Origin of the sequence: Paenibacillus oryzisoli (assembly GCF_050467285.1) — a bacterium.
Taxonomy (GTDB): Bacteria; Bacillota; Bacilli; order Paenibacillales; family NBRC-103111; genus Paenibacillus_E; species Paenibacillus_E oryzisoli_A.
In genome coordinates, this window is record NZ_JBCMUN010000007.1 from 576,713 (window position 1) to 674,345 (window position 97,633).

Annotated in this window: 73 protein-coding genes, 12 tRNA genes and 1 riboswitch (1 of these 86 only partly in view); of the genes, 14 read left to right on the forward strand and 71 right to left on the reverse strand. The window is 53.9% G+C overall.

Annotation, left to right across the window (positions count from 1 at the left end):
• Nucleotides 1-1,681, forward strand: partial view of a sensor histidine kinase gene (locus ABE504_RS14750; protein ID WP_430089722.1) — the 3' portion only. It extends 128 nt beyond the left edge of the window; 1,681 of the gene's 1,809 nt are visible here — the last part of the coding sequence; its start codon lies off the left edge, out of view; its stop codon occupies nt 1,679-1,681.
• 288 nt (nt 1,682-1,969) lie between these two features.
• On the opposite strand, the gene ABE504_RS14755 is transcribed toward ABE504_RS14750, so the two are convergent.
• The 8 genes from ABE504_RS14755 to ABE504_RS14790 form a co-directional block, all read right to left on the reverse strand.
• Nucleotides 1,970-2,830 carry an ABC transporter permease gene (locus ABE504_RS14755; RefSeq protein ID WP_430089725.1) on the reverse strand — a complete coding sequence of 287 codons (861 nt, stop codon included), beginning with the start codon at nt 2,828-2,830 and terminating at the stop codon, nt 1,970-1,972.
• Nucleotides 2,814-3,617, reverse strand: a complete 804-nt coding sequence (locus ABE504_RS14760) for an ABC transporter permease (RefSeq protein WP_430089728.1) — start codon at nt 3,615-3,617, stop codon at nt 2,814-2,816. The genes ABE504_RS14755 and ABE504_RS14760 overlap by 17 nt, the downstream gene beginning before the upstream one ends.
• Nucleotides 3,614-4,618 (reverse strand): ABC transporter ATP-binding protein, encoded by a 1,005-nt coding sequence (locus ABE504_RS14765; RefSeq protein ID WP_430089731.1) that lies wholly within the window; start codon nt 4,616-4,618, stop codon nt 3,614-3,616. Before ABE504_RS14765 ends, ABE504_RS14760 begins: the two co-directional genes overlap by 4 nt.
• Nucleotides 4,619-4,864: 246 nt before the next feature.
• Complete coding sequence (locus ABE504_RS14770; RefSeq protein ID WP_430089734.1) at nt 4,865-6,235, reverse strand: hypothetical protein; 1,371 nt, start codon at nt 6,233-6,235, stop codon at nt 4,865-4,867.
• Nucleotides 6,222-6,794: a sigma-70 family RNA polymerase sigma factor gene (locus tag ABE504_RS14775; protein ID WP_430089737.1), complete on the reverse strand. Its 573-nt coding sequence runs from the start codon at nt 6,792-6,794 to the stop codon at nt 6,222-6,224. The genes ABE504_RS14770 and ABE504_RS14775 overlap by 14 nt, the downstream gene beginning before the upstream one ends.
• Before the next feature lie 462 nt (nt 6,795-7,256).
• Nucleotides 7,257-8,270, reverse strand: a complete 1,014-nt coding sequence (locus ABE504_RS14780) for a zinc-binding alcohol dehydrogenase family protein (protein ID WP_430089740.1) — start codon at nt 8,268-8,270, stop codon at nt 7,257-7,259.
• On the reverse strand, nt 8,267-9,223 hold the full coding sequence (locus ABE504_RS14785) for an aldo/keto reductase (RefSeq protein WP_430089743.1): 957 nt from the start codon (nt 9,221-9,223) through the stop codon (nt 8,267-8,269). Before ABE504_RS14785 ends, ABE504_RS14780 begins: the two co-directional genes overlap by 4 nt.
• Nucleotides 9,220-10,071 carry an amidohydrolase family protein gene (locus tag ABE504_RS14790; protein ID WP_430089745.1) on the reverse strand — a complete coding sequence of 284 codons (852 nt, stop codon included), beginning with the start codon at nt 10,069-10,071 and terminating at the stop codon, nt 9,220-9,222. Before ABE504_RS14790 ends, ABE504_RS14785 begins: the two co-directional genes overlap by 4 nt.
• 131 nt (nt 10,072-10,202) lie before the next feature.
• Here ABE504_RS14790 and ABE504_RS14795 point away from each other — a divergent pair, with 131 nt between their 5' ends.
• Entirely contained in the window at nt 10,203-11,090 is an 888-nt protein-coding gene (locus ABE504_RS14795) for a helix-turn-helix domain-containing protein (RefSeq protein ID WP_430089747.1), read from the forward strand.
• Between the two features lie 37 nt (nt 11,091-11,127).
• On the opposite strand, the gene ABE504_RS14800 is transcribed toward ABE504_RS14795, so the two are convergent.
• From ABE504_RS14800 to ABE504_RS14910, 23 genes are all read right to left on the reverse strand, one after another.
• Nucleotides 11,128-12,933, reverse strand: coding sequence for an ABC transporter substrate-binding protein (locus ABE504_RS14800; RefSeq protein ID WP_430089750.1), 1,806 nt, complete (start codon nt 12,931-12,933; stop codon nt 11,128-11,130).
• A gap of 59 nt (nt 12,934-12,992) precedes the next feature.
• Nucleotides 12,993-13,799: a response regulator transcription factor gene (locus ABE504_RS14805; RefSeq protein ID WP_430089754.1), complete on the reverse strand. Its 807-nt coding sequence runs from the start codon at nt 13,797-13,799 to the stop codon at nt 12,993-12,995.
• Nucleotides 13,792-15,657: a cache domain-containing sensor histidine kinase gene (locus ABE504_RS14810; protein ID WP_430089757.1), complete on the reverse strand. Its 1,866-nt coding sequence runs from the start codon at nt 15,655-15,657 to the stop codon at nt 13,792-13,794. The genes ABE504_RS14805 and ABE504_RS14810 overlap by 8 nt, the downstream gene beginning before the upstream one ends.
• A gap of 132 nt (nt 15,658-15,789) precedes the next feature.
• A complete protein-coding gene (locus ABE504_RS14815; RefSeq protein WP_430089759.1) occupies nt 15,790-17,436 on the reverse strand; it encodes an extracellular solute-binding protein in 1,647 nt (548 codons plus the stop codon).
• Between the two features lie 58 nt (nt 17,437-17,494).
• Nucleotides 17,495-18,370 carry a carbohydrate ABC transporter permease gene (locus ABE504_RS14820; protein ID WP_430089762.1) on the reverse strand — a complete coding sequence of 292 codons (876 nt, stop codon included), beginning with the start codon at nt 18,368-18,370 and terminating at the stop codon, nt 17,495-17,497.
• Nucleotides 18,371-18,387: 17 nt separating this feature from the next.
• Nucleotides 18,388-19,338 (reverse strand): ABC transporter permease, encoded by a 951-nt coding sequence (locus ABE504_RS14825; protein ID WP_430089765.1) that lies wholly within the window; start codon nt 19,336-19,338, stop codon nt 18,388-18,390.
• Between the two features lie 200 nt (nt 19,339-19,538).
• Nucleotides 19,539-23,720 carry a polysaccharide lyase family 8 super-sandwich domain-containing protein gene (locus ABE504_RS14830; protein ID WP_430089768.1) on the reverse strand — a complete coding sequence of 1,394 codons (4,182 nt, stop codon included), beginning with the start codon at nt 23,718-23,720 and terminating at the stop codon, nt 19,539-19,541.
• Nucleotides 23,721-23,863: 143 nt separating this feature from the next.
• Complete coding sequence (locus ABE504_RS14835; RefSeq protein WP_430089771.1) at nt 23,864-26,161, reverse strand: helix-turn-helix domain-containing protein; 2,298 nt, start codon at nt 26,159-26,161, stop codon at nt 23,864-23,866.
• Between the two features lie 61 nt (nt 26,162-26,222).
• Nucleotides 26,223-27,101 carry a carbohydrate ABC transporter permease gene (locus ABE504_RS14840; protein ID WP_430089774.1) on the reverse strand — a complete coding sequence of 293 codons (879 nt, stop codon included), beginning with the start codon at nt 27,099-27,101 and terminating at the stop codon, nt 26,223-26,225.
• 27 nt (nt 27,102-27,128) lie between these two features.
• Nucleotides 27,129-28,046, reverse strand: a complete 918-nt coding sequence (locus ABE504_RS14845) for an ABC transporter permease (RefSeq protein WP_430089777.1) — start codon at nt 28,044-28,046, stop codon at nt 27,129-27,131.
• Nucleotides 28,047-28,110: 64 nt separating this feature from the next.
• A complete protein-coding gene (locus tag ABE504_RS14850) occupies nt 28,111-29,727 on the reverse strand; it encodes an extracellular solute-binding protein (protein WP_430089780.1) in 1,617 nt (538 codons plus the stop codon).
• 274 nt (nt 29,728-30,001) lie between these two features.
• On the reverse strand, nt 30,002-31,048 hold the full coding sequence (locus ABE504_RS14855; protein ID WP_430089783.1) for a right-handed parallel beta-helix repeat-containing protein: 1,047 nt from the start codon (nt 31,046-31,048) through the stop codon (nt 30,002-30,004).
• Between the two features lie 326 nt (nt 31,049-31,374).
• A complete protein-coding gene (locus ABE504_RS14860; RefSeq protein WP_430089786.1) occupies nt 31,375-36,480 on the reverse strand; it encodes an S-layer homology domain-containing protein in 5,106 nt (1,701 codons plus the stop codon).
• A gap of 111 nt (nt 36,481-36,591) precedes the next feature.
• Nucleotides 36,592-38,034 (reverse strand): glycosyl hydrolase family 28 protein, encoded by a 1,443-nt coding sequence (locus ABE504_RS14865; RefSeq protein ID WP_430089789.1) that lies wholly within the window; start codon nt 38,032-38,034, stop codon nt 36,592-36,594.
• Nucleotides 38,035-38,106: 72 nt separating this feature from the next.
• A complete protein-coding gene (locus ABE504_RS14870) occupies nt 38,107-38,934 on the reverse strand; it encodes a carbohydrate ABC transporter permease (RefSeq protein ID WP_430089792.1) in 828 nt (275 codons plus the stop codon).
• Entirely contained in the window at nt 38,934-39,863 is a 930-nt protein-coding gene (locus tag ABE504_RS14875) for a carbohydrate ABC transporter permease (RefSeq protein WP_430089795.1), read from the reverse strand. The genes ABE504_RS14870 and ABE504_RS14875 overlap by 1 nt, the downstream gene beginning before the upstream one ends.
• Before the next feature lie 81 nt (nt 39,864-39,944).
• Entirely contained in the window at nt 39,945-41,294 is a 1,350-nt protein-coding gene (locus tag ABE504_RS14880; RefSeq protein WP_430089798.1) for an ABC transporter substrate-binding protein, read from the reverse strand.
• A gap of 283 nt (nt 41,295-41,577) precedes the next feature.
• Nucleotides 41,578-42,708, reverse strand: coding sequence for a glycoside hydrolase family 88 protein (locus tag ABE504_RS14885; protein WP_430089800.1), 1,131 nt, complete (start codon nt 42,706-42,708; stop codon nt 41,578-41,580).
• A gap of 42 nt (nt 42,709-42,750) precedes the next feature.
• Nucleotides 42,751-43,629: a carbohydrate ABC transporter permease gene (locus ABE504_RS14890; protein ID WP_430089803.1), complete on the reverse strand. Its 879-nt coding sequence runs from the start codon at nt 43,627-43,629 to the stop codon at nt 42,751-42,753.
• A gap of 30 nt (nt 43,630-43,659) precedes the next feature.
• Nucleotides 43,660-44,625, reverse strand: coding sequence for an ABC transporter permease (locus tag ABE504_RS14895; RefSeq protein ID WP_430089805.1), 966 nt, complete (start codon nt 44,623-44,625; stop codon nt 43,660-43,662).
• A gap of 58 nt (nt 44,626-44,683) precedes the next feature.
• The gene (locus ABE504_RS14900; RefSeq protein ID WP_430089808.1) at nt 44,684-46,327 is read right to left on the reverse strand and encodes an extracellular solute-binding protein; all 1,644 of its coding nucleotides are present in this window, start codon (nt 46,325-46,327) and stop codon (nt 44,684-44,686) included.
• Between the two features lie 202 nt (nt 46,328-46,529).
• Nucleotides 46,530-48,893, reverse strand: a complete 2,364-nt coding sequence (locus ABE504_RS14905; protein WP_430089811.1) for a helix-turn-helix domain-containing protein — start codon at nt 48,891-48,893, stop codon at nt 46,530-46,532.
• A 150-nt stretch (nt 48,894-49,043) separates the two neighbouring features.
• On the reverse strand, nt 49,044-55,850 hold the full coding sequence (locus tag ABE504_RS14910) for a polysaccharide lyase family 8 super-sandwich domain-containing protein (RefSeq protein ID WP_430089814.1): 6,807 nt from the start codon (nt 55,848-55,850) through the stop codon (nt 49,044-49,046).
• A gap of 286 nt (nt 55,851-56,136) precedes the next feature.
• Here ABE504_RS14910 and ABE504_RS14915 point away from each other — a divergent pair, with 286 nt between their 5' ends.
• The 5 genes from ABE504_RS14915 (at nt 56,137) to ABE504_RS14935 (ending at nt 63,433) form a co-directional block, all read left to right on the forward strand.
• Nucleotides 56,137-56,988, forward strand: a complete 852-nt coding sequence (locus ABE504_RS14915; protein ID WP_430089817.1) for a hypothetical protein — start codon at nt 56,137-56,139, stop codon at nt 56,986-56,988.
• A gap of 121 nt (nt 56,989-57,109) precedes the next feature.
• Nucleotides 57,110-59,296, forward strand: coding sequence for an alpha-galactosidase (locus ABE504_RS14920; RefSeq protein ID WP_430089820.1), 2,187 nt, complete (start codon nt 57,110-57,112; stop codon nt 59,294-59,296).
• 611 nt (nt 59,297-59,907) lie between these two features.
• On the forward strand, nt 59,908-61,245 hold the full coding sequence (locus tag ABE504_RS14925; RefSeq protein WP_430089823.1) for a spore germination protein: 1,338 nt from the start codon (nt 59,908-59,910) through the stop codon (nt 61,243-61,245).
• A gap of 2 nt (nt 61,246-61,247) precedes the next feature.
• Entirely contained in the window at nt 61,248-62,384 is a 1,137-nt protein-coding gene (locus ABE504_RS14930; protein WP_430089825.1) for a hypothetical protein, read from the forward strand.
• On the forward strand, nt 62,348-63,433 hold the full coding sequence (locus tag ABE504_RS14935; RefSeq protein WP_430089828.1) for a Ger(x)C family spore germination protein: 1,086 nt from the start codon (nt 62,348-62,350) through the stop codon (nt 63,431-63,433). The genes ABE504_RS14930 and ABE504_RS14935 overlap by 37 nt, the downstream gene beginning before the upstream one ends.
• Here the strand turns inward: ABE504_RS14935 and ABE504_RS14940 are convergent.
• The 12 genes from ABE504_RS14940 to ABE504_RS14995 all read right to left on the reverse strand — a co-directional run bounded on the left by ABE504_RS14940 (nt 63,408) and on the right by ABE504_RS14995 (nt 76,972).
• Nucleotides 63,408-64,823, reverse strand: a complete 1,416-nt coding sequence (locus ABE504_RS14940; protein ID WP_430089831.1) for a sensor histidine kinase — start codon at nt 64,821-64,823, stop codon at nt 63,408-63,410. The genes ABE504_RS14935 and ABE504_RS14940 overlap by 26 nt on opposite strands.
• Nucleotides 64,796-65,500: a response regulator transcription factor gene (locus ABE504_RS14945; protein WP_430089834.1), complete on the reverse strand. Its 705-nt coding sequence runs from the start codon at nt 65,498-65,500 to the stop codon at nt 64,796-64,798. The genes ABE504_RS14940 and ABE504_RS14945 overlap by 28 nt, the downstream gene beginning before the upstream one ends.
• A gap of 80 nt (nt 65,501-65,580) precedes the next feature.
• A complete protein-coding gene (locus ABE504_RS14950) occupies nt 65,581-67,725 on the reverse strand; it encodes a hypothetical protein (RefSeq protein ID WP_430089836.1) in 2,145 nt (714 codons plus the stop codon).
• Between the two features lie 6 nt (nt 67,726-67,731).
• Nucleotides 67,732-69,159 carry an ABC transporter substrate-binding protein gene (locus ABE504_RS14955; RefSeq protein WP_430089838.1) on the reverse strand — a complete coding sequence of 476 codons (1,428 nt, stop codon included), beginning with the start codon at nt 69,157-69,159 and terminating at the stop codon, nt 67,732-67,734.
• 7 nt (nt 69,160-69,166) lie between these two features.
• Nucleotides 69,167-70,645: an ABC transporter permease gene (locus ABE504_RS14960; protein ID WP_430089841.1), complete on the reverse strand. Its 1,479-nt coding sequence runs from the start codon at nt 70,643-70,645 to the stop codon at nt 69,167-69,169.
• The gene (locus ABE504_RS14965; RefSeq protein WP_430089844.1) at nt 70,629-71,795 is read right to left on the reverse strand and encodes an efflux RND transporter periplasmic adaptor subunit; all 1,167 of its coding nucleotides are present in this window, start codon (nt 71,793-71,795) and stop codon (nt 70,629-70,631) included. The genes ABE504_RS14960 and ABE504_RS14965 overlap by 17 nt, the downstream gene beginning before the upstream one ends.
• A gap of 41 nt (nt 71,796-71,836) precedes the next feature.
• On the reverse strand, nt 71,837-72,709 hold the full coding sequence (locus ABE504_RS14970) for a carbohydrate ABC transporter permease (RefSeq protein WP_430089847.1): 873 nt from the start codon (nt 72,707-72,709) through the stop codon (nt 71,837-71,839).
• A 46-nt stretch (nt 72,710-72,755) separates the two neighbouring features.
• Nucleotides 72,756-73,652: a carbohydrate ABC transporter permease gene (locus ABE504_RS14975; RefSeq protein WP_430089850.1), complete on the reverse strand. Its 897-nt coding sequence runs from the start codon at nt 73,650-73,652 to the stop codon at nt 72,756-72,758.
• A 202-nt stretch (nt 73,653-73,854) separates the two neighbouring features.
• Nucleotides 73,855-74,154, reverse strand: coding sequence for a hypothetical protein (locus ABE504_RS14980; protein ID WP_430089853.1), 300 nt, complete (start codon nt 74,152-74,154; stop codon nt 73,855-73,857).
• A gap of 916 nt (nt 74,155-75,070) precedes the next feature.
• Nucleotides 75,071-75,694, reverse strand: coding sequence for an MBL fold metallo-hydrolase (locus ABE504_RS14985; protein ID WP_430089857.1), 624 nt, complete (start codon nt 75,692-75,694; stop codon nt 75,071-75,073).
• Nucleotides 75,695-75,706: 12 nt separating this feature from the next.
• A complete protein-coding gene (locus ABE504_RS14990; RefSeq protein WP_126144193.1) occupies nt 75,707-76,273 on the reverse strand; it encodes a thioredoxin family protein in 567 nt (188 codons plus the stop codon).
• 96 nt (nt 76,274-76,369) lie between these two features.
• Nucleotides 76,370-76,972, reverse strand: coding sequence for a DedA family protein (locus ABE504_RS14995; protein WP_430089860.1), 603 nt, complete (start codon nt 76,970-76,972; stop codon nt 76,370-76,372).
• A gap of 241 nt (nt 76,973-77,213) precedes the next feature.
• Here ABE504_RS14995 and ABE504_RS15000 point away from each other — a divergent pair, with 241 nt between their 5' ends.
• From ABE504_RS15000 to ABE504_RS15010, 3 genes are all read left to right on the forward strand, one after another.
• Nucleotides 77,214-77,660, forward strand: coding sequence for a cupredoxin domain-containing protein (locus ABE504_RS15000; protein ID WP_430089862.1), 447 nt, complete (start codon nt 77,214-77,216; stop codon nt 77,658-77,660).
• A gap of 123 nt (nt 77,661-77,783) precedes the next feature.
• Nucleotides 77,784-77,981 carry a hypothetical protein gene (locus ABE504_RS15005; protein ID WP_430089865.1) on the forward strand — a complete coding sequence of 66 codons (198 nt, stop codon included), beginning with the start codon at nt 77,784-77,786 and terminating at the stop codon, nt 77,979-77,981.
• A 434-nt stretch (nt 77,982-78,415) separates the two neighbouring features.
• Nucleotides 78,416-78,736 (forward strand): dehydrogenase, encoded by a 321-nt coding sequence (locus ABE504_RS15010; RefSeq protein WP_430089868.1) that lies wholly within the window; start codon nt 78,416-78,418, stop codon nt 78,734-78,736.
• A gap of 120 nt (nt 78,737-78,856) precedes the next feature.
• On the opposite strand, the gene ABE504_RS15015 is transcribed toward ABE504_RS15010, so the two are convergent.
• A complete protein-coding gene (locus ABE504_RS15015; RefSeq protein ID WP_430089871.1) occupies nt 78,857-80,155 on the reverse strand; it encodes an alpha-glucosidase/alpha-galactosidase in 1,299 nt (432 codons plus the stop codon).
• 146 nt (nt 80,156-80,301) lie between these two features.
• Here ABE504_RS15015 and ABE504_RS15020 point away from each other — a divergent pair, with 146 nt between their 5' ends.
• Nucleotides 80,302-81,150: an AraC family transcriptional regulator gene (locus tag ABE504_RS15020; protein ID WP_430089875.1), complete on the forward strand. Its 849-nt coding sequence runs from the start codon at nt 80,302-80,304 to the stop codon at nt 81,148-81,150.
• Nucleotides 81,151-81,225: 75 nt separating this feature from the next.
• Here ABE504_RS15020 and ybaK read toward each other — a convergent pair whose 3' ends face one another.
• Nucleotides 81,226-81,705 (reverse strand): Cys-tRNA(Pro) deacylase, encoded by a 480-nt coding sequence (ybaK, locus tag ABE504_RS15025; protein WP_430089878.1) that lies wholly within the window; start codon nt 81,703-81,705, stop codon nt 81,226-81,228.
• A gap of 95 nt (nt 81,706-81,800) precedes the next feature.
• Nucleotides 81,801-82,094, reverse strand: coding sequence for a Dabb family protein (locus ABE504_RS15030; protein WP_430089881.1), 294 nt, complete (start codon nt 82,092-82,094; stop codon nt 81,801-81,803).
• 178 nt (nt 82,095-82,272) lie between these two features.
• Here ABE504_RS15030 and ABE504_RS15035 point away from each other — a divergent pair, with 178 nt between their 5' ends.
• Nucleotides 82,273-84,417 carry a DNA topoisomerase III gene (locus tag ABE504_RS15035; protein ID WP_430089883.1) on the forward strand — a complete coding sequence of 715 codons (2,145 nt, stop codon included), beginning with the start codon at nt 82,273-82,275 and terminating at the stop codon, nt 84,415-84,417.
• 130 nt (nt 84,418-84,547) lie between these two features.
• Here the strand turns inward: ABE504_RS15035 and ABE504_RS15040 are convergent, their stop codons facing one another.
• The 3 genes from ABE504_RS15040 to ABE504_RS15050 form a co-directional block, all read right to left on the reverse strand.
• Nucleotides 84,548-84,898, reverse strand: coding sequence for a hypothetical protein (locus tag ABE504_RS15040; protein WP_430089884.1), 351 nt, complete (start codon nt 84,896-84,898; stop codon nt 84,548-84,550).
• A gap of 147 nt (nt 84,899-85,045) precedes the next feature.
• Entirely contained in the window at nt 85,046-85,690 is a 645-nt protein-coding gene (locus tag ABE504_RS15045) for an HAD hydrolase-like protein (RefSeq protein WP_430089887.1), read from the reverse strand.
• Nucleotides 85,684-85,980, reverse strand: coding sequence for a hypothetical protein (locus ABE504_RS15050; protein WP_430089890.1), 297 nt, complete (start codon nt 85,978-85,980; stop codon nt 85,684-85,686). The genes ABE504_RS15045 and ABE504_RS15050 overlap by 7 nt, the downstream gene beginning before the upstream one ends.
• Before the next feature lie 262 nt (nt 85,981-86,242).
• Between ABE504_RS15050 and ABE504_RS15055 the strand changes: the two genes are divergently transcribed.
• Nucleotides 86,243-86,809: a hypothetical protein gene (locus ABE504_RS15055; RefSeq protein ID WP_430089893.1), complete on the forward strand. Its 567-nt coding sequence runs from the start codon at nt 86,243-86,245 to the stop codon at nt 86,807-86,809.
• Nucleotides 86,810-86,866: 57 nt separating this feature from the next.
• On the opposite strand, the gene ABE504_RS15060 is transcribed toward ABE504_RS15055, so the two are convergent.
• Both ABE504_RS15060 and yyaC read right to left on the reverse strand, forming a co-directional pair.
• The gene (locus ABE504_RS15060; RefSeq protein ID WP_430089896.1) at nt 86,867-88,693 is read right to left on the reverse strand and encodes an ABC transporter ATP-binding protein; all 1,827 of its coding nucleotides are present in this window, start codon (nt 88,691-88,693) and stop codon (nt 86,867-86,869) included.
• A 30-nt stretch (nt 88,694-88,723) separates the two neighbouring features.
• Entirely contained in the window at nt 88,724-89,266 is a 543-nt protein-coding gene (gene yyaC, locus ABE504_RS15065) for a spore protease YyaC (RefSeq protein ID WP_430089899.1), read from the reverse strand.
• A 92-nt stretch (nt 89,267-89,358) separates the two neighbouring features.
• Here yyaC and ABE504_RS15070 point away from each other — a divergent pair, with 92 nt between their 5' ends.
• Nucleotides 89,359-90,546, forward strand: coding sequence for a glycosyltransferase (locus ABE504_RS15070; RefSeq protein WP_430089902.1), 1,188 nt, complete (start codon nt 89,359-89,361; stop codon nt 90,544-90,546).
• A 75-nt stretch (nt 90,547-90,621) separates the two neighbouring features.
• Here ABE504_RS15070 and ABE504_RS15075 read toward each other — a convergent pair whose 3' ends face one another.
• From ABE504_RS15075 to ABE504_RS15170, 20 genes are all read right to left on the reverse strand, one after another.
• On the reverse strand, nt 90,622-91,287 hold the full coding sequence (locus ABE504_RS15075; protein ID WP_430089904.1) for a hypothetical protein: 666 nt from the start codon (nt 91,285-91,287) through the stop codon (nt 90,622-90,624).
• 173 nt (nt 91,288-91,460) lie between these two features.
• Nucleotides 91,461-92,378, reverse strand: a complete 918-nt coding sequence (locus tag ABE504_RS15080) for an NlpC/P60 family protein (RefSeq protein ID WP_430089907.1) — start codon at nt 92,376-92,378, stop codon at nt 91,461-91,463.
• Nucleotide 92,379: 1 nt separating this feature from the next.
• A riboswitch (cyclic di-AMP (ydaO/yuaA leader) is annotated at nt 92,380-92,533 on the reverse strand.
• Between the two features lie 61 nt (nt 92,534-92,594).
• Nucleotides 92,595-93,101 (reverse strand): GNAT family N-acetyltransferase, encoded by a 507-nt coding sequence (locus tag ABE504_RS15085; protein WP_430089910.1) that lies wholly within the window; start codon nt 93,099-93,101, stop codon nt 92,595-92,597.
• Nucleotides 93,102-93,177: 76 nt separating this feature from the next.
• Nucleotides 93,178-93,248, reverse strand: a tRNA-Gly gene (locus ABE504_RS15090).
• 15 nt (nt 93,249-93,263) lie between these two features.
• Nucleotides 93,264-93,340 (reverse strand) — tRNA-Pro (locus ABE504_RS15095).
• Nucleotides 93,341-93,360: 20 nt separating this feature from the next.
• Nucleotides 93,361-93,437: transfer RNA gene (locus tag ABE504_RS15100), tRNA-Arg, on the reverse strand.
• Between the two features lie 44 nt (nt 93,438-93,481).
• A tRNA-Gly gene (locus tag ABE504_RS15105) sits at nt 93,482-93,556 on the reverse strand.
• 101 nt (nt 93,557-93,657) lie between these two features.
• Nucleotides 93,658-94,356, reverse strand: coding sequence for an AIM24 family protein (locus tag ABE504_RS15110; RefSeq protein ID WP_430089913.1), 699 nt, complete (start codon nt 94,354-94,356; stop codon nt 93,658-93,660).
• A gap of 15 nt (nt 94,357-94,371) precedes the next feature.
• Complete coding sequence (locus ABE504_RS15115; protein WP_430089915.1) at nt 94,372-94,854, reverse strand: hypothetical protein; 483 nt, start codon at nt 94,852-94,854, stop codon at nt 94,372-94,374.
• A gap of 45 nt (nt 94,855-94,899) precedes the next feature.
• Complete coding sequence (locus ABE504_RS15120) at nt 94,900-95,553, reverse strand: GyrI-like domain-containing protein (protein ID WP_430089917.1); 654 nt, start codon at nt 95,551-95,553, stop codon at nt 94,900-94,902.
• Nucleotides 95,554-95,686: 133 nt separating this feature from the next.
• Nucleotides 95,687-96,196 carry a ferritin gene (locus ABE504_RS15125; protein WP_126144168.1) on the reverse strand — a complete coding sequence of 170 codons (510 nt, stop codon included), beginning with the start codon at nt 96,194-96,196 and terminating at the stop codon, nt 95,687-95,689.
• Between the two features lie 114 nt (nt 96,197-96,310).
• A complete protein-coding gene (locus tag ABE504_RS15130; RefSeq protein WP_430089920.1) occupies nt 96,311-96,562 on the reverse strand; it encodes a DUF1450 domain-containing protein in 252 nt (83 codons plus the stop codon).
• 149 nt (nt 96,563-96,711) lie between these two features.
• Nucleotides 96,712-96,796: transfer RNA gene (locus tag ABE504_RS15135), tRNA-Leu, on the reverse strand.
• Between the two features lie 6 nt (nt 96,797-96,802).
• Nucleotides 96,803-96,878: transfer RNA gene (locus ABE504_RS15140), tRNA-Lys, on the reverse strand.
• A 17-nt stretch (nt 96,879-96,895) separates the two neighbouring features.
• Nucleotides 96,896-96,972, reverse strand: a tRNA-Asp gene (locus ABE504_RS15145).
• A 12-nt stretch (nt 96,973-96,984) separates the two neighbouring features.
• Nucleotides 96,985-97,061 (reverse strand) — tRNA-Met (locus ABE504_RS15150).
• A gap of 79 nt (nt 97,062-97,140) precedes the next feature.
• A tRNA-Val gene (locus ABE504_RS15155) sits at nt 97,141-97,216 on the reverse strand.
• Nucleotides 97,217-97,235: 19 nt separating this feature from the next.
• Nucleotides 97,236-97,307, reverse strand: a tRNA-Glu gene (locus ABE504_RS15160).
• 37 nt (nt 97,308-97,344) lie between these two features.
• Nucleotides 97,345-97,436 (reverse strand) — tRNA-Ser (locus tag ABE504_RS15165).
• 99 nt (nt 97,437-97,535) lie between these two features.
• A tRNA-Asn gene (locus tag ABE504_RS15170) sits at nt 97,536-97,608 on the reverse strand.
• Nucleotides 97,609-97,633: the final 25 nt, after the last annotated feature.

Below are 97,633 nucleotides of genomic sequence, written 5' to 3' on the forward strand. Positions count from 1 at the left end.
AACCTCTGCCATTCTGGAGCGCGATATGAGCTCCTCCATGCTGCAGACACTGAAGCAGGCGGAATATAACTTGTCGGCTCGGCTTGATCAAGTCGCCAATATTTCGGATGGTCTGATCGGCAATCCGGACATACGCGCCTATTTGGATGCATCTTCCCAGCCATCCTATCGGCAGTATGAGATTTTTCAAACGATGGAGAACTCCATTAGCTCCGCTGAGCGAAATCGTGATATTCGGCAAATTCGCATGTTCGTCGAGCCCGGTCTTTTATTTTCCGACGAAGGCATTCACTTCTTCCCTTTGTCTGCCGTAGAAAATACGGACTGGTATCGGGCGGCTATGGCCCGCAACGGAGCCATTTATTGGCGCAGCACCTTCTCGCAGCCGTATTTGGCGAGCGATCCAGCCGACGTCATATCGGCTGTGCGCATCTTGCACGATCCCCGAAACTATGACCGGACGGCAGGCATGCTGAGCATCGATGTTCCGGAAGCGAATTTGCGAAGCATTATCGATAAAATCCAGTTCACCCCCTCCCAACAGGTGTGGATCACAGACCGAGCCGGCAAGATCGTCTCTCATCATGACCCGTCGCTGATCGGCCAGCAGGGGCGCTTAACTCCCGAGCAATTGCTGACCGCTTATCAGCAGCAGGAAGGGTTCTTTGCTGTAGAGGGGCACCCGAATGCCATGGTTTTATTTCGCCACATTCCGAGTGCCGACTTTATGATTGTCGCGGAAGTGCCGATGAATGAAGTGTCCGGGGAAAGTCTGGCCCTGACCCGCATTTCGGCGGTTATCCTGCTTGCCGTCTTTTCCATGCTGTTTATTTTTATCCTGGTTGTCGCTTTCGCTTATGCTGCGGAGAGGGTTAACCGGAGAGTTCGCGAGCTGATTCTGACACTCAAACGGGAAGGCGTAGACAATCTGGAGACGGGCCGCCAAGGAAATTTTCAGGATCTGGAGCTTGGGGTCGCGCGGATGGTCCAAACCGTCCATGATTTAACTTCCAATTTTTACCAAGAAAAGATTCGCGCCCGGGACGCGCAGTTGAAGGCGCTTCAGGCACAGATCAATCCGCATTTTCTCTACAACACCTTAGACAGCATTCACTGGATGGCCATTCGCCGAAATGCCGATGAGATTTCCCACATGATTGAATCCCTGTCCACCTACTTCCGGCAAAGTTTGAACAAGGGGCGGGACGTTGTGCTGCTGGAAGAAGAGCTGCTCTTGATTCGCTCGTATATGCATATCCAAAACACGCGCAATGACAACGGCATCCAGCTCGACGTGGATATTCATCCTGAAGCACTCGCCTGCTACATCCCGAAAATGATCCTGCAGCCGCTTGTCGAGAATGCCGTGCTGCACGGGATTCACCAAAAACGCCCTAAGCACGGCGCCATTCGAATTGCTGCCGACGTCCAGGACAGTTGGCTGCGCATTCAGGTGAGTGACGACGGCGTAGGCATTCCCGGCGATCGGATCGCAGCGCTGCTGACGCCGCCAATGTCCGATACCGATGTGCAAAGCTTCGGGCTGTATAACGTCCATGAGCGGGTCAAGCTGATCTCGCAAAATGACCCTGACAGCGGCGTAGCCATCACCTCTATCGTCGGCGTCGGAACCCAGGTGTCCATTGCGATGAAAGCGGTCACGACGCTGAGTGGCGGGTAGATTCGGCTTCTGGGCGCGGGATAGACGATCTAATGCTAGAAATAGAAGTGGTAAACCACTTTTATTTCTAGCTCACCCGTCTTTTGCGGGGAAATAAGGGTACTAAACCACTCTTATAACGAGTATAGAGGCGGAAATCCACTTTATTTTCCAAAATAAAGGTGGTTTACCACTCTTATTTTTTCCAATCCGCCGTGCACCGCAGTAATAAGCGTGGTTGAGCTTATCGAGAAGCTAGTCTACGCGACTATCCACTGACGGCGTATCCTAGAGCCAGTGCCCTCCCATTTACCGCCGCAGCCCCATCATATTCCCCGACGCATACCGCCTTAGCCCGGTATAGAACAGTCCGATCCCGACCGCGCTCAAGAACACGACAACACCAATCGCGCCCAAGATAAACTTCGTATCCAAGCTCCGCAGTAATCCGATCGGCAAGTAGCTGATGAAGCCCGCCGGAATGACGGTGAACAGCAGCAGCTTCCCGGCTCCGCGAAAAATGCCCGTCGGGTACGTCGAGAACGTAAGCAGCGCATTAAACAATTGAAAGCTGAGTCCTTCCGTGTTGCCAAGCCAGAAAGCCAAACAGTTGACGATCACGGTGAAAAAGATAAAAATCAGCGTGGCCAGCGTCAGCGCAAGCCCGAACTTGAGTACGCCCAGCAGTGAATGATCCCCGAAGAAAGCATACACCAGCAGCGCAAAAGCAACGTCGCCAATCGCGCTTACCGACATGCGGCTGAGCAGAATGTGCAGCAGCACGGGCTTCGGCTGGGCCAGGTAAACGTCCAGTTGGCCGTTTGCGATTAAGCTGGCGATCCGCGTGGCATTGCCGAATAAGGTCGCCATGAGGCCGAAGCCGCCGGCCCCGACGGCCCACAGCATCATGACATCCTGCAGCTCCCAGCCGTTCACCACCGGGAAGCGTCGGAAATACAGCCCCCAGAACACGATCCACACCACGTTGTTGATCAGCATCGTTCCAGCCGTTAGCAGAAAGCTCAGGCGGAATTCCATTGCCCCCAGCAGATTGGCTTTCCAGCAGCCCCAGACGAAAAACAGCAGCCTCCTCCACCTGCCCGGCTTGCCATATAGGCTGATGCTTTCATACGCACGTGCGCTTTGTGAGAAATCAACCTCCGTTAACATGCAGCTTTGTCACTCCTCTCCGATAAATGAGCGCCGCGACCATGCCGAATAACGCAATCCAGCCGATCTGCGTGAGCAGCATAATCGGCAGCTGGCTGATGTTCAAAGCTACCGCCGTTTTGGCAGGTAGGTATACGACACCCTGCAGCGGCAGCCAGCGAACGATGCGCTGCAGCACATCCGGGAATAGCTCAATCGGCATCAGCATGCCCCCGACCGTAAATAAAAATTTGTTATACACAAATTCCAAGCCCCGCGTCTCTTCCACCCAGAAGGCGCTCAGCGCGATACACATATTCAGCATGAAATTCAGCGAAAATCCGGCAAAAGCCGTAACCGGCAGCCAGACAAAGCCCGCGAGGCTGTGCGGCGGCCCCAGCAGCAGAAGGCCGAGCGTTCCGCCGATCACGGCGTTGACGCCAAACCGGACGATCGCTTCGCTCATGTACTCGACATAATAATAGGCGAGAAAATTGACAGGCCGCGCGAGCTTGAAGGCGACGTCGCCGCTTTTGACCTCCTCTTCGAGCCTTGTGCAGAGACTTGGACACGCCAATGTCATCGACTCCGTCACAATGAGATACCACATCAGCTGCCGGAAGGTGAAGCCGGCTATCGTTGAACTTCCCTCCCCGGCGTAAGTGGTCTGCCACAACTGCAGAAAAATATACAAAATCAGCAGCAAAAACAACGAGCGCACCAGGAAATCTACGAGATACGCAAGCTGATTGCGAATCGTGATGCGGCCGATCCACACGTATTTCAGCGTTTTCGTCAAAGCAATCATGGCCCGGCCTCCTCCCGTCCGTTTACTCCGCTGCTGTACATTTGCGTAATAATGTCCTCCATTGGCGGATCCTCCACGGTCACGTCCAGGATGCGGTGATTCGCCATAATGCCGGACAGCACAGCCTCAATGCTCGTTACCCCTGTATCGACGGAAAGCGTCAGCTTGACGCCGCTCCGCGCCTGCTCCCGAACGCCCGGCAACAGCAAGGACGGCGGCTCCTCCGCAAGTACCAGCTGAATCGTTTTGTACGTTAAGTAACGGCGTTTCATGACATCCACTTCATCATCGAAAATGACGCGGCCGCCATTGATCACAATGGCCCTGTCGCAAAGCTTCTCCACATCGCCGGCATCGTGAGAGGTCACGAACAGCGTCGTCCCTTCCTCACGGTTGAGCTCGTTCACGAGCTCCCGGATGCGCTGCTTGACGACCACATCCAGCCCGATTGTCGGTTCATCGAGAAAAATAACCTGCGGCCGATGCAGCAAGGATACCGCGATCTCGCAGCGCATCCGTTCGCCAAGCGACAGCTTGCGCACCGCGGTATGAAGATGCGGGCCGATGTCGAACCGCTCAATCAGCTCATCGCGCCGCTTTACATAATCGCTGCGTCGCAGCTCATAAATGCGGCTCATTAGCTCAAACGTGTCGCTGGGCGGCAGGTGATACCAGAGCTGCGATTTCTGGCCGAATACGGAGCCGATCCGATGCGAAAGCTTCGTCCGTTCCTTCCAGGGATTCAGTCCGAGCACTTCCGCGCGGCCTGAGGTCGGATGCAGGATGCCAGTCAGCATCTTGATCGTCGTCGACTTCCCTGCCCCATTGGGCCCGAGGAAAGCCAGCTTTTCCCCTTGCCGAACGGTAAAAGAAACCGCTTCGACGGCCGCCTTTTCCATATATTCCGGTCTCACCAGGGATTTGAGGCTTGCTGCGAAGCCTTCCCTTTTCTTTTTTAATTGGAACGATTTCGCCAATTGTTCTACCCGGATCGTAATCACCGGACATCCCCCTTCCTTTGATTCGCTAAAGCAAAAAAGACCCCGGTCCGTTTCGCCTTAGCGGCGGAACTTTCCGAAGGTCTTTTATCCCTCACGGTGTAGTCGGCGTCTAGCCAGACCGGCTTCGCTTGGTTCGCTCCCCTGTGGCAGGTCGAATCCCTAGAAGCCCTTCCGATATAATTTCCACATCATACCATAGTGTGTAAGCTTTGAACAACGGTTTTTTTGAGCGGCGGATAATTATTTTTAGAGACCGTTCAATACCCAGGGGCCTCTTACAACGATATACGGCTCGCCAAGGTAGAACGTGACCTCTTTCTGACCTGGCTCAACGTTTACTACCATCGATTCAATGGCCCTCGTCGTCTCATTCATTGTCCAGCTGTATGAAGGACTGAAGCCTTGTTTGCTAAAAAGCCGATAGCTTTGCAGTGATCTCCGGGCGTTTGCATCGTAGTGGGTGTTCACCTCAACGCGCATACTCTTGGCATCGACCCGCTCCACACGGGTAAAATCGACCGGAAATCCGGCGATTTGACTGGTCACGTGAATGTCTCGGGCCCCTTCCTCAGGAACGGGCAGTGTGACTTTCACATGCTTCATCCCAAAGTCTTCGGTTCGAATGACAATGGCAGGAATGGTTAGTTGATGGTCCTTGCTTCTGTTCATGTCTTCAACCAATAATTCAGACGTCTTTACAAATCCACTGTCTTGTTTTACCTCAATCGGCCGCCCTTGTCCATCGGTCAGTTGAAGCTGAAGACCCGCCGCGATGGGCTGCTTGCCATACGAATCGACTTTTTGCCGACCAGGCAATTCCGTAAGCAAATTTATTTTGCTGCTGTTCCCATCTAGCGGGGTCACGACAGCTGTAATTTGAATGCCATTGTGGACATCGCTGGAGCCGAAACCTGCGAGTTCGTTCGCTGTCATCGCTTTCGTTAAAGGCAGCAAATCCGAGCTGGATTTGGCAAATTTGACATATACTTGTTTCTGCCCCGTATACGGAAGTATGCCTTCATAGTAGTAGTTTGCCTGCCACACCCCGCCAGCGGCCCATGAAGCGGTGCTTTGTTTAAATTCATATTCAACCCCATCGATGACTAAAGTAAGGTTTTTTTCAACAACGGCGGAGGCATGTTCACCGCTCATAAGCACTTGTCCGCCAGACCTTTGTAAGAGTACGCCGTCGACGGTAATATCTCCATGTTCTTCACTATGCAGTATGAGCGGTTTATCCATCACATAGGCCGATTGCTCAACATTATCGATTTGCTCCACGTAACCGAATCCCGGTATATATTGCAACGCCTTTTTCAACTGTGCCCTGGCTTCGGGAGAGGAGACGATCAGCATGCCGCCAATGATGACGGCGAGGCAGAGCGCTGCTGCCCATTTGAGCCGAAGCCTTTTCCTGGCGGCCCGCTTCCATACCGTCTGATCGTCCTGTGCATCCAGTTCCACCTGCGCAAGTGTCCGTTTTTTGATGCGCTGCAGCACGGCTTCATCGATCGGATCACTCTCAGGCAACGGAATCTCCATCAGTCGACTCAGTTCTTCGGGATTCATTTTTTCGATCCACGCTACAATTTCTTTATCCGCTTCATTCTGGGGCATGGGTGATTTCCGGCCTCCCTCCGCCAAGTTTTGCTTTGAACATTTTACGCAGCCGATATAGACGGTTTTCAATCGCTTTGGCGGTCAGTTCCATTCCTTTGGCAATCTGCTCAATCGATTCATAATAAAAATAGCGGCGATACACAATCGTTCGATCGGGCTCAGGCAATTCGTTCACTATGTTAATAATTTCGGCAGCGGTTTCCTTGGATAAAACCTGATTCTCCACGCTGTCCTCGCTCACGACGTGTTCCTCCAGTGACGCGGTTTCCTGCTTTTTCATCAGCTTCCTTCTGGTATCCAGCGCAGCGTATTTGGCAAGAATCAATAGCCAGGTCCTGAGCGAGCCCTTGGCTGCGTCGTACTCTTCGATTCTTCGCCAAGCTTTCAAGAAAACATCGCTGACGCACTCCTCCACATCTTCCGGCTGGCAAGTTCCTGCCAAAATTCGGCCGACGAGGCCATATACGACGTTTCCATAACTGTCCATCAAGTCCCCAAGCGCCGATGGAGAGCGAAGACGCAAGGCAATCGCCAAATGTTGATCGTTCTCGCCCATGATCTCTTCCCTTCCGAATTCTTGTTTCGTTCCTATATATTACTACGTTGGCATTAACGGAACCCCCTCAGTTTTTTTAGCCGATTGCTAAAATTAGGTGTGGTAAACCACTGCTATTTTCTTCGCATCTGTCTATCAAGAGGAAATAAGGGGGCTAAACCACTCCTATTGGGGGGAACAGAGAGGGCAAATCCACTATGTTTATTAAAATAGAGGTGGTTTGCCACGCTAATTTTTCTCGTTCCTCCGTACGCCGCAGCAATAAGCGTGGTTTACCACTCTTAATCGTAATCCATTCCTTGCGGCAATCCGTCTGATGGAACATCACAGAGACTGCTGACATGGCGCTGCTCTGAAGAGAGACTCTCCGACATGTCAAATAGGGGGAAGCTTCGCTCCCCCCTTACATAATTCATTTTCATCACCAGCTGAGCCGGCGCCCCTTTTCCAATAGGCCTCCGTCTACATCTCCACAACCGCCTTAATCACGTTCGACTCCGGCTTCAACCATTGAGGAAAATGGGCAATCATCTCCTCCAGCGGCACCCGATGCGTAATATAGCGGTCGATATCCATCGCCCCGCTTTGCATCGCACGAATGACCGAATCAAAATCCTCCCGTGTCGCATTGCGGCTCCCCAGCAGCGTAAGCTCCCGCTTATGAAATTCGGGATCGTGGAACGAAATGTCGACTTTCACTAAGCCGACGAACACCAGCCTGCCGCCGTGCGATGCGTATTGGAACGCGTCCGTCATCGACTTGGCGCTGCCCGTCGCGTCGAACACCGCCGTCGGCAGCTCGCCGCCAGTGAGCGCGAGGATCTCTTCCAGCGGCTGATCCATGGCGCTCACGATATGATCGACTCCTGCCCAGCTGCGGCAGAACGCCAAGCGCTCCGCGTTAAGGTCGAGGGCGATCACCCTTGCCCCGACCTCCTTGGCCAGCACCGCAACGCCAAGCCCGATTGGCCCGCCGCCGATGACCAACGCTGTCTCGCCAGCCTGAAGCTGCGAGCGACGCACCGCGTGGGCGCCAATCGCTAGCGGCTCCAGCATCGCGGTCTGATCGAGTGTGAGTCCCTCTGTCTTGAGCATATGCGTGACAGGTACGCAGATTCGCTCCCGCATCCCTCCGTCAATATGCACGCCCAGCACTTTCAGATCCGTGCAGCAATTCGTCTTGCCGTTTCTGCACGCGATACAGGTACCGCAGTGCAGGTACGGCATGACGCTGACTTGATCGCCAACCTGCAGCCCCGACGCCTGATCGTCGATCTCTACAATCGTGCCTGCAAGCTCATGACCCAAGATTCTCGGGTAAGAGAAAAAAGGTTGGTTGCCTTTGTAGGCATGCAAATCCGTCCCGCAGATGCCTACGCGCTTCACCTGCACGATGGCCGTGCCAGGCGTCAAGACCGGCTCCGGAAGCTCCGTCATGGTAAACTGCTCCACCTGCTCACATACTATGCCTCTCATACGGCACCTCCTTGTCCAAATGACTCCTGATACTCAGGAAGACCGCTCGCCCACGTTGTATTGCGGATCGGCGCCAGAATCGCAAGCACCTCGGCCAGCAGCGTTTGATCCAGCGGCTCTTCGAGCCAGCCTATATTTTTCAAAATATTGTCGGGGTTCGCCGTGCTCACCAATGTTGTTGGAATCTGCTCGTTCGCAACGGAGAACTGGATCGCAAGCTTAGCGAGACTGGCGCCGCTGCGCTCGCAAAAGTCGTTCGCCGCCTGGCATGCGGCCTTAATCTCCGCTGTTGCCGGATGCCAATCCGGAACGTGCTTCGAGCCCAGCAGCCCCATCGACAGCGGCGATGCGTTCACTAAGCCGACGCCATGCTTCTCCAGCAGCGGTACAAGGCTTAGCAGCGTCGTATCGTTCAAGCTGTAGTGACAGTAGGACAACACCACGTCGAGCGCCGTATAATTAAGCGCTTTCTCAAATACAGACAGCGGCAGCCCGGATACGCCGTAGAACCGGATTTTGCCGGAGCGCTTCAACTGCTCAAGCGCATGGAAGGATTCCTCCGCCACCTCAGCGAACGGTACAAATTCAATATCATGCAGGAACAGCATATCCAAATAATCCGTCTGCAGCCGCTGCAAACTCTCATCAACGCTTGCGATGATTCGCCGCGCTGAGAAATCGAATTGCGTATCTCCATAGCGCCCCGCTTTCGATGAAAGCAGGAACCGGTCGCGCGAAATTTGCCCAATCGCCTTGCCCAGCACCATCTCGGCCTTCGTCAGACCATAGTACGGGGACACATCGATGAGATTGATCCCGCCGTCCACCGCGGCATGCACCGTGCGGATGCTCTGTGCGTCGTCCGTTTTGCCAAAAACAGAGCCGAGCGATGAAGCGCCAAAGCTGAGTATGGATACGTCCAAGCCCGTATTTCCCAGTTTGCGATATTTCACAGTGATTCCCCCTTGCTGAGCTTATAAAAACGTTCCGCATTACCGCCGAACAGCAGCGCGCGCTCCGCTTCTCCCCATTGCTGTGGAATCGCGTTCAATAGAACCTCCACGACTTGATCGTAATCAGCGGCGAGCAGACAAACCGGCCAATCGCTGCCGAACATCACCCGCTGCGGCCCGAACAGCTCAAGCACCGATTGTATGTATAGGGTAAAATCTTCAACCTTCCACGCTCGATGATCCGCCTCCGTAACCATGCCCGACAGCTTGACGTGCAAGCCCGGATGCTGCGCCAATTGCTTCATTTGGCTTAACCAAGGCTCAAGCTGACCATCGGCAATCCGCGGCTTGGCAATATGATCGATGACGCCCCGCAGGCCGGGCACCATCTCAACCAACTGAACCAGCGGCGCCAATTGATCGCAGCGAAGCAGCAGATCGACAGGAACGTCCTCGGATGCGTACCCGCGAAGCGCCTCAACAAAGCGGGGTTCAAGAATCGTCCGCGCATCGGCCATTTCTTGAATCATCATTCGAAAACCCACGAACTTCGGATGCGCCTGGAACCGCTCATAATGCCGCAAATGCTCCGGATCATGAAGATCGAGCCAGCCGACAACGCCAAGAATACGATCGTCCTCATCCGCCAGACTGAGGAGATAATCCGTTTCCTCCAGCGTCGGCGCGGCCTGCACGACAATGCTGCCGCTGAGGTGATGCGCTGCCAGGTGCGGCGCCAAATGTTCCGGCACAAAGTCCCTGTACAGCACCGGAAGCGCCGGCGTAATCCAGCCATAGTCCCCGCGCGCAATAGACCAATAGTGTTGATGTGCATCGATTCGCCGCATATGAACCTCCTATCAAATCTTTTTGTACCCTTATCATACCAGTATCGATATGTATATATAATAGTTGAATTACGCAAAAACATACTGTTTTATGATATTCTAAATAAAAGATATGAAGGCCGGAGGTCCGTATGCAGCCTTTTCGCAAAAGCTTTTTCAGCGACCCGTTATTTCCGTTCGAACTCGTCTTTCGGGATCAGAAACAGCCGCTTCAAGAGCTTCCCGAGCATCTTCACGATCGCTACGAGCTGGTTTACGTGTATGAGGGACAAGGGACGTTCCTGCTCAATCAAATGTTCTATGACATGAACGAAGGCGACCTGTTTATCATCCCTGGCAATACCATCCACCGGGCCGGGCCGGACGAGAATAAACCCATTACATCGACGGCCGTTTTTTTCATGCCGCAGTTGCTGGGTGTCCCTTTGATCAGTGAAACGTATTCGTATTTGTTTGCTTTTGAACAAGCGCATAAAAAAATGAACTACAAGCTCCCCATCCCGCCGTCGCATCGTGCGGCCATAGTGAATCAACTAAACCAGATGCAGGAAGAGTTGACACGTCAGGAATCCGGCTATCGCCATGCGGTTTGTCTGCACTTGAACATGCTGCTCTTGCAGGTGAATCGCATTCTCATGAACGCAATTGCTATCGAACCGCAGGCGATGCCGGCCGGCCCAGCCTGGGTGCTGGATGCGCTGCACGACCTTCATGAGCACCATACTGCCCCCGGCATCAGTCTTGCCTACTTGGCTGATCGAGCCTGCGTTTCTCCCGCGCATTTATCCCGGGTGTTCAAACAGATGACCGGCATGAGCGTGACCGATTACATCAATGCCCGCCGCATTGCGACAGCCAAGGAACTGCTGCTCGCAACCGACGAAAGTGTCGACGCGATTTCCAAACGGTGCGGGTACGAAAGCTTGCCGCATTTTCACCGATTGTTCAAGCGCTTTACGGGCGCAACGCCTGGCGTTTATCGCAGGCAGCAGCAGACGACGGGTACCCCGAGCCTGTGAGGAGATCGCGATGTGCTTATGCGTGTTCGTCCCGTTTTCACTTCTCCAACCAAATTTGCTTAAACTCAATCCAGCCGTTCGAGCCGAAGGACGCTCCCCTCACGGAAGGATGAATATAGGTGTTCAGCCGCCGATGATGCAGGAAAATAATGTGGCACTCGTCCCTGAGCCGCGTCTCAATGTCGCGAAGGCAGCCTCTGCGGCTGGCTACATCCCGAGATGCAAGCGCCTTGTCAATTTGCCCGACGATCCATTGCTTCAGCGAAGACTCCAAATACGTGCTGGACGCGCATTCTTCATGTTCGTACATATCGATTTCGCAAACCTCATCCTCGGCCAAAATAATGCCGTTCACCGTAAAATCCGCGCTGGCGATGATGACAGGATCGCCCACCTGCGCCCAATTGGCCGGAAATAATTCAACCGCAATGCCGAAGCTCCCCATCCGGTCCGCGATCCAGCGGCCGTCCCGTTCATATTTGTCGTGAACGACAAGGCGAAGCTGCGCGCCGTCATAGCCGGACCTTGCGAGCGCCTGCCGAATCTCCGCGGCAGGTGCCTTTACTTGTGCGAATTGCAGGCTGTCCTCCGGCCGCAAAGCGTACGCAGGCAGCACACGCTCGCCGCCAAGCTCCGCCTGCATTGCGACGGGGTCCAGGATCAGCCGGACCGCTTTACGGAACGCCTCATTTTGGGCCCATCCCGGCTTATTGCCGTTCCAGGTCAGCATCGTGCTGCCGTTGCACAGCCGGGCAATCCCTTGCCAATCTTCGGCATAGTTCACTTCTGCTTCCGATTTATCCCCATCATAAGTCTGCATAACCGCGGGTAAGCCGATCGTCGAGAGCTGCTCGCAATCCTCCGGCAGAATAATAATGTCCACCCCGTCCAAGTACGGCCTTTCGGCGTAATAACCAGGATTAACGGCAAGCTCGACCCGCTCCTCCGTAAGCGTCATCAGTTGAAAAGGCCCCGTACCCACGGGCTGCCGCCAGTACGCCTCCTCGCTGAGCCCATTCAGATTGAGCGGCAAGATCGAACCGGCCGAAGAGCACAAATACCGATCGAACATCCAGTTCGGCCGGGAAAGAACGAAACGCACCGTACGCAGTCCAGCAGCTTCCACCGTAACGAGATGCCTCAACATCCAGCGGTTCGGCATACCGGAGGAGCGAAGACGCTCGAAGGTATAGACCACATCGTCCGCGGTCATTTCACGCCCATCATGAAACATAACCCCTTTGCGCAAATAGAAGGTCCACTCTTTCCCCTCGCTATCCGTCTTCCAGGCATGCGCCAAGCCCGGCACAATCTTCCCTGCACTCTCGTCATACGTGAGCAATCGATCATAAATTTGCCGAATGACATGCGAATCGAACGCATAATTGACCTTAGCGGGGTCAAGCGTTTGAATGCTCCGATAGACGGGAAACCGCAGCGTATCGCAGCCGGTAAGGCCTCGCACCGTCTCTTTCTGATAGCCGAAGCGGCCGTTCAGCCAGCTTAGGAACTTGGCTCTCACTTCCGTGCCCTCGCCGTAGCTGCTAAGCAAGTCAAACGACGTGCGGTACTCTCCCTCCTCCGCCTTCGACATCGCCAGGTCCAAGAGAAAGCTTTCTTTATTTTGCTTAAAAGCCAGATGAGACCGATTGCCGCGACCGCGCCCCGGCAGCCAGCAGACGAGCCCGTCTTCCTCTAGCTTTTTGAGTACCAGCTTCGCGTTCCTCGGGGTGCAGAACAAGGCTTCCGCCAGTTCTTCCAAGGTCGCCTCCACAGGCTCGCCGCCTGCCTGATCCCCGCCAAAACGGTCGTATAACGTTACATAGCGTTCTGCTACCAGCATGCTGCCCACTCCTTTACAATACCTCAATTATAGGGGGTAATGGAGCGGAGCACTAGACCCTACAGCCACCGGTTCCGATACTCGGTCGGCGTCACGCCGAACTGCTTCTTGAAGCTCTCGCGAAAATGATCCTGATCGGCGTACCCGATGTTCTCGCAAATCTCGTAAATACGGATCGCGGGGTCTTTGAGCAGCCTGGCGGCCTCCTCCATGCGCAGCCGAATGATCCAATGGTTAATCGTCTGGCCGGTCACTTCCTTGAACAGCCGGTTCGTGTACTTCTCGCTGAGTCCGACCGACGACGCCACATCCGACAAGGCCAGATCGCGGCGGGCAAATTGCTCCTTCACATAGGCGATCGCTTGCTCGACAAGCTTCTTCTTCTTCAAATCGCCGGCCCATTCTTCCTGCGGCAGCACTTCCGCCAGATTCGGCAGACTGTCCTTCACCGCTTGCTCTGCCAGTTCCAGCCCTCGACGCTCCTCCCGCTCCTTGCGCAGCCCTTCGACCGCACGGGTCACGACCGTCGTAATCTCCGCGGGATCGATCGGCTTGAGCACGTAATCCAGCACCTGGAGCTTGATGGCCTGCCGAGCATGTTCAAATTCATTCAGCCCGGATAAAATGATGCAGCGAATCTCCGGTTTGCGCACTTTGACCGCTTCAATCAGCTCAAGGCCGCTCATCTTCGGCATCCCGACATCGGTGAGCAGCAGATCCGGCTCTTCGCGCTCCACCCACGCGAGCGCCTCCTCCCCGTTCTCCACGGCCCCGAGCAGGGTGATGCCGAGCGCATTCCAGTCGATGACGCGCACCAATGTTTCCCGTACGATTTTCACATCTTCGGCGATCAGCAGCTTATACATGTCCTTCCCTCCTCGATGCCTGACGTTCCATGTGGTAAGGCAGTATGACTTCCACGCAAGTTCCCTCCGCGGCCTCGACATACCGCAAACCGTACGCCTCCCCGCAATAAAGCTGAATCCGCCGGTGCACGTTCATCGTGCCGTAGCCGGCCGGGGAGACCTGCGTGCTGCCGCCAGCCTCTCTGTCCGTCTCGGCTTCCGCTTCCCGCCGCAGCATCGCATTCATCGCATCCACGTCGCAGCCCTGCCCGTTATCCGCCACTCGCAGCACTAGCGCCGTATCCTCCATATGGGCCGAAATCGCAATCCGGCAGCCCGCCGTCCGCTGGGCAAACCCATGAATAATGGCGTTCTCGGCCAGCGGCTGCAAAATAAAATGCACAATCGGCACGGAAAGCAGCTCATCCGGCACGCGAATCTCGACCTGCAAGCCGTCCACCATCATTTGCTGAATATGCAAATAAGCGTCAACCTGCTTCATCTCGCTCTCCAGCGGAATCCAGACCTCGCCGCGGTTCAGTCCGAAACGAAAGACGCTCGCGAGCGCGCGCACAACTTCGCTTGTCTCCCGGTCACCGTTCAATATCGCCCGGCAATTAATGAGATCCAGCGTATTATAGAGAAAATGCGGATTAATCTGGGCATGCAGCAGCTCCAGCTGCAGCTGGCGGCGTTCTATCTCTTCGGCGAACGATTTTTCGATGAGCCCATGCATCATCACGAGCATCGAAGCAAACTTGCGATGCAGCTCATCCACCTCATAAATGCCCGTATCCAGATAGTGCAGCGGCTCCTTGCCCTCGGCGACCTCCGGCCGCTGCATCGCGGTGACGAGCTTCGTGATCGGGACAGTCACCCGGATCACGATTCGGCGCAGCCACAGGCCCGCGATCAGCAAAGCAACGGCCGCCGTCGCCGCGCCAACCGCCGAAATGGCGAACGTGTACCGGCTAAAATGCCGTTCCGGCACGACCGCGAGCAGCTTCCAGCCGTTGTCCAGCGTCTCGAACATGACCCGCTGGTTCTCGCCGCCATCCCGCAGCGAGCTCGTCCCTTTGGGCCCGTGCATCGCCTGCACCTGCGGCAGCCCGCTCGCATCTGCAAGGAACGCATGACGCTCGCTGTAGATCACCCGATTGCTGTCGTCCAGCAGCATATAGTAGCCTTTGTCGAGCGGGGCATTGTCAAACACCCCCTTGATACTTTGCGTATCGGCCCCGACAATGACCGTGCCGATGCTGCGACCGTCTTTCGTGCTGCTCTTCGTCCTCGCCAAATAAATCATCGGCGCGTTCAGCGGGGCTGTCTTTTGCCCCCACCAGACGGTTTTCCGCTCGCCGCTGCTCAGATTCTGGAACCACGCCTCCTGAAAGAAATCCTCATTCTTATAGATCCCCGTTGCCGGATAGAAATGCTCGGACGCAATCTCATACAGCCCGCTCCCCGGCCCAAATGCTACGGATACGACATAGGACTGTTTGGCGGTGCTGGCGGAGCTTGAATCTTTTAACAGCGAGAGCAGGCTTAAATTTTGCAGATTGGACTGAAGCGTATAGAAATCGTCGACCGCCTCAAACCCATGCGCATACGTGCTCTCCAGCAAATTTTCGATGGACTGGGAACTGATAATAAACGAAGACACATTATTCATCGTATCGAATTGATACCAGACATTGCGGTACACAAACTTGATCGATTGCTCCGCCATATTCTGCGTATGCTCGTTCTGCACCCGAATAAGGATATAGCTCGCCGCCGACGCGAAGACAACAATAATCCCCACAATCAAGGCAAAAATAGGTAGGCTTAGTCTCGTTAGCAGCCTCGAATTGCCGCTTGGCTTTCGCAGTTGCAGCATGCTCTCACTCCTTCCATGGCAGAAATCCCCTCCTCCGGCAGTGACCGGCGAAGGGGGCTCTACGAGCTTCACGTATCCAATTCTCTATGGGCAGGCCGTATCCTCCCGCATCATGCGAAGAAAGTCCCCGGCTTATTTACCGGATTTCTTCTTGAAGGACTCCTCCAGCTCTTTCAAAATCTGCGTGCCGCCCTGCGCCTTCCATTTGTCCACGAACTCGTCAAATTTCTTGATGTCGCCGCCCATAATGATCTGCGTAAAGACGGAATCGCGCATGGTGTTCAGTTCCACCAGCTTGGCAATTTTCGTCGGGGAATCGAGGTAGTTCGACGCATCCGTGATTTGGTACTTGTTATGAATCGCCACGTCCAGCGCCTGCGCATTGCGAAGCTGAACCGACTCCAGGTAACGAGGCCAGCCGTTTAGACCGGGTGCGAACATGTAGCTCTGCACGCCGCGAAAATTGCCATTCTTGTCCTGCATCGTTTTCTGATCGATGATGTCGTTCGTCAGCACTTTCATTTTGCCGTTGTCGATCTTATAGTCTTCCCCTTCGATGCCCCACACGCTCAGCATCTGATTCTCCAGCGACAGCGAATTTTCAATAATAGCAAGCACTTTCTTCGGATCCTTCGTTTTGGCGGAGATGGCATGCATTTGGGCAAAAGGTGCCCCGGTCGGCGCTACCGCTTTGCCATCGCTGCCGACGAGCGAATCTGTCAGCGTCAAGTATTTGAACGGCTCATCCACTTGGCTCGGCAGACTTGCGTCGGCGGCCAACTTGCCGCTTTTCTTCAGCTCGTTCGTCTCCACCTGCGTGTCATAATCGTTGGCGGTGGACCACCAGCCCATCCAAGAGAACAGCTTGCCGCTGTACAGCTTCGCTCGCAGCTGCTCTTCCTTGATCGTCGCGAACTCTTTGTCGATCAGGCCTTCTCCGTACATTTTTTGCAGGTACAGCAGCGCCTCCCGCATCTTCGGATCGATGTCATAGCTGCCGAACGTACCGTTTTTCTCCGTAAAATAGCCCGGTGTCACGCCAAACGCGCCAAAAATATGGTCAAACGAGTTGTTGGCATATTTTTGCTGGCCGATTTGCGCCGTATAGCCGCCGAGCGGGATGACGTCCGGCTTCTCGGCTTTCACTTTTTTCAGCAAGTTATAGTACTCGTCCAGCGTCTTAGGCGCCTTCGCGCCCATGCCATCCAGGAAATCCTTGCGGAACACGAGATTCCACCGATAGCCTGCGCCCGGCCCGCCCTGATACGGGATACCGTAAATTTTACCATTTACCTTCGCCTGCTCGAACACTGCCTTCGGCACTTCCTTCAGGATGTTCGGCGTATCCTTCTCGTTGATGAGAGTTGTCAGGTCGAGAAAAGCGCCCTGCTGCGCATACTTCTGAAAATCATCGGCAAAATCGATCCGAACAACGTCCGGGATGGAGCCGCTGGCCATTTTCAGGTTGAGCTTCGTTTTATACTGCTGCACGTCGACCATTTCAGGTACGATTTTGACATTGAGTTTCTTCTCAACCGCTTGCAAAACCACGTCCTTCGCCGGATCGTACGGCTTGGATATGTCCTGCGCCTTCAACCAGGAGAGCTCGTAAGGCGCTTCCGCCGTTGGCGCTGGCTGCGCGCTTCCTCCTGATGCAGCAGACGGAGACGCTGCCCCCCCACTCATGCCCGAGTCTTTGCTGCAGCCTACCAAGGTAACCGTTCCTGCCAGCACAACACTTAGCATGCCGTAGCCCCAAGCTTTCGTTTGTTTCGACATTTCGTTGACCTCCTAGATTTTCTATTTTATATGATTAACCCTTAAGAGGGTAAATCTTTTACCCTTTCACAGAACCGACCAGCATCCCCTGCTCAAAATATTTCTGAATAAACGGGTAGACAATCAGCATCGGCAGCGCGACGATCACGATGGCGGCCATTTGAATGCCGATGGTCGGCGGCGGGGTCGAACCCGCAGCTTCCAGTAGCTCCGGCGGCAGGGACGAGCTCGCGATAATCGTGCGCAGCACAAGCTGCACGGGCGCTTTGTGCCAATCCGTCACGTACAGCATGGCGCTAAAGAAGTCGTTCCAATACACGACGAGATAGAGCAGACCGACGGTGGCGATGACCGGCAAGGACAGCGGAAGCACGACCTGCCGCAGGATGCGGAACTCCGAGGCGCCGTCGATGGCGGCGGATTCTTTTAAACTTTCCGGGATGCCTTCGAAGAACGTTTTCATCACAATCATATTGAAAGCGCTGTAGGCCATAACCAGAATGAGCACATAGCTCGTGTCGAGCAGGCCCAACTGCTTGATGTTGATATAGGTCGGGATCATGCCGCCCTTGAACAGCATCGTGAAGACGAAGATCAGCATGAGGATGCGCCTGCCCGGCAGCTTTTTCTCTGCAAGCGAGTAGGCGGATGTTACGGCCAGGAACAATGCCAAGAGCACGCCGCCGATCGTATACAAGATCGTATTGCCGTAGGCCGTGTAGATCAGGGATCCTTTTTTGAGCAGATAGGTGTAATATTGAAAGCTCAGCGAGGTCGGGAACAGAATGAGTCCGTTCTTCTCGCTAAAAATATGGTAAGGTGTGATGGATACCGAGATGACATACCAGAACGGGATGATGATGATGATCGTAAGTATCGTTAGTACCGCATAGTTCGTTGTGACAAAGGCCCGCTCGCCTGTCGTGAGCTTCATCGCACGCTCCCCTTCCTTCAGAAAATACCCGAATCATTCATCCGCTTGGCGATTTGATTCGCAATCAACACCAGTGCAAACCCGATCACACCTTTGATGACGTCGGCCGCAGCCGCCAAGCTCAGATTAAACTGCTCGATACCGACCCGGTAAATATACGTATCCAAAATGTCCCCCACCTCGAACACCATCGGATTGTACAAGTTGATGACCTGGTCGAGGCCGGCGCTCATGACGTAGCCAACCCGCAAAATGAACATGACGATGATCGTCCCCGTGATCCCCGGCAGTGTGACATGCACGATGCGCTGGAATCGCGTCGCCCCGTCCATGATCGCCGCTTCGTACACCTCCGGGTTGAGCCCGGCGATCGCGGCAATATAGATGATGGCGGCCCAGCCCATCTCCTTCATCGCGTCCGTGACAACGAGAATTGTCCGGAAGTAGGCCGGCTCCACGAGCAAGTACGCGGGTTTGCCGCCGAACAGCTCGATGATTTTGTTGATGACGCCGGTCTCCGGCGAAAGCAGCAGCGTAATGATGCCTCCATAAACGACCCACGAGACGAATCTCGGCAGGTAAACCGCCGTTTGCAGCGTCTTCTTGAACCAGCGCGCCCCGATTTCGTTCAGCGCAAGGGCGAGTAGGATCGGGCAGAGGAAGCCGCTGATCATTTTGTAAAGCGAGATGAGCAGCGTATTCGCGAAAGCGTTGCGAAACATCTCGGATTCGAACAACATCCGGAAGTATTTGAGCCCCGCCCACTCGCTCCCCGAGAAGCCCTGAATCACGTTGTAATCCGTGAACGCGATGCTGATGCCGTAGAGGGGCAAATAATCGAAGATGATCACCCAAACCAGCGCCGGGAGCAGCAACAGGTACAGTAATTTGAATTTCCAGACGCGCCGCAGCCCTTTGCGGAGCCGCGTTTCTTCGCGTTCGGCGAGCCTTGCGGTCACCAGTTCCATGCCTCTCTCCTCCTAGTCTCTCTCTAGCTGTATTGCGATTAAGAAAGTGCTTACATAGTTTAGCTTACAGGAAAGGGCAAGGGTGGAAAACCGGAGTGGAGGATGAAATATGGGGGGAAAAGTCGCTTTGGGGGGATGGGGGTACAAGCAAGATGCCAAAAAGGCCGGGCAGCGATTGCCCAACCTTTTAGGAGTCATGTTCAGTTGATAAGCTGATCCAACAATAATTTAATGTCTGGCATCAATTCAAGTGCTCTTAAAACAATCGTAAGTGATTCTGCCCTCGAAGAAGGCGCCTCAGGAGCAAAGATATTCGTATCACGGCCTTCTATTAAGCCGGCATCCGCCGCTGCTTGAATTTGGGCACCATTCCATGAACCCTGAATATCAGAGAAACTTCCACTTTCTTTCTTAACTGCTTGAAGATCTACGATTCGGCTAATTATCGCAATGATTTCAGCACGAGTTATCGTCTTATCAGGCTTGAACGTTCCATCTTCATAGCCATCGATAATACCCATGGAAGCAAGTGCAAGTATGGATGCTTTGGCCCAGTGATTGTTTACATCAGAAATACTGGCTAAATTCGGACTTCCGTTTATGTGAAATGCTTTAGCGACAATGGTGGCAAATTCGGCTCGGGAAATACTTGCATCCGGTTGAAAGCTGCCATCTTCATAGCCGTTTACGATACCAAGCTTCACAAACAAAGTAACACTGTCCTTACTCCAATGATTGGTGAGATCAATCAGATTGACAGGAGGTGGCCCACTCTTCGCTTGGGCAATCCTATCTTTCAGGAATGAAATCATTTGCGCAGCACTAACTTTATCCGTATAGATAGGTGGTGATGCAGTCGTCTCGGTTTCCGTTGTTGGTTGTGCCGGCTCCGTTGTTGGTTGAGGTGCAGAAGTGTTAGTGCCCGTAGATCCACTTGAGCTGCTGCTGTAAGCACGGTATACATGGGCCGTATACGATTGCTCTGTGCCATCCTGTGCCGTAATGACAAGACGAATAACATTTGAGCCCTCATTTAAATAAATAGGGTTGGCAACCGGAACCCCATTTCGTTGCAAAACTGCCGTCGCATTGTGATCCGCGGTGCTATACGTAACGGTTGTGACAGAGACACTGTTTGCTACGTTTGCAGTATAAGCATACACACGACTGCTTACTGTTTGATCTAACGAAATGCCACTTAAACTTAATGCGCTTAACGAAGCATTATTTGAACTTGCCTTTGTACGAAAAACGGCATTAAACGTTCTCCCGTAAGCCCCGTTTGTATCTACAATAAGCTTAATTGTGGGCTCGGTTTGAACAATTTGTATCGATGGATCAGCCTGAACGATCTCTTTTGCCGATTTCCCAAGGTCAATCACAACTTGCTGTTGCTTTTGAGTAGGATCGGCAATGGATACGCTCATTGTATCCTGGGTTTCCTTCACCATAACGGAGGCAGGATTATGGGCCGTAATGAAATCCGCCGTTGACGGATTCCAGAAGTTCGCCGCTGTAATCCCAAGCTTCTTCTCCCTGACTGCGTGAACATCCGTAGAATTGCTCATAATTTCAACATCCGGATTGCTACTATAATTTGCAGTAGCCATACTGTCTTTATTAGGGAGCAACACATATGCATAACTAGCATTGGACGGTTTACTTCCATGCTCGAATGCCAGACTCAGGAAGTTCCTTGTGTATTGAGTATTGCTTCCCGTATTCTGATTAATGTCGTGATAGCTGCCAGTACGCTCCTCACGAAGCGCATAGACATTGGAAGTTGCAGGGAAATAATATCCGATATCGGACCCAGGCACATTGCCGGCTAAGTGAGCCCAATGTACAGCATTCATCGATTCCGACCAGCCGAGCGCATTCGATTTCGTCACCCCGTCAACCGTAAGTGTATTGCTGCCTGTAGTATTCAGCAGCCGGTTTTCAATGATTGTTTCGACTTCCTGGTCAGCCGAATCTGATATTCCCGAACCAAGTGCAACCACCTCATCGTCGAACGAGAACCACGACTTTTTGCCCGTCAGTGAACTGCCAGTGGCACCTGACATAGAGAAGTCCATACCCGTTGCTCCGTAAAGTCCATCCATGGAGCTTCCGCCAACCCAAGTCTTCGGATTCATATAGGAAGCCCATTCGCCTGGGGTTTGTCCTTCACCTGAACGGTCTGTGGTCGTTCCCGGGAGTCGGAAGCTGTCAACCGTCGGCCAGTAGTTATTCATGTACTGGGTCTGATCCGCATTATACAAATACGTCATGCCCACGCCAGTAAACCAGCCTTTGCTGTTTTCCTTATTTCCGTACTCAAAGTCGGACACTCTGTCCGAGAACATACTAATCCCAAGTCCCCACCCTGGCCGCAAATGAACAGCTCGGTCCATATTAGGGAACAGCTGATGCTTGACCAATTCTTCCCTTGGTGTAATTGTGTCATCATTCATCAATTTCTCAATTAGCGTTCTTTGATAAACGGTGACTCCGGTCGTATACGTATTCACTTTATCCGCCAGAATCCACGCCTTGACCCTACGTTTGATATCCATTGCTTTCTCCGCAGGAGCGGTTTCCGCCAACTGTAGGATCGAAAGAATCAATGCTTTGGCGCTACCATTGCCCTCGGAGGCAACTTGCCGGCCATTGACCATTTGCATCAGGTGCCCGTTATAAATCACGGGCTCAAACGCCTTGCCAACCAAATCAAAAACACTTTGCATGTTCGGGTCATTCATTTCCCAAGGGGAATCGTGAAACAGATACAGGAAGGCTTCCGCCTGATTCACGAAGGACTGACCGTATCCTCCTGTATAAGCAACATTAAAGTGTTGGATAATGGAACCATCCTCATATACGCCGTCTCCGCTCGTTACAAGCTTATACTCGCTGCCGACCGGAGCCAGCCCCTGCTTGATTTTGGCGCTGGATGCCCCAAGGATGCCGCGCAGTGCCACGTTATAGGCCTTATTTAATAAATTCGCTCCGGTTTCTTGGGAGTTATTGTTGGAAATCCGTTTCGTCGGATCGGGGACAAAGGCATCGATCGCCCGAATATACTGATTTCGCTGATTCTGCGTAAGCTCGTCGTACATCAACACCATTAATTCGGTAAGGGCTTGCGGCGTTGCGATCTCCCATACGAACCAGTTGCCGTATTCACTCGTTCGCTCATTGTACCGGTTAGCATAAAGCCATTCCATTGCGGCTAGAAGATCATCCCGGAGAGTCGGATTATGATACAGAGGAGACCCCTTCATGACATACACAGTCGCCATATCCTTCAGACGGCCATAGCTGTAATAAAAGTGATACGGATCCGTTGTACTGGCCCGGTCGCTCCATAAGTAAGATCGATTCGCCGACTTGTCCAACGTCTGCCAATACCCGGTGTTTTGATCGTTTTGGACAAGCTTCATTTTCTCGGAGATGTAATCCTGTACGTAAGAAGCATTCGAATCAACGTCCGCCTGCACCGTCAACTTCGCAAGAGCTCTCTGACGGAGCGAATCATAGGCAAGCATCATGTCTGGCGTCTCTACGCTGATCTGAGCTTCGGCGGAGAATAATCCGTCTGTCGACATTGCTGTGATTTTAGCGTTACCGTAGCCAATACCGCTTACAACACCGTTATTCACGGTAGCAATACTAGAATCGGAACTTACCCAGTTAAACGTATTGCCGGGCGTCGATGGGGTGAGGATTGGCGTGAGTGTCACCTGTTTCCCCATCTCCAAAGAGACAAAACTTTGATCCAGGACCATCGTTTGCGTTGTCGTTTGTTGAAGTGAGATATCATCGAACCAAGCTGTACCGGTGCCTGTATCCAAAAAGAACTCAACCACCATTCGGACAGCGCCAGTTGGGGCAGTAAAGTCAATTTTAGTTTGCGACCAATCCTTTGTGCCGGCTGTTTTAGGTGACGACAAGTTCCCTCCGATCTTAACATTGCTGCTATCAAAGAACTGTCTTCTTACATACACCCCATTTCCGCTTGTAACGACATTGTCCAGCTTCGTCCAAAGTTTCAACGAATAATCCTTACCGCTCTCAATCGGGATAGACTCAGAAAGATTTACCCTGTCATTGCTTGACGCATTGTCGATGCGAAGCGATTGATTGCCTTCATGAACAACCGTCCGATCTATCGTAAAGGTCGAGGTTGTGCCCGTGAAGACATTGAAGGTCCAATCCGATACTTTCTCATTGCCTGGCCATCTTGTATCACCCGTGACAGAAACCGTGCTTTCAAAGCCACCGTTCGCCACCAGATTGGGAGCGCTTGCAAAACTAGTATTAGACAGGGGTGGAATTCCCCCAAAGATGATGCTGAATCCTGTACTAACGATCACCAGCCAGCTAGTCCATTTACTCAAAATGATTCCTCCTCCTAATAAAAATGCTTCATACACAGCATACGATCTGCATGTTCATGCCGTATATCATTGGTATTTCAGACATATTGATTTTTTAAGAATCATCATCGCTTCTATTTGCACAATCTACGCTTTATGAGAATTTACGGTTGATCCCCTTTTCGGTACTGTCCAGGTGTGATCCCTTCGTACCGCTTAAACACGCGGATAAATGTATTACTATTCGAGAATCCGACCTTCAGCGTAATATCCGTAATCGTTTCCTCGGTCTCCTGCAGGAGCTCCTTGCCGAGTTGAACACGTGTCTTATTCACATAGTCGATAAATGTTTCTCCTGTTTGTTCTTTGAAAAACCTCGATAAATACGGTCCATTCACATCAAAATGGAGCGCAACCAAGTTAAGACTCAAATTAATATCCGATATATTCTCTTTGATATATAACAGCACTTGATCCTTCAGATTCGTGTTGTGGCTCTTTTTCTTTGCATCCACATAGTCGCACACGATCTTCAAAAAGTGATAAATCTCATCTTCCATTTCCGTAAACGACTCGCATTGCGTCAATAGTTTAATCAGCTCTTGCTTCTCTGCAGCGAGCTCGTTCGTTCCTTGATCCAAGTGTTCGATGGCCTTCAGAATCGTCCCGATCAATTCAAACATGAGCAGCTTGCCGAGCTGTAAAGATAGCGTACCATCCGACACATTCGTTGCGATTAATTCACCAACCGTATCCATGGCCTCCTCATACTGACCGGTTCGGATGTGATTAATTAACTGCCTCTCCATATCCAGCGGATAATACAGCTCGTTTTTCGGCCGCTTAATCCGGTCAAATGGAATGATTTCGCTCGGCCCGATGACAAATTTATATTCCAATGCTTCCAGAGCCTCATCAAACCCATGCGGAATGCCATTTAGAGATGAATGAATACCGCTAATCCCGATCGTCACTTGTATATAAAAATTGCCTTGTATCACCTTTTGCGCTTCTTGTGCGATTTCGATCATGTCCTGCTTTGTCCGCACTTCATCTTCACTGTATATATTCACTAGAAAAGCCATCATGCCGTCCACTTCTGTTGAGAACACCGCATGCTTGCGCTTCAGCAGCTCCTCCGTAATGTTGGTCACGATAAAATAAACATACTGCAGCTTCGACTCCGCGTCTCGGGGGTCATTATCCTTGAACAAGGCCGAATAATCGCCGATATGGATAAGCAGCACGGCAAACCGATTCGCCGCAAAATGCAGATCAAACGACGCCAACGCTTGGATTAGCGCTGACCCGCTTTCCACTCTGCCCTTCAGAAGCCGGGCAAGGAAATGACCTTTTAACGCATTCTGCTGCTTCTGGATCGTTTGGTTCGCTAAATCCTGCAAAGCCTCATTCTCCGTCATGACGGACTGCAGCAGCGAGAACTCATCTCCAATGCCTTCCAGATTGGATCTCACCTTTGGAGATACGCTATCAACCATCCGGCGGATCGGCATATAATGCCTCCTTGTCATCCAGACAGACAACGGTCCGCCTACAAACAAGCAGAGCAGCAAGGCCGCATAAATCCAGTTCCGCAGCTCGCTCACTTTGGCAGAATACACTTTGGCCGGTACGATCGACACGTACTTCCACTGTGTTTCAACCGAAGCCACATACGAAACCGTCATTGCCTCCTTGTCCAGCTTCTGATTAAAGGAACCCTCCGCAGACTGGAATCGCCCCATATCGAGATGAGCAGCTATGTTGGGATCACCTGTAAACAGTATCTGCCGATTCTCTTTATCGAGGATGACTACGGTGCCGGCTTGTGCAATTTGAATATTGGAGATCTCATTCTTCAGACGCTCTTCATTCAGCAAAACAACCAGCGTAGCCGGTGGATCATCGCCAAGCGGGTTACCCCCGACTTGAAGAGGCAAGGATTGCAAGTAGACCAGACTTCCGGGAGATAAGGAAAGAAAGCTTCCGAAATACGGCTGCTCCACCCGTTCCCTCCATTGCTGCTGCGTGATCCCCGTATTCGCATGATGCAGTTGAAAGAGCAGCTGTTCCTCATTCATTGTTGAGGTCGTCACACCATAATGCTGCTTTTTCAGATAAACATACATCTCGCTGATGTTCCCGTTAGAAGACGAATAGGAACTCAGTGACGGAATGAGGGCCAGCGTATCCAGTCTGGTCTGCAAATCGCTGGAATCCGCTTGCCCTACATATTTGACAACTTTCGGGTCCAGCGACAGCTGCATGCCCATCTGCTTAATATCTTTAAACTGATTGTCCAGCGATTGCCTCACCTGGTTCAGCAGTGCGCGATTGGAACGGATAACCTCCGTACTCAACAAATGCTGGGACTGAAAGAGAACTAGCATCGTAATGACGATAGGAACACATAATATCGTTAAGTTGGAGATGAGCCAGAAGAGATAGACACTGCGTTTCACAGGAAGAGCCCCCATACTTTGTAGTCTTGTTGTGTTCGCTATCTTCGATGCTAGTTGCCTTTTACCCTTTAATCGCCCCAACCATGACGCCTTTTACAAAGTACTTCTGCAAAAAAGGATAGGCAATTAGGATAGGCAGTGTCGCGACCATAATCGTTGCATACTTGATGCTTTCCCCGATCGCCATCGTATCATTCGCATTTCCTGTACCGGTTGTCATCGAATCCGTACTATTCTGTACGAGAATTTCTCTCAAGATGAGTTGCAGCGGGAACAACTCCCGGTCTTGAAGAAACAGCATCGCATGAAACCAGGAATTCCAATGGGAAACGCCATAATATAGCACCATAACCGCAATGACCGGCATAGACAACGGGACGACAATCTGAAATAAGATGCGGAATTCGCCTGCACCATCCATTTTGGCAGATTCGAGGAGCCCTTCAGGGATCGCTTCAAACGAAGTTCGCATAATGATCAGGTTCCAGGTGCTGACGGCAACCGGAATGATCAGTGCAAGCAGACTGTTTCCCATGTGCAGGAAATTATTAATAAGTAAATACGTCGGAATTAATCCGCCGCTAAAGTACATAGTAAAGACAATAGTGATCATAATAAACTTCCGCAGCACGAACTTTCTGGATAGCGCATAAGCACCAAGAATCGTAAACAACAAATTAACAGCCGTTCCCGCGAACAAAATAATAAGTGTATTCTTATACCCTGAAAAAATATTCGGGTTGTTGAACACCATTCTAAACGCGTCCAGATTGAAGCCGGCGGGCTTGAGAAGCAAGCCCGAATGACGAATCAGCAGGTTCGAGTCGCTGATGGAAGCCATTAAGACATAATAAAACGGATACAGTGTGCAAACAACAATCATTGTCATGATGAGGATATTGATGCTATCGAACATCCGCTCAGATGCGCTTACCTTCATGTGCTGTCGTACCTCCCCAATCTTGACCTACCATAAATGATTCCCCGTTAATCTTCGGGAAAAGCTGTTGGCACCAATCAGCAATACAAAATTCAGCACCGATTGAAACAAACCTACGGCCGTTGTATAACTGTAATCATTGCCTTGCGCAAGACCCTCACGGTATACAAAGGACGAGATCACGTCCGCGGTTTCATACGTATTCGGATTGTATAACAGAACGATCTTCTCAAATCCGACCTCCATCAGCCCGCCAACTCTAAGAATAAGCAAAATCATAATCGTAGGAACGATGCCCGGAAGCGTTACGCTCCCAATTTGTCGAAGCCTGCCCGCCCCATCCACACGAGCTGCTTCATAGAGCTCCGGATTGATGCCGCTCAACGCGGCCAAATAAATAATAGATGACCAGCCGAGCTCCTGCCAAACCCCGGTGCTGACGAAGATCGTACGGAAATTGCTCGCATCATTCAATAAGGTAGAGCTTTCCCCGCCAAAAAAAGTAATAACGGTGTTCACGATCCCGTCTCGATTCGTAAAGTCAATAATTAAGCCTGCGATCACGACAATCGAAACAAAGTGCGGCAAGTACGAGACGGTTTGCACAATCGATTTAAACCATTTATGGCGAAGCTCGTTCAACAGCAGAGCCAACATAATCGGAGCTGGGAACCCAAAGACCAGACTGTAAAAGCTGATCAAAAACGTATTCTTTAGCACACGAACGAAATAATAGCTTTTGAAAAAAGCGGTGAAGTGGTCAAAACCGACCCACGTGCTGCCCCAAATCCCTTTCGCGGGGCTGAAATCTTTAAACGCAATAACTGCTCCATACATCGGCATATATTTAAAGATAAAAAAATACAGAACAACTGGAAGAACCATCAGGTAGATGGCACGATTTTTCCGTATATCGGCAGACAGCAGTCTCATGGATTTTACCATATTTCCCATTCCCTTCAGGGGTGTGAAAAGGGGGGAGACCAGCTCCCCACGATTCATTCGTTTCCTAACGCTTATTGTAACGATCTAATGCTGTTTGATTAATTTCAATCGCGCGGTCAATATTCATCTTCTTCAGTTGCTCCACAGTTTTATCAAAGTCTTCGACCTTCATGGAGCCCATAATAATTTTCGTCACCTGCTCCTTGAGCAGCGTCTCTACATCATTCTTAATCTTCGACATTTCTTTGGCCTCCTCAGGCGTTGGAGCGATCGGAGGAAGAGCGGACTTATACGTATTGCTCGAATACTTCGAGTAGATTTTCACAGCATCCTTCTGTTCAGGAAGCAGATAGTATTGATCGTTATAACGATCATCATCCAAACCCGTAAAGCTGTAGTTCGCGATAAAATATTTTCCCATCGCCGTAGCAAGCGGCAATTTGTCAGGATTGTTCAGAATCAGATCCGTATACTTCGGCTGACCGTTTTCTTTCTTGTACGTCTGCCCTTCAATGCCGAAGTTTTTCAGCATCGCGCCTTCATCGCTGTACAAATAGTCCATGGCTTTCACGATCTCGGCAGCATGCTTGCTTTGGCTTGTAATCACCGTACCTACGTTGTCATACTCCCATGCCGCTTGGGTGAATTTAGGTTCGTCGCCTTTCTTCATAACCGGAAATTGGGCTGCTGCAAGTTTAGCCTTTGGATTATCTTTCACGAGAGCAGGGGAGTAAACGCCCATACTTCCGCCGATATATCCGTAGAAAGCTCCCGCTTTGCCGGAAGTCACTTTGGCGTCCATCGTTTTCGTGTCATTGGAAGCAAAGTCCGGGTCAATCAGGCCTTCTTTATACCAACGCTGCATTAACGCCAAATACTGCTTATATTCCGGTGCAAGCGGTCCGTATTTGACCTTTCCGTTATCGACATAAAAATTTATGCCCGGAAGGCCGAAGGCACCCGCAAAATCGTAATTAGAGATAACATAGTTTTTCTGGGAAGTGAACGGAATCGCACCTTTTTTCTCCTTGAACGCCTTCAGTACCTGTTCCCACTCATCAATCGTTTCCGGCGTTTTCAATCCCAGCTCCTCGAGCCAGTCTTGACGGAGCATAAGTCCCGAGAAGGTTTTATATTGTCCATATTGCCCTACTCGCAAGTGAGGCAGTACGTAGATATCTCCGTTATCTGCTTTTAGCTGCTTGGCGATTTGAGGATTGTCGTTCAAAATTTTCTTTAAATTCGGCGCATTTTTTTCAATTAAATCGTTTAATTTAATGATCGTTCCGTCCTGAAACATTTTCGTTGTTCCACCGGTTACGTTGTTCCAGTTCCAGAGCATCGAATCCGGCAGATTATTAGAAGCCACCATAACACCGTATTGCTGCTGTTGGTCTTGTGTACTCGTTCCTGATGGGTGCTGGAATTCAAACGTAACATTCGTCTTCTTCGCCCACTCCTGCATGATCGGCAGCTCGTTCATACTTTTTATTGCAGCTGCGGCGTTGGCGTTGAGCGGCGTCCATAAGGTCGCCTTAACTGAAACTGCCGAAGTTGCCTTATTATCGGCACTAGCTTCTTCCGTTTTTTCCTGACTGCCACTACTGCAAGCTGCCATAAGTGACAATGCAAGAACAGCAGACACCACCGGCAATGCTTTCGAACGTATCTTACTTTTCATAGAAACACTCCCCTTTGTCGTTAGAATAGGTCGGCACCATCACGTGAAGCGGAGAAGCCTTTACCTATGAATGCAAGCTTACATTCGAATCATCGAATCGTATATCTTCAATACTTCTAATATATCGATTTCTTATGAAATAGCTATTGCTTATATTTGCACGATCGACGATTTATGACAAAGCCTACGGATTCGATGCAAAGTGCAGCAAAGAAGGCACTGCTCTCTCCATGGTACGGAGAGAAACAATGCCTTCTTTGTACATGCTTCTAGATCAAAATCCATTCTTAGAACCATACGTATTGCCGCTGATCGTAAAGCCTGAACTGCTCGCCAGCCAGATATCATAAGACACATTGGCAACATTCGGATTGTTATAGGCGTTGTTGTTTTTCAACGTTCCGTTCTGGCAGTCGATAATGTTAATGCCGGATTTCTGATTATCGTGGGCTTCGTTTCCTTCCACATATAAATTATTCATGTGGTAAACCGTTAACCCTCGATCATAATTGTAATTAAATTTGCTGTTTTTGATGCTGATGCTGGTTTCCGTCCGATCGTCATAGAAGTCGGTTACTTTTAGCCCCATTCCCGTCACATTGTGAGAGGCATCGAGCTTATCGATTATCACATTATCTACTGTGCTCAGGTAGAGCCCGTGATAGTATTGCTTCACCGCTCCATTGTATTCGACTTTTGAGTTTTTGATGGTGACGTTACTGGTTCTTCCCACATTAATCCCCATGGCGCTGTACTGAACGAGCACATTGTCAATCGTGGCACCTGTGTTGCTGACATCGTTATGTTTATCCGAAAAATCAATCCCAATCACATTCAATCTCGCCGCTTCGATTCTGGCGTCCAGCGAAGCTTGCGTTTCTGCTCCACTGCTGATGCGATCATTATACTGCGTGCTGCCCTTATGGAAATATTCGGGCAAGTTTTGTTCGCTGGCAGAGAGACCACCCTTGACGACAAGATTTTTCGCAGCCACGTTCGAAAAAGGAACACTCGCGTTCGTGATGACAGGCTCGTCTTTCCCGGCAGCCAACTGGATAATTGGACGGTCTGTAGCCGATTCCCCTTGAATCGTGCATCCATTGTACACTTTAACGCCGTACCCTACCGTATACGTTCCCGGCTTTAAAATCAGAGTCCCACAGCCCTGATTTTTCAAGGAATCCATGGCTTGTTGGATACTCTGGCCCGGAGAGATGGTGATCGTTGTTGCAGCTTGCGCAGGCAAAGCCGCTGCCAACAAACCCACAACCACCGCACAACCCGTGACGAGTGAAAAACCGGTACGTTTCTTTTTGGACATATTAATGATCCCTCCTAAAGTAGTGGCCGAGAAGGCCTTCGGCTAGTGCATCAAGCCTGCAAAAAAACAGGAATTCCCCCCGCTCCATTCCTAAATTGATCAAATACCTGCAAATCCGCAGGCATTTTGGGCGAGAACCCTCTTTCTGGGCAAACTTGGCTCAAAAACCTGCTGAACCGCAGGCATCTTGGAAAAAACGCCAATTTTGTGAGAAATACCTGCCTATACGCAGGAATCTGGCTGACCTCGTTGCATCCTCCCCTTCCTTCCACGCCGACTGCTCTTCAAGATAAGCACGCACGCCTCCCGGCATGCGTGCCCCCTTCCTAGCGCAGAAGCGCCTTCAACTCGCTGTTCAATTCCAACACGCGCAGCAAAATCGTCAGCGCTTCGGCGCGCGTCGCGTCTTTGCCCGGCGCGAAGCTGCCTTCGGCAACGCCGCTGACGAGGCCCAGCTGCGCCGCAGCCTCGATCTGCGCTTTGTTCCACGCGCCGTCGATGTCGGTGAATCCGGTGCTGCCGCCAGCCGGCTTCAGTTCAACCAGCTTCGCGACGATCGCAATGATCTCCGCGCGCGTGATGTCTTGATCCGGCCGGAACGTGCCGTCGCCGTAACCGCTAATGATGCCGCTGCTCGCCAGCGCATGGATCGCGCCCGCCGCCCAGTGCTGCTGCACATCGGACAAAGCAGTTGGCGCGCTCGCCGTTAGCCCGAACAGCTTCGCAATGACGGTCGCAAATTCCGCGCGCGTCATGCTGGCATCCGGCTGGAACGAGCCGTCAGCGTAGCCCTGAATGACACCGAGCTTGGTAAACACGCTCACGGTGTCCTGCGCCCAATGCGCGCTCGTGTCACTGAACGCCGGCACTGAGCCATCATTACCCTCAAGCTTAGCCTTCACCTCACTAACCAGCGTTTGCTCATCAACGATTGGCGAAAACGAAGTGCCCGTTTGCACCTCCGGGTCCGTCTCCTTCTCCGGCTTCGTTTCCGTCACAGGCGGCGGAGTGTTGTCTGATTCCTGTGTAGAATCCGGTGTATCCGGTGTATCCGGTGTATCTGGCGAATCCGGCGAACCCGATTCGCCATTCCCAGCCGCCAGCACCGTCACCGTTTTGGTCCCCACGATTCCCGAACCGTCGAGCGCCGTCGCTTGAACCGTCACAGTCCCCGTGTTTCCGGCTGTGAACACGCCGGTCACGGGATCTATCGTACCTGTTCCCGTGCCGCCAACAACCGACCACTGCACGGCAGCGTTGGAAGCATTTTGCGGAGTGACGACAGCTCCGAAGCTCAAAGCAGTACCGCTAACAACGGTATCCACCGCCGTACTCACTTCAATCGACGTCACCAACACCGGAATGACAGGCGGATCCCATACCGTCACATCGTACGTCGCGAACACGCCGGAAGCATCTGTCGCCGCTGCCTTCACGGTGACATGCCCCGCCGAAATGCCGGTGAGCACGCCCGTAACCGGATCAATCGACGCCTGGCCGTCTACCGGTGTAACCGACCAGCTTACAGACGAATTCGTCGCATCAACTGGACTAACCGCAGCTCCTAGCTGCAACGTATCGCCAACATACACCGCATTCGTGACGCTAGTAATCTGAATGCCGCTCACCAGCACATCCGATACGCCAACCGGGCGTACAATCACGGACGTTTGTGCTGTAGAAGCATGGCCTTTGCTATCCGTCGCCTTGAACGTCAACGGATGCGTTCCTACTGTCTGCGGCGTCCATGTGAACTCGCCCGTTCCCGCCTGAATAGATGCGTCCGCGGGGAAGTCAATGCCTGTGAACGTTATCGCATCTCCTTCCGCATCCGCTGCATATACCGTATACGTCACGGTTTGCCCCAGCTCAATGCTGGCCGATGCAATCGGGGTGATCACCGGCGCTTCATTCACATCGAGCACGCTGCCGTGGAAGCGCACTTCCGCCATATTGCCGAACCAGGACGCGGAATTGAATAACCGAATATATCGGTAAGGCGTCGTGTTGCTGACGTTGAAGCTTTGCCATTCAGCTGTAGAAGCTGCGGCTGCGGTCAAATTCGTCCAATGCGCATTATCATTCGACCCCTGCACAACAGCGCCTTTGACCCGGGCCACTTGATCCTGTCTCGCCATAATTTCGACCATGGTCAGTAACGCACGGAAATCCTGTTTGAAATCAAACGTCACATAACCCCCGGCTCCGTTCGAACCGTTCCGGAAGTCCGAAGCCGTGCTGGCGTTCGAATCAAACAAGTAATTCGTCTGCTTGAGCGTCTCCGCCGTATTCCCCGGTCTGCCTGTCGTGGTCGTCGGGTCGATCAAATACGTAATCCCCGTCACATTGTTCATCTGATGCGAATTATCGACAAGGAACAGCTTACTGTTGTCTGTCGTCAGGAAGGCCGGATCGCCATCGCTGCCATCCTGTTGTTTGAAGTTGATAGCGAATTTCACCGTGCCTGTCGGCATTGCCAGATTCGCCGCCAGCGTGGCCGTCCAGTTGATGTTGTCCGTGGAGCTGACGACAGCATCCTGACCGCCTATTTTCGCCGTTACCTGGGAAATCGGCTCTTTTGCTTTCCACGTCAGCTTAATTGTATCGCCCGGTACGATCCGGTTCATAAACGCCTGCTGCGAACTCAGGCCGACCGATTCGATTTTGCTGAAGATTTCGTGCCGCTCGCCATAAATTCTGAATTCGGCGACTTCCATCATGTTCGTCGGTGTCGTCGTCGTGCTCGGCGGCAGCTGAATGACCTGCATTTTAATAAAGCGGAACTTCGTATTCTTATACGCATCTTTCACGTTCAGCCTCTGCAAATCCTCTGAATTGGCGGTCACGTCATCGGTTAACCGCGTCCACGTCTCCCCGTCATTGGAACCGAACAATGTCAGCCCTGCGATCCGCTCAGGGAAACTTCTTCTCCCCTGAATCTCGAAAGCGCTTGCCGTCACCTTGAAATTTGCGCCAAAATCAATCGTGTGGTACAGATCCCCCGCCAGCTGATACACCGAGAACGTGTTATCGTTGTTATCGATCAGATCGGTGATCGAAGTGCCGAAGGTGGACGTGACCATCTTCGTATAATCGAGACTGCCATCGCTCAGTTGCGGTGTCAACAACTGCAGCCCCACAACCGCACTCCGCAGCGTTTGCAGCTTGGCATAAAACGCTGCATCCGTCGCTGTCCCCATTTGTGCGATCGCATCATTGTAAGCGTTCTGATACGTCTCCAGCGACGCCGTCACATAACCCGCGCTCGGATGGTAAGGCGCAATCGCCGCATCCACCGCACTTTGACGGTCATTCGTCACGATCAGATTAAGCTCCTTCGTTGACACCGAGGTGCCGTCGCTCGCCACGACAATCACGGAGCTGGTCCCCGCCGCTGCCGGCGTCCACGTGAACGCGCCGCTGCTTGCATTCAGAACAGCGCCCGTCGGCGCATTCATCATCTCGTACGTCACCGTATCCGCCGGATTGCTGTCCGTCGCAGAGAAATCGAGCGAGATCGGCATGCCGACCGTGGCGACAATCATGACCGGCGACTTGCCGCTTTTGAATGCCGGTGCCGACAGCTGCGAACCCGCCTTCACGTTGAAATGATCGAAGTCCACCGTCGTGCCGTCGCCTTTGACCGTCATGTACATGATGCTGTATACGCTGTCAACTTGACTGTAGGTAACTTGGCTGATGCCCATGTCATAGAGCATGTAGCGCCACTGCCCGTTCGTGTTCGGCAGCGTCAAGGTATAGAACGGCGATGAGGTTCGCTCCTTGCTGAGCGCCAGCGTTGCCGTGCCGTTCGTCCGGAACTTGATCCCGATAACCCGGGACGACGCGCGATCCGCATAAGAGAAGTTTAGCGGAGCTATCGTGCTGCCTTCCGCCGTTGCCGTCACTTCCACATAAGAGGTGCCGCCCTCTTGCTTCGTTGCCGAATAATTATCGAACGCCGTGTAGCGGTCCTCTAATTCAACGATCGCATCGCTGGTCATTTCTTTCGGCAGGTAGGTCGCCCCTTCAGCTTCCGCCGCCTGCGGGATATACAGCCAGAAATCACCGCCGCCATCTGGGCTTTCCCACGCCTGACCGAGCGCTCCCTGGTAGTAGTAGTTGGACGGAATGCGTTTCGTGAACGCTTCGTAGAAGTATGGCGCCGCCTCGGCGACGTTAACCCCTTTGACATACGTGTAGTAATAGTAAATGTCCCAAAACTGCGTCGTCGTCATCCGTCCCCGGTAGGAATCGGAGATAACGCGATAAATGCCTTGCGTGACGCCGTTTTCATCGATTTTATAAGCAACCGGCGTCCATGGGGTATCATACCCCAGCATATACTGCCAGAAGTAATTCGCCGTCTTCAAAATCCGATTGTCCAGAAAATCGAAGACGTCCACCGCATTCGGAGCCGTAGAGACCGTCCCCTCTACCGGATCTACCTTCGTCCCCTGGGCATTCAGCAGCCGCGCCAGAATCGCTGCATTCGTCAAATCCCCGCCGCCGTGCGCCTGGTCCCTTCCCATTTCCACGTGCTGGATCACCGGTTCAGCCAGATGCTCACCCGTCACCGCATTCGTGTCCACAGAGCGGAACAACTGCTTGATCGAGCCGTTGATGCCTTGGTCTGCCGCCGTTTTATTGACCGTAAACCACTCAACGCCCTCATCATACCGCGCCCGGTTATCGGTAAAAATATACCCCGACATCGCGCCAAGCAGCGGATACGTATGCTGATTCATGAAATAATTGTTCCCGTGTAAAAACGTCTCCGTCACCGGCACGATCAGATTGTTCGTGAAATCGTCCGTATCTTTGGCCGTCCACTGCAGCGCAGGCGTCTGCGTGCTGCTGTACCGGAGAATCTCAGCTGCCGTCACCATCCGGTTGAGCGGAATGCCCATATGGATGTGCGAATCGGTAAAATACGTATACTTCGTCGGGTCCATCTGCTCCCAGATCCGGATAATCCGCATCGCGTTCGCTCGGTACACCTCATCGCCCGTAATGTAAAACATAAGCGCTTGTGTATACGCTTTCAACCCATCTGCAACAAATGCGCCCTTGCCGTTGACTTCCACGCTCGCCGGCTTCGTCGGATCCGTCAAACTCGCGTTGCTCGACGTTACCGTCGTCGAAGCGTTGGACGAGACCGTCATCGCCTTGTAGTACGAGTACCAAGGCTCCTTCTGGTCGATGACCTGCTGCCTCATGTTTTCCAGAATCGTCTTGGTCAACCCGACGCCGGGATGGGTAAACCCGCTGCTCCCGGTCGTCTCCGTAATCGTGACCGTGTCCGTTGCCGCCGGCACAATGGCCGTTTGCGCTGCAATCGGCGCATACGATGCCAGGACGATGGCCGCCAGGAAGGCAGCCAAGAGCCGTGTCCACCCCAGCCGCCGTTCAAGTACACTTTCGAACCTCATATCGAACCTCCTCAAGATGGTATGGAATGGAAACTCTTTTAAACCTCGCCCTCATTATAAACAAGCAACTTCTATTTGAGAGTGCGGAAATTTAAGACGCGCGTGCGGTTTTTAAAGCGATGTGAACGTAACTCCGTGAGCGTGTTCATTTACAACGAAGCCGCCTTCTTGAGCCCCTGTAATGTGTACACCGTTAATCATTAACCCTCTAAACTGCACGCCGACAACCGGACGCTCCTCGTCATAACCGAAAATCTGGCTCGGCAGCGTATTCGCGCCGTTATACGAAACCTCCTCAAACTGTATATCCTCAATGCGGCTTCCCGGCACAGGATTATAATCCTTATTCCATACCACGCGCAGATCTACAAGCCGACCCAATTCAAAATCCTCCACGCGGATGCCCCGGTACGTCACGTGGCGCACGGTATTTTTGTCCCCGGCATTGATCGTCATCGTTCCCATGTAGTTCGGCTGCGGTTCGTGGTGCTCCAGTATGTCGATATTGTCGAACACAATATGCTCGATCGTATCCCCGCCCCGGTGATGATCCCCGTGAGTGCCGATCATCAGCGGATGCGCCACATCCGCCCACAGCACGCTGTTGCGCACGGTCACGTGACGTGTATCGCCGTAATAATCCCACCGCGAGCCGTAAATCGCGATACAATCGTCCGACGTGCGCAGGAAGACATCATCGATGTCCACATGTTCGCAAGCCATCATATCGATGCCGTCCGACCAGCCGCGTGTGGAAAACGATTTGAAATTCGTAATCCGAATATGCTGCGATTTCCCCAAATAAATGCTGTAATGCGGCGGATCGAGCGTCGTAATGCCTTCAACCAATACATGCTCAGAGAAGCGAATGCGAATCCCCCGAAACGCAGAGAACCGGTGAAAATCCGATAAATAGACGATCCCTCTTCCTCGGATGGATACATGCTCCACGCGGTCGCACACCAGCGAGCCTACCAGTATCGCGCCACCGGCAAGATATACCGTCGTATGCGAAGGAATACGCAGAATCGTCTCCTCGAGATAATGCATCCCCGGTCCAAAATAAAGCGTGTCAGGCGCCGCAGCCCCCTCCTGTTTCGGCGTTTGCGCCAGCCGGTAGATGTCCTCGGTCCGATGAATCGCCGGCTTCAAGAAAAGCACGTGATCCGCCTCCGGATCCGGCACATCCCGCTCCACCGGATTCGCAAACAGATGCAGGTTGGCGAAGCGCAGCCCATTGATCTCGATGGACAGCTTCCTTGGCTGCTCCAGCGTGAAATAAACCGCATTCCCAGCCACACGGTGCGCTGCCGCAAAGGACAACGGACGAATGACCGCCTCGCGAATCGGCACGGCATTGCTGATCACCTCAACTTCTACCGGCCCCTCCATATCAAAAGCAGCCATCGAAGCCCGGCGAACCTCATGCATATCAACTTTCACCTCATACACAAACACAGACTGCCACTCTCCACCTGCAGCTCGCACGTTGACCGTGAAAGCATCATTGCCCACAGCGCCCTTCGGCGCTTCATAACTGATGACACGTCCCATTTCTTTTTTCCATCCCTTCATAAAAAATCAATAAAAAAGCCGCCCCGATTCAAACCGGAAGCGGCTCGTAGTTTACCCTTTCGTAGCGCCCGAAGCGATACCCTTGATAAAGTATTTTTGCAGGAAAACAAACACAATCAGCACAGGCACAATCGACATCGTCGTGCCGGCGAATACCATGTCCCACTGGGACGCCAGCTCCCCAACGAATTTGAAAATCTCCACGACCATCGTCTTCTTCGTCGATGGCAGCACGAGACTCGGCATGAGGAAGTCGTTCCAGATCCCCAGCCCCTGCAGGACGATCATACTTGCCGTACAAGGCCCTAGCAGCGGAAATACGATCTGCCAGAAAATGCGCGGTCGGGAACAGCCGTCAATGGACGCCGCCTCTTCAATCTCAACCGGAATGCCGCGAATGAAGCTGGTGTACAGCAGCACGCCCATCCCGACCGAGCCGGAGATGTAAATCAGCACCGGAGCCGTCATCGTGCCGTAGAGGCCGAGCGTTTTCATTTGCTTGAAGAGCGGAATCATGTACACCTGAAAAGGGATCATCATCCCCGCCAAATAGTACACATAGATAGCGTTGGTCCATTTTTTTCCGGTACGCTCAATCGCGTACGCCGCCATCGGAATGAGCAGGATCATGAAGAACACGGACGTCACCGTCAGGATCGCGCTTCGCAGAATCGCAGCGGGAAACTGCGTCTCAGTCAGCAAATATTTGAAGCTTTTCAGATATAAGCTGGTCGGAAGTGCGACGGCATCCCGCAGAATTTCGCCATTGGATTTAAAGGAAGAAATTAAGCTGAAATAGACCGGGAAGAAGAACAGAACGGCAAGCACCAGCGCGATGGCGAAGATCACAACATCCGCCCACTTTTTAGACTTATGCATTACATCTGCACCTCCCGTTTACGCAGCACTTTGATTTGGATGAGGGATACAATCAGGATCAAGAAGAACAGTACCAAGGACATCGCCGTCCCGTAACCCTGACGCAGCTCGCCGAAGCCGACTTTATAGACGATATACGTCAGCGTCTCGGTCGCAAAGCCCGGACCGCCATCGGTCATAACGGCGATTTGGTCAAAGATTTTGAGCGCGCTGATCATCGAAAGCATCACGCACACCGTCATCGAGCCGGCCAGCAGCGGGAACGTGATATGGCGGAATTGCTGCCACCGGTTCGCACCGTCAATTGCCGCGGCTTCGTGCAGTTCCTGGGGAATGCCTTGCAGCCCCGCCAGGTAAATAATCATATAGTAACCCGCGCCCTTCCAGACGGCGGTAATGATAATCGCGATTAAGGCGTAGTCCGGATTGCCAAGCCAGTCGATTTTAAGCGAACCGAGCCCGATCCGATCCAGCAGCTGAGAGATAACACCAAAGTTATAGTTGAAAATAATCGCCCACACAAAACCCATAACGATACCGCTTAGCAATACGGGAAAATAAAAAATACTCCTGAACAGGTTTTTACACCACCGTACCTGATCGACTAGCATCGCCAGCAGAATGGCAATCACATTTTCCAAAACAACGAGTGCAACCGACATAATTAACGTGTTCTTTAAAGCGTTCCATACCCGTTCACTATGCAGAATTTCCTTAAAATTATCGAAGCCGATGTAATGAATATTGGGACTGACACCGTCCCAGGAGGTGAAGCTTAGATTCACACTGTTTAATGCCGGATAAATCACGAACATCGTATATAAAATAAAGGAAGGCAGGATAAATAAAACGGAAAAGGAGAACCATGTTTTCTTCTTCCCAACCTTTGCTCCGGTGCTCACAGCCTGCAGCGATTCTACCTTATCCACATTCTCTCACTCCTTAACCAGCTTGAATGAAGGGAAACCCCTGCGAGGGGCAGAGGTTTCCGCATCTCTCTGACGTAACGATTATTTCTTCGCTGCAGCGTTCGCTTTAATATTTGCGTCCCACTCGGCGTCGGCTTTCTTCAAATAGTCTGCGCTGAAATCGCCTTTCACCAGCCAATCCTGAGCCAGTTTGTAGAACCAGTTGCGCCATTGCGGCGGCATTTGGTCGTCGCCCCAGAAGGAGTTGATTTGCAGCGATTTGATCGTTTTCGGATCGTTCATGACTTCAATGACACGCTGCATTTGCGGAGCGGCATCATACGTAATTTTTTCTTTCGTTGTTGGAATACCGTTCACTTGCTTCATGAAATTCGTGTATTGATCTTTCGCGAAGAAGAACTTGATGAATTCGGTGATTGCAGCTTTCTTGTCCGCATCCTGGTTCGCTTTCGTGGAAATGGACCAGCCTTGTAGCGTGTTCAAACCGTTAACGACGATTCTGCCTTTGCGATCCGGTACCGGATACCAGCCGAATTCGAACTTCGGATCCGCTTGCGAAATTTGCGAGAACATCCAAGGACCGGAGAACAATTCCGCCGCTTTGCCCGTTACGAGCATGGACGCCGTTTGGTTGTCCGCGGTGCTCAGGTAGCCTTTATCGACATAGCCTTTGGTAAACAGTTCATTGAGATCCTGCATCGCCTGCATCGGGCCCGCATCCGCGAAGCTCACTTGGCCTTTCGTGCGCTTGGAGTTCCAGTTCGGATCGTCCGCGAACACATCATCCATCAGGAACTTGTTCACCCAGAAGCCCCAGTGGAAAATATCTTTACCGCCGAACGTCAGCGGCGTAATGCCTTTCGCTTTCAGCTTCTCTTGCGCAGCCAGGAACTCGTCATAGGTCTTCGGCTCGGACGTGATGCCGGCATCGGCATATGCCTTCTTGCTGTAAATAATGCCTTGCGGAGCCGTTCCGACGATCGGCGCCGTCCAGTTCTTACCGTTCAATTTCGGTGCATCCGCGAAAAGGGACAACCACTCCTGCGGCAGCTCGGCAATCTTGCCCGCTTCGGAGAATAGCTGCGTATCGCGCATCTCCACGAGATCCGGGAATTCGCCGACGGCATCCTTCGTTTTCAGCCAGTCGAGGTAAGCTTGGGAGCCGCCCTCGGACAGGTCGGTGATTTTAATGTTCGGATTCGCTTTGCTGAACGCCGCTACCGCATCCACCATCGCCTGCTTCGTCGCCGGGTCGCCGGTCGCGTAGCCGATTGTAAAGCTGACGTTCTTCTTCGGCGCTGTGCTTGCCGCGGCTCCCGCGGATGACGATGCCGCCGGTGTGGAACTGGAAGAATCGCTATTGCCGCATGCGCTTAAAATGATCGATAATGCCATAACACTGGAAACCGTTACTGCAAAATGTTTTTTCATTGCTATGAACCTCCCTTGATGGTTGAGCTTGAATGGGGGGAACTGGTGTTTTTATTTTTTGCACCGTTCCTGCTGTGTTTTAAGACTACCATAAGCCCAAAACGTTGAGTATGCGGTTTTTTAAGCGCGAAATGCAGGAATTTAAGCAGTATGGGCTTAGGATACACATTTTGCCCTTTTCCAAGCCAATTCCAGGGAAATGAACACAGCATATGGGTTTCGCCTATACAAAAAAACGCCCGCCTGCCTCCCGATCCGGAAGCAGCGGACGTTTCACTTCACGCTAAGCTCTCTCGTACCAATACCCCGGCACCCCGCGGACAAGCCGCATCAGCGCCTCCATGTAGAAATAATCGCCCCAGATGACGAAGTCATCCGGCGACATGCCGCCCCGCACATGGTATGAGCCATGGCGGAGCAAGCCCTCCGCATCGGGGTCGTCGCTCGTCAAATAGTTCTCTGTGAGCGATTTCATGCAGCGGAATACCGCGCGCTCGAACCGCTCCCGATCCGGGTCGCCCTCCGGCAGGCACCCGACAAGCTCCAGCATGCCGCAACAGGCGATCGCCGTCGCGGAGCTGTCCCGCGGCGTTCCCGCCTCAACGGGCACGTCAAAGTCCCAATACGTCACCTGATCCTCAGGCAGACGTGAGATAAAGTACGCGGCCATCCGGCGCGAGGCCTCCAAGTATACCGGATTCTTCGTATACTTATACGAAAGAATGAAGCCGTAAATCCCCCACGCCTGCCCACGCGTCCACGTGGAGCCGTCGTGGTAGCCCTGGTGCGTGCCGCCGCCGACAGGCTCACCGTTCTCCTGGTTAAAATAGAACGTGTGGTACGATGAATCGTCCCCGCGCACTAAATAGCGGCGACTTTTCTCCGCATGAGCCACAGCGACGTCCCGATATTGCTGATTGCCTGTCTTCTCGTAAGCCCAGTATAACAGTGGGATATTCAGCAGGCAGTCGATAATGATGCGGCCCCCGTTCTTCGGGTCGCCCGCGGGTCCCCACGCCTGAATGTAACCACCGGCAGGGCGCCATCTTTTCAGCAACGTATCCGCCGCCTGCAGCCCCAGCGCCCTCGCATCCTCCTCGCCTTCCAGCATCCACCAAGCGACAGCCGAGGGCAGATAAAGGAACCCGATGTCATGGTGATCGAGCACCTTGAACGTCTCCAACCGGCGCCGAAAACTGTGCACCGTGCGAACAGCCGCATCCCGAAACACAGGATCGCCGGAAGCCTCATAGCTCAGCCAAAGCAGGCCGGACCAGAAGCCCTCCGTCCAGTCCTGATGATCGCTCCGTTTGTAATCGCCGCCGTCAAGGCCCGTCCACGGGAACAGATCCCCGAATTTATCTATATTGCGCCGCGTCTTCTCCACGGCATGCTCCAACGCTTCTACCCACATTGGCAAACGCCCCTTTTCATTTGTTCACACGCCTTCATACGGCTACCCCTTCACAGCCCCGACCATCACGCCTTTGATGAAAAAGCGCTGCAAGAACGGATACACGCATAGAATCGGCAGCGTCGCTACAACGATCGTGGCATACTTAATCGTCTCCCCGATCTGGAACATATCGCCGCCCGTTCCGGAGGACATGCTGTCGGTGGAATTCGAAATGAGAATTTCCCGCAAAATTATTTGCAGTGGAAACAGCTCTCGATCCTTCAGGAAAATCGAAGCGTAGAACCAGCCGTTCCACTTATCGACGGCATAATACAAGGCGATAACCGCAAGCGTCGGCAGCGACAATGGGATAATAATCCGGAACAGCAGCACAAAATGATTCGCCCCATCGATTTTCGCCGACTCCTCAAGCGCATCGGGAATGGACGCGAAGGCTGTCCGCATGATGATGAGATTGAACGTGCTCACGGCAAAAGGAATGATAACGGACCACAGCGAATCCAGCAGGCCGACGCCTTTGACAATCAAATACATCGGAATCAGCCCGCCGCTGAAAAACATCGTAACCAGAATGAAGAACATGATCCATTTGTTCCAGAACACGTTTTTGCGGGAAAGCACGAAAGCGCCAAGCGCTGTCAAAAGCAGATTAAACACAACGCCCACCACAACGATAAACAACGTGTTGCCGTAGCCGACAATAATCGCTGAGTTTGAAAAAACAAGCTTATACGCCTCAATATTAAAGCCAAGCGGCCGCCATAGGACACCTTCGTGGGACACAATTCGGTTGGCGTCGCTGAACGAAGCGAACAGCACATGAAGCAGCGGATAGATCGTTGCCGCCATCAGCAAGGTCAGCAGCGTGTAGATCACCGCGTTAAAAATCCGCTCTTCCCATTTGGAATGGATGGACATCCGGGTACTCCCTTTCTTTTTAAAATCAACCTACCACAAGCTGTTATCCGTCATCTTCTTGCTAAACCGGTTCGCCGCAATCAGCAAAATGAGATTCAGCACCGAGTTGAACAGGCCCACCGCCGAGCTATAGCTCCAGTTAAATTCGAGCAAACCTTTTCGGTAGACGAAAGAAGAAATGACGTCCGCCGTCTCATACACGACCGGATTGTAGAGCAGAATAATCTTTTCAAAGCCGACGTTGAGCAAATTCCCCGACCGCAGAATAAACATAATGACGATCACCGGCAAAATGCCCGGCAACGTAATGTTCCAGATTTGCTGCAGCCTGGAGGCGCCGTCGATGCGCGCTGCTTCATACTGCTCCTGATCAATGCTCGTGAGGGCAGCCATGTAAATAATGGACTCCCAGCCGATGCGCTGCCAAATGTCGGAGATGACATACAGCGAGCGGAACAGTTCCGGCTTTTGCAGCATCGCCTGGCCATCCGTCCCCATCACCGAGACGAAAAATGTATTAATAAAGCCGCCGCTGTTCGTGAAATCCTTAATCATCCCGCAGATCACGATCATCGAGATGAAGTAAGGCATGTAGGTAATGGACTGAGCCGTCTTCTTGAAGGTTTTATTCTTTACCTCATTGAGAAGCAGGGCGAGCACAATCGGCATCGGAAATTCAAACAAGAGTGAATATAAGCTGATGAGAATCGTGTTTTTAAAAATACGCCAAAAATAATAGCTGCTGAAGAAGCTCTCAAAATGGGCAAAACCGACCCATGGGCTGCCCAGAATGCCCTTCATGGGGGAGTAGTTTTTAAAGGCGATCAACGCCCCGTACATGGGCGCATAGTGAAACAAGACGTAGTACGCCAGCACGGGCAGGATCATGAGGTACAAATATTTATTTGTGATAAAATCTTTCGCAACGGTTCTCCGTAACGAACCGGTACGGGTCGGAGCAGCAGGTGCAGCGGTTGTCTGCAGGTTCCGGTTCATGCTCAGCACTCCTCTATTTATAAGTGAGGAGAGGCTGCCGCCTCTCCTGATCTAACGATTAACGCTTGTTGTAACGGTCGAGCGCAGCCTTTTCAATCGCAATGGCACGGTCGATTTTGAGCGATTTGATTTTATCCACATACTTGTCGAACGCATCGATCGGCTCCGAGCCCAAAATGATTTTGAGCGACATTTCACCCACCAGCGTGTTCACATCGTTCATAATCGTCGCAAACTCCGTGCTCTCATCCGGTGTAGGCGTGATCGGCGGCAGCAGGTATTTCTCTGCGTCCGTATTCGACCATACGGTGATCCCGTCTTTTTGCTCCGGCATCGTCAAGTACTGCTCGATATACCGTTTATCCTGGACGAACGGACCGTTGTAGCCGGAGCGCGCATACATCGCAAGCGCTTGTGCAGGTGCGAGCTTATCCGGGTTCTTCATCACGTAATCCGTATACTTCGGATAGCCGTTGTCCATCTTGTAGCTCACGCCTTCAACCCCGAAGTTGAAGAAGTTGTGGCCTTCCTCGCCGTAGCCATAGTCCAGCAGTCGCACCGCTGTCTCCACATTCTTCGAATTCGCGGTGATTGCCACGCCGCCTGTCGGTACAAAAGCGAAGTCTTTTTGACCGAATTTCGGCTTGTCGCCGCTCTTCAGTACCGGATAAGGGGCCGGAGCAAATTTCGCGTTCGGCTCTTTCTCCTGTACAATCGGCTGCCATTTGCCGATACCCGCGCCGGAATTCCATACGGTCGCCGCACTCTTGCCGGACGTCATATTGGAATCCATCGTTTTGGTATCGACGGTTGCGATATTTTTATCGATTAAGCCCTCGGCATACCACTTCTGCATCGTCGCCAGGAATTGCTTATAGCCGGGCTCCATTGGACCGTACTTAATCGTGCCGCCTTCTTGGTAAAAGTTCTTGATGACGCCGAACGCCCCGATGAATGCGCCGCCATCCAGACCGAACAGCGCCGTCGGCATACCCAGGAACGTCAGCGGAGCCGCTACGCCTTTCTTTTCCTTAAACGCTTTCAGCACGTTGTACCAGTCGTCGATCGTCTGCGGCATCGGCAAGCCGAGCTCATCCAACCAGTCTTTGCGAATGATCGGGCCTTGGTACGTCTTCAGCAGATTATCGCCGCGAATGAACGGGAACGCATAGTAGCTGCCACTGTCCGTTTTTATTTGCTTATCCACTTCCGGGTGCTCTTTCAAATACTTTTTCAAATTCGGCGCATATTTATCGATCGCATCGTTCAGCTTCAGAATGTAGCCATCGTTGATCGCTTTCTCCGGACCACCCGGGAAGGAGGAGCTCCACGAGTATTCGATCATGTCCGGCAGCTCGCCGGATGCCAGCAGCACGTTAAGCGCTTCTTTCGCCTGATTCGCAGGCGGTTGAATGAACTTCAGGTTCACGCCTGTCCGCTTCTGCCATTCTTGGAAGAACGGCACCTCTTGGAACGTCGGTTTCACGCTGCCAATGTTCCCGTTAAGCTCAGCCCAATAGGAGAGTGTCTTATCCGTTTTCATTGGATAGCTGAACGGGCCAGCTGCCGCTGTTGGGGGCGTGCTTGCTCCCGCTCCGTCCTTCGGCGGATCGGCTGGCGCTTCCTTCGAGCAGGCTGCGAGCATAGAGCCCGACAGCGCCAGCAAAGTAGCCATAGTTACGATTTTTTTCGTTGCTTTCATAAACCGCTTACCTCCCTTTTTCGTATGACCGCGTCTGTACAACGCTTCGGTCTGTACAGCCTTCATATTGACGCCAGCGGGCTCCAAAAGATATAACGAAAAGCTCCAATTTCGTTGTTAAAACACGCCTCCGCATGCATAAAATCGCCAATTGCATTGCATCCATTACGGAAAACGGGCAACCACCCCAGTGGCCGCCCGTCTATCCCCGCAGCTCGCGAAACTTGCCGGGCGTGATGCCTTCGAACTTTTTAAATACCCGGATGAACGTCGCCGCCTCATTAAAGCCGACCATCTTGCCGATGTCGACAATCGGCTGATCCGTAAAGCCAAGCAGCGCTTTGGCCTGCTCAATCCGTACCCGATTAATATAATCGAGCAGCCCTTCGCCCGTCTGCTCTTTGTACAGCTTGGACAAATAGCTTGCCTTCATTTGAAAATGCTCACCCAGCAGCCCCACATTCAAATCCATATCCTGATAATGGGTTTCCACATAAACATTCACCTTGTGAATCAACTCCCGCAGCGATTCCGCCCGGCCCTTGGAAATGTTCACGTCCAGCTTCGCCGCCGTGTACGCACATACATCTTCCAGCAGCAGGTTGAGCTGCTCGACCATTTCCCTGACCGTATCGCTGCTCGCCATCGTCTCCATCCAGTTCGGATGCTTCGCGAGAAAACTCTCCTCGACTTCGCCCAGCTCATGAATCGTTTTCATCATCGTCGAAATCAAATTAAACATCAGGCAGCGAACCAGCGTCACGGACGTCATCGACTTCCCGTAATTGCGGTCGATTACCTCATCCAGCACTTCCCGGGCACGCGCCAAATCGCCGATTTTAATGAAATTCATCAACCGCTGTTCAATCTGTAAAGGGTAATAGTAGCCGGTCATCGGCTCCTTATGCAGCTGCTCATAGGCGATGATCTGCTGCTTGCCGAGCACCAGCTTGTACTCCATCGCATCGAGCGCTTCTTGATACGCCTGCTCGATGCCGGCAATCGTCGAATGCGCTCGCGAAATCGACAGCGTGAGCTTCATCCGATACCGCTCTAACAGAAACTGCTGCGCTTCTTCCGAGATCGAAACGAGCTGCTGCATGCGTTCCTCTTCATCGTCGGAGGAGAAATTCACGATGCAAGCGAGCATATCGTCAATTTCAGCGACATAGCCCCGATGTCCGTGCATGCCGGCCAGTTCCTCCACCACATTGGTTAAAATGAACTGTGCCAATCGGCTTTTCTCATGCGCGCTGATGGACGAAATGCTGATACTGACCTCCTCGGGTGCCTCCATAAAGAAGAGAATGACGGCAAAATCTTCGGACAGCAGCTCAATCTGATGCGAATTCAGCGATTCCCGCAGCGGAATCGGCCCGTCCAGCCGGCCCTTCAACAGGCGCGCCAGCATATTGGAACGCAGCATATTATGCTGCTGCTGAAGCTGCACTCGAATCGCTTCCTTCTCGCTAAGCGTGTCGGAAACCGCACGGTGAATGAAGCTTAGCTCATTCCCCTCCTGTTGGCTGCCACGGCCGCGCGAACCTTCCGCCCTGGCCAACACTTGAACAAGCCGCTGAATCGGCGAGTAGTTTCTCCGCATGAAAAAGAGGGTCAATATCGCCGCCCCGATCAGGGAGATCGCCACGCTAACATACATCACGTTGCGGACGTAGACGGCTTTTTGCCAGTATACTTTGCTCGGGATGACCGAGATGTACGTAAGCTTCGACACCTCAGAGTTCAAATAATAAATTTCCGATTGCTCATCACTCGTTTTGTTATAAATAACGCCGCTCTCTGCCCTGCCCAGCTGATCCAGAATGGACGCCGGAAGCCCCGTGCTCGTATTCGACAGCAGTACTTTATGCGCCTCATCCAGCACATACACGTTCCCGCCGCTAAAAGACTGCACCTTGGCAATCGCTTTATTAAAACGCTCCACATCCGCCATCACAACAACAGAACCTGTCGGCCTGCTGCCCGATCCTGCCGGAAGCCGGGTAATGAGCGCAAGCGACTGCTTGGAATATGCAGAATCCTTGCGAGGCAGAACCGTGAACGTCGTACTTCTGTTCATTTTCACCAGCTTCAGCCAATCGGCATAACTGATCACGCCCGTATCGTGAATCGTTTCAAAACCCGCTTGATAATCCCGCGTACTGCCGGGCAGCAGGACCGTATTCTCCGCTTCCCACGTCAAATAAAACTGATCGACATTGGCATAGGAGGTCTGGTACATGAGAAACTCCTTCGCGATCAAATATGCGGTATACTGCTCATCGCTGCTGGACATGCGGGTATAGATCAAGCTTTGAATTCTTGTATTCCACGTCAGCTCCATACTCAGACGCTGCATCATTTCGATCTGGGTATCGATCGTTTCTCTCACCTGCTGGAGCATCGTATCGTTGGCTCTATGAATTTCGCTTCGCAGCGTATTGCTGGATTCCCGGTATAGAATCAGACTCATCAGAATCGGAATGATAAATACGGCGCTGTAGGAAATCAGCCATGTAAAAATGACGCTTTTGCGCTTCTTCCACAAATTCATTTTGATCGGCATGCGCTCTCTCCTCTGGGGTGTCTGTCAGTACGGCTTCCTCCATTATGACGACTTCCTCTTGCAAAAGGAATGCATAAATTGTCCAATCGCGTTGTTAAAAAAGTTGCCGCAGCACGAAAAAAAGGGGGCAACCCGCCCCCTCTCCAGCATTTAGTTCATAAATTCGATATAGGTCAAAAGCCGTTTCAACACGACCGCCGCTTCCGCTCTGGTTGAAGGGGCGGCAGGCGCGATGAGGCTCGCCGACCGTCCGTTCAGGATGCCAGCTTGGAGTGCCGCCGCCAGCGGCGCTTTCGCCCAAGCGCTAATCTGCGGCTGATCCTGGAATGGCTGGAGCAGGTCTTGGTTCGCACCGCCCTGCGCCGGCTTACCCCCAAGCTTCATCGCGGATGCGAGCATGACCGCCATCTGCTCGCGCGTGATCGGCAGGTTCGGACTGAACATATCCGGTCCGGTACCCTCGATCAGCTTCGCCTGCACGGCTGCCTCAACCGCTGCATAGTACCAATCGGTTGGCGCGACATCCTTAAAGCTTGGCTGCTGAACCCCCTTCGCTTGATAGCCAAGCGCGCGCACCAGCATTGCTGCAAACTCGGCCCGCGTGACTTGCGCCTCCGGTGCATAGCGGCCGTCCGCCTGACCTTGAACGATCAGCTTCGACGCCAACAGTTCGACGTCGGTTTTGCTCCAATGACCCGCAACATCGTCGAACGTTTTACTGCCTTGGATCACGGTGTAGATGCTTGCTCCGTTTCGTTTCATGCGCACTTCCGTCTGTCCGTCAGGTCGGGTTACAAACACCGCCGGCACATAAGTCAGCTCGCCTGTCTCCGGATCATACCAGACAGCCGTCGCCTTGCTCGCATCGAGGCCTGCCGGTAGGAGCATCGTGCGAACCACATAAGTGTTGCCAAATTGCGTCACCGCCGCAACTTGATCGCCCTGCTCCACGGTTACTTTGTAGTCCACGACCGGTCCTGCAACCGTAACGTCATCGTTGCTGGAGGCTGCCTTTACCTGTTCCTCCAAAGTCGGATCCGCTTGTTGGATCGTGACGGTTACGGTGGTGCTTGCCCCGGATGGTGCCGCATTCGCCACAGCTCCGCCAGGAGCGAACAGGGACAATGGCAGCGTCATGTCGCCAAGCTGCGACTGGAGAACAACGGCGCCCGCTGGCGACGTTGCAGCCGCAGCCTGCAACGCAGCTGCCGGAAGCTTCACGACCAACGTGCTGCCATTACCTGGCGGCGCAATGACGACGGTCGAGGCATCCGCAGACCAGGCTTGCTTCAGATTCTCGGCAGCCACGACCACCGTCGTCACTTCTCTGCCTTGGCTGTCCTTGCTTGTTACGACCGCGTCCTCCGGCAGCTTCAGCTGAAGGACGCCGTCTTTCGGTCCTGTCGCCGGCGGTGTCGACGGTGTCCCAGTGCCAGCACCGGCACCTGAGCCGCTGCCAGAACCAGATCCAGAGCCCGCTCCATTGCCTGAATCGCCACCCGACGACGATTCTACAGTGACGAAGCGCAGCATCTTCTCCTTCCCTGCTGGCGCGCCGCTCGTCTCATCCGCAGCAGCACGGACCTTGAACTCGTGCGTGCCGTTCAGGTTAACGCGCCTAAACGCTTCGGCTTCATACCGCACATAATCGCCGCCGTCCAGGCTGTACTCCAGCCCCGCGTCCATACCCGATACGGTATTCGCCGCATCGTCCGCCGTCACTTGCGGCGCTTTCGGCACCACATATACGGTTACCGCAGCTTGCAGTTCGGCGTGCGCCGTCGTTGCCGTAATGACCGCCTTGCCCGGCTGCAACGCTTGCACCAAACCGGTGCTGTCGACAGAAGCCGCCAGCTCATTGGAGGATACCCATCCAATTGTCGTGTCATAGGCGTCCGAAGGTGCCACTTGCGCACCTAACGAAACTGTCGTCTGCTCAGCATCCTCAGCCGGTTCATCCAGGTACACCGCTTGTTCAGCCGTATTCAGCTCCAGCCCTTGCGGCTGCTTAGGCGCTTGGTACGTATACACCTTCACATTGTCGATCCATAAAGGCGCGTCCACGGCACCGTAGGACGTATAGATCCGCATGTTGTCGATCGTGGTCGACGACTCGAAGAAATTCAGATTCGCCTTTTGCAGCACGCCGTTCAAATACACATTGACTTTCTGGTTCGCGATGTCAACCTCCAGTCGGATGTGATGCCAGACACCTGTCGGTACCGAACCGAGCGTGTCGACCGTGCCGTCCTTGTACAGGTAGCGCAGCGTTCCACTCGTTAATAGCCGGACAACGCTTTTCTCGCCCTGCCGCAGCTCATAGAACGGCGTTTTGCCGCTGTTCTTTTCCTTCAAATCCCACTCCGCAACCAACATTCCGTCTTGCACCGCAAAAGGCTGCATGAGCGAAGCGCTGAACTTATTGTCGTTGTCGTTAAGCAAAACACTTCGATTCGCTGCGTTCGGGTCCTCCACAATCTGTACGGGAGCCGTAGTGCTCTGGGCAACTTGCCATGCGTCGAAGGAACCCGCATTAAACGTACTGTACACTAACGTTTGCTCGCCGAAACGATACACCGCGATGTCGTCTGCATACAGAATCGCGTCTTTCGCCTGGGCATCCGTTTGCATCCGAATGCCATCCAGCGCCGCAACCGGGCTGGCAAAGCTCGCGCCGGCCGCTGCCAGTTTACCATCCACATAGACATCGTATTTGCTGTGCGGAATGTCCATCGTCAACCGCAGCTTCGTCCATGTTGCCGCAGACAGCCCTTGCACGTAATGCTCGGCGCCCTGCGCGTCAATCCAATAGAGGGCTCCCGCCCGCGTAACAAGGCGAATGGCGGCTGCATCGCCACCAAGCAGCGTAAATTCCTCACCCTTCGGCCCGTATGGCTCGGCAAATGTCCATTCCGCCTCCGCCAAGCCGGAGACAGCCGGGAACGTTCGTGAGGCAGAAGCCGAAGCCTCATCGCTCATATCCAGCAGACGCAGTATATTGCTGGATTCCTCCGGCAGCCGCTCCAGCGTCACAAGCGTCTGCTGCGCATTGCTCACGCTCCAGCCGCTCGGTCCGCCGCCGACCGCTTCAAGCCCGTTGCCTTCGTTATCGAAGGCGGCGTACAGCGCGGCATTGCGGTCAAGCTCGTCGGCACTGCTTCTAGGATTCGCAATCGCCGGAATCGGCGGCCGATCCGAAGGTCTCGGCTTCGCGGGATCCGTATCGAACGTCGCATGGAACGTGCGTCCGACTGAACCGTTCACACTGACCACCAAGCGGATGGTCGGGTACAGCTGCGTCACCATGATCTGCGGATCCGCCTGCAGCACACCTGCAGCGGAACGGTCCAGCTCAAGCTCGATAGCGCCTGTATTCTCTAGCGTAGGATCGGAAACCGCGAGCTCCAATTGGTTGTTCACTTCTTTGATCATCACTGCAGCCTGCCTGGAGCTCGTCACCAGATCCGCCTTCGCCTTCTGATCCTTCCAGAAGTTCACGGCTGTAAGACCCAATCCATTGTGGCGAACCGCCTGCGCCGCCTCATTGTTGGCCAGCACCTCATAAGGCGGATGCTCAGCGTATTGCTTCACCTGTTCCGCCGTTTTGTTCGGCAGAATCGCGTAGCTGTACGTTTGACCTTGCGGGCTTTTCCCATGGTCGAACCATAAGCTGAGATAGTTGCGCGTCACAGGATCGGACTGCGAGATACTTTGGTTCACATCGCTCCAGTGGCCTGTGCGCTGCTCACGAAGTCCATTAATCGCAGGGAGATCCGGGAAATAGTACCCGATATCCGACTGCGCGCCGTTGCCGCCGAAGTGCATCCACTGCACGCCCGTCATGCGTTCATTCCAGCCGAGCGCCGTGGACTTCGCCTGCCCGTTCACGGTCAGCGCATTGTCGCCGGCCGCATTCAGCTTGCGCTGCTCAACAATCGTCTCAATCGTCCGGTTGTCGCTGCTCGAAATACCCGAGCCGAGCGCCACGATCTCGTCGCCGAACAGGAACCACGATTTATTCGCCTGCAGCGTGGTGCCGATTTGCTTCAGCTGCATACCGGAGCTGCCGTACGGCCCCATTTCAACGCCGCCGGCCCAGCTATTGCCCGGCTTGCCTTCCCCATCACCGTTTTGGTAGTCATTGAAGACGCGCGGTCTTGTATCCACCGTCGTGCCCGGCAGGCGGTACCGGTTCCCTGTCGCCCAGTAATCCTCCATATACTGCGCCTGGTCGCCGTTATACAAGTACGTCATTCCGTCGCCCGTGTACCAGCCTTCTCCGTTTTCACCGTTGGTCAGCTCGTACGTCTGGATACGTTTCGAGCTTTTGCTGATTCCGAACGTATAGTCGTCGCGAACCTGCAAGCTTCTGGCCATCCCTGCAAACTCGTAGTAACCGGAAGCCTCCCGATCCGACACGATCGCCGCGTCGTTCACCCAACCCTTCACAGAACCGATTAAGTTCATCGAAGATAAATAATTGTAATAGTTAAAATGCGTCTGATCCTCCGTAATCCATGCTTTCAGCATGCTTTTCAGCTTTTGCGCGTCCGCCGCCGGGGCATCAAGCGCCAGCCTAGCGAGTGCTGACATAATGCCCGCTGCGGTCTTTTGAGCATTATCCGACCCGCGCACAATCGAGCGGCCGTTGACGAAATCCATCGTCATTCCTTTGTAAATGACCGGAGCAACCCCATCATAAATCCACTTGTAAATGTTATTCACGTTGGGATCGGTAACCGGCCAAGGGCTGCCGTTCAGCAAATACAGCAGTTGGCTGACGCCCTCCAGCATGACCGAACCGTAGCTTCCCGTGTAGGGAACGGACGTGTGCATCACGAACGAGCCATCCTCGTAAAAGCCGTCGCCTGCCGTCACATAAGCAAACAGCGGGGACATTTCCGTCGCCACGGCGCGGATGCGCGCATCCGATTGCAGCAGCAGCCCGTCCACAAGCTTATACAGCAAAATATCGGAACGATTCGCCCCCGTATAGTAGGAGCTGGTATCAAAAACGCTCGATTGGATATCCGGCGTATAATGGTCAATCGCGCCGATGTAGCGAGCAATCTGCTCTGTCGTCAGCGCATCGTACATCATCACCATCGTATCTGTCATTTTCCCAGGGATACCAATTTCAAAATTCCACCAGTTGCCGAACGCAGTACCCGTCTCGTTGTACTGCTTGGTGTAAACCCAATCCAGCGCAGAGACGATATCGTCGCGCAGCTGCAAATTGTGGTAAAGCGCCCCGCCTTTCGTCGAGTAGGCGTAAGCCATCTCGCGGATTCGCGATATATTGGTATGAATCGCATCGGAATTCCCGCTGCTGACGACGCTGTCCGACCACAGCACTTGGCGGTCCGCTGCTTTTTGGAGCGTGGACCAGCGGGTTTGTCCGTTCGCCGTAAGCGTGGCCACCTTGGCCTGTACGTCCGCGTCTGACGTATCCAAATTGTCGCCGCCGTCGAGCCCTGCTTTGCGTTTCAAACGTAAACGCTCGAACTCGCCGGAGACCGCTGCTTGATCAATGACCTTAATCATCGTGCTCGCTGTTTTTCCTCCATCCACACTTGTTGCCGTCAGCTGCGTCTCGCCCAGCTTCAGACCGGTAACCACGCCCGCCGCATCGACCGCCGCAATCGTGGCATCGCCAATCGTCCACGTCACAAGCTGATTGCCCGCTTGCGCCGGCTGAAAAGTCGGCACCAGCGTAACCGTATCCCCTTTGATCACCGTAACGGTGCTTGGCAAAGAAATGGACGCCACACTTGGCGGCTGCACGTTCACCGTCGTTGTCGCCGTATGGCTGCCGTCTTCGCTCAACGCCGTAATTACAGCCTCACCGGCAGCCTGTGCGGTGACAAGTCCTTGCGCATCCACCGTAGCAGCAGCGGGATTGCCGCTTGTCCATGTCACCTTCTTATTCGTCGCGTTTGCAGGCGTATAAACAGGCGTTAACTGCACCGTCTCCCCTGCCGCCACCGTTTGCTCAGAAGGCAGCGTGATGCCGTCCAATGGTACGTTGGTCGTGACCGTAATCGTCGATGACGCTGTCTTCGCACCTTCCAGCGTCGTCGCCGTAATGTGCGCCGTGCCGACAGCCATGCCGGTCGCGACGCCGTACGTATCGACCGTGACCGTTGCCGGCGCGTCCGAGCTCCACACCACGCGCTGATCGGCGGCATCCGCCGGGGCAACCTGCGCCGTGAGTGCCACTTGCTTGCCGACGCCGATCGTCGAGGCATCCGACGTCACGGAAACGCTTTCAACGGGCTCGTACGAATAGACGCGAACATCGTCCAAATAGACGCTGCCCTGTACCGATGTGCCGGTCTGCGTGAATTTGATCGTGTTAATCGTATCCCAGGTCGCGCTCAGGGCTCCCCCGGTCACCACCTGAACATCATTGAGCAGCACGTCCGCCTTTTGCCCGACTTGGTCGATAATCGCTTTGACGCGATACCATGTATTGGGCGTATACGCCCCCAAAGACTTGCCTAGAATCGACATTTGGCCTGTTTCCGTTAATGTCAGAAAATTTTTCCACACACCGCTGTTGCTCTTCACATCCAGCAGCCGGATATGGCCGGCGTCTTCCGCGCGAACCGCTGCCTCCAGCACGACTTTGCCGGCAATATTGAGGGAGAATTTCCCCGCGTACAGCTGCGTGCCTGACGTACCCGACACCAGCCTCAAGCTGAGATCGCTCCTGCCGGGGGCTGCTTCCCCAACGGTGTAATCCGTACCGGCTTTCGCATTATACAACCCCCAGTTGCCGCCAACCTCCGCAGTCGGTCCCGACGTCGAGGGCGTGGTAGGGTAACTATTAAAGCTGGCCGCCACATACGTGGTCGCTGCAGCCTGTGCCGTGATCGGCCCTGCTTTACCGTAAGGCAGCAGCAAGTTGCCTGTCAGGGCGGCGATGAGAGCGAGCACATACATCTTCTTACTCATGGACATCTCCCCTTCATGATTGGATAACTACACGCTCATTATAAGAGGAGAAACCGCTTGGCCATATTTCCATTTCATCCAATAGACTTAACAAATTGTTTTCCCCATGCACAAAATGTCCACTACCATTAACAATAATCGTTAACAGACCAAAAACGCCCTGCGCCTTAACTGCACATCCTTCCAAACCACAAGCGCCTCTCCTGCATAAACCTGCCCCTCGTTTAACCCTTGATCACTTTGTTAATGATAGTGGGGAATACTTTCCGACTTCTTGAGGTGCGAAATGCCGAACTATGTGCCTTATCTGCTATTAGCATGCATAGCTATCCTAATCACGGTCGTCACGGCAATTCGTAAGCGGGAGCCGTTTGCCCCCATTCTTCATCTTTCCTTTGCGGGCATGATTTACGTCTTTGAGGTGTTTGTGCTTGTCGTATTCGAGGCCTACACCTACTATCCGAAATTTCTGAAAAACCCTTACCTGGACAGCATGGTCGGGGCCACATTTTCCAACTTTTTCATCATCCCTTCCATTGGTGTACTGCTTGCCTTCTATCAGCCGCGGCGGCTGTGGATCGGGTTCTTCGCCCTTACGATGGGCGGAATCGATATGCTGTTCATTCGTTTGAAGCTTTACAGCCATGAAGGCTGGACGTCGTGGTACACCATTTTTGCCTTGCTGTTCTTCTTCATGATGTGCCGGATATGGATTCGGAAAATACAGGAAGGAAACCGACCCTTCTGTTATTTGACGTATTTGATGTTTGCGTTCAGTACGACAGATTCGATCATGTTCACGCTGCTTTTAAGCGGCTTGCGGCGTCTAAAAATGGGTCTCTACCAAAATCCTTACCGGGATGATGTAATATTGACCGTCAGCTCGGCCTTCGTCATTTCGCTGCTTCTTGGCAGCGTAATCTACGCGACGAACAAGCGTCGCTATTGGGCAGCCGCGTGGGTCATCAGCATTATCGGACAATATATCCTCTACCGGACCGGTCACTTGATCCTTTTTGTCAAACCCTGGATCTATGCAGTCGCTTATCTAGCTTTCTTGGGACTCGCCACCTGGATCGATAAGAGCGGGCTAAAGCTGCTGCGGGCGTATGTGCAAAAAGAAAAGATCACCTCCTAAGTAAAAAACTACATTTCTACATAGTTATACTCGATTTCTCCATATACTTATCTCACCTAGCGGTCTATGATACGCCTATAGTTTTCTAAGATAACGAGAAAGTTCGAGGTGCTTTTTCTCCATGTCCATCCATTTTGATGCCGAACAGCGCATCTTTCATCTGCAAGCAGGGCATACAAGCTATGTGCTGCACATTTTTGAATCAGGCCATCTCGCACACGCCTACTGGGGAAAAACGGTGCGCGGCATCCAGCCGGAAAGACTGATTCGCACAGAGGAACGCGCTTTTTCACCGAATCCCAATCCAGCTAATCGCCACTTTTCACTCGATACACTGCCGCAGGAATATCCGGCTTACGGGAATACGGACTATCGTCAACCTGCTTACCAAGTTCAATTGGATAACGGCTCTACGATCACGGATCTCCGCTACGTTTCACATACGATTACGCCAGGCAAACCTGCACTGACAAGCCTTCCTGCCACGTATGCCGAATCGGATCAAGAAGCGACTACGCTTGAAATCACTTTGGAAGACAAGCTCATCGGCCTTCAGGCTATCTTGAGCTACACCGCTTTCGAGCAGCAGAATGCGATTGCACGCAGCGTACGGTTTATCAACACCGGCACAGCGTCCCTCAAGCTGCTTCGAGTGCTCAGCATGAGCGTCGATTTCAGCCATGACCAGTTCGAGCTGCTGCACTTATCCGGCGCATGGGCGAGAGAACGCTACGTGGAAAAAAGGAAGCTTGGGCCTGGCACGCAATCCATCGAGAGCCGCCGCGGAGCAAGCAGCCATCAGCAAAACCCGTTCGTCGCGCTGCTAGAGCGTGGTGCTACGGAAGACTACGGCAGTGTGTACGGCTTCAGCCTTGTGTACAGCGGCAACTTCCTCGCCTCCGTCGAAGTTGACCAAATGCACACGACGCGCCTTTCCATGGGCATTAATCCGTTCGATTTCTCATGGCTGCTGGCGCCAGGGGAACAATTCCAAACGCCGGAAGCCGTTATGGTGTACTCCAGCCAAGGGCTGACGGGCATGTCCCAGACGTATCATGAGCTGTACCGGACGAGACTGTGCCGCGGCGAGTTCCGCGATAAACCGCGCCCAGTGCTCATTAACAACTGGGAAGCGACGTACTTCAATTTTACGGCGGATAAAATTGAGCAAATCGCCCAAGCCGGCCGCGAGCTTGGCATCGAGCTGTTCGTGCTCGATGACGGCTGGTTCGGCAAACGCAATGACGACACCACATCGCTCGGCGACTGGTTCGTTGACAAGAACAAGCTGCCGGCAGGTCTCGAAGATCTCGCGCAGCGTGTGACCAAGCTGGGCATGCAGTTCGGCCTCTGGTTCGAGCCCGAGATGATCTCCCGCGACAGCGAGCTGTACCGCGCTCATCCGGACTGGTGCCTGCACGTGCCGGACCGTAACCGCTCCGAAGGCCGCGGTCAACTGACGCTTGACTTGTCGCGTCCCGAAGTGTGCGACTACATCGTGGACGCGGTCTCGAAGGTGCTCGCCAGCGCGCCGATTTCCTACGTCAAATGGGATATGAACCGCCATATGACCGAGATCGGCTCCGCCGCGCTGCCACCGGAGCGCCAGCGTGAGACCGCCCACCGTTATATGCTAGGTCTGTACAACGTGATGGAGCGCATCACGACAGCGTTCCCGCACGTGCTGTTTGAAAGCTGCTCAGGCGGAGGCGGCCGATTCGATCCCGGCATTCTGCACTATATGCCGCAGACGTGGACGAGCGACAATACCGATGCCATCGCCCGCTTGAAAATCCAGTACGGCACGAGTCTCGTGTATCCGATCAGCGCGATGGGCGCGCACATCTCCGCCGTACCGAACCATCAGCTGCACCGCACCACGTCGCTGAAAATGCGCGGCGACGTCGCCATGTCCGGCAACTTCGGCTACGAGCTCGATCTGACGACGTTTACACCGGAAGAGCGCGAGCTCGCGAAAGAGCAGGTCGCCCAGTACAAAGAGTTACGCAAGTTTGTGCAGTTTGGCCGTTTCTACCGCTTGCTCAGCCCGTTCGAAGGCTTGGAAGCCGCTTGGATGTTCGTCTCCGAAGACGGGCAGGACGTCTTAGCCTGCTACTTCAACATCCTGGCAGAGCCGCATGAGCCGCTCAAGCGCCTGATGCTGAAAGGGCTCGATCCGGACGGCACATACAAGAACACCACAACCGGCGAGGTGTACGGCGGCGATGAACTGATGTATGCCGGCCACGCCCTGCCGAGACAGCATGGCGATTTTGAAAGCCATCTTTTCCGCTTCCGAAAGGTGTAAACGTAGACTCCCTCCTTTACGGCGTCCTCATATCTACGAGAATAGAAGCCTCATCCAACGACCCCGACAGGTCAAGGCGTTGGATGAGGCTTTGCGTTTTTTGCGGCAAATTTAGCAGGGGAAGGATGCAAACTGCAATTATGCAGGAATTTTCCACGGCAATGCCGTTTTCATCAAAATGCCTGCAATAAGGCAGTTTTTTTGCCCCGAGTCAGCGCCAAAACAGGTTTCTCGCCCAAAATGCCTGCGCAATCGCAGGCATTCCTTCAAATCCAGAGCGGAAGGGTGGAAATTCCTGCCTTTTCGCAGTTTTGATGTCTGAGGAGCGAGTGAGTGAGTGAGTGAGCAGTATCCGTATCCGCATCCACCCCCGCATCTGAATGCTCAGTTGGCGATCATTTTCACGCGCTCCGTCGACTGCCGTGCGTATCGTTCATTCGTTTTCCTTGAGTGTATGCCGCTTCCCTTAAGGAAGATGACGCCCAGCGAAAGAGAACGCTCATACCCTGCACCTTCTCTCTAACGAGCAGGCTTCTGCATGGTTTTACTTCTATTGGGAAAGCTATGCGAAATGGGAAATTCGTGGAAAACTGAGGGGGAGGTGGCGCCGGATGATCGACGAACTTCGCAATATGCTGAATAATCCGTCGGACCTAATCTTTGATACCCTGGACAACGGATACATGCAGATGGAAATTTGCTATTTTCCTATGCTTTGCGATCAATCCTTATTGAAAAACGGTCTTCTGGTCCCTTTCTCTTATAACTTCGAGCCGGATGAGTTCGAGCGGATGATTTACGCGAATCCAAACTTCACGCCTGCCGGTCCGCCGGATACTTGGGCGGGCGATGTGCTGCGGGGCACCGTGCTTTTCATGCTGGAAGATCAGGTGTATCGCTTCAATATTCAACGAAAGTTTCAAGATAAGCCGGACATGGTTCAGCTCGAAGTCGCGCTGCAAGGTTCACAGGTGGCGCTTACGGAAGATTTGGATCTGAACATTTCCCTCGTTCGGCTTCGCTTCAATTCACCCACGCTCTGCGTCGAACAGCATACGATTGGCACGATTTCGAGAACGAGGGTCACCGTCTTGTACGATCAGAATCTCGTAAACAGGGACGTTCTAACCCTCTTGCAGCAGCGCCTCGCGAACATGCAAATCAAGCTGCTCCAGGCTTCCGGGCAGCTTGTTCAAGGGTTGTCCGGAAGAAAGCATCGCTTCTTTCCGATTATTTTGCAGACGGAGCGGCCCGACCGGATCGCCGCCATGCTCGAGCGCGGCAAAGTCGTGCTGCTGCAGGACGGCAGCCGTTTCGGTCTGATTTTGCCCGTACGGATCTTCGATTTCATGCATGCGATGGATGACGACTATGAATCGTATTGGATGAGCAAACTGCTGGTCATCCTGCGGTACCTGGGCATGCTGCTGACCATAACACTGCCGGCTCTCTACATCGCCATCGTTTCGTACAACCCTGAAGTGCTGCGCGTGCAACTGACCCTTTCCATCGCCGGAAGCCGGGTTGTCGTGCCGTATCCTTCTTTTATCGAGGTCTTCATCATGCTGTTCATGATCGAAGCGCTGAACGAAGCGAGTCTCCGGCTTCCCCGCTTTATCGGATCGACGGCCACTACCGTGGGCGGTCTGATTCTTGGGCAAGCCATTCAGCAAGCGGGGCTCGTCAGCTCTATCATGATTATCGTGACCTCGGTCGTCGCGATTTCCAATTTCGTCATCCCGAATAACGGCTTTGGCTACTCCATTCGGTTCGTTAAATATATTTTTGTCCTAATTACGATCTATTTCGGCTTACTGGGCCTTGTCGTCGCCTTCTTCGCCTTAGTCGTGTACTGGTGCAATATTCGCAGCTTCGGACAGCCCTACCTTGCGCTCTACATCCCCAAGCTGGAGGCCAAAAAGCATCTTAAGAATAAGGAGGACGCCTGATCGTGCCCCGATACATTTACTACCACGTGCTCTACGTCGCCATGATCAATATCATGATGTTTATCCCCACTATCTTGATTCGCGACCGGTTCGACGGAGCCGTATCGGGGATGCTGGTTGCGATCGTCATCGGCACGATCGTTATGCTCGGCGTCATGGCCTGCTTCGAGAAGTTCCCGGGGCTCGGCTTTCCCGAACTTTGCGATCAATATTTACCGGGATGGCTGGCACAAGGCATCAATGCTTTTATCGCCTTTTTCCTCTGGATGCCGGCAGGATTAATTGTCATTTATTCGTATGCCGAGACGGTGCGGATGTTCTTCTATCCGGATATGAACCGTTACTTGAACCTGTTGCTAATGGCTACCGCCGCCGTCTGGGCAAGCAGCCGCTCTACGCGATCCGTTCAGTTCATTCACGAAATTATGGTGCTGCTCAGCTCTCCTTTTATCATTTGGTTCCTGCTCAAGGCGATCTTTAATGAGAACATCAGCTGGGACGCCGTCCGCTATGTACTCGGCTACGTCGATCACCCCCCAAAATTTATGGCGATCGCCGCGTCGACCTTCGTCTTCTCCGGCTATTTGAGTCTAACCATCTTTAACCGGCTAAACCCGGAAAACTTCAAATTTCGCCTGCGCTTCGTAGCACCTCTATTCGCCATGAGCTTTTTGATCATCACCTTCATAGTCCCGATCGGTATGCATGGCACCGTCGCCGTGGAACATTATGTCTACCTGTGGAGCATGACCGCCGACTCCATCATCTCGGAATACGGATTCATTAACCGGATCCTGTTTATTTTTCTGCTGCTGTTTACCGCGCTGTCGCTGCTTTTCGTCATGAATACCTGGCATACCACGATTATGCTGATCCGTTATGCGATCAACAAATGCGTAGCCGTGGAAGAAGATCCGCCCCCCGCCATCAACCTGTGGCTGGCCGGTGGGATCGGATTGGCTTCGTTTGCATTCATGTTCTACGTGAATCAGGAAAAAATCCAATGGATTACCGAATTGTGGCTTGTGCTCCGCTTCATCATGGAAATTACGGCGTTCGGCCTCATGTTTTACTTTACCTGGAAAAGAAAGAAGGAATCCGCATGTCCTTCCGAGCTTGGCGTACCGCGCTCCTCCTAACGGTCCTCGGCCTCCTTCTCGGCGGCTGCGGCTTCAAAGACATCGACAAACGCTTCTTCGTCGTAGCCATGGGCATCGATATGTCCGACAACAAAGACAAGCCTTACGACGTCACCCTCAGACTCGCTGTTCCCGCGCCCAAAGTCGGCGAAGGAATGGCCGAAAGCCAGATCGAACATCAGGAAGCGCAGAGCATTGCCGAAGCCGTTCGAAATTTAAAGGCGCATGTCGACAAAGAAATCGACTTTGGCCACTGCCGCGTCTTTCTGTTCGGCGATAAGCTCGTCAAGACGCACTTGCAGGAATCGCTCAACTGGCTGGCACGCCGCAGAGACATTCAGCTCATTTCCTATGTGGCTGTCGCTGAACCGACTGCAGGCAAGCTGCTCCATGGCAACCCGACAACAGAACGACTCGCGGGAAATTCCTTCTTCCTTACCTTCGGTAAAGAGGGAACCGTCTCCCCGTTTACCGTCACTTCGTTCTTGTTCGACTGCTTCCGCCGGTTCAAGGAGAAAGGCATGGATCCCATTATTCCCATTGTTCGTTACGATGGCGACTCTTATGTCGTGGAAAAGCTGAGCTTGCTCGATAAATATCACGAAAAACTCGTTCTCTCGCCGGAAGAGACGCAGTTGTACAACATGAGCGCCAACGAATTCAAAAAATCCGGCATTCCGATCGATTACAAAGGACAGCGGCTCGCGCTCTATGTCTCGGACATTACAAGCAAAATTAACATCACCCACGATACCGTGCCGACGGTCAAATTCACGATGAACATTTCCGGCATGGTGGAACAAGGTATGCTTCTTCTCGACCCTCAAGAGGTAGAACGCAAGCTCAGTCAGCATGTCAGCGACAGTCTGGAAAAGCTGTTGGTTAAAATTCGGGACGCCGGCGTTGACCCCTACGGATTCGGCCTGCATTATTTAGCCCAATATTTTGGCAAAGAGAACAACTGGAAGCATTGGCAAGAGGTGTATCCTGAAGTGAAATTCCAGGTGGATACGAGCGTGAAAATTACGAATACGGGGCTGATTTACTAGAAACCGACGCAGACGCCATTTGCGCCGACTTCACAGGAATCTGCAGCTTCATCACGGTGCCCCGTCCCAGCACACTCGTCGCGATGAGCTCGCCGCCGTGCTTCTCGGCAATCCATTTGGCAATGGCCAGCCCTAGCCCCGTTCCGCCTTGGCTGCGTGTTCGAGCCCCATCTCCATGGTAAAAGCGGTCGAATATGCGCGGCAGCTCCTCCGCAGCGATGCCGATGCCGGAATCTTCCACCGCGATGTCGATCTGGTGGTGCCTCCTGCGGGCCGTCACCCGAATCGTGCCGCCAGCCGGCGTAAACTTCAAGCTGTTGTCCATCAAAATAACGAGGAGCTGGTGCATGCGCTCACCGTCAGCCAGCAGATCGAGGCCGTTCTCCAGCTCGGCCGTCAGCGCGACGCCCTTCAGCTCCGCAAGCGTCGCAAACTTATGAACGACCTCGTCGATCACCGTTCGAAGCGAGGTCGGCTTCAGCGACAGCTCCTCCTGATCGGAATCGGCACGCGCCAGCGTCAGCAACTGCTCGGCCAGCCGGCCCATGCGCTTCGACTCTTCCAGCACCATCGACAGCGGCTCGCTCATGTCCAGAATGGAGCGGTCGGGGTGCCGGAACACGCGTTCCGCGTTCGCGCGGATAATGGAGAGCGGCATCCGCAGCTCATGCGAAGCATCCGCGACGAACTGCTGCTGCCGTTCCCAGGACCGCCTAATCGGCCGCAGCGCCTGATTGGCAAGGTAAAGACCGGCCAGCACTGTTATAGCGCCGCCGACGGCGATGCCGATCACGATCAGCTCGAGCAGCTCTTTCAGCATCGCCTGCTCAGAATCAATAATTGAGATGGCCTGTACGGACACGATCGTCGACATCGAAGCGGACTCCAGAAACTGCGCAGGATCCCTCAACTCCCTCAGCCGCACCGGATCGTTCATGACGGTAATGCTTAGCTGCAAGGGCTTGTCGTACTGATTCGCGACGATCCGGTAAACGTGACCGTCCACATTCACGGTTTGCGGAGACGCTGCCGTCCGGTAAGGCTCAAACGCCTTCACCGCATCGTGCATGCTCGCGCTGCCCATCACTGGAATCGCATTTCCCTGGTCGTCCCACAGCACGAGGAAAACGCGCGGGTCAATGCCCTGCACCTGGATCAGCGTTTTTTTCGTCGCTGTGTTCGGGAGGAGCTGATCCACCTCAGGCAGGAGCTGCGTTTTCGCATAAAACAGCTGCGGATCCTGCTGGATCCGCAGCTGCAGCGATTCATCCACTTTGGCATATAGCTGGTGCCGAAGCTCTGTATACACAATGACGCCCAGACAAGCGATGATGATGAAAAACACGGCTGCATTCAGCAGCGTCAGACGGGTTCTCGTTTTTTTAAACATACCGCGCTCTCCTTCAAGATGTAGCCCACATTCCGAATTGTTTGGATCATTGCATCGTAGCCGTAAGCCTTCAGCTTTTTGCGCAAATAGAAGACATACACGTCTACCACATTCGAACCGACATCCGAATCCAATCCCCACACACGCAGGCAAATCTGTTCCCGCGTCAAAATTTGCTCCCGATTCCGCACCAAATATTCCAGCAGCTCAAATTCCTTCTGCGTCAGATCCAGCGTGCTGCCATCGATCACCGCGACCTTGGCTTTCGTCTGCAAGACAAGCCCTTGAAGCGCAAGCCCCGCTTCGACCTCCGCAGGCCCCCGCCTGCGCAGCAGCGCCCGGACGCGAGCGAGCAGCTCCGGCACGCCGAACGGCTTCGTCATATAATCGTCCGCACCGGTATCCAGCCCGCTCACCATGTCCTCCACGCTGTCCCGGGCCGTCAGGAACAGAATCGGCGTTCCCACCTGCTTCGCCCGCAAGCGGCGCACAATCTGCAGCCCGTCCAGTCCAGGCAGCATCCGGTCCAGCACGATGAGATCGTAGATGTCCTGCTCAGCGAGATAGCAGCCCTCCTCGCCGCAGCACGCCAGATCCGTCTGATACCCTTCCTCCTGCAGCAGTGCAGACAGCGTTTTTAGCAAATGATCGTCGTCCTCGACAACGAGAATTTTCATGATTTCCTCCCACCCGATGCTTGCCCGGCCTAGATACGCTCTATTATAGAGCGCCTAGCTGAACGCCAGATTAAAAACAGCTAATCTGTATATATAAACCAATCCAGCTCTTTCGTCGCGAGCAGCTGCTTGTAGCCGTTTTGGAATTGATGGTAAATGTTCAGCCGGTAATTGGAAAAATCCTTGATCTTATACAGCGCATCTTTGTTCGTATACGTCATCGTCGCATCGTGAAAGCCGAGCTCCAGCGATTTGGAAGCCGCCGCACTCGTGCCGTCCAGCGCATACGTCTCGCTGATCACAATTTCTTTGCCGCTCTCGACCGTCTCATCCCGAAGCTCCACGATCAGCGACTGATCCTTCATATCCGCATCAATCAGGGCATCTTTCTTCAAATCGTAATCAAAACTCAGCTTCGCCGTACCGGCGACAAAATCAATCTGCGTGCCGATATGGCTGAGCGAAATCGTATACGGATACGCTTCGAGATCGGCAAAATCCGCCTTCGGCGTCTTCGACTCGGCCGGCAGCGCGAACAGCGCCGCATTCATATAACCGTCCGCGGCGACGCCCGCTGTGCCGGGCAGCGTAACCGCATCGCCGAGAATGAGCTGCAGCCCTTCCGTCTTCGCTCCCTTCGGCGCCAATGCCCAGACCGACAGCAGCGCTTTGCCGCCGGGAATTACCTTGCGGCCGCTCGATCCAATGGTTGCGGGAAACACGGTACCGTCCGCCGTTTGCAGCTGGGCCACCTGCTTGCGCAGATCGGTGAACCGCTTCTCCAGGTTCTCGGCTTCCACCTGCACCAGCAGCAAATCGGCCGAGTCGCCCTCGAACGTCTGCACATCCCGCACTTGATACGCCGCCTGCCGACCGGTATCGGTCATCATCCGCTTCTCGCCCAATGGAATCGACTTGATGTGCGTCAGGGCTTCATTGTGATGAAAAGTGAGCAGATCCACCCTCTTCTCCCCTTGCGGCTCCTGCAGGGTCAGATCCAGCTTCTCAAAATCGCTGACATAAGGAATTTTGCCTGCAATCCCGATTGTGACGGATTTGCCGGGCAGCAGACTGATCACCTTGTCGCTGCGAATAACATTTCCTTCTATCGTCACCGCATCGTCCAAGGTAAACTGCCCTTTCAGCTCCGGAATCGGCAAAGCCTCCGTGCCTTTATTCATCAACGTCAAGCTCGCGGCTAAAATATCGTCGTCTTCCCAAGGCAGCCGTTCCAGCGTATCCAGACGGATGCTGTACGTCCCCGCCTGATCGACGAAATCATAGTCGTTGCCGAGGGAAACGTCATGCGCCTGCGCAGGCGGCACGTCGAATGCGGCGAGCGGCAGCGATACGGTGCTCTTCCCATCAGCCCCGGCAACCGTCTGCGTGACGATCAGCTGCCAGCCGTCCGTCCCCGCCGCTCGCGGAATCGCTCCGGTGAGCAGGCCCTCCTGCGCATCCAGCGGGTCCAGTGCGCGGTCTTTGGTAAAATCCGCCGATTGGAGCGGATAGCTGTGGCCATCTTTCGTTCGGATGGCGAAGCTCAGTTCCGGCAATTTGGTGCGACCGCTTCCAACATTCTCCAGATCAACATACAGAGAAGGCAGCAAATACGTGCTGTTCTGACTAACATAAGCGCGATCCAGCTTGGCGTTGAACGGCGTTCCGGCGATGACCAGATGCTGCTTGGCACCCGCAGGTGTCACGCTGCTGTAAGCTTCCGGCACTTGCAGCTCGCCAAGCTTGCGCTCATAACCGGCCGCTGAAAAATCCAGCTGCACGAAAGTGAACAAGAGCTGCGACAACTGTACGTCTTTGTCGATCTGCGCGTAATACCGCAACTCCTGGTGCACGCCGGCCGGAATCGTGTCCGGGGGTGCCGTGCCGCTAACAGGCTGCGCTTGATAAGAGCCTCCCGATGCCGAAAGCAGCCGCATCCGGATTTTGCGTAAATCCAGCGCTTCGCCCCCTCGGTTATCGTAAGCCACCGTAAACGCGACCGTCCGCGTCTCGCTATTTTCCAGCTCCCGCACATCTCCCAGTTCAATGTAGCTTTCGCTTCCGACCACTACCGAGCCAATTACAACGGGCTCCAACGCCGCAGCGTCTTCCGCCTTCGCCGCCTCGGCCGCATACGCCGCCGGGACCGGGGCTGCCAGCAGCGGCAGCCCCCCGCATAGACCGGCCAGCAGCGCCGCCATCCAGCCAATTTTTTTAATTCTCATCGCCCTCTACTCCTGCAAGTATGTGCTGACTTTATTTTGAATGATCTTCGCAACTTCTTCGGCCGATTTCTGCCCCTGGAAGAACGGCGCCGTCTCTTCGGCGACAATCGTCGAAATCTTCGCATCGCTCTCAGCGTACACATTCGCCTTGTCCAGCACGCCGGTGATATTCGCCACTTCATCATCCGTCGCCGCCTGCAACGTCATCGCGCTGCCGTTGATGTTCAGCTTCATTTTCGCATTGCCGGTGCCGAGCGTTTTCAGCGTATCGAGCTGGGCCTTCGCCCCGTTCTTATTCACGGCAAACCCGTTCAGCTCCCGCGCAGACTGCATCTCATCCGATAGCAGGAACTTCACGAAATCCCACGCCTCCTGCTTATTCGGGGACTTGCTATTGATCGCCAACGGCAACGAGGACGTAAACGGCGTCCCTTTAACATCGTTCTCGGAAGGGAGATTATAGAAGGCGCCTTTGCCGCCAAACTGCATTTTCGGCAGAGCGTACATATCCATGTACATGAAAATGTTGGACTTCGGCTGGAACACGACATTGTTCGCATCCGCCGTATCTGGCACGATAATCTGGTCATCATACATGGATTTCGCCAGCTTAAGCAGCTGGATAAAATCCGGAGAATCGAACTTCGCCTTCTGCGCCCCGGCATCGACGAATTTGGCAAACGAGCTGTTCAGCATCTGGGTGACCAGCTGATCCGGCTCCACTTTGCCGAGTGGATAAACGTCGGGCTTACCGTCGTTATTTTTGTCCGCCTGCCAGGCAGCGGCCTGCTTTTTGAAATCCGCCCACGTCCACTTGCTGTCATCCGGCGGCGTACTGCCCAGCACCGCTTGATTGCCAAGCCACATCGTCAGCCCGATTTTAGCAGGAATCGTATATAAGGCTCCCTTATAAGCCATCGCGTTCAGCATGCCGCTGTAGTAGTTGTCCTTCTGGAAAGAGCTGTCCTTGCTCATGAGGTCGCTGAGATTCTCCAACAGCTTCTTGTCCGCATATTTGCGGTACGGCAAGCCGTCCATCACGATGATGTCCGACGCTTTGCCGCTCATCAGCTCCGCCCCAACCGACGTGACGTATTTCTCGGCATTTTTGGGATCGGGCTTGGCCATCATGACCATATTCTGCTGCTTGCCGTCCGGCGCACTCGGCGCTTTTGTGTCTACGTTCGGCGCTGCGACGTACTCCTTAATCTGTACCGTCGTCCCTGGGTGTGCCGCTTCATATTTCTGCTTCGCCAGCTCGAGAAAACGGTCGGAAGTCATGACGGACAGCGAGATGGTTTTGGCTGCATTGGAAGCGCTTGGTGACGCCGCCGAAGGGGTTGGCGTATCGGAGGCTGGGGCTGCGGAGCAGCCCGCGAGGGCAACGACTGCGAGCGATGCGCAGAGCGTCATCGTTTTTTTCATTTTGAACATGGGTGGTTCACTCCTTGTTAATGATAGTGGCGATCGCCAGCAGCGCTGGGATCGCATAAGCCGTCGGCTCGACGGTGTACGTGAGGCCGGCCCAGCGGGCCGCGCCGGCGGTGAGCAGCGCCGCCGCCGGCAACCACAGGAGCACGCGCGTCAGTCGCTGCTCCAGAGGCAGCCCCGCCAGCGCCCAGATGCGGAGGCCGAGCAGCAGGCTCGGCAGTCCGGCCAGGGCGCCTGCGGCGGCAAGACCCGCGCTGAGCCGGCCGGCGGCCAGCGCGTGCAGTTCCTGCGGCGAAGGGGCGTAGCCCGCCCGCATGTTGCTTTGCTGCCAGAGGAGCTGCACCTTCTCCCAGTAAAATGGGAGATCGATGAGCTGCTCGGGCAGCCACGCCGGCGGGAGATAGAGGCGAAAGCGGATGGCGAGCCATACGCCGACGATCCCTCCCGCCAGCAGGACGCTTGCTGCGAGGTGAAGCAGCAAGGGACGCTTCAGGGCCGACAGCGCGTCGGGCCAGTCGGCGGTGTGCAGCCGCTGCTTAAGCAGGCGGCTGCCGCTCTGGATCTGCCGGAGGAGGAGACTTGCCATAGCCCAGATCGCCGTTCCTCCGAACAGGAACTCCAGCAAGTCTCGCCACTGGCGCACAACCCTGCCCTCCAGCAAGCTGTTCGTCAGGCTGTAATTGGCGGCGTTCTGTCCAATACTACGCAGGGCTGCCGTCATTTCTTGCACGCCGCTCACGGCGCTGCTCGGTCCCGCCGTCCACTGCACGGTCCGAATGCGCGTCTCCGGCTGCAAATCCAGCATTGTCGTTACAGGGATCCATACCTGCGCGAGGCTGCCGGCGGATAAACGCTGCAAGAGGGAGTCCTTCTCTTGCAGCACCCCGATCACGGTGAACGGCACGCCGTATAGCGTGATCGTTCGGCCGGCGACCTGCCGGGAGCGGAACAGCTGCTCAGCCGCGTCCGCTCCCAGCACAGCGACCCGGCTGTGCTCCGACACCGCCGTGCGGGACAGCCGCGTGCCTGCCTCGGACTCGGCGCCACTAAAGTCCCGGTACGCGCCATTTACGCCGTGGACCTCGACGGCGGCGGCGAGCGTCCCTGCCCGCGCGGTCGCCCGCTCTCGTGCTTCATAGGCGACCGGGGCAGGCGCCGAATTTTCCTCCAGCGCCTCCGCCTCCTTCAACGTCAGCCCGGCCCCGGCAGAATCGGATTGGGCGGCGTTTGCCGAGAGCACGCCCAGTCCCTGCGTGCCGCCAAGCTGCTCCCACTCCCCGGCAACCGCGGGGATAAGCCCCGTAGTTGCCAGCATCAGCAGGAGTCCGCTCCATACCAGCCACGTGCCGAGCCGTGTCCGGCCGGCCGCTGAGACGCTGCCGACAGCTCTGCTGGTGTGCCCGCTCGACCGGGCCGCCTCCTGCTCGTGCTTCTGCCCATGCTTCTGCTCGTGCTCCTGATCTTGATCCGCTTTAATCCTTGCGTACAAGCACACGATCCCCTTCCGCTACAGATTTGGAGCTGGAGACGACGACTTGATCGAGTGGGGTAATACCATTCTCAATCGACGTCTTCTCGTCGTCGCTGTCGCCGGTCTGCACGCTCGCCCGCTGCAGCTCATACTCCGTGCCGAGCGGCCCCTTCTTCTCTTTCACAACGAGCACGAATGTGCCGTTATCGTCCTCCCGGATCGCATCATTCGGCAGCACGCTGCGGAAAGTCGACGTCTTTTTCACAATCGAGAAGCTGCCGCTTTCGCCCCCTTTGAGACGCGCATCGTGCAGGGTTAGCGTCACTTCCTTCGCGCCGGAGCTTTCGCTTGCTTTGCTGCCGGTACTGCCGGAGCTGCCGGACTGCGTTTGGGCTTGCGCAGCGTCCCGAATCTCCGTCACCTCCGCCGAAATATGCGCGTTGTTCAGCGAAGCGAAAATCACTTCCGTTTTGTCGCCGACCTGCACATAAGGCACCTTCGCTTCCTCGACGACCGTTTTCAGCTCCTGGCCCTTCGCCAGATCAGCGATGCGCACCGCCGCTTTGCCGCTCTGCACCGGAGCGCCTTTGACTGCGCTCACCTCGGTCACAATGCCGGCCACCGGCGAAACGATGCGGGCGAACGCCGCAAGCTGCCGTTCGCCGCTCTCAATCTGGCGCTCCAAAATGCCAATGTCGAGCTGCAAACTCTCCATATCGCGCGCCATGCCGTGCAGCTGCTTGTCGTCGCCGGTGCGAAACGCCTCCTCGTAGCTTTCCTGAAGCTTCTCCAGGCTCAGCTGCTTCTGCCGAAGACGCGCCTTGTTATCCTGCAGCACTTCTTCCGCGTCCGCCGTTTTCATCACGACAAGCTCCTGACCCGCTTCGACCGTGTCCCCGGCTTTGACCGCGACGGCGGCTACCGGCCAATTCGTCTCTACGTAGAGATCGGAGGTTTCCGCCGCCTGCGTCGTCCCCGTCCCTGTCACTTCATGGGACAGCACCCCTGCGATTGATTTTTCCACCGTGACTTCAGCCAGCGACAAATTCAGCAGCGTATTTGAAAAAAACGTCAACGTCACCATCGCAAACCCAAAGGCGACGATGACTTTGCGTATGCCCTTCTTTTTACCGTTTTCTTGACGGACAGCGACGATCGCCCCCTCCATAGCACTTCCTCCCCCGCTTTCTTCCCGAGTTTATCCCTCCGCTATCCCTTCATTCCCGAGAGCTGGATGCCCTCGACCAAATACTTCTCCGCATATAACGCTACAAGCAGCGGTGGCAGCATATACAACGCCGACGCCGCAAAAGCGATCCCCCGCGCCTCCTCGCTAATCGCCGACAGGTAGACCGATAAGGGCTGCTTCACCGCATCATGCAAAAAGACCAGCGGCTGCTCCACCATATTCCAGTTGTCGATGAACACCAGCATCGCGAGCGCCGCCACCCCGGTGCCGCACATCGGCAGCACGATACGAGCGAACACGTACAGATGGCTGGCCCCGTCCATTCTCGCCGCTTCCACATAGCTGCGCGGGATGACCATCATGAACTGCCGCAGCAGAAACACGCCGAACGCGCTGAATATACCTGGCAAAATAATAGAAGCATACGAGTCCAATAGTCCCAGCTTATCCGCCATGATAAAGTTCGGCACCAGCGTGACCTGAAACGGCATGAGCATCGTCACCAGATACACGAAGAAAAGCGGCTCCCGCCCGCGAAAGCGGAGCAGCGCGAAGGCGTAGGCGGCCAGCGAAGCGACGACGACTTGCCCGGCGATAATCGGTACGGTGATTTTCACCGAATTCCAGAACATCAGCAGGAACTGCGGCTTCCCGATCAGCACCGTATAATACTGCGACAGCGTAACCCGATCGGGGATCCACCGCAGCTGGACAAAGCCTTCGCCATCCCCAAGCGCCGCAAAGCTGCTTGCGATCTCGTTCTCCGCCATGAAGGACCCCGCCAATGTCAACGCCGTCGGATACAAAGCCGCTGCGGTCAGCGCCAGCAGGATCAGCAGCGCGATCCCCCGTCCGGTTCGCTCAGCCGTGCGACGGAACCCGGGCCATTTCATTTTTGAACGGATGATGATTCCCCCCTTTCCCCTTCGAAAAGCTCCCTTATTCCAGCGCGCTTCGCAGCTTCCGTTCGATCCGGAACAGCAGCCAGACCAGCATGGTAATCACGGCGGCCATAATGTAGGCGGCTGAGGTTAGCTTTTGATAGTCCAGCGATTGAAACATATTGTTCATATAGTGCTGGAGCATGTACACCTTTTCGGCCGGATAGCTGCCTGCCAGCATGTACGTTTCGCGAAACATTTTAAATGAGTTGATGATCGACATAATGAAAACAAAGAACGTCGTCGGCGTTAAATACACGAGTGTGATGGAGCGCCATTGCCGCACCTTTCCGGCGCCGTCGATCGCTGCAGCCTCGTAATAATCCGCCGGAATCTGCTGCAGCCCCGCCAGAAATAAAATCATGTTGTAGCCGACATTTTTCCATATGTAGACGAGGATGATTACGTAGAGGGCTGCTTTGCTTTCCATCCAATCTTGGGGAGGATGCCCCCACTGATCGAGCCAGCCGCTGAGTGTGCCGTGCAGATCGAACAATGCCGCCCAGACGAGCACGACGGAGGCGACTGGGATCACCAGCGGACTGAGCAGCGCAATCCGGAACCACTCGCGAAAGCGCATGCTGCGATTCAGCAGCATCGCAAGCCCCAGCGCAAGCCCCATGTTGAGCGGGACGCACAAGCCCATGAACTGCAGCGTATTCATCGCCGCCCGCCGAAAAACGGGATTCGCCAGCAGCTGCTCATAATTGGCAATGCCGACAAAGGAGCCGTCGATCGGGGTATCCACCAGCGAATAATAGCCTCCCATGAGAAAGGGAATCAGGAAAAACACTGCAAAGCCCACACTACTAGGCAGCAAAAAAGCCGCCGCCACGATCCCCTCGCGATTGCGCAGTCTTGTCAGCTTTGTCAGCCGCTTCAGCCTTGTCTGCACGTTGGCGTTCCCCCCTCTCTACAGATTTGATTGTCGCATCGCCAAATTAGAAATCGATTAGAAGCACTGATAACCGGCTTCGCCATCCTCACATGGACGGATGCGTTTACTGATGGCATCGAGCCAGATAGGCAGGAAAAAAGGCAACCCCGGTCGACGATCACGTCTCTCGGAATTGCCTTTCACACCTGGCATGCGCGGATTAGTATTTGCAGATGCTGCGTGTGATGATCACGAGGAGAATGAATAGAACGAGGACGCTGGCAGCTGTGTTGTTTTTGGGAACGGGAGTGACAGCAGCATGGTGAGTGTGAACTGGTTTCGGGAATACAACGGATGTTTGTTGGTACGAAGCGTGTAAGTGAATGTCGTTGTGTACGGGAGCTTGCATAGTCGGCATCGTCATCGTTGGAGCAGGCGCCGGGAGCGGAGTAGGCATCGGCATTGGCATCGGCATTGGCATAGGTTGAACAGGGTAATTAGGAACTTTGATATGTTCCATAAGAGCACCTCCTTGAAATTGTCCCTGAAGGGAACGGCAACGCTTGTAACAGGCTGAAACCGGGGCGGTTGAACTGGTGGGTGAATAGCTTACAACATCAGTCTATGGGAGAGCACCTATCACGAACACGGTAAACACCCAGATGTTATGAAAATGGTTGGGTATCATGGGCGAACGAGCCATGGGATTGGCGGAATTTGCGACAGCCCGGTGCAAAATGGCCGTTTGGCAGGAGGGACAGGCGTGGAGCCTGCCTGGGCTGCGGAACGGTGGCGAACCGCTGCCACAGTCGTTTGGGCAGGCTCGGCGCCACCACACACACTCTCGCCACCCCTAAGAGGGGCGCGCCCTAGTTAATCTCACTCAAAATCGCGTTTTCCCCGAGTTAAGAGGGGCTAGCCACCCTTAAATCTCCCCATTTAGGCGGAAATCGGCGATTTTGCTCTCCTAAGAGGGGCATGCCCTAGTTAGCTTCTTTCAAATTCGCGTTTCCCTCACATTAAGAGGGAGTAGCCACCCTTAGCATCACCCTCCCGCATGCGAGATACCTCAACCGCTGCCCAACCAGCCGCCCCGCACCCGTCATGCCCGAGCTAACCGTCCCAATAAGCGTGGTAAACCACTTAATCGGACGATTTCCCCCGACAGCCCTCAAATAAGCGTACCAAACCACGCCTATTTCCCGGCGAAGCCGCATTTTCCACGTGTGCAGCACGAGATAAGCGCGGTTTACCACCTCTATTTGCCAACTACCACACCAGTCACTCGAAATAGAAGCGGTTCTCCACGCTTATTTCGCAATTTCTCGCATTATCTCGCATTGTCTCGCCATTCCTCCCACCGCCTACCGACGCGCCGCCCCCCTCAACGCAAAAAAGCCCCAAGAAATGTCATCCATTTCTCGGGACTCCCGCTTCTATACGTAAGGATTGTTATCGCGTTCAAAACCAATCGTCGTCTTCGCGCCGTGTCCCGGGTACACTACCACGTCGTCGTCCAGCAGGAACAGCTTCTCCTGAATGGAATCGAGCAGCGTGTTGTGATCCCCGCCTGGCAGGTCGGTGCGGCCGACCGACAATTTAAAAAGCACATCGCCGCAGAACAGATGCTTGTCCCATAGGAAGCTCACGCTGCCAGGGGAATGCCCCGGCGTGTGGAACACTTTCAGCTCAATGCCGAGGAACTTCAGCGTCTGCCCTTCGTCCAGCGCATACTCGGCCGGCTCGCACTCAATAAGGGCGCCAAGCTCGGGCCAGCGGGCGGAACCGTTTTTCTTCGGGTTCATCAGCCAGTCGCTCTCGAGATCGTGCACATAGACCGGGCACTTCTTCAGCTTGCGGATCTCCTCCACACCGCCGATATGGTCAAAATGCGCATGCGTCAGCAAAATCGCCTCGATGTCCAGATCCGCGATTTTGCGGATCAGCGATTTTGGCTGCATGCCGGGGTCGATGATAATGCCCTTCTTCGTCTCAGGATCGGACAGCAGGTACGCGTTCGTCCCGATCGGGCCTAGCTCAAAAGATTGAATCGTAATCATCGCAGCCTCACCTTAGAACGATTCGATCAAGGCGCGAAGCTCTTGCACGATGACCGCATGGTAGCCGTTGCCTTCGCCATATTGGCGCATCATTTCGGCTCTTGCTACTTGAATTTTTTCGTTATAGTCCGCTGCATCGCGGTCTGGATTTTCTTTTTTGAACTGGTTCATCACCGCTTGGACATGCTTAGGACGAGGTCCCCATTGACCGAGCACGAAACCGCCCGTATCTGCAAAAATCACAATCGGAATCGATCTGCCGCCATTGGTCAGGAATTGGTCCATGACATCCAAATTTTGCTCCATCACAAGAACTTCTGTCGGTACGCCGCTATTCTCCAGCGCTTTGAACACGACCGGGATGTTGCGAACCACATCGCCGCACCAGTCGGACGCGAGAATCAGACAGCGCAGGTCATCACGGTTATTCAGCGAGTCAAAATACTCCTTGTCATCCTCGCTCGCCCACTCGAAACCGTTATAGTACTCCAGGAATTTCTCTTGATTTTTCTCCATGCTATCGATAAATTGCTGCGGCTTGAGGCCTGTACGAAACTTGCTTGCCAAATTAGTACTCATCGTTTCATCCTCCCAAGTTCGTTGTTCTTCCCCATCATTGTAGCAAAAGCTGACGAATGCGCCAAATCCGATTTGGCCTGCTGTTCCGCCTTCCGCTTACGCCCGCTTCGCTTTTCTTTTCACGTAGAATTGGTACCCGACATAAGCCACCGTAAGAATAATCGCCGCAATGATCAGCGGTTTGATATAAGGCCCCGCATATTCCCCAATCGTCTCCCAGTTGTCCTTCAGCTTCATCCCCAAATACACGTAGAGGAACGAGTAAGGAACCAGCGCCAACGCCGTATACGTGGTGAAGCGAGCCAAAGGCATCTTGGCCATCCCGCCGGGCAATGAAATCGCGTGCCGTACAATCGGAATGAATCTCGCGGTAAAAATCATCCCCGTCCCGTACCGGTTGAACCATTCCTCGGCCACGTCGATATGATGCTTGGAAATGAGCAAATACTTACCGTACTTTTCCAAAAAAGGTCTGCCGCCGTAACGCCCGATCCAATATAAGACGATTTGGGCCAGCGTGCCGCCGACAACCGCACATAGGATGGCGCCCACAAAATTTATTTGCCCTTTCGACACAAGATACCCGGCATATGCCAGCAAGAGCTCATTCGGAATGACCTCCAGCATAAGCCCGAGGAAAATGCCCCAGTACCCCAGCCCTTCCAAATAAACTAACACATTGTGAATCAACTCACCCATGCTTTGAACCCTCTCTTCTTTTCACTTTTCATACCTCCACATATTCTAGCATAGACCAGCGTCCCGTCACTACTTTTGCGCATACTTCCTTCACATTTAAAAGAAGGCATTCATGACACGTTATGCAGCTCCTTCCCGAATCATGCCCTTGTCCAACTCGCGGCCTGCATAAAAGCTGCGCATGCGCTGACAAGCCTATGCATAAGATGTAGTAGAACTTGTACAGGGAGGCGAGGGGCGCATGTCCCGTGTGTGGATTGTGAAACGCAAGCATCTGTTGATGGTAGTTGTCGTACTTGGGTTGTTGGCGAGCGGATGGTTGTATTTAAGCCAAGGAAGTATTTTGCCGACGCAGGCCGACGCACCTTCGGAGCGCACCATTCATATGGTCACGGGGGAATTTAAGTCAACCACTACCGACGGCAAAACCATCGAAGCCTACCGCTGGGACCCCGGCACCATTCTCGTGAAGCAGGGCGAGCATATTCGGCTCAGCATCTACGGCGTTAACGGGGAAAGCCATCCTTTTATTATTGAAGGGCTGAACATTTCCGGCGAGGTGAAAAAAGGCAAGGAAACCGTCGTCGATTTCATCGCCGACAAGGAAGGCATCTATCGCATCATTTGCCTGACGCACGCCGACATCGCTCACGGCGGGCCGATGATCGGCTATATTGTGGTGGATTGAGTTGCTGCGGAGGGGAGATCTGTAGCAAAGGATGGACAAATCAACAGATTTGTTGGTAAAATGTCCCTGTAATATTCATGCGTGAAGCACACGCCGTCTTTTCCTTTGGGAAGAGGCGGCTTTTTGCGCCCGCCCTATCGGATCAAGTTCGGAGCGGATGGCTACGGTCCGCATCTAAAAAATGTCGATCGTTGGCAGTTTGGCGACAACCTGAAAAAAGAGCGGCGCTGCCAGCAGTTTATTCTGCATTTGAGGGAACCAGCTTTTTCTGTAGCTGGTCGCTACCAGCTGCATCGGATAGCCAATGGTTCCATGACTTAAATGGACCGAATCGCGCGCAGCCTCTTAAATAGGACATGTACCACTGCCTATTATCACGGATTACCACGATATTAGCGATTATTTGCAGAATAGCCAATGGAATCATTGACTATTCTGGGTGTACCCGCCGCATTCATAGAATTAGCCAATGAAACCATTGGCTAACCCCCCGCTCTGCCGGCCAGCTATCCCCCTAAGCGCAAACGAGCTAAGCTGATCACACTATTTCGCTTGTCCCAAATTCCCCCAAATAGCATCGGTTTTGACGATCCATACCACGCTTATTACTCCCCCCTAGCTACTCCCCTTCCCTGCCACTTTATCCCGCCCCACCTCAACCATCCCTCCCTTCCCCTTCCCCTTCTCCTGCGAACCCAGTCGCTCTCCGCGCCTCTCCTGCATACACATAACATAGAGAGGAGCGTCGATACCGCATGGTTCACCAAAAGCAAAGCGAAAAGCACAAACAAGTTTACCCCACCGCTCGCGGCATCCGCAGAGCGTGCAGCAAGGAGTTGTACCGTACAGCCAAGCGGCTCAAAGTGTACCTGACGCCGGAGCAAATTGGGCAGGCGGAGAAGCTGTACACGACCAAAGTCATGCTGAGCCTCCCCTTCATCGTCGAGAACGGCAGCAATCGCAAGTTGCTCTCCGACTGGTTCGACGAGAACGTCGGCCCGGAGATTGCGCCGATCTGGCAGGTCGAGCTCGCCGACCTGAACCACGCGTTCCGCGATGCCTTCGGCGGCATGTAAGCGGATCGCCACTGGCGGCAGCGTCGGCACACTGCTCCGCAGCTCTGGCCCCGACGCCAACACAAAAAGAAGGCCGCAGCCCCCACGCACAAGCAGGGCCGCAGCCTTCTTTAATTATTTTTATCGGAATTCAGGAAGCCAGGAGCCGTGTGCCTCGATCAGATCGTCGCACATCGCCACAATATCGTCCATCGACAGCTCCGCCGACGTATGAGGATCGAGCAGCGCCGCATGATAGATGTGCTCGCGCTTGCGCGTCATCGCCGCTTCGATCGTCAGCAGCTGCGTGTTGATGTTCGTGCGGTTGAGCGCCGCCAGCTGCGGCGGCAGATCGCCGACATACGTAGGCGTGACACCGTTACGGTCGACCAGACAAGGCACCTCGACGCAAGCCTCGCGAGGCAGGTTCGTGATCAGGCCCGTGTTCATGACGTTGCCGCCGATTTTAAACGGATTGTTCGTCTCGATCGCTTCAAAAATATACGAAGCATACTCATGCGAGCGCTCGTGCGTCAGGGTGGCATCGTTCACGAGTTCTTCGCGCATGGACTTCCAGCGCTCGATTTGATTGATGCAGCGGCGCGGATACTCGTCAAGCGGAATGTTGAAGCGGTCGACCAGTTCCGGGTAGCTCCGCTTGATGAAATACGGATGGTATTCCGCATTGTGCTCGGAAGACTCCGTCACGTAGTAGCCAAACTTCAGCATAAGCTCGAAGCGCACCATGTCGTCGTGCTTCTCTTTTTGCTTTTCCGCAGCCCGTTTCTTGATTTCCGGATACAGGTCGACGCCGTCCTTCGACACTTCGAGCAGCCACGCCATGTGGTTGATGCCCGCGATTCGCGCCTTGATGCCCTTGTCTTCGATGCCGAGGCTCTCGAACAGACGCGGCACGCACACCTGTACGCTGTGGCACAGACCGACCGTCTGCACGCCACCGTACGTGTTCATCACGTTCGTCAGCACGGCCATCGGGTTCGTGTAGTTCAGGAACAACGCATCCGGACACACCTCGCGAATATCCGCAGCAAAGTCGAGCATGACCGGAATCGTTCTCAAGTTGCGGAAAATGCCGCCAATTCCGATTGTATCGGCGATCGTTTGACGCAGACCGTATTTTTTCGGAATCTCAAAATCCGTAATCGTACATGGATCATAGCCACCTACTTGAATGGCGTTGACAACATATTTCGCACCACGCAGCGCTTCTTTGCGGTCCTTGTACATTTGGATGTCGCAGGTGCTGCCGCTCGTCTTTTTCAGGTTGTTCAGCATGTTGGCCGAGTCCTGCAGACGCACGTGGTCAATATCGAAGAGAGCGATCTCAAATCCTTGCAGCGCGGGCGTTTGCAAGCAATCACCGAGCACGTTTTTCGCAAAAACGGTACTGCCTGCGCCTAGAAACGTAATTTTTGACATATCCTTGTTCTCCTCCAATGTGTAAGCGTTTTTCTTACTTTTACTATACCTGAACCGCGGCTGATCGCATATGGATTGAAGGAGCAAGGATATGGACATTTGTAGTTTATTGCAGTACGCTTATTAGAAAAACATTAGAGGTGGCCATGACCCTGTACCATACATATTTTGATATTAGCCTGAATACCCATCACACCGATTCTGAGTTTTCCATCTTGTTCAGCGGGGAGGGCAAGCCGATTCCCGAGCATAAGCAAGGGCCTGTCGTTCACGATTACTATTTGATCCATACCGTGCTCGCCGGCGAAGGTGTGTTTGAGATGCGTGGGCGCACCTACGCGTGTAAAGCGGGAGATACGTTTATCATTTTCCCAGGAGAGTTATTCACCTATATCGCAGACCGTGACAAGCCGTGGCACTATGCGTGGGTCGGGTTTACCGGTCGTACAGCAGGGGCCTTGCTGGAAAGCATCGGCGCATCCGCCCAGCAGGCCGTTATCTCCGGAGCAGCCCCGCGTTCCATTCGGCACTACTACCGGCACATCCGTCGTTCTTTTCAACACTCCGCTTTTCCACAGCTGGAGGACTTGGAGGCCGAAGGATGGCTGCGCTTGCTTTTACGGGAATTAGGGCGCGCTAATACAAGCCGGATTACCGAACGCGCTGAAGCCGCGACCGATATTGAGCGACAAGTCGCGCAGGCGATTCGCTATCTGGAGCTGCAATATACGCAGGCCGTTTCCATTGAGCAGCTCGCACGCAATCTGGGCTACCACCGGACCTATCTGTGCAAAATGTTCAAGCAATCCACGGGCCTTTCGCCCATGCAGTATTTGTTCAACATTCGGATGGAGCGCGCCAAACAGCTGCTGCAGACGTCCATGACCATCGATCAGGTAGCCTCCTCCGTCGGCTTCAATGATGCGCTTTTTTTCTCCAAACAGTTTCGTAAATGGAGCGGAAAAGCCCCTTCCGCCTACCGGAAGGAGCTCTGATCGGCCGTGCACCCGGCCCTGTATGACGGACATGTTCAAGAGCTTGCCGTGTGCCGCTTACGAGCTCAGCCTGCGCTATGCGTGCATCACGATGTCCACGAGCTTGCCTTCGGAAGCCTTGGCCAACTCTTCGCCGCGCAAAAAAATTTGCAGCCCCCGGCGCCCGCCGCTGATGCTGACAAGCTCCATCCCTGTGACTGATTCATGCAGGAAAAAGGGGTATTTCTTCTTCATCCCTAGCGGGGAGACGCCCCCGCGGATATAACCGGTGAGGGACTGAATGTCCTTGACCGGCACCATCTCTACTTTTTTATTGCCGCTGACGGCAGCCAAACTCTTCAAATTCAACTCATGATCGCCGGGGATGCAGGCGGCTAGAACGCCGGTTTTGTCCCCTTTTAGAATCAGCGTCTTGAACAGTTGACCGGGTGCCAGCCCGACTTTCTCCGCCACCGTACCGACATCCAATTGATCTTCGTCCCATGCATACTCATGCAGTGTGTAGGAAATGCGAAGCCCGTCGAGGATGCGGCAGGCATTGGTTTTGGATGACATGCCAGTCACCTCCCTAATCGTAAAAAGTCATAGGCGCTAGAGGAAAAAGGCAAGCAACCGGTTCCCCGCTTACTCGCCTTTTACTCGAAGCTTATTTAGATTTCAATGTCCACGATCAAGCTATCTTCACGGCCAACTTCCCGAATGAACGCAGCGACCGCTTGGTGCTCAGGGTTCGGGCCATACGCTTCCAACGCGGCACGGTCTTCAAAACGCACGGACAATACCACCTGATACCCCTTGTTCTTTTCCGAGAAATTAATCCCGGCCTGAATACCGACAACGCCCGTCACATGCGCGCGCAGCGCCTTGTAGCGATCGCACACTTCTTGCAGCTGCTCCTGCGTCGTCGAAGCTCCGAATTTCACAAGTACAATATGATCGATCATGCCTGTAACCCTACTTTCCATCTTTCTAAAATAGTGCGAACTGTCTATCATCCTACCAGAAAGCGATGCGGATGAAAAGGTTAGGCGCCGCTCTACTAACACCGCCCCCGCTTTATTGAAAAGCCCGCATCGATCGCTTATGCTTAAGGAAGAAGCAGAAGAGAGGTCAATCATTCCTATGAAAATACTTGTACTCACCGAAAAACCAAGCGTCGCCAAAGAGATCGCCCGCGTTCTCGGCTGCACGCAGAAGCAGAAGCATCACTACGAAGGCCCTAAATACGTCGTCACGTGGGCGCTCGGGCACCTCGTCACCCTTGCCGAGCCGGAGGATTACGACACGAAGTTTAAAACATGGAACCTGGAAGACCTGCCGATCATTCCGGACCGGATGAAGCTCAAGGTCATGAAAGAGACCTCGCATCAATTCCGCGGGATTGAGCAGCTTGCCAAACGCGGGGACCTGGCGGAGCTGGTCATCGCGACCGACGCCGGGCGCGAGGGCGAGCTCGTCGCCCGCTGGATTATGGAGCTGATCCGCTGGAAAAAGCCGTTCAAACGGCTTTGGATCTCGTCGCAGACGGATCAGGCGATCCGCGAGGGCTTCGCGCAGCTGAAGCCCGGCACCGACTACAACCGGCTGTATCAGGCAGCCGTGTGCCGCTCTGAGGCCGATTGGCTTATCGGCCTCAACGTGACGCGCGCGCTGACCAGCAAGTTCGGCGCGTCGCTCTCCGCAGGGCGTGTGCAGACGCCCACGCTCGCGATGATGACGGACCGGGAGGCGGAAATCCGCCAGTTCCGGTCCGTGGAGTATTGGCTCATCGAAGCCGATCTGGGATCGTACCGCGCACAGTGGCGGGACCCCAAAACCGGCGATTCGCGCCTATTCGACCGCGAGCGGGCCGATGCCCTGCAAGCCAAGCTGCAAGATCAGCCAGGCCGCGTCACCCAGGTCACGCGAACAGAGAAAACGATCCCGCATCCGCTGGCGTACGATCTCACCGAGCTGCAGCGGGATGCCAACAAGAAGTTTGGCTTCTCGGCGAAGCAAACATCCAACGTCCTGCAGCGCCTCTACGAGCAGTATAAGCTCGTGACGTACCCGCGGACGGACTCCCGCTACTTGACGTCGGACATGGTCCCGACGCTGCTCGGCCGCCTCAAAGGGGCGGCAATCGGTCCGTACGCGGCGCTGGCGGCGCCGTTCATTCGCCAGCCGCTCGCGATCACGAAGCGCATCGTCGATGACAGCAAGGTGAGCGATCACCATGCCATCATCCCGACGGGCGAAGCGATCTCGCTCGCGACGCTCAGCGCCGACGAGCGCCGGCTGTATGATCTGATCGTACGCCGCTTCATCGCGTTGTTCCGCAGCCCTTGCAAATACGATGAGACGAAGCTCACCGTGGAGATTGCCGGCGAGAAGCTGTATGCTTCCGGCACGACCATGAAGGATGCCGGCTGGAAAGACGTCTACGGCACCAGCGATCTTAGCGACCCTGACCAAGAGGACAGCAGTGCCGAGGATGACATCGCGCAGCAGCTGCCCAAGGTGAGCCAAGGCGACGCCGTAACGGCGCGCAGCGTTCGCCAGCTTACTCGCCAGACGAAGCCGCCAAGCCGCTACACCGAAGCCTCCCTCCTGTCCCAAATGGAAAAATGGGGACTCGGCACCCCGGCGACGCGGGCGGACATCATCGAGAAGCTCGTCGCTTCCGATACGATCGAGCGCCAAGGCTCCCTGCTGCGCCCGACCGGCAAAGGCGCGCAGCTCATCGAGCTCGCCTCCGAAGAATTGCGCTCGCCGGAGCTGACGGCCCGCTGGGAGCAGGAGCTCGAGCGCATCGCCAAAGGCAAAGGCAGCATGGAGCAGTTTCTGAGCGGCATTCGCGCCAAGGCCGGTGAGCTCGTCTCCGAGGTCAAGCGCAGCAACGCCGCGTATAAGCCGCACAACCTGACCGGCAGCAAGTGCCCGGAATGCGGCGAGTTCCTGCAGGAAGTCAAAGGCAAGCGCGGGCGCTACCTCCACTGCTCCAGCCGCGAGTGCTCCTATAAGCGGGAAGTGGACGGCCAACTCACGAACCACCGCTGCCCGCAGTGTCATAAAAAGATGGAAATTCACACCGGCAAAGCCGGGAAATACTTTCAGTGCCGCCCGTGCAACGTTGTCGAGAAAATCGACAAGGATGCCCCTAGCGGCGGCCGCCGTGGCGCTGCCAAAGCGAACCGCCAGTTGATCGAGCAATTCTCCGATCAGACGCAGCTTGGCTCCTCGCTGGCCGACAAGCTGATGGCCGCGCTGCAAAAGAAAGAGGAGTAGGCTTATTTGCCCGCTCCTCATCATACTGCCCCCGTTGCCAATGACGGGGGCTATTTCTAGTACACACCTGAGGCTGATACTCCGCGCATGCAAAAAAACTCCGCCCCCATCCGGGAGCAGAGCCTCCAACTCACTGAGCAACCGCCGCGTCCTGCTTCGTCACTCTTCCTTTGACTGCCATTTCCAACTGTTCCACGCTCGTAATGCCCAAATTTATTAACGCTTCCCCTGTCTCCATATACACGCTGGACAAAATGTGCATGCTGGACTGAGGAACGAGTGATTTGCGGAATTCGTGAAACACAACGGGGCTGTACGCCTTGAGCACGGTCATGAGCTCTACGGTCGGTGGAATAAAGCCGCGAATCTCCGACGATTTCCAGAAGAAATCCCGTACGTACATAATATCGGACCCTGTTCGATTCAGTTTTCGAATCATCGCAAAAAACTCGTCCACCAGCACTTGCCGATCCGTCTTCATGAACCATCCTCCTTACAAGTCCTGATTAATCTGATACTTTTAGCATACCACAATTAGTTCTTTCGATCTACACAAAGCACGCGTTTCCTTCAAATAAAAAACGCAAAAAGCCGCCTCAGATCCCGTCTTCAGCAGCTTTATTCACATTTACTTATAGGACAACATGCTCATGAGCGTTCGCTGCAGCTCCTGCGGAGAATGCACCAGATAGTCCGGCCTTCCGCTTAGCAGCAGACGCGGCGAATCGTAGCCCCAGGTAACGGCGATGATCGGGACGCCCAGCTTTTTGCACGCTTCGATGTCGCGCAGCTCGTCACCGATGTAGACCATGCGGGAAGGCGCCGTCCCCCATTCTTTCATGACTTTGCGGATGGCGTGGTGCTTGCCAAAAATCGGTTTGGCCGAGATGACATCTTTGAAAGCGCCGTCCAGCCTATGGTTTTTCAGAAACAATCGAATATTGGCCCCCGTATTGGAGGATAAAATGGAGCTGCGCACCCCTTGCGCGGAAAGGCGTGACACGACTTCCTTCATGCCCGGCACGAGCTGAAGCGCTCGGATGTGATCCTGATACAGCTGTCTCCCGGCGATCAGCAGCTTCGGAATTTGCAGCACCGGCACGCCGAGCCGTTCAACGCGCTCCGAGATGGTCAACGACCGAAGCGCGGCAAGATCCTGCTGGCGAATCGGGCGAAAATGATGCTGCACCGCCATCTCATTATAAAGCTTTACCAAAAGCGCTCTGGAGTCAACAAGCGTGCCGTCAAAATCGAATAGGATATGTTTTACCATCCTGCGCTATATAAGAACAGAGCCGGCCCTTCAGGCGGCACTTGGCGAACTTGATTTTGCTTGAATTCCTCCGCCGGATCAAGCGCAATATGTGGGTTACTGACCGTGCGCAGGTCCTCCCACACGCACGAAATGCCGCGACTGAAGCCCATCGCGTCGCCTGCGAACATTTTGCAACCCTGACAAAACGCCTCTCGCTGCTCTGCATCCAGCTTCACAATTTTATTCCGCAGGCAGCAGTAGATCTCATTCATCGTGTTGCAGACATTGACATGTGTCACTAGAGCCATCTCACGATCAACTCCTTAGGGAACAATTTGTGTGTAATAGTAAGTTTATCGCCCTACTATTAAGTGTATGCCAGATTTTTGTAAGAGGACGAACAAATTTGAATCTACCTTCTTGTATATGCCTTTATTCGCGGAATGGACACTTGCCTTTCCCAAAATGGGTAGGTAACCAACGTGTGCCAAAAACAGGCAATCGTCAGGTGACAAATGCAGTTAATTTGTTACAATAAGGAAATAACTTAGACCATCTGGAGGCGTCCCCATGCAAGATGCAGCACACTATGTCATTCCTTTTCTCTTCATCGCGTTCTTTATCTACAGAAGAATCAAACGAACCGTCGGCTTTCAGCCGCTGCGCAGGCGCCGACTCATCGTACGAACGAGCCTTTTCAGCGTGATTGGGGTGGTGATTCTAGCGCTCGGCTTCGTACATCCCATCCACTTTATCGGATACGGACTTGGCCTTGCCGGTGGAACGCTGCTCGGTCTCACCGCCATACGGCATACGCGCTTTGAGCAACGTACAGACGGCTGGTATTACCGCACGCATCTCTGGATCGACATTACCGTGCTCGTTCTCTTCCTCGGTCGTCTCGCTTACCGCTATGCCGCGATCGCCGTTTCATCCACGCCGTCCAACATGAACCCTGCGGACTTTAGCCAGTTTTCCAAAGACCCTGTCACGGCAGGCGCGTTTTTTATCATTGTGTCCTACTATGTCATCTACTTTGGCTATTTGCTCCGAGAAGAGAAGAATCTCGAGCCCTCGGCTCCTCTTCAGCCCCAAGTTCCGGTTCAGTCATCCGGGAATGTGAATATTGCAGACTAAATGAAGAAAGAAGACATTGCTCCCACGGAGGACAATGTCTTCTTTCTATATGCCTACTTATTGCTCCACGACGGCCTTCTTGAATTGCGTGCTGTACAGCCGCGCGTACAGCCCTTCCTGCGCGAGCAGCTCGCTGTGCGTGCCCCGCTCCGCGACGCTGCCAGCCTCGATCACCAGAATGTGATCGGCGGCCAGCACCGTCGAGAGCCGGTGCGCGATCACCAGCGTCGTGCGCCCCCGCATCAGCTCCTCGAGCGCCGACTGCACATAGGACTCGGATTCCGAGTCCAGGTGCGACGTCGCCTCATCGAGGATGAGGATGCGGGGCCGCTTCAGGATCGCGCGAGCAATCGCGATCCGCTGGCGCTCGCCGCCGGAGAGGCGGTGCCCGCGCTCGCCGACCATCGTGTCGTACCCTTCGGGGAGCGACACGATATAATCGTGGATGTAGGCCTGGCGGCAGGCCTCCTCCATCTCCTCACGCGTCGCGTCCTCACGCGCAAAGCGCAGGTTGTCCGCAATCGTCGCGTGGAACAGAAACGACTCCTGCGTGACGTACGCGATCTGCGCGCGGAGCGACGCCAGCTTCACGTCACGGACGTCCACCCCGTCGACCTCGACGATGCCGCTCGTCGGGTCGTACAGCCGCGCGATCATGCCGATCAGCGTCGATTTACCCGCGCCGCTCGGTCCGACGAGCGCGATCATTTCCCCGGGCTGCGCCTCGAATGTGATGTCGCGCAGCGCGTACTGCCCCGGCTTATAAGCAAACGACACCTGCTTATAAGCCACCCGCCCCGCGACCGGCCCCAGCGGCCGCGCGTCTTCCCGGTCCATGACATCGGGCACCATGTCCTGGTACTCGAAAATGCGCTGGAACACCCCCAGCGCCGTCGCCACCTCCACCTGCAGGTTCAGCAGCGTGCCGACCGGCATGTACAGGCGCCCCAGATACGCGGCAAACGCCACGATCGCGCCGAGCGACATGCTGCCGTGGATGACGGAGTACCCGCCGTACAAATAAATGATCGCGGTGCCCAGCGGCCCCAGCGTGCTCGTCGCCATGCCGAACCAGCGGCCCACCAGATTGAGCCGCAGCTCGAGATCCATGACCTTCTGATTCATGGTCGTGAATTCCCGCTCCTGCTGCGCCTCTCTGCCAAAAATCCGCGTCAGCAGCGCCCCCGAAATGCCGAAGCTCTCGCTAAGCTGCGACGTAATGTCCGAACGCACCTTCTGCGTCTCCAGCCGGAGCGCTTTTCGCATCTTGGACACCTTTTTCACCGGCATCATAAAAAGCGGCAAAATCAGCAGCGCAATAATCGCCAGCTTCCAATCCAGCGCAAATAAAATGCCTATCGTCGTCAGCACGATGACGATCTGCGTAATCGAAGAGACGACCAGCGACGTCACGACGCTCTGCACGGACTGTACGTCGCCGGTAATGCGTTGCACAATTTCACCAGATCGCGCATCGGTGAAGAACGCCATCGACTGCCGCTGCAAGTTATGAAACAGCGACTGCCCCAAATCGCGAATAACCCCCTGCGTCACCTTCGTATTGAGGTGGTTTTGCCACACCCCGAGCACACCGCTCAGCAGCGGAAGCACAATCATGAGCACCGCCATCACCGTCAGCAGCCTCATATTGCCCTGCGGAATCGCCTTATCGATGATCTCCTTCATCACAAGCGGTGGAATTAGTCCGATCACTGCCGCAAGCAGCGCCAAACCGATAATGACTGCAAGCTGCCCCCAGTACCTTCGAAAGAGCAGCAAAATCCGTTTCATCGACACATCCTTGAGCTTCGCCTTCGGGCGATTGCGGTCGGAAAGCCTTCCCCCCATGCCTCCCGGACCACCGCCCATCCCACCTGGTCCCATTCTTATCGCTCCTTACTTCGTCGAAATCTCCTATTCCTCATGCCGCGGAAACGCATACACAATCGCCCGCACGACGTCGCCGGCCATCTGCATCACATGGTACAGCGAAGTCGTCTGCAGCACGCTGTACTGCCTAGGTCCGTCGGCATTTACAATCGCCGCAATCGTATAATCGCCGACCTGCGGCAGCACCTTACCGACGGATTTGCCCGGCGCAATCGGCTGATTCGACAGCTGATACATGCCGACGCTCAGCTTTTGCCCTAGACAAGCATCAACGGCAATGACCGTCGCCCCTGCTGGGATCTCCGCAAGCCGCTGCGGCAAATTGCTGGCATCGCACGGCGCCGCCAGCGTCCCTACAACCGACTTATAGCCCAGCCCCGCAAGCTGGCTGCCGACCAAAGGTCCGAGCGCATCGCCGGTCGAGCGATCCGTCCCTATACACACAAACGCTACCCGATCGGCGTCAAGCCTCTCATCCGTCGCGATCGCTTTCAATTGCTCCGCAAGCTCATCCGCTTTGCATTTTTTCCAAAACTGCGCTTGCCCGTGAATCTTGTCGTCCTCCATTTCAGCCTCCCTTTCGTGCAGAGACATTTCCTCCAGCTTCTTCTGGATGGTATAATGCGGTCATCTTCTATTCTTTCACAGGGAGGCCCCCGATGTCCATTCTTAGCCTTATCGCGCTGGTCGGACTCCTCTACTGGCTGTATGTCACCCGCGAGGTATTCCAGAGCAAGCATCTGTTCGGCACACTTCCGAAAGCGGAGTGCCTGCCGGACAAGCCGCCGCTCGTCTCTGTCATTATCGCCGCCAAGGAAGAGGAGGGGAGCATCCAGGATACCGTCCGGCACCTGCTCTCCCAAAACTACCCTCGCCTGGAAATCATCGCAGTCAACGACCGATCGATGGACCGTACCGGCATCAAGCTCGACGAGCTGCGCAAATGGTCCGAAGGCACTAGCGGCATTGCGACACCGCTGCGCATCATTCATATTACCCAGCTTCCGCAAGGGTGGCTTGGGAAAAATCACGCCCTCTACCAAGGCTATCTGCAAGCAAGAGGACAATATTTGCTATTTACCGATGCGGATATTACGTTTGCCCCGGACACCATTGCCGACAGCATCGCTTATATGCAAAAAGAGGACGTCCAGCACCTCACGCTGACGCCTACGATGACCGCACGCGGACCGCTGCTCCGCGGCTTCGTGCACTTCTTCCTGTTCGCGTTCGCGCTCTTCGTTCGCCCGTGGCGGGCGAACCTCGAAAGCGCTCGGGAACCGGGCATCGGGATCGGCGCGTTTAACCTGGTGAAGCGCACCGCTTATGAAGCCGTCGGCACGCACCGCGCGATTGCGCTGCGCCCCGACGACGACCTCCAGCTCGGCATTGCGCTAAAGCGCGCCGGCTTCCGTCAAAGGCTGCTCTCCGGCAAGCATCTCCTGCGCGTCGAATGGTACCCCAGCCTGCGTGAAGCGATCCGCGGCCTCGAGAAAAACCTTTTTTCCGGCTTCCGCTACAGCTACCTGATCGCGCTCGTCGCCTGCTTGGGCCAACTGGTCGGCTTCCTCCTCCCTTGGCTCGGCATGCTGCTGCTCTGGGATTGGCGCGGCGCCGTCTTCGCCGTGAACGTCATCCTGCAAATCTGGCTGTACCGCAGACTGATGCAGCAGCTCATGAGCAGGCGCGGCGACGAAGCGTACCTGCTGCCCGTCAGCGCGGCGCTCATGCTGTACACCATGGTCCGCTCGGTTTGGCTGACCTGGCGGCAGGGCGGCATCTACTGGCGAGGCACGTTCTACGCACTGCGCGATCTCAAGGAAGCACATGCCAAACGCACCAAATAAGCGTTACTCCTGCGAGCAAAGCTTATCGATCCGCACGCCCTCAGACGCGCTTCGCGTTCGAGGGCTTTTATTTTTTTAATGCACGCGATTCATGCGCACAACCCGGTAATACAGCTGTTCCAGCATCTCCTGCTCCACTTCGAGGTAGCCCTCGACATGGACATAGTCCCCGAGTATGAACGACGTCGCATCGACGGAATCCGCGTGGGTGAGGAAGAGCAGCGCTCCCCTGTCATTGCCGATGACGAAAGCCGTCTGTTCCTTGACCTGAAACTTCTCCAACACTTTGCCGTGATGAGACCTTGCGATATGATGAAACCGCCAAGCCTCGCCTTCCTTCACGATAAAATACAACACGCGGTTCCGCTGATGATTGCTGAATTCCCGGGTCACCCCGATCATGCAGACACTCTCGCCGATCCTTATATATTCATCGACCACATGGGATTTCAGACGCAGACGGTGTACATTTTTTTGCTGAATGTAGGCCTCCATCTCATCGACCGAGCGGTGATCCCTCGGGTCTTGCCTCGTCGCATAGAACACTTCTTTAATGAAGGTATCTGTCTGTAAGTGACGCGCCCCTTTAAAATGATTATACGTTTGAAAAAATTGCTGAATCACCCCGCGCACCTCTTCCGGAATGTCGGGAACCACATCAACGCTGTACAGGTTAACAGCCCGATTCGACGTCCGCGTGCGATTGCGATAAAACCAGCTTTTCCAGACACCTGCCTGCATGCTTCCTGCGTCACCTACTTTCTTGCAACCATTTCTCCATTATAGGCGAAAATTTGTAAAATTTCGATAAAAATCGCGCATTTTTCAACAAAAAGAACACTTGCCGCTCCGCTCTTCTATGACAAGAAGAACATGCAAACAAGTGTTCCTGATTTCCCAGCCGGTTTCTCCGTCTAAAAGACTCTCTTCGCGCCCACGTAGCGGGAGCTCCAATAGTTGCTGGAGAGACTGTCAACCGTCACGCCGCTGGATGTGGTGGATGAGATAAATTGATGATTCCCTAAGTAAATCCCTACATGATTGACCTGCTTGGCCGCGAAAAACACAAGATCGCCCGCCTGCAAATCCGTCACACGCGTTCCGGCATTGTCGTACATGCCGACCGATGTTCTCGGCAGATCGATGCCTTTCGCCAGAAACAGGTAGCGAACGAATCCGGAACAATCAAAACCGCTTGGCGTCGTGCCGCCCCATCTGTATGGGGTGCCTTGATATGCGCTGGCTGCTTGAATGATCTGCTCGGACAGCGATGGTGCCGCTGCCGCTTTCATTTGGGCGACCGCCGGTTTCGGCGGTGGCGGAGGCGCAATGTACGCCGGCTTGTGCGGCTTGCCGTCCGCATCGACAATCGCAAGGTCGTTGGCTTCGCTCCATTCGATCGGCGAACCGAACGTCTCCGTGATGAAGCGCAGCGGCACGTATGTATTGCCTTGGTACAGCTTCGGCGAGCTTTCCAGCGAAATCCACTTGCTGTTCACAATCGCTTTCTCCTGGTCGGTCGTGAGCTGTATGGCCTGATCGTTATTGACCAGCGTGACCATGACACCGTTCTCCTTGCGTTCCCAGCCGATTTGGTAGCCGAGCTTCTCGGACAGTACGCGCAGCGGTACTTGGAGGATACCTTCCTCGTCAATAAAAGGTTGTACCTCCGGGAACTTCAGCAGTTCATCGTTAACTTGCACCTTCACCGGCGTTCCGGCTGGTGTAGGCGCATCCGCCTGTGCGGCTTGCGCTTGCGGCCCGGCAATCAAAACAAACGCCGCCCCTGCCGCCGCGCATGAACCTATAAAGCTTTTGGCAAAAACCTTCAAACCATTTCCTCCTTGACGCCTCCGAGGTTAGTTGACGGGTTCGGGAAGAGGTTTTCCCTAGTAAGACCGGCAAGCCGATCTTGTGCATTCACCCCAAGTAAAGAAGTCCCCCGTACCGGAGCTTTTGCTGCTCCAGGATTCGGCATTTTTAGTCTATGTTAGACTAGCATAGGTCAAAACAGTCTGGCAACTTTTGCGAACTGGTAAATATTTCTGTTACTTTTTGTAAACTTCTGCATACAGGATGCGCTTGTAAGGAAGGAACTCCGCTTCCGTCAGAGGATCGGGATAACTCATAATGTTGAGCACGATCTCTGGCTGGCCTGTTCTAAGCGGGGGCTGCTTGTACGGAAAGTTATTCAGATGAAAGCCGCAGCGCTCATAAAAATGAATCCTCCGCTCGGCTATGGCCTCATCTGGAGGCTCCACCTCCAGCACGATCGGCGAGGCTCCGCTGTGCATATAATCCGTCAGCATCCGCTTGCCGATGCCACCACCCCGGATCGCGGCTCCCACGGCAATGTGCTCCACGAAGCGGAACGTGCCAAAATCCCAGCTTGCCAAGAAACCTGCGGCTCGCCCGGTCTCGTCCCTCTCTATATGCAGACGATAATTCGGGTGTCCCAGCAGTGCTCGCTGACCTTCATACGCCCGAATCTCCGTCACCGGAAAAGCGGCCTCCATCAGCTCGAATACCTCTTCAAACGGTAGTTGTTTCTTCATTCGCTCATCATCTCCTATCTAGTTAGGATGTCCATTGAAAGCAGAAAAAGAACCACCCTAAGGTGGTTCTTTCATAAGCGGGCGATGGGAATCGAACCCACGCGATCAGCTTGGAAGGCTGAAGTTCTACCATTAAACTACGCCCGCGTAATATGAAATTGATGGTCGGGACGACACGATTTGAACATGCGACCCCCTGCTCCCAAAGCAGGTGCTCTACCAAGCTGAGCTACGTCCCGAAGTATCAATTTAGAAAAAATGGCGCGCCCTGAGAGATTCGAACTCCCGACCTTTTGATTCGTAGTCAAATACTCTATCCAGCTGAGCTAAGGGCGCTTAGATGTTACGAAGTAAACATTGCTTCGTAAGCATAAACTTTATGGAGCGGAAGACGGGGATCGAACCCGCGACCCTCGCCTTGGCAAGGCGATGCTCTACCGCTGAGCCACTTCCGCGCGGTAATGTTTCTTTCGTCGCTCCAACCGTTTGTCCGAGGCGACAAGGAATAATATATCAGGAATCGCAGACAAATGCAACTGGTTTTTATTACTTTTTTTCACTTTATAAAAATCCCGCCAAAAGGCAGCACTTCCCGCGCAATTCGCCGCAGCAAACCGTCCGTCTGCATATGCTCGTCGAGCTTGCGATCCGGCTTGCAAGGCTGCACAAGCACCTGCCCTTGCCCGGTCAGCTCCCATTGGTAATTCATATGCTGACTCGCCAGCGTATTGCCGTATACGCACAGCCGCAAGTTCGCCTGTTTCGGGTAGGCAATGAGGCATTGCGCATCCACATATAGAGGCTTTTCCGGGCTCAACGCCATGGGATAAACAGGTCCCGCCGTCAGGATGCCGATCGTGCCGCTCCCGCTGAACTGCATTTTAATCAAATCCTGCGTGATGATCGTATTCTTCATGCTCTGCAAGTGAGAAGTGAATGTAACCCCTTCCGTATAAAACAGCACATGCTTAAACTCGTACAGCAAATCGTCGCCTTCCGCAATCGGAATGACGGTCATGTTGTAGCCTTCCGGCAGCCCGACAAGCACCTCAGCCGGCCCGGTAATCCGCGATTGAATGAGCCTTTTTTTCCGGTACATGTTCGGCAGCTTCATCAGCCCATCTTCGCGCTGGTTCGGTTTTCCTTGAAACGCGACGATCTGGTTGGGGTGCAGAATATGGACGGTTTCGGCCGACTCCACATGTAAGGTGGCTACTTTCGCTTGTGCGCTGTTTTCGTGAAATTGAACATCCATGCCACTTCCCCTCCCCTACTTCCGTATAGCCCGCCTCCGGTTCCGCCACAGGACAAACCGAATGACCCGGCCGATGACAAAATATCCAATCACGAGTCCAACTACCGTCAGGATCATCGTTGTAATTTTGCGGTTGCGCTTCTCTTTGTTTTGCGCCAACTCCTCCATTGCTTTGAGCCGCGCTTGCAGCTGCTCATTCTCCTGCTTCAGCGCATCGTTCTGGCTCAGCAGCCTCTCCTCTGTCTCTTTGGACTGCCTCATCGCTTCGGAGAGCTTCTCCTGCTGTTCGTCAATCTTGCCTTTCTGTTCTTCAAGCTGCTGCTTGGCGGCATCATAATCTTTTTGAATCTGTTCCACATTGCTCGGAAGCTGATAAATATCCTTAATCCGATCGAAAAAAGACGCCTGAGCCGAAGAGGCCGGACCGAAAAGCCCCACAGTGGCAGCCAGCGCACATACAGCCAGTCCCAAGTTCCAACGACGATAAGCGCTCCTCATCCGCCTCTCCTCCCCTCGCTGCCGATTTCGACATTTTCTTTTATTTTACTGCAAAAGTCCCCCATTCTCCACTTCTGCTTTTTCCCTTCTCGCCACCGGATACCTCAAAATCGTCTTCATCTTCGCAGGCTCCACTCGCCGCGGGTCGGACAAATAAATCTCATGATGCAGACCTGCATACGCCCAGCCCTCCGCATTGATAAAATCCTCCATCTGCCTCAACGTCTCCGGCTCAGTCGCGTAAGGTCCCACATGCAGCATTTGCACGCACTGCCCTTCATGAAGCTTCTCGAACCGAACATCGCCAAGCTCGACCAGCTCTTTCTTCTTCTTCATCGCCTTCTGCCGAGCTTCGTCTACCTGCTCAAGCGCCACGTATGTCGGCATCCGAATCAACAGCTTCCACCGCCACTCGGCGCGTGGAACCTTCAGAGCCTGCCTAAGGTCCCCATCGACCCACCAGAGCCCTTCCAGCTTTGGAACCGTAAAATCCCGCTCATCCTGCTTACACAACCCCTTCACGCCGTAAGAAACCGTATAGAGCGCTTCTGTCGCCCGTGCGAATGTCTCCCCGTCCGGATCTCCTTGTCCCGTGATCGTGACATAATGAGCCGTTTCAAATTCAATGAGCTGCGGCTTTGCCTGCGCCGTGTAGTATGATTTGTACAACTTGCCGAGGTCGAGCTTCTCCATAGCCATCACCAATCCCTTTCTTTTATTTAAGTATATAAAATAAACCCTGACAACTGTCCGTCAGCAACTCCCCTGACGAATGAAAAAAGCCCACCGTCCCGCGAGACGGTAAGCCTTTTTACCTGAATAAGCTATGTAATTATTCCGCTGCCGGCGGTGTAAATGTCCGCTGTGCAAACTCAGCATCCAGCATGAAAAACGCGTTGCTGTCTTTGTCAATTCGTTTCAGCTTATTGATAATGCTGTCGAACATCGCTTCTTCTTCGACCTGCTCGTCGATGAACCATTTCAGGAACTGCATCGTCGCATGCTCGCGATCGTTCAGCGCCAGGTCGGACAGATGATAGATCCGGCGAGTCACTTCTTGCTCATGCAGATACGCATGCTCAAACGCATCCAAAATCGACTCATACTGATTAACCGGCGTCGGCATGCCTTCGAATTCGACTTTTTTGCCACGGTCATTGATAAATTTAAAAATCTTCATCGCATGAAACTTCTCTTCCTCCGCTTGCACCATAAAGAAGTTCGAGAAGCCGTCCAAGCTTTCCCCTGCGCAGTAACCGGCAATTGCCAGATAGACATGTGCAGAGTAAAATTCATAGTTCATTTGTTCATTCAGCGCTTCAACGAGTTTGTCATTTAGCATTTGTTGCACACACCTTTCTGTATGGCTATTGCTTATTCAAGCCCCATACATACAAGATTACCAGAACTGTGCATACAAATACAAACGGAAGTAACAATTTTAAAAGGTTCACATTCACGCCATCGCACTCTCCGCCCGTGACTCTGCAATGATTTGTTTCAACTGCGCATACAGCACGTCCGGCGACTCCGCGCAAATTAAGCGCTTCTTGCCCACCATCGCGATGCATTCCTTGCGGCAGTGCCTGCAGTTACCGAGGCAGTCCTTTTTCTTTTGCTTCAGCTTCGGAAACTCGTGCTTAATGGATTTATAGATTTGCTTCGATCCGAATTTTTCGTTTCTGCAGCAGTATTTGATCGTCTTCACATGCGGTCGCCTCCCGCTTATAGCTAGTCACAACTTCTCTCTTCTTGATATTAGTGATAATAATAATCACTGTCAACTAATAATTCGGCGAGCTTGTACGAAAAAAGCTCCCTTTCATCCATTTTTGGATAAAAGAGAGCTTTTCGTTATGCGGTCAAGAGGACTCGAACCTCCACGGGGGGTTAGCCCACACGGACCTGAACCGTGCGCGTCTGCCAATTCCGCCATGACCGCGTAAAGTGGTGAGTCATGTAGGATTCGAACCTACGACACCCTGATTAAAAGTCAGGTGCTCTACCAACTGAGCTAATGACTCATATTGTGTTTAAAAAATGGCGGAGCCGACGGGATTCGAACCCGCGGTCTCCTGCGTGACAGGCAGGCATGTTAGGCCTCTACACCACGGCTCCGCGTTCGTTAATTGGTTGCGGGGGCAGGATTTGAACCTGCGGCCTTCGGGTTATGAGCCCGACGAGCTACCGAGCTGCTCCACCCCGCGTCATTAAGAGAGAATCAATTGGACCCCGAAAAAGTAATCGGTATTACTACGAAGCATTTCGTCACTTTTTTGGGTATTATGGTGGAGGCTGACGGGATCGAACCGCCGACCCTCTGCTTGTAAGGCAGATGCTCTCCCAGCTGAGCTAAGCCTCCATGGGATATTTAGAAGAAGTGACCCGTAGGGGACTCGAACCCCTGTTACCTCCGTGAAAGGGAGGTGTCTTAACCACTTGACCAACGGGCCTCATAAATCAGCCATTCTAAAGCTGTAGGAAAAATTATGGCGGAGAGAGAGGGATTCGAACCCTCGAGACGCTTGTGACGCCTACACGATTTCCAATCGTGCTCCTTCGGCCAGCTCGGACACCTCTCCATGCTGAAAGCCTAGAATGAACTGTTATTATAAGATTGGGATCCCCAAAAAGTTAAACATTTACTCCAAAGAGCTTGTCTTTTCTTTTTGGGGATTGGACTCCCCGAACAGGACTCGAACCTGTGACAACTCGATTAACAGTCGAGTGCTCTACCAACTGAGCTATCAGGGAACAGTGCTTGGCAACGTTCTACTCT

What these genes read in the sequence shown, in the direction of transcription:
- ABE504_RS14755 (WP_430089725.1), bottom strand. Translation starts at nt 2,830, where the DNA reads ATGTTAACGGAGGTTGATTTCTCACAAAGCGCACGTGCGTATGAAAGC.
- ABE504_RS14760 (WP_430089728.1), bottom strand. Translation starts at nt 3,617, where the DNA reads ATGATTGCTTTGACGAAAACGCTGAAATACGTGTGGATCGGCCGCATC.
- ABE504_RS14770 (WP_430089734.1), bottom strand. Translation starts at nt 6,235, where the DNA reads ATGCCCCAGAATGAAGCGGATAAAGAAATTGTAGCGTGGATCGAAAAA.
- ABE504_RS14775 (WP_430089737.1), bottom strand. Translation starts at nt 6,794, where the DNA reads ATGGGCGAGAACGATCAACATTTGGCGATTGCCTTGCGTCTTCGCTCT.
- ABE504_RS14780 (WP_430089740.1), bottom strand. Translation starts at nt 8,270, where the DNA reads ATGAGAGGCATAGTATGTGAGCAGGTGGAGCAGTTTACCATGACGGAG.
- ABE504_RS14790 (WP_430089745.1), bottom strand. Translation starts at nt 10,071, where the DNA reads ATGCGGCGAATCGATGCACATCAACACTATTGGTCTATTGCGCGCGGG.
- ABE504_RS14795 (WP_430089747.1), top strand. Translation starts at nt 10,203, where the DNA reads ATGCAGCCTTTTCGCAAAAGCTTTTTCAGCGACCCGTTATTTCCGTTC.
- ABE504_RS14800 (WP_430089750.1), bottom strand. Translation starts at nt 12,933, where the DNA reads ATGCTGGTAGCAGAACGCTATGTAACGTTATACGACCGTTTTGGCGGG.
- ABE504_RS14805 (WP_430089754.1), bottom strand. Translation starts at nt 13,799, where the DNA reads ATGTATAAGCTGCTGATCGCCGAAGATGTGAAAATCGTACGGGAAACA.
- ABE504_RS14810 (WP_430089757.1), bottom strand. Translation starts at nt 15,657, where the DNA reads ATGCTGCAACTGCGAAAGCCAAGCGGCAATTCGAGGCTGCTAACGAGA.
- ABE504_RS14815 (WP_430089759.1), bottom strand. Translation starts at nt 17,436, where the DNA reads ATGTCGAAACAAACGAAAGCTTGGGGCTACGGCATGCTAAGTGTTGTG.
- ABE504_RS14820 (WP_430089762.1), bottom strand. Translation starts at nt 18,370, where the DNA reads ATGAAGCTCACGACAGGCGAGCGGGCCTTTGTCACAACGAACTATGCG.
- ABE504_RS14825 (WP_430089765.1), bottom strand. Translation starts at nt 19,338, where the DNA reads ATGGAACTGGTGACCGCAAGGCTCGCCGAACGCGAAGAAACGCGGCTC.
- ABE504_RS14840 (WP_430089774.1), bottom strand. Translation starts at nt 27,101, where the DNA reads ATGAAGGTAAGCGCATCTGAGCGGATGTTCGATAGCATCAATATCCTC.
- ABE504_RS14845 (WP_430089777.1), bottom strand. Translation starts at nt 28,046, where the DNA reads ATGGTAAAATCCATGAGACTGCTGTCTGCCGATATACGGAAAAATCGT.
- ABE504_RS14850 (WP_430089780.1), bottom strand. Translation starts at nt 29,727, where the DNA reads ATGAAAAGTAAGATACGTTCGAAAGCATTGCCGGTGGTGTCTGCTGTT.
- ABE504_RS14855 (WP_430089783.1), bottom strand. Translation starts at nt 31,048, where the DNA reads ATGTCCAAAAAGAAACGTACCGGTTTTTCACTCGTCACGGGTTGTGCG.
- ABE504_RS14860 (WP_430089786.1), bottom strand. Translation starts at nt 36,480, where the DNA reads ATGAGGTTCGAAAGTGTACTTGAACGGCGGCTGGGGTGGACACGGCTC.
- ABE504_RS14865 (WP_430089789.1), bottom strand. Translation starts at nt 38,034, where the DNA reads ATGGGACGTGTCATCAGTTATGAAGCGCCGAAGGGCGCTGTGGGCAAT.
- ABE504_RS14870 (WP_430089792.1), bottom strand. Translation starts at nt 38,934, where the DNA reads ATGCATAAGTCTAAAAAGTGGGCGGATGTTGTGATCTTCGCCATCGCG.
- ABE504_RS14880 (WP_430089798.1), bottom strand. Translation starts at nt 41,294, where the DNA reads ATGAAAAAACATTTTGCAGTAACGGTTTCCAGTGTTATGGCATTATCG.
- ABE504_RS14885 (WP_430089800.1), bottom strand. Translation starts at nt 42,708, where the DNA reads ATGTGGGTAGAAGCGTTGGAGCATGCCGTGGAGAAGACGCGGCGCAAT.
- ABE504_RS14890 (WP_430089803.1), bottom strand. Translation starts at nt 43,629, where the DNA reads ATGTCCATCCATTCCAAATGGGAAGAGCGGATTTTTAACGCGGTGATC.
- ABE504_RS14895 (WP_430089805.1), bottom strand. Translation starts at nt 44,625, where the DNA reads ATGAACCGGAACCTGCAGACAACCGCTGCACCTGCTGCTCCGACCCGT.
- ABE504_RS14900 (WP_430089808.1), bottom strand. Translation starts at nt 46,327, where the DNA reads ATGAAAGCAACGAAAAAAATCGTAACTATGGCTACTTTGCTGGCGCTG.
- ABE504_RS14905 (WP_430089811.1), bottom strand. Translation starts at nt 48,893, where the DNA reads ATGCCGATCAAAATGAATTTGTGGAAGAAGCGCAAAAGCGTCATTTTT.
- ABE504_RS14910 (WP_430089814.1), bottom strand. Translation starts at nt 55,850, where the DNA reads ATGAGTAAGAAGATGTATGTGCTCGCTCTCATCGCCGCCCTGACAGGC.
- ABE504_RS14915 (WP_430089817.1), top strand. Translation starts at nt 56,137, where the DNA reads ATGCCGAACTATGTGCCTTATCTGCTATTAGCATGCATAGCTATCCTA.
- ABE504_RS14920 (WP_430089820.1), top strand. Translation starts at nt 57,110, where the DNA reads ATGTCCATCCATTTTGATGCCGAACAGCGCATCTTTCATCTGCAAGCA.
- ABE504_RS14925 (WP_430089823.1), top strand. Translation starts at nt 59,908, where the DNA reads ATGATCGACGAACTTCGCAATATGCTGAATAATCCGTCGGACCTAATC.
- ABE504_RS14935 (WP_430089828.1), top strand. Translation starts at nt 62,348, where the DNA reads ATGTCCTTCCGAGCTTGGCGTACCGCGCTCCTCCTAACGGTCCTCGGC.
- ABE504_RS14940 (WP_430089831.1), bottom strand. Translation starts at nt 64,823, where the DNA reads ATGTTTAAAAAAACGAGAACCCGTCTGACGCTGCTGAATGCAGCCGTG.
- ABE504_RS14945 (WP_430089834.1), bottom strand. Translation starts at nt 65,500, where the DNA reads ATGAAAATTCTCGTTGTCGAGGACGACGATCATTTGCTAAAAACGCTG.
- ABE504_RS14950 (WP_430089836.1), bottom strand. Translation starts at nt 67,725, where the DNA reads ATGAGAATTAAAAAAATTGGCTGGATGGCGGCGCTGCTGGCCGGTCTA.
- ABE504_RS14955 (WP_430089838.1), bottom strand. Translation starts at nt 69,159, where the DNA reads ATGTTCAAAATGAAAAAAACGATGACGCTCTGCGCATCGCTCGCAGTC.
- ABE504_RS14965 (WP_430089844.1), bottom strand. Translation starts at nt 71,795, where the DNA reads ATGGAGGGGGCGATCGTCGCTGTCCGTCAAGAAAACGGTAAAAAGAAG.
- ABE504_RS14970 (WP_430089847.1), bottom strand. Translation starts at nt 72,709, where the DNA reads ATGAAATGGCCCGGGTTCCGTCGCACGGCTGAGCGAACCGGACGGGGG.
- ABE504_RS14980 (WP_430089853.1), bottom strand. Translation starts at nt 74,154, where the DNA reads ATGGAACATATCAAAGTTCCTAATTACCCTGTTCAACCTATGCCAATG.
- ABE504_RS14985 (WP_430089857.1), bottom strand. Translation starts at nt 75,694, where the DNA reads ATGATTACGATTCAATCTTTTGAGCTAGGCCCGATCGGGACGAACGCG.
- ABE504_RS14990 (WP_126144193.1), bottom strand. Translation starts at nt 76,273, where the DNA reads ATGAGTACTAATTTGGCAAGCAAGTTTCGTACAGGCCTCAAGCCGCAG.
- ABE504_RS14995 (WP_430089860.1), bottom strand. Translation starts at nt 76,972, where the DNA reads ATGGGTGAGTTGATTCACAATGTGTTAGTTTATTTGGAAGGGCTGGGG.
- ABE504_RS15000 (WP_430089862.1), top strand. Translation starts at nt 77,214, where the DNA reads ATGTCCCGTGTGTGGATTGTGAAACGCAAGCATCTGTTGATGGTAGTT.
- ABE504_RS15010 (WP_430089868.1), top strand. Translation starts at nt 78,416, where the DNA reads ATGGTTCACCAAAAGCAAAGCGAAAAGCACAAACAAGTTTACCCCACC.
- ABE504_RS15015 (WP_430089871.1), bottom strand. Translation starts at nt 80,155, where the DNA reads ATGTCAAAAATTACGTTTCTAGGCGCAGGCAGTACCGTTTTTGCGAAA.
- ABE504_RS15020 (WP_430089875.1), top strand. Translation starts at nt 80,302, where the DNA reads ATGACCCTGTACCATACATATTTTGATATTAGCCTGAATACCCATCAC.
- ybaK (WP_430089878.1), bottom strand. Translation starts at nt 81,705, where the DNA reads ATGTCATCCAAAACCAATGCCTGCCGCATCCTCGACGGGCTTCGCATT.
- ABE504_RS15030 (WP_430089881.1), bottom strand. Translation starts at nt 82,094, where the DNA reads ATGATCGATCATATTGTACTTGTGAAATTCGGAGCTTCGACGACGCAG.
- ABE504_RS15035 (WP_430089883.1), top strand. Translation starts at nt 82,273, where the DNA reads ATGAAAATACTTGTACTCACCGAAAAACCAAGCGTCGCCAAAGAGATC.
- ABE504_RS15040 (WP_430089884.1), bottom strand. Translation starts at nt 84,898, where the DNA reads ATGAAGACGGATCGGCAAGTGCTGGTGGACGAGTTTTTTGCGATGATT.
- ABE504_RS15045 (WP_430089887.1), bottom strand. Translation starts at nt 85,690, where the DNA reads ATGGTAAAACATATCCTATTCGATTTTGACGGCACGCTTGTTGACTCC.
- ABE504_RS15050 (WP_430089890.1), bottom strand. Translation starts at nt 85,980, where the DNA reads ATGGCTCTAGTGACACATGTCAATGTCTGCAACACGATGAATGAGATC.
- ABE504_RS15055 (WP_430089893.1), top strand. Translation starts at nt 86,243, where the DNA reads ATGCAAGATGCAGCACACTATGTCATTCCTTTTCTCTTCATCGCGTTC.
- ABE504_RS15060 (WP_430089896.1), bottom strand. Translation starts at nt 88,693, where the DNA reads ATGGGACCAGGTGGGATGGGCGGTGGTCCGGGAGGCATGGGGGGAAGG.
- yyaC (WP_430089899.1), bottom strand. Translation starts at nt 89,266, where the DNA reads ATGGAGGACGACAAGATTCACGGGCAAGCGCAGTTTTGGAAAAAATGC.
- ABE504_RS15070 (WP_430089902.1), top strand. Translation starts at nt 89,359, where the DNA reads ATGTCCATTCTTAGCCTTATCGCGCTGGTCGGACTCCTCTACTGGCTG.
- ABE504_RS15075 (WP_430089904.1), bottom strand. Translation starts at nt 91,287, where the DNA reads ATGCAGGCAGGTGTCTGGAAAAGCTGGTTTTATCGCAATCGCACGCGG.
- ABE504_RS15085 (WP_430089910.1), bottom strand. Translation starts at nt 93,101, where the DNA reads ATGAAGAAACAACTACCGTTTGAAGAGGTATTCGAGCTGATGGAGGCC.
- ABE504_RS15110 (WP_430089913.1), bottom strand. Translation starts at nt 94,356, where the DNA reads ATGGATGTTCAATTTCACGAAAACAGCGCACAAGCGAAAGTAGCCACC.
- ABE504_RS15115 (WP_430089915.1), bottom strand. Translation starts at nt 94,854, where the DNA reads ATGAGGAGCGCTTATCGTCGTTGGAACTTGGGACTGGCTGTATGTGCG.
- ABE504_RS15120 (WP_430089917.1), bottom strand. Translation starts at nt 95,553, where the DNA reads ATGGCTATGGAGAAGCTCGACCTCGGCAAGTTGTACAAATCATACTAC.
- ABE504_RS15125 (WP_126144168.1), bottom strand. Translation starts at nt 96,196, where the DNA reads ATGCTAAATGACAAACTCGTTGAAGCGCTGAATGAACAAATGAACTAT.